This is a genomic window from Acinetobacter sp. FDAARGOS_494, from assembly GCF_003812225.1.
Taxonomy (GTDB): Bacteria; Pseudomonadota; Gammaproteobacteria; order Pseudomonadales; family Moraxellaceae; genus Acinetobacter; species Acinetobacter baumannii.
In genome coordinates this window covers 457,642-572,984 of record NZ_CP033866.1, presented here as the reverse complement: position 1 = coordinate 572,984, position 115,343 = coordinate 457,642, and the positions used below count along the sequence as shown (strand labels likewise).

Here is a 115,343-nt window from a genome sequence, read left to right as displayed (position 1 = left end):
CAGAGAGTTACAAATAACGGTAACCAAGGGTGCAACCACATCTTAAAGGTTAGAGTTCCTTCCTGTACCCATTTTTTACGTAACTTTAACTGTGATAAGCAAATCATCAAATAGATAAATAAGAATAGAGCACCAGAGGAGTCAAGTAAAAATTGGAATGCAGTGTCTGGCCACAATGCCGCAATTACAACACATCCATACCCGACCAAAGTAGAGGTGAGTACACCCCAAACTGGTACACCACGCTTATTTTTTCTAGCTAACCAACTTGGAGCTTCATTATTTGAACTTAATACATGCAGTAAACGAGATGCAGTGTATAAACCTGCGTTCAGTACAGATAATACAGCAACAAGAATTACTACTGTCAGCATTGTACCAGCACCAGGAATACCAATTTTTTCAAGTGTTGCTACGAAAGGTGATTTCCCTGGAATTATATTAGTCCAAGGTTGTGCAACAACAATGAACAGTGTCGATAAAACGAAAAAGACTAAGATCCGCGCCATTACAGTATTTACGGCACGACGAATGTTTTGTGAAGGATTATCGGATTCAGCAGCAGCGATAGTAGCAACTTCTACTCCACTCATTGAGAAAATTACTGAAACTACACCAGAGAATAGCGCTAATGTGCCATGGGGCAAGAAACCGCCATGCTGAGTTAAATTAGAAAAAGAGGCTGTTGAATTTGGCCATACTTTAAATACATATGCACCAACGATAACCAAGAATACAACAATAGCTGCTACTTTAATGCCCGCAAACCAATATTCTGCTTCACCAAAAGAACTTACTGATAATAAGTTGAGGGAGGTCATCAAGATTAGCAGGCCAAGTGAGATAACCCAAACAGGAATATCTGGTAACCACTGATTAATAATTTGACCACCAACGACAGCTTCAAAGCCAACGACAACTACCCAGAAATACCAATAAAGCCATCCAGTTGAAAAGCCTGCGAGATTGCCGAAAGCTAATCTAGAGAAATCTACAAATGAGCCAGTGGAAGGGCGAGCTGCCGCCATTTCTCCTAGCATTCTCATAATTAAACCTACCATAATTCCTGTAATAGCGTAGCAGATGAAGGCTGCTGGACCTGCTGCAGCTATTACTGAACTGGAACCGACAAATAAGCCAGCACCAATCACACCACCTAAAGCTAACATGCTAATGTGGCGGGTTTTGAGTGTAGATTTCAGACGTGGATCATGTTCCGTATGAATAGGCATCTTTTACTTCCTCTATGATTATAGTTTTAACTCCATTTGAGGGAATATAAGCATTACTGCAACAGATTGCCTATATGTAAAAAAGATGAATTTATATGGTCCATTTGTATAAATGTATGAAAGGTTTTCTTATAGATAATTTAAGTAATAAAAGTAAAATGTATAAAGAGTAACTTGTTGATAGTAAATAGTTAGTAATTTTAATAAATAATTCTGCTTCGACGAGCCACTTATTGTAACTTATTCTTAATCTAAAAATTTAAACATTTGAGCGACATGTTTAGCAATAGCTCCAATAGCTTTACTACCCTGACTATATTCAAAAATATCCAAAAAATTAGAAAAAAGAAAAGAATTTTGTTTTACGAGCTAACTTTAGAGTGAACTTAAGGCTTTGAGGGCTAGCTGTTTAAGTGCTTTTAAATTCTTTTTTTAAACTATATAAAATAAAAAACGCGTAGTTACCTTTTTTCTATTTATCATTATTCTCAATTAATTAGATTCAAATGAGAAAAACTCATGGATTGAATACTTTTACTCACTTTTTATTAAATTATATTTATGAGATTTTAGGGCTTTCCTGAGAAATGGATCATAATTGAATAAATTTAAACCATTTATAACGAGAATATCTGGTTTATTCGCTATTAGTATGTTCAAAAGACAATTTTCATATTAAATAGCGGAATAAAAGAACTCGAGTTGGAAAAGAGTTTTTAGGAAATGGGACAAATTAGGAGTGTCCATGAAAATTAAGCCATTGCCGCCAATGAACAGCTTAATTGTATTCGAGGCAGCCGCACGCCACCTCAGTTTTACAAAAGCTGCAAATGAATTGAATGTTACTCAAGGCGCTATCAGTCGACAAATTCGACAGCTCGAAGAATACCTAGGTAAGGAATTATTCCTTAGAGCTAATCGAAATATTTCCCTAACTCCTACCGGATTGCAATATTATCAAACGATTTATAGTGCTTTATTAGATGTTGCTCAAGCTACTGCTGAAATTAAGAAATGGCAAGGAGAGCATCAAATAACTGTGGCTACGACAAATGCTATGGCTGCTCTTTGGTTACTACCGAAAGTAGCTGCTTTTCAACAGAATAATGAAGGCGTTGATTTAAGAATTTTAACGACAGACAATATTTCAGATTTGCACAAAATGGACTTCGATCTGGCATTATTTTATTGCCGTGTCCCTCCAGCAGGAATGAGAGTTACTACTTTATTTCCTGAAGAGGTTTTTCCTGTTTGTAGTCCAAATTATCTTGCTCAGTTTAAGGAAGATAGTTCTCCAGAAGAAATTTTTGGCAAAGCTTTACTATACTTAGATGACGCTCAAAAGGATTGGATTACATGGGCAGAGTGGTTTGAAGCTGTAAACTATCCTATTGTAAAACCGAAAAATAGGGTGAATATCAATAACTATCCAATGCTTTTACAAGCCGCAATTAATGGTCAGGGAGTAGCTTTGGCATGGGGTTCACTCGTAGACGATTATTTACAAAGTGGTGCTTTAGTTAGACCTGTTGAAACTGTTCTTCGTACTCAAGCAAATTTCAGTATGCTAGAACCAGCAGATAGGGGAGTTATTCCTTCTAGTGTTAAGCATTTCCGTAGTTGGTTATTAGATCAACTACCAGGACAAGTGGGACAAAAAGGCTTAAGTTAATTAACTAAAGAGTGGTATAGAGTACTTGAATTACCGATCTTTAATATACTTATTGTGATTAACACCTAAAAATTATTAATTCTTTCTTAGAAAAATTAATAATAGAAAGAGAGTAATTTTTAATTACTCTCTTTCTATTAAATAGAATATTCAAGTAGCTTTAATATTCTATTTTACATCTGGATGCTTCGGTACGATATTAATGGTTGAGATATCTTCTTGATGAAGAGCTTTAAATAATGTTACACAGATAATTGTTAACAGGATAACCATAGGGAATCCAAATAGAACAATTGCTGTTTGAATTGTTTTTAAACCTCCTACATATAATAACCCTGCACTAATTAAAGTAATAAATACACTCCAAATTAAACGTATACGAATAGGGGTATCCTTATCTGATCTTGTATCTAAAAAGCAAAGTACATGTGTCCCAGAGTCTTGCGAGGTAACAAGATAAGTAATAAGTAATATACAAGTTGTAATGCTTAATAGTGTCCCTAATAGTCCGCCATCAATTGCATCAAAAAGAGCAAATACAGCTAATGTATTATCTTTTTTCACAGTTTGGACAATAGGGCCTCCTTCGAAAACTGTAGTAGAGGGAGTTATTTCTTTGCTAGAAGAAACTTCTATTTTTTTTGATGATTCTGAAGTAGGTTCTGCAGTTTTTATTAGAGCAGCTTGTTGTTTTTCAAAACTATGACGAGAATCTTGCTCAATTTTAAGGGCAGAACCACCAAAAACAGCCATCCATAGAAAAGTGATGAGAGATGGTACGATGAGTACGCCACCAATAAGTTGTCGGAAAGTACGACCACGTGATATTTTTGCAATGAACATTCCTACAAAAGGTACCCATGTTGCCCACCATACCCAATAGAATGCTGTCCACCAGTTCTGCCATTCTGTATCTTTCTGGGTATCACTCCACAAACTCATTCCAATAAAGTTTTGTGTATAATTCCCAATACCTTCTAAATAAGTATTAGTGATGTAACGTGCTGGACCAATACACATTAAAATAATTACTAAAATAATTGATAGAATAATATTCAATTCAGACAATCTTCGCATACCAGTACCAATGCCACGAACTACAGAAAATGTAGCGATACTTGATAAACAAAATAAAATTATAAATTGTGTAGTAGTTCCAATATTTATGCCAAAAACCTTATGAAGACCTGCATTAATCTGTAAAACTCCAATGGCAAGCGCTTGAGAAATTCCAAATGTTGTAATCACGATAACAAGAATGTCAACAAAATGCCCGATTGGTCCATAAATCTTATTACCAATTAAAGGATATAAAGCTGAACGTAAGGAAAAGGGTAGATCTTTGCGATATGAAAAATATCCGATCGCTAAGGCAGCAATACAGTACAGTGCCCAAGCATGTAATCCCCAATGGAAAAAGGTAAGTTGGATAGCCATACTTGCTGCTTCATCAGTTAACCCTTTTGTAAATGGATTAGTCGTATAATGATTAATGGGTTCAGCAACACCCCAAAAAACAAGCCCTACACCCATAGCACATGAAAATAACATGGAAATCCAAGCAAAGAAGCTATATTCTGGTTTATCGTCATCTTTACCAAATTTAAGTAAACCATATCGGCTACCCATGAGATAAAGTAAGAAAAACACAAAACCTGTAGTACTTGCTAGAATAAACCATTTCATATTTTCCAGAATGATCCCAGAAATATATGCAAAAATTTTTCCTGCTTGATCTGAATAGATTGCGCAAAATAAAATAAAAATAAGAACCAATACTTTTGAAATAATAGAGACGACTGTGTTAGCCCCAACAACATCTGTGGCACGCATATATCCTCCTTGGATATTAATTATTAACTAACTTCCCTGTGTGATTTATAAGATAATCAGTTAGACGTTACTTCTGATTTATTAGATTAGTTAAGAGTAATATTTTATAGATACTCTCTGTCTATTTAAAAATATAAAAATAGTCTTTAGATTTCAAAGGAGTTATTAGCATGAGTTAATGAGAAAATCTCATGCTATAAAATAATGAAATATGACTTTAAACTTTAATAAAAAAAGAGATTACTAAAATCTCTTTTTTTATTACCTTACTTTTCAATAATTACTTGAAGTGAACTTTTTTCAGGGGGACTTTCCTCTAATGAATCATTCTTAGGCCGTGCATGTTCTGGTAATAACATACATGCTTGAGGTTCTCTACGTAAATTTTTAAATAAAGTAACACTCATAATTGCCAGGAAGATAGCTATGGGAAAGCCAGCAATAATAGACGCAGATTGAATGGCTTTTAAACCCCCAGCATAAAGTAATACGCCAGCCAGAATGGCAATAAGTGAGCCCCAGACGATCCGAATTTTAATTGGTGTTTCCGTAGCTCCTTCTGCGTCCATATAACATAATACATGTGTACCACAATCGGTTGATGTAATAAGGAATGTCGCCAGTAATAAGCAGGTAATGATACTAAGAGCTTTACCGAGTGTACCACTATCAATATTATCAAACATTGTAAAAAGCGCACGAGTATTATCAGCTTGAGTCGCTTTTACTATTGGCCCACCTGTAAATGGTTCTGGAGCTGGCTCACCAGCTTTAACTAAAGCAGCAGCATGTTTTTCATAAGCATGACGAGCATCTTGTTCTACTTTTAGAGCTGATCCTCCTACTACAGACATCCATATAGCTGTTACAAGTGTAGGAACAATAAGTACGCCTGCAATAAGTTCTCGAATGGTACGTCCACGAGAAATACGAGCAATAAACATACCTACAAAAGGCCCCCATGTCATCCACCATGGCCAGTAGAAAGCTGTCCACCAATTTTGCCAGCCAGAATCTTTTTGAGCATCACTCCATAAGCTCATGCTTATAAGATTTTGTGTATAGTTACCTGTAGCCTCAAATAAGGTATTAAATAAATAACGAGTAGGTCCAATAATAAGTAAAATAGCTATCAATAGAATAGCTAAAATCATATTAAGCTCAGATAGTCTTTGCATTCCTCTATTAATACCCATGACTACTGAAATAGTTGCTATTCCACATAAAATAGTCAGCATGATAAATTGTAAGCTTAAACTATTCTCAAAACCAAAAACTTGATTAAGTCCAGAATTAATTTGAAGTACGCTCATGCTAAGGGATTGAGCAACCCCAAAAGCTGTAATAACAATTGTTAAAATATCAACTGTATGGCCAATAGGTCCGTAAATGCGGTTTCCGATAATTGGATATAAAATTGAGCGTAAACTAAATGGAAGACCTTTACGATAAGAGAAATAAGCAAGAGCTAAAGCGGTGATACAAAATATAGCCCATGGATGCAAACCCCAATGGAAAAAAGTCAGTTGCATAGCCATACTAGCGGACTCATCACTTAACCCTGGTGTAAAAGGGTTGCTAGCGTAGTGCCACATAGGTTCAGCTGCCGACCAAAATACTAGTCCGACCCCCATGCCACCTGAAAACAACATAGAAATCCAGCCAGTAAAGGTAAACTCTGGTTTTTCATTATCTTTTCCAAGCCGTATGTGAGCGAAACGACCTATCATTAAATAAAATAAAAAACCTAAAATAGCTGTTAATAAACCAAGGTAAAACCATTTAACATTTTGAAGTAAAATGCCAGAAACCATTTCAAAGGCTTTACCTGCTTGTTCCGCTTGTAAGACACAGAATAAAACAAAAGAGATAACTAATATTTTAGAAGCGACAGTCACTGTCGGATTAAGTCCTTTAAAGACTCCTGATGTAGCTCGCATGACTCCTCCTTGGATTGCGCACAGGCAGCTAATAGTTTTAGCTGTATCTGGAAGCCCAACAGATTAGAGAAGTGGTTAAAGATTTTTCAATCGACTTATTCTCACTAAGGAATGACAAAAAGTCATGCTTAGCAGTTTCTAAAAAATTATTAAGCATTTTAAGAATTTTTAATCATTACAAAAACTCATTGATGCCGCGCAAAAAAGTCGTTTGTCGACTAATGCAATATTTAACACAATCTCCTAAGAAACAGCAGAGTGTGCAAATCATCTCAACGCAGGGAGTTCTGCGTTAGTTTTAAATATATGGAGATCATCAGATGAATAGTCGAGTTAGCCAGCAATTAATTACGGTTCAGCAAGTCGATAATGTTTTGAACCCTATTACTGAATCAAATGGTATGCCAAATTTAGCATATACCAGTAATGAATATTTTAATTTTGAACGTGACAATATTTTAAGTAAAACTTGGGTATGTGTTGGTTTTGCTTCAGATTTACCTAAAAAGAGCTATGTGAAGCCTGTTAATTTTATGGGCATGCCATTGGTAATGATGCGCAACAAAGAAGGGGAACTACATGTTTTCCATAATGTTTGTAGCCATCGCGGTATGATTCTAGTGCAACAAGAAGGCACTATTGAGGGTGTGATTCGTTGCCAGTACCACTCTTGGAGTTACGACTTAAACGGTAACTTAAAAGGTACTCCACATGTTGGTGGAATTAACCAGCATAAAGATGAGCGTTTTAAATGTGAAAAGCATGGCTTAAAAGCTCTCCGTTCAGCAGTTTGGATGGATATGGTTTTCGTAAATATTTCTGGTGATGCTCCTACTTTTGAAGAGCATATTGCGCCACTAGTTGAACGTTGGAAGCCATTCTTGGGCGAAAACGGGTTAGAGCTTATTCGTAGCAGTAAAGTAGGTTCAACTTTTGAGTTACCTGTAAAAAGTAACTGGAAACTTACAGTTGAAAACTATTGCGAAGCTTATCACTTGCCATGGGTACATCCAGCATTAAATACGTATTCAAAACTTGAAGATCATTACAACATTATGTTCGAAGATCGCTTTGCTGGTCAGGGCAGTTATAAATATAACTTGTCAGCTACTGCGGGTACGCATTTACCAAAATTCCCAAGCTGGCCAGAAGATCAATTGCGTCATGCGGAATATGTAGCTGTGTTCCCGAACGTATTGTTAGGTATTCAAGCTGATCATGCATTTGCAATGATGATTGATCCAATTGCTCCAGAACAAACAATTGAAAAATTACGCCTCTATTACGTTGGTGATGAGTCACTTGACCCTAAATATGATGCATGCCGTGAAGCAACTTTAGAATCATGGAAAGTCGTATTTGCTGAAGATGTGTTTGCAGTAGAAACCATGCAAAAAGGTCGTCATTCACCTGGCTTTGGTGGTGGAGTTTTCTCTCCAGAGATGGATTTACCGACTCACTTCTTCCAAAAATGGTTGGCGACTCAAGCTAAAAAAGCTTTGGAGGCATAATATGCAACACTACCTCAACTACGTTGATGGCCAATGGCGAGATGCTTCTCGCCAATTGGAAGTTATCAATCCAGCAACTGACAAAGCTTTTGCGACAGTGGCTCGTGCAAGTATTGAAGATGCAGATGCTGCAATGGCTGCAGCACGTCGATGTGTGAATAGCGGAGCTTTAACAGATGTGCGTCCTGCGAAGCGCACTGCATGGATGTTAAAAGCTGCAGAAGCGATTCGTGAAATTGCTGAAGAGGGTGCATTAATCCTATGTCGTGAAAATGGCAAAAATATTGATACTGCACGTGAAGAGTTCGATGAAGCCGCTCGCTATTTTGAATACTACGCAGGTATGGCAGATAAAGTTGAAGGTATCTCGGTACCTTTAGGTAAAGATTATGTCGACTTCACCTCATATATTCCAATGGGTGTATCGGTTCAAATCGTACCTTGGAACTTTCCTGTTTCGATCTGTGCACGTTCATTAGCACCTGCTTTAGCGGCTGGTAATGCGGTTGTAATTAAGTCACCTGAAGTTTCACCTTTAGGAATGGTTTTACTCATCAAAGCTATTGAGAAAGCTGGTTTTCCCCAAGGTGCAGTGAACTTACTTTGTGGTAAAGGTTCAGAAGTTGGTACTCATCTTGTTAAGCATCAAGATACGAATCAAATCGTATTTACCGGTTCAGTACCAACAGGACAACGCATTTTGAAAGATGCGGCTGAACGTGCAACACCTTCAGTTATGGAGTTAGGTGGTAAGTCAGCTGCAATTGCTTTTGCTGATGTTGATCTTGAGCAATTACTGCGTAGCGTTAAATTAGGAATTTTCTATAACTCTGGCCAAGTTTGCTCAGCGATGTCTCGCTTATTAGTGCACCGCAGTCGCTATGAAGAAGTTAAAGCAGCTGTTGTGAATCTTGCTGAGAGCCTAACTGTAGGTATTGGCGAAAGTAATGCCGAACTTACTCCAGTTGTATCTAAAGATCAGCAACAACAAATTCTTGCCATGATTGATAAGGCACGTGAAGAAGGTGCCAATGTTTTAACAGGCGGGAAAGCAGCAGATTTAGAAGGTTACTTTGTACTACCTACTATTATCGAAGCAACAGCCGATATGTCTATTGCTCAAGAAGAAGTTTTTGGACCTGTAATGGTGATCATGCCATTCGATGACGAAGACCAGGCCGTTGCAATCGCAAATGGTACGGACTTTGGACTTGTTGCAGGTGTATTTGGTGAAAATCTGAATCAAACACTTCGAGTAGCAAACCGACTTATTGCTGGCCAAGTCTTTATTAACGAATGGTTTGCTGGTGGTATTGAAACACCATTTGGTGGTGTGGGCTTATCTGGTTTTGGTCGCGAAAAAGGGCAGGAAGCCATCTACAGTTATGTTCAAACTCGCAATATCGGTATCCGTTTGAAACATAGCGTGTAATTTGTAAGAAATAAGGGAAATAGACAAGATGAGAAAGTGGTTATGTATTGTCTGTGGCTGGATCTATGATGAAGCTAAAGGCTGGCCTGCTGATGGGATAGCACCAGGGACAAAATGGGAAGACATCCCAGATGACTGGATGTGTCCAGAGTGTCAGGTGGGTAAAGCTGATTTCGAAATGCTTGATATCACAGATATTGAAGAGGACGAAATCCCTCAAGTAGCAGCCGCTGCAGTTATTGAACCAGTTGTTATTATTGGTAGTGGCCATGCTGGCTATCATGTAGCTTCGAATTTACGTGCACAATCTCCAGACTTGTCTATTACCGTATTTACTGCTGATGATGGCGCCTTATATAGCAAACCAGCTTTATCTAATGCACTAGCATTAGGTAAAGACGGAGATAGTCTAGTTCGTGAATCTGCTCTTAGTTGGGAGCAACGTTTAAATATCCGTGTTTATCCACATACGAAAGTGACTCATATTGACCGCGCCAATAAAAAGCTTCAAACCACTATTGGTGATTACTCTTATGGGAAATTGGTGATAGCAACTGGTGCAACGCCAATTGTTATACCTATTGAAGGTGATTCGTCTGCAACATTAAGCGTAAATGATCTGGCAGATTACCGTCGTTTCCGTCAGCAATTGGCAGATAAAAAACATGTCACCATTCTTGGTGATGGTCTAATCGGCTGTGAATTTGCTAATGATTTAGCTGCACATGGGATTAAAGTTACTGTCGTCGGACTTGGTAAATGGGCAATGGAACGTCTTATTCCAGAACCTTTAGGTCATGCTCTACAAAATGCGCTTAGCCAGTTAGGAGTAGAGTGGAAATTACAAAATAGTATCCGCTCTATTCAATCTGCAAATGGTTGTTATCAGTTAACACTACAAGATGGCCAAATAATTGAAACTGATTTGGTATTAAGTGCAGTAGGTTTAAGACCAAATATTGCTCTTGCTCAAGAAGCAGGTCTAGAGACAGCACGTGGTATCTGTACTGGTCTGGATCATCGTAGTAGTGATCCTTCAATTTTTGCTTTAGGTGACTGTGCAGAAGTGAACGGACAATGGGCACCATATATCAATCCAATCACTCAAGCACTACCTGCTTTAGTTAATAATCTTTTAGGTCAATCAACTGACGCAGATCTGAAAGCGACCCCAGTTTTAGTAAAAACCCCAATTTTGCCACTTTCTGTATTGCCAGCAATGGAAACAGGTGAGTGGAGAGTGGAAGAGCACGATGGGGAGTTGGCGGCTGGTTTTTACAATGAGCAAGATAAATTAATAGGCTTTGCCTTACTCGGTCGTCAATTACAACACCATCGTACTGAATGGCTTGAGAAATTAAATTCGTGCCCATCCACAGTTTAAGTTAAAGGAATAACAAAATGATTGCTTTACCAAATGATGATAATACTTGTGGGTGGTATGCAGCATTGCCTCCAGCCGGTCCTGCTAAAAAGTTAATAGGTCTACAAAAAGCTGACTATGCCATTATTGGAGCAGGCTTTGCAGGATTGGCAGCAGCTCGAAGATTAGCTGAACTCAAACCGCATGCCCGTATTATTCTAGTTGATGCACAACGTGTAGCTGAAGGTGCTTCTGGTCGTAACTCAGGGTTTGTAATTGATTTACCACATAAGTTTGCATTATCGCATCCTGACCCTTCTCATAAGCAAAAGTTATTAAGTCTGAATCGTTCAGCAATTGCTCAGTTACAAGGCCTAGTAGAGCGCTATAACATTGATTGTCAATGGTCTGCAGCTGGTAAATATCAAGGTGCTGTAGGTGAGCGTGGCGAAGCACATCTCAATCATTTTGAGCATCTAATGAAAGATTTAGGTGAACCATATCGTTGGGTTGAAAAAGCAGAACTTAAAAAAGTTTTAGGTACAGATTTTTATAGTCGTGCGATTTTTACTCCTGGTTCATATTTGATGCAACCAGCAGCTTTAGTGCGTGGTATGGGTGACCACTTACCAGACAATGTGGAGTTATTAGAGCAATCACCAATTCGTAGTTTGCAAAAAAGTAATAACCAATGGCTATTACAGGGTGACCATGGGTCAATCACAACACCGAAAGTATTGCTGGCAACTAGTATTTTTACTCGTGAATTTGGTTATTTGAAGAACCGTTTATTACCAGTTATGACCTTTGCGAGCTGGACGCGTCCATTAACTGACCAAGAGATGAAAGTTTATCAGGGTGAGTTAGATTGGGGGCTTACTCCAGCTGATCATGCTGGGACAACGTTAAGAATGACAGCTGATCGCCGTATTCTAATCCGTAACACTTATAAGCATGTCCCAAAATACGGTGCAAATGTAAGTGATGATAATCGTCGTTGGATACAAGAAGATCATCGCAAGGCATTTTTAGCTCGTTATCCGAATTTAGCTAATGTTCCATTTACCCATACATGGGGTGGTGTTTATGCGATTTCTCGTAATTTCACTAACTTCTTTGGGGAGTTAGAAGAAGGCGTTTATGCGAGTGCTTGCGACAATGGTGTAGGAGCAGCATGGGGCACAATTTCAGGAACGTTATTGGCTGATCTCGTTGTTGGCTCAGATTCCCAAGCTTTAAAAGATATTCAGTATGTAACTGGTATGCCTAGTTTAAATCCACCAGAACCGTTCTTAGGTTTAGGTGTTAGAACACGTATCAGATTTGAAAAATGGCGCAGTCGTAGTGAATTGTAAGCGGGAGAAATAGATGAAAGAAGTAAAGTTAGTTGATAGCGCTCAACTTAATTTCAATTTACGTGGCGAAACACCAGATGGTACGGCTTATGTTGCAAGAGCATTAGGAGCTGATGTTTCCCCAAATATGGGTATTGGTTTTGCACGTTGGGAAGGGGCAGAGGTAAGTTGGAAATTACTTTATGACGAAGTCATTTTTGTAATTGAAGGCTGTTTTGAGCTTACTGCTAACGGTCAAAAATATGAAGTTCGTCCAGGACAAATGTTGTGGATTCCTGAAGGAACCGAGCTAATTTATGGTGGACATGCGGTATTTGGTTACGTAGTACATCCAGGTAACTGGAAAGAGCTGCACGGAATTGCATAAAAGAAACGACCCATATTGTTCAGGAAAAAATAATGTGGGTCATTTTATTCTTATGAGAACGTAGCTTTGAATTAGGGCTAATACAAATTAACGAAAATTTTAAATTTCAGGAGCTTCTCCTGAACAGGGAAGTGTTGTCTGAAAAAAATAAGCAGAGGACAGGAAAGGTTTTCTGCAAATCTTCATTTAAACAAGGATTTGTAAATGAGCAAGGTCTATTTAACACTTGGATTTGGGTTAATTTCAGTTGGAATGGCGTTACCTGCTTTTGCCGGAGTAACTTTTGGAGATCCTAAAAGTGATACGGGTGCTTTAACAATTTCAGGTGCTTTACGTGGGAATTATCAAGATAAGGATTACGGCGAGTCTGCATCAGATCAGAAAATAAAATTTGATGCAGCTATTTTAAGGCTAGGTTATGAGTCACCCGACTGGTTTGGAAAAGTCGAATATCGTTGTTATCAATACGATAAATTCTGTGATTTCTCGACTCTAGTTTATGGCTATGCTGGCTACCATTTAAACGCGACAGATCATATTACTGTAGGTGTGCAACCCATTCCTTTCGGTCCAGGTCGTTTTTGGGATAGCAGCTTTTATGCTGGTATTAACAACACAATGGGTTTGCAAGATGCTTCCAATTTAGGTGCGAACTATCACTTTGAATTACCGTCTGCTACTAAAGTAGATTTGGCTTATTTTGCAACTGATGGTGGTAACTACCACGGAAGTAGTAAAGACTCAGCACGTTATACGGCTAATGTTGTTACCTCATCTGATCCACTCAAAACAAACCTGAATGAAAAAAACATGTGGATGGCACGTGTCGATCAAGATCTTAAGTTTTTAAGTACAGATGATCTCAAAGTATCGGTGGGGGGAAGTTATTGGTATTCAGACATTGAGAATAAAAAAACTTCTGCAGATGGTACGAGAAATACATGGGCGCTATTTAACCGTATTAACTATAAAAATCTGAATGTCGTGCTTACTGGAGGGCGACAATCGATTAGTAATAAAGATGCATTAAGTCCAGCTAGCTCAACTTTCGGTTCTTTTGATGGCGAATATGACATTGCGAACAAAGGATATTTCTATACTGTTGATACGAGCTATGTTTTTAAGAATGTTAAAGATTCGCTCAATGTTACGCCGTATGTTGTTTTTAGTGGTTTTAACAAGAAAGAAAATGGATTTGATGACTCTCAGCGCAACATTGTTGGAGTGGCGTGGGACTATAAAAATATTTCTTTATATACCGAATATGTGATGAGTAAAAACGATCCGTTTGTTGGCGGCAATGGTAGTTCTCTTGCAGCAGGTGATGATGGGAAGTGGAACAAACTCCTCAATCTAATGTTGATTTATAGCTTCTAAAAGTTTGTACAGGTTTTTCATTTATCAATTTTCAGGAAGTTTAAAAGCTTCCTGAAGCCGTTTAGGAATAATAAAAATGTCTTCACCATTTATTAGTACATTTATTTTATTTTTCTCATTACTTAATCCATTCCTCATGAGTATCTATATGATTGGGCTAATCCGTCATACAGAAACCAGAGTATTTAATAAGGCTTTGATTCAAGGAAGCCTCATTGCATATGTGGTATTTCTTTTATTTGCATGGGGTGGTGAAGCAATTTTTAATCGGTACTTAAATGTAAGGTTTGAATCATTTCTAATTTTTGGTGGCCTGATTTTTCTGGTGATTGGATATCGCTATGTATTTCAGGGTGCCGATACTATTGGAGAAATGCGAGGAGCACCTGAACATTTGGCTGGCACAGTAGCTATGCCATTTATGATTGGTCCTGGAACAATTAGTGCAGCTGTAGTTACAGGCATGAGTATGTCTCTTTTAGAGGCGGCTATAGTGATCGCCTTAGTACTATTTGTGAGCTGTAGTGTTTTGATAGCAATGAAATTTTCTCATGATCACTTACGTTATAGCCATGCCAAATATATTGATCGTTATTTTGATATTGTAGGGAGGTTAGCTGCTTTATTAATTGGAACAATCGCAGTCGACATGATTGTAAATGGTGTTACACGTTTGATTGATAAAGTTTGATAAGCGTAAACGTCACAGCCATATACGATGGCTGTGACTAAGAAATTAGGAAGCTAATTTCGCTTGGTTATGTTGAACATGGTTTTTTCGAATTGAGTACCAGCAGATTAACGATCCTAAAGTAACCGTTAATGCACCGTACCAAAAATTGATTGTTAAATTGGAGTTCAAAACAAAAGCTGAGAATGCCGATGAGAAAATTGGAGAAAAATAAGAAAGCATAATTAAAACGGGCATGTTCCCTTTGATAATACCAATATTCCAAGCTAGATAACCCATAGAGAAAAAAACAGCATTAATTAAGACGAATATATAGCCATTAATACCTTGAACATGGGGTAGGTGGAATCCTTGAGTAGAGAGAGTAAGAATCCATAAAGCTATAGCAGTTAAGATAAAATAAAGTGATACAGCATTAGTTCCATTGCTTTGCTTTTTGGTATAAATACAATAAACGGCCCAAAGAATAGCAGCTAAAAAAATGAGCAAGTAACTAATCGGATTTTTTGAAAAGTTATCAATAAAGTTTAGATTTGGATGATAGTTGATAACAACTATCCCTGCAAAACTTACGATCACTCCTAATATGGTCAATAAGTTTACTTTTTCTTCTTTTAATACTGCCAACATAATAATAATTAAAGTTGGCCACATATTAAAAATAATATTCATCTCAATCGATTTTTCTGATGAATTTGCTAGAGTAATTGAAAAGGCAAAACACAATTCAAAAACAACAAAAAGCAAGCTAGATAAAATAAGAAACTTCTTTGAAACCTTTTTTAAATCGGGCAGGCCATATGTTAAAAATAAAATAATAGCACTGATGGTATATACATAAGTCACTGTATAGATAGGACCAAAACTTTCTGTAGAAAGCCTGAGTAAGCCAACTAAAGTGGACCAAAGTAATAAAGCTGAAACACCGATTAAAGTTGAGATTTGGCGGCTCATACGATAGACCCGATTAAAAAATTAATCATAATTTTTAAATAGGTATTTTAATAGTTAGTCGAGCACGATAAATAATCATGAGTTAATGACTTTTTATCATCATTGAAAATAAAAAATGAAAATATTTAAAATAAATTTTTATAAAATAATTATTATTTTTACTTTCTTTTAAGTGTGATGAGCATTACACCAAAAATATTAAGAAAACACCCTAGCCACTGGATTGTATTTAAATGCTCATTTAAAAGAAAGACTGAAAAAAGAATAGTAACAATTGGGCTAATAGATGAAATAATAGCTGATTGTGTTGCACCTACATACTCTATACTCAATATTAATAAGAGTGTGGGTAGAACTGTAACAAATAAACCTAAACAGATTCCGTACCAAATAACTTGTACAGGTAAAGAGCTAAGTAGTTGTACAGGATGACTGGTTACCATTAGAAAATGTATAAGTGTGCCAATACAAGCTGCAGATAAAGATAGTCCCGTTAAGTTCCATGAACCAAATTTTTTAATTAATGGTGGGGTAAGTAAGAGGTAGCAAGCAAAAGCAACTGCACTAGCAAATACTAAGCTTGCTCCAAACCAGAAGTTATGTTGATCCGGAAGCGTTTTTTGCTCTTGGAGCATCACAATGACTGTTCCTCCGTAACTTAAGACAAGTGCAAATATCGTTTTTGAACTTAATTTTTGCTTGAGGATAAAACTCGACGCTAAAACGGTCATAGTGGGATATAAAAATAAAATAATTCGCTCTAGTGACGCGGTAATAAACATGAGTCCATAGAAATCGAGCCAGCTAGAAATGTAATAGCCTAACAAGCCAACAGAAAGTAGATATAGAAAATCTATTAGCTTGATATTCCGATTTTGATGGCGACAAAACCAACAGATAACTAAAAAGAAGGGTAGAGCAATTCCCATACGGATAGCCATTAAGGTAATGGCATCTAATGATGGAGTAAGGCTATATGCCTGTTTAATAAAAATTGCTTTACTGCTAAATAGAAATGCAGAGATAAATGCAAACAAGGCACCAAGTTGAATTAAAGAAATATTGAGCTTCATGGAACCTTGCTGCATGAATAAAGAGTATTTTTGGAGATGTCTTTAAGCTTCTGAATTTTCTTTAGAAACTGAGATTTTATAGTAAGCAACATCGTATTCGGCTTTCTTGTAAGCCTCATAAGAAGTTTTGCTAATAATTACTGCAGATTCCCGACCTCTGCGAGTAATTTCTACAGGATGCCCAGCAACAGCTTGATCCATAATCATGGTAAGTTGTGCTCTAGCATTTGAATAATTCCACTGTTTCATATGTATTCTCCCTGACTAAAACATCTTCAAGATAGGTGAAATGTACGCTTCGCTTCAATGGATATATTTTCAAGATATGATGAGTTTTAATCATATATTCAGGCGATTTCTGCTCTTGATGAGCAATTTAAAATAAAGACTCAAAGCAAAATACTCTCTTTTTTAAGAGAAAGTATTTTGCTTTTTATTCAGAAAGTTTGAGTTAATGAAAAATTTCACTCATTGATTTACCCTTGGTTTCAGGCATAAATAGGTAGGTAATTACTGTTGCTATTAAGCACACCCCAGCAGCGATCCAAACTGCTAATGCTGCTCCATGTGCTGCAACAAACATAGGCATCAAAAACACACCTATAGCAGCGCCTATACGGGACATTGCTGCTGCAAAACCTGTACCTGAACAACTTATTTCTGGGCGTAACACTTCTCCGGGGATAACTGAAATCATCCCTGCAGTAATAGCATTAGCAAATGCAAAAACTAAAAAACCAATCAGAATCCATGTGGGGTGATTTGCAGCTAAAGCCACAACGACTAACGCAATAGTACATACGAGGATTGGAAGAATTGCCATTTTACGGCGCGACACTCTTTCAATTAACAATACAGCTGCAAGTGTTCCAAATACAGCAAATGTGTTGAGGAACAATCCTCCTTTAATACCGTCTTGCAAACCTAATTTTTCTAAAATCATTGGAATAAATACACCAATTGCGAAATAAGGTGCAGAAGTACCAATAAAATATATAGAAACTAAAGTGGTGCCTTTGATATTTTTACTTTTGAATAAATCAAAGAAGCTTGTCTTTTGTCCAACATTTGCATGCTTCTGATTTAAAATATCGTTCTTGTCTTCTTCAGTAAAATACTTATGTGCAATTCTAGAAGCTTCTTCTTTACGTCCTTTACTCATGAGCCAGCGAGGAGATTCTGGAATACCACTACGCATTAATAAAACGATTAAAGAGGGAATTGCACTAATTCCTAAAATCACATTCCAACTCGCAATATGATTTTCAATCATAATAAAACTTAGGGTATACGAGACAAGATATCCAACAAACCAAGAGGTTTCAGTCAAAATCAATAATTTACCTCTTAGGCGAGCTGGAGCAAATTCTGCAAGCATCGGCCAACCGACTGCATATTCAATTCCAATCGCGACACCCATTAATAGACGAGCTATAAAAAGCGTGTAGGGATCAGATGCAAAGAATTGTCCAATTGAGCATATGAAGAATATAAAAAGGTCGATCATGAATAGTGGTTTACGACCAAAGCGATCTGAAAAATATCCACCAATTGGAGCACCAAAGAAAATTCCAATGAGTGAGGCTGCACCAATTAAGCCTTGCCATGTAGTTGATAAATGCAAATCGGCTGTAATAGAGGGCATTAATGCACCTAAATAACCTAAAACAAATCCATCAATAAACATCCCGCCTGCCATGAGCCAAGCGAGTTTTGTCATAAAGCGACGTGCTATTTGATCTTGGGAAATTAACTGAGGTGGGGAAACCACTTGTTGTTGATTCATGATACGCTCCTTGTGTATCTTCCTTTTTTGTACATATGTACTTGCTTTAGTTTTTATGGGCGATTGAGGAATACTTTTGAATATAGTGACTCCTCATACTTCATCCTTCTCGCGCCATCTTTGTTAGTCCTTGAGCGTTATTGTTCTATTGAGTAGGTATATTTAAGACAATAGAAGGGAATAACACTCATTAAAAATGAATGTCTAGGTAACTTTGAAGTCTTAAAATTTGTCTTAAAACGTATATAGAAATGACTGTTTTAATTTTTAAAAACAGTCATAAATGTATAGTTTCTTGAGCTTGCCTTATTTAAATGAAAATCCTGTTTAGTCACCCCAAACAGCGACTGGTGAACCCAATAAATCTTCATCAACAGTAATACCAAGGCCAGGTTTGTTAGGGACCATCACACCGCCATCAACAATCGGTGCATCAAATTCTGCTGTGTGAATGCTTACCATCCCTCGTGTATCTAAAAGGCAACGTAGGTTTCTCTCAGGAATCGTTGCTCCAAGATGAGCAATTGCTGCAAATGGAATATCTGAACCTACAGTTTCTTGAACACTTAGAGAAAGCCCAGCTGCAAGACCAATGTCACGATGTCGGCGTGAGTGAGTTAATCCCCCAGCTTTGGAGATTTTTAAACCTACACCATCAATGAGATCTTCAGTAATTGCATGGATTAAATCTTCATCTTGCTGGATCAGTTCATCAAGAGAGAAAGGGACATCACAACGTTGACGTAATGATTTGGTTTCACGCCATGTTTTACATGGTGCTTCTAAAACAAAGTCGAGACCTTTAGGGAGTAAACGGAAAATTCTTAATGCCATTTCTGGTGTAAGGCCACCATTCGCATCCACAATAAAAAATTCACCTGGTTTTTGATCAGCCAAACTTGCTTTAATACGTTCAGCATCTAAGACTGGACCACCTTCGCTATCGACAGCACCAATTTTCACTGAGTGACCTAAATAACCCAGTTCACGATGTTTAGCTACATTTTCACGCATTGCGTCAGGGGTGTCGGCATGAATAGAAGAAATTACAGGTAGTCTACGACCAGTTGAACCACCTAATAATTCACATACAGGTAAATTTACCGATTTACCAAATAGGTCCCAACACGCTAGATCAAGTGCTGATTTGGCATGGTTATGTCCAACAAGAGCATTATCCATGGTCTCATTAATACGATCGACTTGACGGGGATCTTTACCTAATAAGTGAGGCGCAATTTCAGCAATACCGGCACGTGCACCTAAAGCGTGAGATGCAATATATGTTGAACCAAATGGTGTACTTTCTCCCCAGCCTTCTAACCCGTTATCTGCAATAATTTTTACGATGGAAGCATCGAAGCTACGATATTCACGGCCACCCGAAAGATGATATACACCACCAGAGTAAGGTAGATCGATTTGATAGAGCTCAATACGCTTAATTTTCATGAATATATCCTTGTCTTTAAGACTATTTATTCTTGGTGTTACTGATGACATCCGTATTGATTAGAAAGAAGCATAAGTAACACCATTCACTTAAATCTGATCTATACCTCAACTGATGGAACAGTCAAAACGAGCTTGCCCAGATGTTTCTTGCTCAGAAACTCTTCTTGAGCTTTAGCGATTTCATTGAGGGGATAAGTCTTAGCCACTAATGGACGAATTTCATTTTTCTCGATATATGAAATGAGGTTGGTAAACACTTCATCTTCTTGGAATGTACAGCCCATTAAAGTCAAATCATTCAAATACACTGTACGTAGATCGATCTGCGAAATAGGTCCAGCGATTGCTCCAGCATTTGCATAGCGCCCACCTTTACGTAAGACTTCTAATAAAGAAGGCCATTGTGGTCCACCAATCAAATCAATAACTACATCAATCGATTCTTTACCTAACTCTTTAACTAAGTCAGCATTACGGTCAATTACACGATCTGCACCACAAGCTAATACTTCATCAGCTTTAGATAATGAGCAAAGAGCAATAACTTGAGCACCACGGCGTTTTGCAAGCTGTACTGCTGCAGAACCTACACCACCAGATGCACCTGTAATTAATACAGTTTCTGCACCTAATCCAATTCGGTGTAGCATATTTTCAGCTGTTGAATAAGAGCAGGGAATAGAAGCTAATTCTTCATCTGTCCAATCTGAATTGATTTTGTAAGCTTCGGCAGATTTAACTGTAGCAAATTGAGCAAAACCGCCGTTACATTCACTACCAAAAGTCCAGCACTCATAAGGACGATAATCAACATAAGCACGTAACATAGTGCGGACAATGACTCGTTCACCAATACGAGATGGATCTACATTTTTACCGACTGCAACGATTTTTCCGCAGCAATCCGCACCTTGAATAAATGGGAATTTAAGAGGTGTACCTGACCAAGATGCATCATCATCGCTAATACTTTCAAGACCATTAGCACCACCTGTATTTGTAGCTTGTTCATTTGTCTTCGAGTACCAACCAATACGAGTATTAATATCTGTATTGTTTACACCAGCTGCAGAAACTTGAATTAAAACTTCATCATCTGCTGGGGTAGGAACTGTTACATCAGTACGATATTCAAGCTGGTCAAGACCACCGTGTCCCTTTAATAGCACAGCATGCATTTTAGTAGGCAGTACCATATGTTTCTCCTAGTGAAGTAGTGGGTGGGTTGTAGGTTGTAATAATTGATGGGCTAACTTACTGGCTCTTTGAATTGCTGCTTTACCACCGATTACAGGAGCTAAGGCAACGGCACCTTCAATGATGAGCATCAAACTTTCAGCTCTATCTTTAAAATGATCAGATGAAGTTTTAGCAAATTGGCCCATTAAAAAATCTAGTGTGCGTTGTTTATGAATAAGCACGGTCTGCACTATTTCAGTCTCTTTATGACGATACTCAGCTAGAGCACGTAAAAATAAACATCCTCTGTCACTTTCTTCTGTGAACCAGTTTTCCAACTCATTAAAAACGGCTACCCAATTTGGAATAGAGTTTTCTTTATTCTCAATGCATTGCTGTAGCTTTCTAAAAAAGCGTAATTCTCTTTCCTCAAGGACTTTTAAAATCAATTGTTCCTTTGAGTGAAAGTGTCGATAAAGAGTTCGTGGAGTTACCTCAGCTTCACGAACAATCTGATCAATTCCAGTTGCATGAAAGCCTTGATAGTCAAAAAGTCTCTCGGCAGTATTGAGAATGTCTTGGGCTTTGCTCATATAGAAAGGAGGTATAGTGAACGTTATATTTAAATTAGGTAGTGGTTAGCTTATTTTCAAAGGATTAATTTGCATGAATGCATGAGAAAAAGTCATGGATTGATAGTGAGTTAAATTTAAATTAATGAAAACTAAATAAATAATAAGAATTTTATTTTATATTTAAGGTACTTGTATATTAATTTTGAAGTGCAAGTTAATTAAAAACAAACATTAATTAGCTGACTTTTATAATTTTTATATTTTATAATTATAAATATGGAATATATGAAGTTCTTGCATATATTTTTTTCAATCTTTTTATAGTGCGGTTTATTTATGTCAAATATGGAAATTCCCTTTAGTTCATCAATGATTATCCATACTTCAAGATATCTTTTTGATCAACATGGATTTCATAATGTTGGAGTAGACCGTATCTCTAAAGAGTCAAATGTTAGCAAGATGACTTTTTATAAATACTTCAAAAGTAAAGAGAAACTAATTGAGCTGTGTCTTGAGTTTCATCAGGAAACTTTAATGCAACAAGTAAGTTCAATCTTAAGTGCAAACTTAAAAAGCCAAAATTTAGATAAGTTAAAAGAAATTTATTTTTTGCATGCTGATTTAAAAAGTCACTACCATTTAATATTTAAGGCTATATTCGAAATACAAAAAATATATCCTCAAGCTCATCGAGTAGTTATTAAGTATAGAGAATGGTTAATTAATATAATACTAGAAATATTATTAAATATTAAAAGCAATGCTTCTATTGAAGAAGCGAGATTACTTATATATATCATTGATAGTTCTATTATCCAGTCGCTTATAAATGATGAGATTGATCATAGAGAATATATATGGAGCTATTTCTCTAGTAAAATTTCACTCTAATAGTAAATCTGAATATGATTGAATTTTTAATGAAAATTAGGAAAGTTCTATCAGTCTTTGTAAGCCCAGAATCCTGTAACCTTTAAACTTTTTTAATGGTTACACCTCCAAAACTTTACCCTATAAAACTATTACCCTAACCCCACCTTTATAAACCCCTCTTAAACAATAACTTAATCATTATTTAGCCTTACTTTTTTAATGATCTAAATTAAAGCAAATGTCATTTTGTGTGCTTGACTGCAATAAATGTGAAGCTTATCCTTTGCCTGCTGGCCACATTGCCAGTCGGTTTTAGCAGACCGTGATGAAAGATCGCATCAGAGTTATTCCATCTGAGGGATACTCTTATGTGTAAACTCCTAGTCTCCTCCCGTAGCGGTAGGACGGGAGAGGGACACCTACGGGTGTGCTGGTTATATCTTTCACCAGTCTGCTAACCCTTTCTCGTTCTGCCACCATAATTTTAATGCTTTGGCAGAACTCCCAATAAAAAGGAGTTGGCTTTGCACATCCATTATTTCTTGGCAGCCTTTGCCAAAAGCTATAACGACACCACATAAACTTTAAAGCAGTTTGAGGGCTATTAGCGCTTTCAGGCTTTAAATCGTCACAACAAAAAACTTAGCAACAATAAAACTTGAGATGTGCCAAGCACAGTCTTTATAGGCTTTGCTGTGCCTTTTTTTCTCCCAAAAAAGTATCTCATTTACAAACAACAAGAATTTATAACGGTAAAACTATGCCAAATTTAGTTCTCCCAACACGTGCCTTATACGTCGTAAATAAAGCAATTGATCTGTTTCACCACCGGGGGTTCCACCTTATTGGCGTCGACAGAATAGTGAAAGAATCAGAGATTACAAAAGCGACTTTTTATAATTATTTTCACTCTAAAGAACGACTCATTGAAATTTGCTTGATGGTGCAAAAAGAAAAGCTCCAAGAACAAGTAGTCGCAATGGTTGAGTATGATTTAAGTACTTCCGCAATCGATAAACTCAAAAAGCTTTACTTTCTACATACCGATTTAGAAGGGCCGTATTACTTATTATTTAAAGCCGTTTTTGAAATTAAAAATAGCTATCCCAACGCTTATCAATCCGCAGTGCGCTATAGAACATGGCTAAAAAATGAGATTTATAGCCAGCTTAGAACACTAAAACCCGATGTCTCTTTTACCGATGCCAAACTATTTTTATATATGGTGGAAGGCACAATCATTCAGCTTTTAAGCTCTGGTGGGGTAAGCGAGCGGGAGGGTGTGTTTGAGTGTTTTTTACGAGGGCTAACTACATGCAAATGAAAAGTTTAGGGTTTTGCCAGTAGCGGCTAAATACGAGTCATAAGAAAGGGGGCTGTGCTGTATTTATCAAAAAATAACTTGTTTATTCAGCATGGCTCCTTTAAATAATGAAAGAGAAAAACAACAATGATCTCTATAGCTGTATGAGGGAGGACGTTATTTGAAGTTATTTATTGTGATATTTATTGCCATTTTTTCGAGTATTGGAATCATTTGCTTAATCGCATTACTCAGAAATTCAAAAAATTATTCACCATCGGGTGAGCATGATTATTCAGCTTCAACACATTCACCACACCACCATATTTACGATAACAGTCACCATAGTTCTCATTCATCAAATGATTGCTCATCATTTTCCGACTCAGGCGGATGTGATGGGGGCGGTAGCAGTGACTAAAAAGCCCTTTCATATAAAAGGGCTTTTAAGCAGTTTAAGGTAAATCAAACCAGATAAATTGGCTGTCTTCATTTGCATGAATCACGGCATTATCTTCAAAGACCAGAGCATCACCCGCTTTCACTTCGTACTCACCAATACGAACTTCACCTGAAATTACATGAACGTAATTTACTCGTTTTGAAGTCTCAACTGGCAGTTCACGACCTTTTTCAAGTACAGCAGATTTTACCTGTGCATCTTGGCGAATATGCATTGGTGCATTTGCGTCAGGGCCTGCAATCAAATGCCATTCGTTCGGTTGATTACGTGGGTCCAAACTAATTTGCTGATAATTTGGCTCGGCTTCTTTTACATCAGGAATAATCCAGATTTGTAATAAGTGCACTGGCGTATCGGTGTTATTAATCTCACTATGAGCAACACCTGTACCGGCACTCATAAGTTGCCATTCACCTGCTTTAATCTGGCCTTCATTTCCCATGGTGTCACGGTGTGAAATTGCACCATCAAGTACACAGGTTAAAATTTCCATATTGTCATGCGAGTGAGTGCCGAAACCGTTGTGGGCATCGATTCGGTCATCATTAATGACTCGAAGTGCACTTACCCCCATATATTTAGGGTTATACCAGCTACCAAACGAAAAGCTATGATAAGACTCTAACCAGCCTGCTTTAACATGACCACGATCTTCACTACGATGCAAATAAGCATTCATGACTCGATCTCCTCAATTATTATTTATCTCTTGAGGAATATGTTAAACCTGTGGGGTAAAGCTAAAAATAGAGTAGATGCAACATATTGTTGCATTTTTAAGATGATTAAGATTTTTATAAATATTCGTTTTAAATTTTAGATATAAAAAAAGCCTGTATAAAGCAGGCTTTTTAAAAAGACATTACATATAAATGCCTATCTATAAGGCTTTAAAGGAAATTATAGATAGACATTGAGTTTGATTAAGCAGATAAAAACTCCGCGTATTTAGAAATATCGACGTTGCCACCACTAATAATAATGCCGATACGTTTGCCTTTTAACTCATGTTTTAAATTACGGGCAGCCGCAAATCCAAGACATCCTGTCGGTTCAACCACCATCTTCATTCTTTCAGCAAAGAACTTCATAGCGTTAATGAGTTCTTCGTCTGTGACTGTCAAAATGTCATCAACTTTCTGTTGAATAATAGGAAAGGTCAATTTGCCTAAATATTGAGTTTGGGCGCCATCGGCAATGGTTGGAGGGGTATCAATATGAACAATTTCGCCTTTTCTAAAAGACATTTGCCCATCATTTCCTAGCGCAGGTTCAACGCCATATATTTTGCAGTTCGGAGAAAGCTGGCGAGCAGACAGGGCAGAACCTGCCAGTAAACCGCCGCCACCTAAACATACAAACAGGTAATCTAAATCACCAACTTCTTCAAATAACTCTTTAGCAGCCGTACCTTGACCTGCAATCACATGCGGATGGTCATAAGACGGAATTAATGTCAGACCATTTTTTTCAGCAATCTCTTTTCCAATTTTTCCCGATCTTCCGTATAACGGTCAAATTCAACAATATTGCCGCCGTATTCTCGCGTTGCTGCCATTTTTGCAGCAGGCGCATCTTTAGGCATGATAATGGTTGCAGGAATACCAAGAATTTTTGATGAAAGCGCAATAGCTTGTGCATGGTTTCCCGAAGAAAAAGCAACTACACCTGCTTTCTTTTGAGTCTCATTAAATTGTAAAAGTGCATTCATGGCACCACGAAATTTGAAAGCGCCTACACGCTGAAAATTCTCACATTTAAAGAACACTTCTGCTTCAAATTCATTGTTGACCGTACGTGAAGTTAAAACAGGGGTTTTATTTATAAAATCTTTTATACGTTCAGCAGCGGCTGCGACATCTTCATAATTTGGAAGGGTTAAATTTTTCATAATTAAACCTGATTCTATTCAATGTTTTCGGATGCAAGATTTCGTATTGCCAAGGAAAGCACAATCTATTGACCTTGTTTAGATAAAATATATATATTTAGATAAAATGTCTAATTTATTTTCTAATTTGATAACAAAGAGATATAAGATTTTGATTTACATTAAGTTTAAAATTAGATAAAAAGTCTAAATTACTGTTTGTGTACTTCACTCTAGGGTTTGAAACAGTAATTAAGTCATTAGGAGAAATACATTGGGCAATCGTGATAAGCATTTACTCACTCAACTTGATACTATCGCGAAAGGGTTAAGTGAAACACTTGCGCCTTTTTGTGAAGTGGTTGTCCATGACTTAACCAATCCTGAGCATGCCATACTTTCAATACACAATAATTTATCTGGCCGAAAAGTTGGAGATCCGGCAACTGAGTTGGGGCTGGCAAGAATCATGTCTCCGGAGTTTCCAAACCTTATTACAAACTATGCTAACCAGTTTGCAGATGGTCGCCCTGCAAAAAGCACCTCGATCGGCATTAAAGATGAAGAGGGCCAGTACGTAGCCGCTTTATGTATGAATATTGATTTAACCTTATTTAGAGGGATGCAAAGCACTTTAGAGCATTTCACTAAAATTGAAACTGACAGCATTATTGAAAACTTGGAACCGAATGGCACGGAAGCAATTCGAAGATATATCGATCAGTTTGCTTCAAAACATGCCACTACACCGCGTATGTTAAAACTCAATGAGAGAAAGCAATTAATACAAGAACTCAAAAATAATGGCTTACTAGAAATTAAAAAGGCGGTGGAAACGGTTGCCCAACATTTAGGTATATCCAGAGCCAGTGCCTATTTGTATGTAAAAGAAACTTAATTTGCCAAATCGAGGTCATCATATTCGTTCAAGGTCTTACCTTGCTGAATATGTTCCTGATAATGTTGAGCGCGCAGTTTGTCTAACTCTGAACTTGATACGCCATCTCTCCAGTAGCCAGCAATGCGCACGTCATTTTTATTTAAGTGTTGATCTTCTAGAAAAAATTGACGTAAGGCTCTTGCTTCGTTGCGTTCGCAAGCTGCCCAAATCGTAATATTTTCATAATTTTCTAGCGCAAATGCTGCTTTTAAAAGAAGACCTTTTTGTGCCGTGTGATGTTCTTTATGGAACGAATGAATTTTGACATGCTCAAGTTCGGGTAATTGGCTAGCAATGTCTTTTTCAAAACTTTCAATGAAAATATCCGCACTTATGCCGAGTTCCCATTGCTTAAGTATTGAATATAACGCGGGTACAGCCGTATCGTCGGCAAACATGACCACATGCTTTTTGGCTGTGAAATTGGGAATGAAATGGGGGCGGGGACCAATAAGCCCGATTTTTGTACCCACTTGAGCCGAATTAAGCCATTCCATTGCTGGGCTTAAATCTTCATGTTTAACAAAATCAATTTCGATTTGAGCATTTACAGGGTTAAATGAACGGACCGTATAGACGCGTGAAATGGGTTGTCCCTCTGGCGGATTGTTCACAATTAACCGAATTGCCAAATTGGGAGCTTGCCAAAGCTCTGGTTGTAATGTGTTGATTTTTCCTTGAATTCTTACAATAGAAGGATACGGCGTCTGAATCGAGACAATAGTCATCTCAAGCTGTTCCATATCTTGTAAATGGTCTTTTTCTTTTAGTAAGTCGCCATATTCTTGTTTCGATTTTTCTGCAATTTTTGTCATATATATAACCCAAGCTTAATGATTACTATAGTGATGCGCGACGAGATAAATTCGGCTTTTTTTTGAGATAATTACCTTCCTATCTCGTTGCACATTATGCAAAATAATTTCAAATATTAAACACTAGCAACTCGTGCAAATCCATCTGTTCCTTTTCCACCGATAATATCTGAATCATAGCCACCTTTCTGTCCACCAGCACCACCACGGCCAACAACCAGAGTGATTGTTTGATTTGTTGTACTGTTATTAGTGTATTGAGCCACAAGAACAGAGCCTGATGCACCGCCACCGCCAAATGACCAACCTTCATCTCCAATTCCCATAGCACCATCACCACCTTTACCAAATAGAGCAATAGGACTTACAGATGCACCACCTGTGTGGTCTTCCTTGGTTGCATTGCCTACTTTACCTTGAGTGATTGTCGTTGAGTCAAATGCACCAATGATGTCTACAGCACCAACAGCACCAGCTTGCCCATTATCATAAGCTGAACCGTTACTCCATACGCCTTGGGTGCCGCCACCGCCACCGTGAACAACGGCAATGTTTTCCCCGTTAACTTTAAGCAATAGATCAGCACCAGCTTGCCCATTGCTCAAAGGATATGAAGAGTTATTAGAACGACGTGATGCACCACCGCCACCTCCAGCACCGATCAGTGTAAAGAGCTTCGTTTCACCGGGTTGTAGAACGAAACTATATAAACCAGCCGGGTAATCGCCATCAACAGTTGTACTATTAGGATTCTTATGTTGGAGTACTTGGAAACTTACCTGACCAGAATAACCAATACGGTTTGTACCTGAACGATTATGAATCTTTGGTTTAAAGCTATTTATATCACGGTCAAATGAAGGTGCTTCATTGGCTGCTTCTGGACTTAAAAAGATACCAATATTACGATCTGTCAGGTTATAGATGTCAGGGGCTTTGATCTTATCATTGTCAGCTGTCCAACCATCTGTACCACCAATCATGGTTACCGTGCCACCACCTTCGCCACCGTTGTAATAAAAGACGCCTGAAGCAAGGATTCTTGGATATGAAACATAATTGAGTAATGCAGTAATCTGAGCTTGTAGCTCATCACGTGCGTTTTTATTAAAGGCAGCTTCAGCAGCAAAGCGAGCTTCAATTGCATCAGCTAGGTTTTCTAGGTCTGGATAAGTTGCTAATAACTCATAGAGCTGCTGTCGATTATTTGGGTTTAATACAACTCCATGCTTCTCAAGTACGTTTGCAATCTCTTCCTGAACCATATTGCACCATTCAGGTGTGAGATAAGTTGCATCTTGTCCGGGAACATCTTCATTTGAATGGAAACCTTTTTTTCCTGTACCAAACATGTCAGGTCGCGCATTTACACTATCGATCCGCTTCATGATTGCTCCTTAATGTCATAACGTAAATAAGCTGGTAAGTAGTTTTGAATGATGCATGCCATATCAGCTTGCACCGGGGCTTTTAAGATCAATTTGACTTTGAACCGCAGGTTTTCTGTGTTGATTGGTGAGTTGCATGAAGTTATACATTGCATTGGTCTGTAGCGTATTAAATCAACTAACTCAATGCTAAATAAGCCAAGCAAGCCCTCAAGATAAGTACGGTTTAAAACATTCTTTGTCTGTTGAATCCATTGGATTATCTGAAGACGTTCTTCAATTGTTTTGGTTTTATTCACAGTACATTTCAGCGGTAGTCCTAGAGCCGCTTCATATTCACTTAATAATTCTTCTGGAATCTTCTCTAACGTGGTCAAAATACGTTTTGCATCAACATCAGCTTGTGCAAGTACTTTTGCATGAGCGTATACATCTTTTGCAACGATCCCTTTAGGTGAGGTGTCATAGCCACCAGCAGGCAGTAATTGACGAAGTACGGAAGCATAAAGCTCAACAGTTTGCACAAAGGTCATATCATAGTCACCGTTAAAGTACCGATCCGGAGCCAACCAGTCACAAACACATTTAAAGTAGGCGCCTGATTTGTTGCTGGTGTAAGCTGAACATCTGTCACACCCGGCAATGCTCTAATTTGACTAACAAGAGTAGAAGCAACAAAAGTTTCTCCCGGCTTTAACAATCCAACATAGTCACGAATGACTTTTTCAACATCAGTTTGGTTCACACTACCTGTTACCAGTGCAGTGATATTCAAATACTCTTTAGTTGGTGCATATGCTCTTACATCACCCCAAAATCCAGCATATTCATCTAGTACTGTTTGAACCAAAGCTAATAATGCAGTACTTGGCGAATTTGGGGGATTACCAGCTGCTGTGATTGCAACATCTAAAGAACCAAGGCCACGACGTTTCGGAAAAATAAAAACATCAGCTACACCCGGCACATCTTTTACGATGCGTCTAAGATCAGCTTCACGATCACGAATAAGCCCTAAAGCCTCTTTATCCATCATCCTCTGACGCCAAGCTTCAACGTCTTCAACATCAACACCAGCAGATATTTCAATAACCTCCACTTGTGCAGCTACACCCGGCAACGGACTAACCCAAAGCAGCTGCATACCATCGAAATTCCAGCTCACACCATCAAACTCAGCAATGACTTGGATTTCTTTAGGCTTATTTGCTGTAAGTGTCTCTTTATATAAAGTTAACCAGTAATGACCTTTACCATCTGTGACTTTTGTTCCAGCTGGAATAGTGACCGTAATGTTTGATGTTGCTTTGACTCGTCCTGAAGCCTTAGAACCTCCATTACGCGGACATTCCAAGCGTTTTGCATGTATATAAAGGAAAGGTTCATCAGCTGTAGCAACAAATAGCTGTTTTTGAATATAACTTTGATGATGATAAAGGCCTTCAACTACAGCAGCTTCACCATCTGCACGAATTGCTGCATCATCTTCATCATCCAGTGTTAATCCAGTTAAATTCTGGATTTCCTGAATAATGTCAGAGCGTAATTGGTCAAATGTCTTGATCGGATATGCCATTGTTTAGCCTCCAACCTTAACAAAATAAAGGATTGTTTGTTTCTGACCAGATAGCTGTGTAACTTCAATATTTAGGTCCACCTGACTTTTAACTGTCTGAATAGCATTTACCAAAATTGAAGCAAATCGATTTGGCACCAAGCCTTCTAAGGCTTCTTCAGCATATTGCTTAACTGTTTGAATTGTACGAGTTACATCTTTTGAACGTCTCAAAGTATAAAAACGGCTACCAATCTTAGGATTTGCCCAGTACTTATTACGGTGGATATTTAAACGCTGACAAATTGCTTGTACCTCATTTTTACTGAAGGCAGCATCTAGGCTCATCAACACATAATCTTTCGTTTTTAAATCAATATTCGCCATGATTCACCTACATTTGTGGAAGTGGAGTTGGTGTATTACCGTTTTTGTGTTGGTTATAAATGTCACGCATTTCCTGCATTGAGCCTTTCTGATCAAAGACATTGCCATTCACATGCAAATTGCCCTCATCAATAAAAAGGTCACCAGCAGTGATATGCGTACCATCTTCTTTAAGCAACAGGCTGTGCCCGAACTGGTCATAAACTACTGTTTCACCTTCACCCACGTTGACGACAACAGCTCCACCAGTCGTTGCAATAACAATTGAACGTGATGTTTTTCCATGCAATGGAATAACTACAACGCGTGCACCTTCAGGAATGTGTGAGTTAAAGCCGACTTGCTGAAAAAGCTCTACTTCTTGCAAGGTTTCATCAGCAAAGCCCTTTAACTGCAATACTTTTGAACCACCACGTGCGACCAGGGCGAACAGTGGTTGTCGGATTTGTTTCATTGCCTTATTTATCTGGGCTGCTACAGCTTTCATCATGATTTTTTCTCCTTCAGTACCAATGGATTTGCCCAATCGCCTTGACGCTTCAGAAGAAGTTTTGTTGTTTTGCCATTCTTACGGTCAAGCTGAAACGTGCGACCATACACAGCCCATTTGGCTGTCGCTCTTGATAAAACATTGGTTTCTAAATTGATGTACCAGCCTGTTGACCATAGCTTTCCGTCGATCATCCAGCCTGAAACCGTTGCGGTTAGTGTGTGTGCTTCAATGTCATTGTCTTTTTTGATTTTTTCTAATGCTGCATTTGCTTCAGCTTCAGTTTCCACATCGCCCAAAGTGACCATTTTCAAGCGGTTATAGGCATACTGTGTTTGAGCTGTGGTTTCAGATAATATTGAGTTTGCGTTGCCGTCTTGGCTCAAAACCTTGATATGGCTAAAGACATTAGAAACGTCGTTGTCATACTGAAGACTTAAAACGTTATTGCTGTTGTTTAAAGGGCGCATCAGGCGCAATGGGGTTTGCACATGATATGGTTTTGCAAAAGGATCACCGATTTGTAAAGTCCCGTCTGGATCAAGCCAGACATGTTGTCCAGTGATTTGTGCTGCCTTGGTCAATGAATCCCATAGTGATTCACCCGGCTCAACAGAGACTTTATTCTTTAACCATGCATTATCCTGAATACGAACATCATGAAACAGTGAACCTAAGTCACCACCTTTAATGTAGCGATCTACCAACTCTTCAAGTGTGATCTGGCGGCCATTAAAAATAGGCACTGAACAATCAATTAATTGTCCCACGAGGTCACGGCCAGAAACTTGCAGGCCATAGCCCTCACGGCTTACAGCTTCAGAAATACGATCTGCAACAGCAGTTAAAATGAGTTGATTAGAATAATAAGCTTGTACTTTTGCACCACCTTTAATGGCAGGATTTAAGGCTAGCCCACCAGTTTCAAATAGCGTAAAGCTCCAGTTTTCTGCTGGTGTATCAATCTGACTGTCAATTTCAACCTGATCCCAGCCTTTAGCTTCAAGTCCAGCAATCACTAGGCGAATTTCATTACCTTGATTATCTTGCATAGATGGTTAGCTCCATGCCGACCTGCAATGCAGCAGGGTTAATCAAATCAGGGTTTAAACGACGAATTTCTTCTGAACGACGCATATCACCATATAAATAGTGTGCTAACCAATGCAGGGTGCAAGGCACTGGTACTTGTGTTTTAGTGATGGGTGGACGTGTTTCAATGAGTTCTTGGATTTGATCCTGAATCTGGGCAGCAACGTCTTTATAGACCTGAATTTGTGTGATGCTTTCAAAGGTATTAATAGCTCGTTCTTCACGGATAGCTTGCTGAAGTACTTCTCGTGTTTTTTTTCGTACAAGAGCCAAATCAACTGGGGTAAAGCTGATTTCTTGGTTGTTTGCCATTTCTGTACGTGTAGTTGCAACAACTTGCTGTGCAATAGCCACTTGACTAGCAGCAAGTGTTGAGCGCCAAACTCGTTGTAACTCCGGAGAGGTATCATCATTTTGAAAAAGGTTTTCAAAACGCTCAACTCGATGAACAACATCACGCCATTTCGATAAAGCTGAAATATTGGTATCAAAGGTCACAAGCTTGGTGACGTCATCAACCAACCCAACAATCCAATCGGCAGGTGATAAAACATCCTCAATTGCTTGTTTTGCAACACCTAAATAATTACGTGCCTGATCGATACCGTTGCGAATCGTATTAACTGTATTAAATAACTTATCAGTGTCGCCAATTTTGAGTTTTTCTAGCGCACTTTCTAATGCTGAAGCAGGAGCATCAATAATAGTTGATGTAGCAATTTTCTCAGGCGTAGCAACAGGTACGAATAGCTCACGTTTTTCAGCTTTTGCCTTGATAAACTCAATGGACATAGTACAGAAGTCAGGTGTTGTTGCCTCATGATCAATTTCATGATTAACAACTTGTACTTGTTGCACACCAAAGACAGGATGTATGAGTTCACCCGGACCAGTCGTACTTAATGCTGCTTCTAAAGCATTAACCCAAGTTAAATAGTCAGGCCCAGTAAAAACTGCTTGTATTGAAATTCGACGTGGGTCATTGCCCATATCTTCAATTTCAGCTTCATCTGAATATGGAGCCTGCTTGATAGCTAGAGTTTTAGGCGCAGTATCTTTGGTGGACGTACATTCAAACTGCACACCACGAAAACTTGCATCTTGTAAATCTGTATCCCAGCCCATGAAAAAATAACCTCACTATTGTGAGGTTATGATGTGAAATACCAGACTTTTATATCAGGCGGAAACGCTTCCGCTTAATTTAGTGCCGTTGTAGGTAAAAAGGAACATTTGAAGCACCGTGGCGTTTTTCTTCAGCAGCTGCATTTTCAGAAATCGCTCCCAATAGACCACCACTAAAATTAATAGTTTTGTTCTGCCCGGTGACATTAATTAATGTATTGATCTTATTGATCATCTCTTGACTCAATTGATTTTGCTTCTGCTGTTCAGCAATTAATTGGCTACTTTTTTCTTCAGCTGACGCTTGCTGAGCTTTGCTTTGCTCAATGGCTTGTTGAACAAAGTCAGGACGCTCACCTCCAGAACCGATACCAACTTTTGCTAAGAGATCACTAACCATGCTGTATCCAGCATCATCAATAGGTTTAAAGATTTGATACCCAGTATAAGCTGCTCCAACAAGACCAGCTGTTTTCGCTGCATTTGAAGCTTTTGAGGCTAAACCACCAGTGGTTGATGGCAAATCTGGTGTCTTAATACCTCCCATAGTTTTGAGCGTGAAAGCCGCAGCACCAGCTGCTAATGCAAGACCTCCAACTGCCACAGCTGCACCATAAGTTACACCAGCTAGATTTTCATTTTCTGCTGCACTTTTAGTAATTGTGTCTTTTAAACCGCCTAAAGACTCCGAAATAGCATCATAAGCTTTGGATTGAGCAAACAATTTTTCCTGATTCATTGCCTGATCTTTAGCCCATTCTGTTCTGCTTACCATATCAAAGTCAGCAGCTACTGTTCCCGATGCATTGGGTAACTGCTTTCTTAAATCATTTAACGTGTCTTTGTTATAAACAACACTTAAAGCAGCCATAAGTGCTTGCCGATCTGCAATGATATTGCCGATTTCTGAACCCATAGCGATGTTACTCATATCTTCCAAAGCAGCTTTGCGTGTTACTGAATTGGAAGACGCAGCCTGTTTCTGAAGCTTTGTATATTGGGCATTTCCAGCAAGCTGTCTCTCCAATAATTTTACAAAAGCTTCAACGCCATAGACTCCTTGTTCACGTTGTTGAATAGCATATGTATTCCAGTCAAAGACCTGTTTTGGCTTTTTTTTACCATCCGATTTTGTCGGATCACCTGATTGTGCAATAACTGCATCACTAATAGATTTACTAAATTCACGGCTTGATAACTTTGCTAGTAAGTTGACTACGTTGTTACCAGCTTCATCTGCAGTACCTGCTGTTTTCATTGCAACCTGATTCATCGCAACAAGTTCAACTAAGCCTTTTTCACCGCTATAACCTACAGCACTGGCAGCAGCCATTTGTTGTGCTAGCCATTTGGACATATCTTTATATTCAAAACTGCCAAGCTGACCACCACGTACTGCTATATCATGTCCGCGTTGCAAATCAGTGATACCAAAGTCTTGCATACGTGTAGTGAGCGTAGCAGCATCCGTTGCCATCGCCCCCGTTGCAAAAGCTGTTTTAACTGCGGTATTCAATGCTGGAGCAACATTATTTAGTTCGTATTTACCTGACGCAATCAAGGTGTTTGCTGCTTCAGCTGCGTCTTCACGCGTTCCACCGCCACCTCGGACAGCCGCTTTAATGTATTCATTTAACTGGCCCCGCGCAGCAAGTCGTGCTTCAGGTGTCATACCTTGACCACCAGTGGCAGTTGCAGCAATGTAGGTTAGTTGTTGATCATAATCACGTGGCTTCTGTAAAGCATTAGAAAAGTACATGCCACCAGCAATAGCACCGCCTGTAACAGCAGTACCTTTCTGCCATAGTGATATAGTCTGTTGGGTTGATTGATGAGTACGTTTGCTTGATTGTTCAACCTGTTTTGACCAGTTTGCTAGCTGTTGAGCTGAACCCACCTGTTGTTTTAATAAGGCACCTTGCTGACGTAGAACACCTTCAAGCAACTTATTGGTACGTAATAATTGATCCCCAGCACGGGCAGTATTCAAAGTCTCCCGTGTACCAGCTCTTGCAGTATTAACAAATTTGGCTTGAGCAGAACCAATCTGGGTCCATTGCGTATTGATTTTAGTCGTGGCCTGAACTTGCTGATCAGAGATGCGTTTCATCTCTTGTGCAGCTTGTTGCCCCCGAATCTGCAAGGTAAGAGAAACAGTAGAATTGCTTCCGCTCATAGCTTAACCCTTTGATTTTGAATGTTTGCGAACACTAGTCACATAAGTTTTTGTCACTGTAGAGCTGTTCCCATTTGTTTGAGTATGGGTTGTGACGGATGATTTTGGTGGCGCTTGTGGAGTTTCTGAAGATGTAGATTCCACTTGACGAGGTAAAGGCCGCGTAGCACCAAGGAAAGCCATTGCAATATGCAGAGGCAAATTAATTGCATCTGCATATGGGATACCAATGGCCATCAATGCTCTAATTAACTGAACGCGCCCAATTAATTCGCGGCTTTGACCTTTGCTTCCAGTTCTGCTTTTTTCTCATTGAAATGGATGAGATTGAACGATGAAGATTGGGCAATATCTTCATATGTAGGTTCATATTGATTACCAGCTTCATCAACCAACTTAAGCATTGCTACAATATCTGAAATAGCAATGTATTGCAGACCAGTAATCTTCGCTTGAGCTTCAACGTATTCAAGGGCTGTTAATGAAGACATCACGTATTTCGTGCATTTGATTGTTTTCTTTGCCTGTTTAAGTTCAATGGCTACAGGCAAATTACCATCTACAAAAATTCTTTCCATTTTTACACTGTCTCATCAAGATAATCTAAGCAGAACATTTCTATGTCACGCATGGTTTCACCATCCACGTTGTATGACTTACTCACTGTTTGTACATTACAGTCAATAAACGTTTCACGGTATTTGCCATCCGGTGATTCAACAGAAAGACGTCCATCTTCAACAGCCAACCAATTGACTGTATCTTTACCATCCGGAATTACAACTGAGGCCGTCAACTGATAGGTTGTGATTCCTTTTGATTTATACTTCACCCGTTGTTTTCGGTTCATTGTTGGGACTGGGCGATTGCCCGTAGTAATTGATGATGTAAAACGAGCAACGTCATAATCCAGCCCGTTAAAGCTCATGACGATTGCACCAACTGCATCTTCAGACATTGTTCAACACTCTTTTTTAAGATGACCCATTGTCAAATAACTATTTAAATAAGATCAGGCGGAAATACTTCCGCCTAATAATAAAAAAGACCGCAATAAGCAGTCTTTTATGATCTGATCTAAGTGAATCAATAGATATCAAGCGTAGTCCCAATGACATGCATACCACGTACTAAATGAGTTGGGGCTTTCACATTAACACGGTACTGATCTGTTACATCCGGAGTCACAACAATCTCATCTAGACTTTCACGTACATTTTCAAGAATCTCAGCATCTTCTAGCTGAATCAATCGAGCTGAAATAATAGATTTAATATTGCGGCGTTGAGCAGCCGTGTTTTTACGACGACGTTCTTTTTTCAGGTCCTGACGAACGACTTTACGGGTGTAGTCAACAATCAATACACAATTGATATCAAGCATAAGATCATCAGACTCACCAGAATCCGGGTTCATACGATAAGTCGAAATGGCGCGGACAATTTCCGGCTTACCATCTGCACCCGTTTCAATCATACAAACGCCTTTATTCATCGCTGCTTCCATACGTTCAAACGTAAGCTTAAACTCATCAGCAACAGGTGTAAGACCGCCTAGATTAACGCCATTGAATGGTAAAGCTGGGTCGTTAGAATCGGCTAACGCAGCAGCCATTGCCGCGGCAAGCTCTGGCTCTTGGCCTGTGGCACCGTTATAACAAACGACTAAAACACGATAATTGGTTTTTACTGGAGCTTGTGCTGCAAAAGCTTCAGCTGCTTCAATATCAGAAAAAGGTACAACTAAAATTGCTGGACGTTGCTCAATTGAGTCACTGACAGAGGTTAAATGGTCGATCCATGCTGTTGTATCTGCTCCAGCAGCTGGAGGAGCTGATACAGCAATGATTGTGTGACCGAGTGGTTTGATTGTATCGAGTGTATCTTGAAGAGCCATAATGAATATTACCTATTGTAAAGAGTGACGTACTTTGACTGCTTGATATTCGGCTTCAACTTCTTCAGCAGTTAAGGGTTTCGTGAAAATTGAAAATTCTGAATATTTCAGCTTTTGAGATGTGGTCGTTGATAAGTAATCAACGCTACCGAGACCGATCTGAGAACGTGGGTTATCGTTTAATGGCCGAGGTGCAGACATCGGAATTTGATAATCAAGGCTAGCGGCTTTTATATAGCCACGTACATTCACAGCATTGGGTAGATTTTCAACGGTTAAGCAAAAAAATATCGGCACATCTAATTCAACCGGGTAGAATATCGCGCTAGATGAAGCGCCTCCGATACCAACAAATACATTGTTAGCAGTTGTGCCAGACACAAATATTGAAGCACCTGTACGATTAGTTCCTGACTCCGAGTCGGATTGATCACCCATAATCATCAAAATTCTACTGTCTCTTGCACCCACAAGCTTTGTTAAGCAGCACAACGTATAACCATGAGGTAAATCACGGTTGAATAAAGGGCTTCTCACACCGCGAGATGCATAACCCTGCACAAGCAAGCCATCTGGCTCATAAGTTAAATAATTGCTATCAATAGGAATTAGTTTCTTATATGGCTTGTTTTGAGCATTGAGTACAGTGAATCCACCAGCTGGAACTGTACTTGCACGAAAATCCCAGCGAGCAAATAAACTATTTGCTACTGAATCATATCGTTCAACATCGGCTGCATTAAGCTGACGCATTGTATTTGCTACAGTAACAGGAAGTACTTGAATTAACATTAGATAGCCTCCTTAACAGCCTTCAGTTCAAAATGTGGTCCGACATAGAACATCGGCTTAGTTTGCCCATCAATCACAACTGATTCATCTGTGCTATCACGCAAGTTTCCAGATGCGCCATTTAAGATCGTAAGTCCTGCACCTAGATAATCATATCCATAGCGCACATATACATCTGATGTAGGGGCGTTTAAAAGATTAATGACTACCGTATCGTCATACGTATTAATCGTATCGATTGCTAAAGTATTTACCCCATCCGTGACTCTAAAACCATAATCTGTGGTCATAGCCAAATTAACTGTGTCAAGAACAAGGGGCCGTGTTGGTACTTTGAACTTGACTGTAATTTTTTTACCTGAGTAGGTAGCCGACAATACTTTAAGTGAACGAGGGAAAATCTTATCCCAGATAAGCTCTTTGCGAGCACGACCAAAATATGCAGAAAGCCATTTATAACCCATTGATGTCAAATGAACTTGATCACTTGGGTTATGTGGAAAAAGATAAGTTGGTGTGACTAGATGAATTTTTTCATCAATATTTGTTGCATCATATAATGCTCTAGTGATGATATTCCGCGAACCCAGCGCTCGATAGCTCATCTGATAAGTCAATAAATGAACAGGCTGATCTTTACCAGAAATAAGTTGAACATCAGTCTCCATATCCTGCCGCAGCTGAAGAAATTGACTTAAATAACTTTCATAGGAAGTTGTACCAGCTGCATCTTGTTCACCTTGTAGCCAACCGATACAACTTACACCATATTCTGAGCCATTGAGTTCTCTAGCCTTATTTAAATGAAGTAAAAAGACATCGTTATACCATTGTGTGCCTTTTTTTAAATTTGCAATCGCTGTGCCACCTTTACCAGCAGTGCTTGCAAAAATAGGAAATTCTTCTGGATTAACAGAATTTTCCTGATAAGCAAGTAAAGCTGACATATTCGCAGCACCAGAGCAGACCGTTTCGCCACGGTTATTTCCACCATCTGGAGCAGTTTGACCAGCAAAATATTCTTCAATTAAAGGCTTTATTCCCGTCGCAACAAGGCCTTGCATACGTGTACCCGTGTCAAATGTCAGGTTATACAAAGGTTGAGTACTTGAAAGAATAGTTGTTGCTGTAGCACCGACTGATAATGATTGACCATAGAATAAGAAGTGATCAACTTTATAAGGTGTAATAATTAAATGTTCTGGCAGCTTTTCACCAATTGATTTAACTTTCTGTATTGAGGTATTTGATGAAAAGTTACCGATAACCTCCCCAGTACTTGCATCTACCTCAAGAATAGTTCCCAGATTCTTATCCATATAGAGTGGAAAACGAGTACCTCCAGAAGGTAGATATTCAGCAAAGTGCTTTCCAAGATACTGAAGAATTTGTTTGTAATAATGCCGTCCCTCAAGACTTGAGTTTGTTAGCGCAAGTCCTTGTAAATCTGCCATACTTTTTCTATCAGCAACAACAGACCAATCACGCCATACATGATTTACGCAATAACGTTCAATTGCTGTTCCAAGCCCAGTTCTATAGCACTGATAGGCATACATTAAGATACCGTTCTTAACAATATCAGATAGAGGTACATTTATGAGGGTGCCTGACAATTGATAGCTTGAGGGCAAATTCAACATCGTCTCGGCTTCTTGATGTGAACCAATATAGTGATTTCCAGCCTCAGTAATTAAATTGAAGTCTGTAGAATTTGGTAACTTTTTAGGTTTAACCGTCGCATAAGAACGGATAATATTAAGAATATATTCACCAATATCGAAACCCTTATTATACGTACTCCCATTCCACGTATAAGTACCGTTTTTTGTCGCATCAGGATCAGCATTCACACGTACCGAAACATTTGCCTTACTTGGAGTATAGGCAATCATTTCAGCATACGTATTGAAAGAAGCATCAGCCCCGTTTGCAATAGTGGTGATGGAGAATTCTACGTTATCAACACGCTCGTTAATTGCGTCATCACGTTGTTGACTTGCGGCATTTGCGGCTGTAACAGCAGCGGGCGTAGCAAAATCTGTTTCATTCTTCAATGCAGCAGAACCGAGTCCAGTCTTTACCATATCTGCAACTTGTTCTAAGGGCGCTTTTTTGGTTTGTTCACCCTGAACAACTGGCAACACATCATTTGGTGAGACACTTGAAGTCGGTTCAAGCTCACTAATTGGAGTGCCGGGTACTTCAATAACGATTGTTTGTTGAGCCATTAATTAGTACCTCAAGGTTCAATCAAAGCACCACCTTCAGTTAAAAGTGCGCTTCCACTTTCAGTCTGAAGAGCTGCCTGTGTTTGTACACCTTCTACTGCCAATGCCACAGCTTGAGCATTAACAAGACGATAAGTTTTAACCGCAGCTTTAATCATACGGCCAGCTTGTGAATTGGCTCCAAACTTAGCATCGGCTCCAGCTGTGTCATAAACATCAACTGGGGTGAATTGCCCGGACAAAACATCTAGCGTCACAAAAAGAACTTTTTGCTCATTGGCTGGAAGCCCTGTGCGGAGGGTATTGATATTGACGTCTGTATAAACGCCCGGTGTTTTAATACCAGCAGGAATACTCATTATTTATTTTCCTTCAGTTCAACCAGATCAGAAGCGTCTTTAACGTCATCACCCGGCTCAAAGAAATAATCGACATTGATTCGATGGATTTCACCGATAGATTCATCAGCTTCTTCACGGTCACGGTCAGAAGCAGTAATTGTGTATTGCGTAGTAAATGCTTGAGAAAGCACACTAATCGACTGACTAGCAGTTTTAGTATTAAAAATGGTTTTGGTTTTGCCTAATTCCAAAGGCTCAAGCCCTTTGACACCAACTGATGAAAGATCATTACCAATCAATAGCTGATGAACATGATGCAGCATTTCGTATGTACCAATATCACCTCCAGCACCCTGACGACGTGCTTCCTCATTACGAACAGAGCGTGCACCAACGAGTACTACAAAAGTCACTGGATATTGAGTCTTGTTATAACTGATCTTTTTAGGGGTGCCAGAACCTTCAAAAACCACCCATATCGCTGGGAATCCTTTAACAATAGCAGTCAAGCCATCATCAAATTCCCCGCCATACGTTTTGATTTGACGAACCCAAGTCCATTTTTTAGCAGTGACCTGATTAGCCATGACTTGTTTAAGACCTTGTTCGACAACGCTTAAATTAATCACCAGCCTTTACCTCCAAAATCATGACGTCCAACTTGGAACATCACATTGTTAGAGGAAGTTTTAACAGGCTCAGATTCACCAGCTGGCGTACCACCAACACCAACAATACCTTTAGAAATATCTTTCAATTTGTTGATGGCATCGACATAGCGTGTGCGGATCGGGTCATCGTCAGTCATTGCACCAGTGCATGCATGATAGCGTGCAATATGGCAAGCAAGGCTTTCAAGGAATGGAGGGACAGTTTGCAACGGCAGCTTATAGCGACCCATTAGATAACCATCAATTTCCGAGTTAGCTTCTTGCAGTGCTGCATTTAACTTGTCGTAATTAATAGCATCTAAATATTCAGATTCTTCATTATCAGTGAGTTGAATTAATTCTCTCTCACCAAACTTTTTGATCATCGCGTCTGCCGTTGCATACATGGCTTATGCCTCCGTACCAGTTGAGCCGTATACGGTTTGCCAGAAACCATAGCCCGCAGCACCACGTGATTCAGCACCAAAGTAGAAAACACCTTCCATAAATACAGATGGAGAGTCCATATTGGTTTGTGAAACAAACACTGGCTTTTTACGTACCTGATAGACAAAAGGTTTCACAGGTTTTGTGTTGTCTACCAAGAACCATGCATTATCATCGGTTAAACGTGCTGACACTTGTACTTTTGCCGTACCCTTGTAAGGGTTTGGCTTACCATCTTCCAATCGGTCAACAGTCATCAATGCATTAGCTACATCTTCCTGTGCTGGAGGCACAAGCAATATGTTTGGCTTAACATTCAAAGGACGACCTGATTCGTCTTTGAATTTCATCATAGTAGTGCGTGCCACACCGTATGAAGCTTGAGCTGCTGCTAATGAAGCAATCGAAAGTTTTTTGGTTCCTTTATTGCTAAAGGTCAATTTGCCAACTTTATGACTTCCTGAAATCATCGGTTGACCGTCATAACATTTAGCCGTAAATGCTTTATTTACTGCTTCAAAAACCAATTCATCTGGATGCTGTTTTGCAGACCAAGCAGCTGATTCAGCTTGTGGCTTGTAGATACCAATCTGGTCATCTTCGATGTCATTGCGACGCACTTCAATTGTTGCTGCATAATCTTTGTTGCGAATGACATAGTCATATTCAGCAAGTTTGGTAATGTGTTTTTTACCGATCCATTCCTTCATCTGAGGGAAATTAGCTAACCAGCGATAATCTACATACGCACCATTGCTTGGAACAACCATTGCAATAGCTGGATATTCAACCTCAACTTCATTAAAAGTCTGGTTAAATACCTTACTAAGATTTAAGAAAATCGCATTTAAATTCGCGCCATTAACATTCATTCGATCCACACTCCATTTTCATCAACACCAACCACACGACCAGCTACAGATAAGGTTCCACCAGCATCTGTTTCGGCAACTGTTTCTTTATTTTCGATATAGCAAGGCTTGCCAAACGATGCCTGAGTTACTGGGTCTGTAGCACTGTTGGCAAATAGGAATGCGTCATGAGTACGTACTAAAACGTATACATCACCATCTCCACCTTCTGTGTTATCAACACTGTCTTCATAGCGACCCAAATAAGTTAGGCCTGTTGCAGCTGTTGCAGTTACCGCATGACCTGTTGCATCTACAACCGCAATAAACCCAGCCACTACTGTTGCACCAGCTTTAACTGGCACGTGAATCAAACCAACTTCACGTCGCTCAGTTTGTCGTTCTTCTTGAGTTAAAATACTGCTCATATTTATTTAGCCTCGTTCCAGTCAATACCCATCAAGTTACCGACAGCCAAGGTCTCAGCAGAAACTGACTGTTGGTTAGGCTGGTTATGTTGGTGAGTTGTGGTCTGTTTTTGGGTTAATGCTGCAATTTTTGGCAAAGCTTCAATTTGGGCTTTAGCAACATCAGGATTAGTCTTTGCCAATTCTTTGTAATAGTTAATAGTTACTTCACCTGTTAAACGCCCATCACTACAAGCTGCAAGGATGAGGTCATCAATCTCTTTTGTATTTTGAGCGGCTTCGGCAGTAACAGCTTTTGCAACGGCTTCTTGGTATACAGCGATTGGTACAAACTTGGTCGGATCAACAACAGCCTGACTGTTTGCTGCCGCCTTGACTTCAATGGCTTTATCGATAGCAGCCAATAAGGTCTGATCATTAGCAGTTGAAGTACCAAAAGCACCATCAAGTTTAGTGAAAACACTATTGGCAGCTGCCAACACTTCTTGTTCTGAAGCGGTTTCAGCCAGCCCCAGTTTTTTAAGCATGAGCTTTAGAAACTCATTCATTGTTGAATCCTCATCATTGTTATGGGCAAAAAATTGCTGAGCTGCCGCGGCAAGCTTGGCTTCGGGCAACTGGTCTAATGCAGGGTTGTTTGTTAAAGCGACATTGATTAAGGCTAGGATTTCGCCTTGTTTGTTGTAGAAAAATACAGGCGATAAATATTTGTATTCACCCGACTCAATAAAGGCTTTTGCTTTATCAAGCCATTCAAATTTAGTGCTACATATTCCAACTCCATCGATATACCTGAAGTTTGCAGATTTCAACCAGCCAGCAGCTGGTGCAGGTTCACCCGTACTCTGGCTTTTTAATGTGGCGTGTTCGTAGTCGATGACCATATCAACCTTGTGTTGATTCAATGCAGCAACGATTTCACGACCTCGTTCTGGTGTAAGAACCCAATGAGGTGCATCAGTAGGACGTCCATCACGGCCTTCGAAAACACCTTCAGGAACCAATACCAAATATTCCGTTTGATCGGACGATACTGCTAAATCAAATGAGCATTGAGCTACAAGAACTGAATCGGTCATAACATCAACTTTTTAAAAGATGTTATGAGATTAGAATGAGGGGAGAAAAAAGATCAGGCGGAAACACTTCCGCCCAGTTTTAGAAATTAAATATCTGATGCCAGTAATGGTCTACATCATCAAATATGGCAAGCTCTGCCTCATGTTGTAAATTGCCTTGCTCATCCATTGGTAAAAATGGTCTTGCAGGAATATCTCCCCAAGGAAGTGGCCCATTTCTAGAAGACTTGCCATATTGACCTTGCTTCGCACCAAAATGTTGTGTTGGAGCTTTAGGATCATTAGTCCCAATCTCGACTTCATTATCTGACACACGTGTTGTAATGCTGCGTCGCAATTGACCTGATTGAAAAAGTATTTTCCCTGACTTGCGACGGGCCAAAGTCACTGGACTTAAACCAGCCCATGCAGGCCGACCTTCGGAGTCAAAGTTGTCTTCGGTAACAGTCAAAAAGCTATTGGCAATTGAATGTCCTAAAGGTGATGTATCAAGCATTGCTTCAGCAACGCGAGTGAGCCGAGTCCTTAGCTCTCTATTGCCCAGTTCTATAGTCATTGAATCAACTCCAAACTATCAGATTGCCAGTCTTTTTTACGCACAATCTGAGACACACCAAAAGTGCGTGTTGTTTCGCTCATTGAGAACTGAACAACATCTTTTTCAAGCACATAAAACAATAGCTCGTTTTTGGGGTCCCAAAATATTTGCTTGGCTTCAGTAAGTAATTGAGGCAAGGCCATCAATCGGCTAACCGCTATACCTGAATATTCTTTATTAACAACAATTGCATCACTTAAAAATAAAATTGGTGATTCAAGCGGCACACCTCTGCTGAAGAGTGATTTCACGGCAACATCCTGAAGGGAGCCAATAGTACTGGTCTCATTTCTAGGCTCGGCCAGACGCAAGGCATTCTGAATAAACTTTTCGTGGATTTTTGCCCGTGTTGGTGTATTCAATAATTCCTGAGTTTGTTTTAAACCTTTGTACGAACCCATTAAATCGGTTGCCCGTTGTGCCATTACATTATCAAGCAAGTAACTGGTAGCTGGTGATCCATTGAAGCCAGCTGCTGGAGCAAACGTCAGCGTGCCGTCTTTAGTTGGAATATTAAATTGAGTCCGCTTGGCAACAACATTCATGCCAGTATTACGATCTGTACCAATTTTTTCATTAATTGTTCGGGCATGACCTTTGCCAGTTAATATTTCTTTACCTTCAACCTCACGTCTGGATCGGGCAATAATACGGCATTTACAACCCCATTCTGACGGTGGATAGGCTACCGACCAAAATGGATCGTCATAGCTAAAAATCTTTCCATTCAAGGCCACATGTTGTTTGCGCGGGTTACTAATTGAGATATGACGCCATTCCCAATATGGACGAGTTTCAGCACCTGCAAGCATGGCTTTATAGCGGCCAGCTGCAAAAGCAGACTGCATGTTTGTATCGTAAATTGTTCGCAATCGACGTGGGCTACCAAGCTGTACTTCCTGTTCACGGCCTTCGGGATTAACAACAATTTTCTTTCCCCACCAACCTTTGTCTTGTAGCGTTGGAGTAATACTAGCTTTCCATTGCTCAAGTGACTGGCCTTGCTGCATTGCTGTAATTAACGACTGGCGAATATCTTGGAGCAGATCCATACGTGCAACTTTTGCCACGGTAAATGCTTTACTGTGAGCATTATCCAGTGTTTCGTGCCAGTCCCAGCCAATCTTGAAGCCTTTCTTTTCTAAATAAGAAATTGCATCTTCAGGGGGCAATGTAAACAGAGCGTTCAGCTCTGGCCGTTGTGCTGTAGGCATTAGCTTTGCTCCGCTTGAACACTCAGACGGCCCAATACTTCACTTGCAAATATCAAGCGTGTGAGTTTTTCCTGTAATGCTGGTTCGTCTTCAGCTGGATATGCATCCTGTAAAAGCGCAAGTATCTCTTCTTCATTGCCTGACTGAATTTTTGCCAAGAGCTGCTTGGTCCACGACTCAACCGTATCTTGTGCAATATTGGTCTGATCCTTCAGCAACAGTTGCAAGGCTTGCTCTTCAATAGGGAGCTGCGCTGAATTTGCAGCAATAATGCCACCCAACAATTGAGGTTGATATGTGTTCATCGCTAGATTAGGTGCTGGCTCTTTTTGAATACCCAATATTGGCTCTTTATCATCGGCAGGCTGTGGAATGCCTAGCTTCTCATGCGCCCATGACAATGGGATTCGCATTCCCACACCAACAAGCTTTTCAAGTGACTCGCCAAAGACCTGCATGTCTTCAGTATCGGAAGTATCAAAGAAAAAACTCGGATAACGATCAGGTTGAATATTTGGATAGTTCAACCGCATTAAAGCGCTGACAAGGTAATCAGTTAATGACCGTGCCAATTGTTTAGCATCAGACTTAATAATTTTTTCAAACTGAAGCTCATGTGTATTTGATTGGGCATTGGTACTGGTTTTACCATCGGCCTGACTTAATAAAGTTCCACCTACAATAATTTTTGAAGCTGTTTTCTCACACCAATCAATAAGTGACATGTGGTTCTTGGTGTCACCGTCAGCAGCTGATTCAAAATCTAGGCTCATACCATTTGGGATAATCCCTCCAGCATTACGCCCAATCGACATAACTGCGCGCAGCAAAGTCATTTTTTCCTGATCAGTTGCACCTGAAGGATATTTACCAAGTCGGATTGGCAGACCGTAAACTTCAAGGAACTGCATCACATCACGAATGCCATAATTCTTAAAAATAAACGGCCAGCACAAAATTCGGTGTAAACCAGATCGGGCAATATATCCTGATTTAGCTTTATGGCGATGAATGAACCACCCAAAGTCCCAGAACTCTGCACCCTCTGGAGAACCATCATTCAGACGTAACTCATTTGGTTTATCAAAAGGCGTCATGAAATTACGTGCCAACTGGTGCTCAAAGCTTTTCGGTAGCCACAAATTGCCGACTTGATGCCATTCAATTTCTTGACAGCTGTACCCATGCCCAACAGCATCCATCGCATCAAACAAAAACATCTCAAAGTCTTGAATGTCCTCAATCCATTCACGAACTTCTTCAGCAATTTTCTTTTCTTGCTCAGATGCATTTTTTGGTGGCTTAACACCCCAGTCAAGACCGTTAATGCCTTTCTTGCGTTTATCCATTTCGGAAAATATATGGCCGTCACGTTCTTCCATATCTGCAAACAGGTCAGCTTGAGCTTGTAAGTTGCCTTGTTCAGCATCGGTAAGTAAGCGATATAACTGCTGTGGCGTCAATCCAACGACAGGATGTTCTTGAGCCTGATTGGTGAGCCATGCAATTTCAGCAGTCTGATTAGTTTCAAGTGCAGTACGATCTTGTTTTTTAGAAGTGCGGTCTTTTTTAGCCATGATAGATGCAAATACAATTTGAGGATTCTGCACCATTGTGGAATTTTAGCGGGCTTAAAATCAGGCGGAAATGCTTCCGCCCAATTTCATGCGCTGATTTGCGATTTAAGCGACTTATTTAGTTTTACGGATCATTGCAGCAAAATACAAAATAAATGCCGTAAAGAGCGTTTATAAAGATTTATAAATCTATAAACGTCATGCTTCAGTAATTAGTAATGATGAGTTCCTGTTTTTCATCACGACCTGAGCCAGAATTACCCACTGAATATTTAATTTTGGTGGTCGCAATATTCAACCCATCAAATGTGGCACGCATGTCTTCATGATCATTTATCGAGAGCATGACTTTACTTTTACAGGTCTTCATTAGCTCAGCCATTTTTTCATATTGATCCAAACCAAAACCTACACCGTAGCCAGCTAATTTCCAGTACGGTGGATCGGCATACATAAAACTATGTGGACGGTCATACTTCAATAGACATGCATCCCAAGTTAAATGCTCAACAGTTACTCCAGACAGACGCAAATGCGCTTCACTCAATTGTTCTTCTATTCGGAGCAAGTTTACTGGTCGAGCTGTGGTTGCTGTTCCAAAAGTTTGACCAGATACCTTGGCTCCAAATGCCGTGTGCTGCAAATAGTAGAAACGAGCTGCACGCTGAATGTCAGTCATCATTTCCACACTTGCAAATTTAAGCCAATCAAACATCTGTCGACTGACCAGCGCCCATTTAAATTGACGAACGAACTCTTCAAGGTGATGCTGAACGACTCGATATAAGTTCACTAACTCACCATTTAAATCGTTAATCACTTCAACTTTTGATTGTTCTTCACGCATAAAAAATAAAGCTGCGCCACCAGCAAATAACTCTACATAACATTGGTGTTCTGGCATTTTTTCAATCAGTTGCGACACCAGACGACGCTTACCACCCATCCAAGGAACAATTGGCTTGGTTTTCATTATTTCACCTACTGCAAAACTTTTTCATTTTTGATAGCCTGCAATAACTGTGTGCACAGTAACGAGGCTAAGCCTGCGGTAGCACTTTTACCAAAGGGGGCGATTCTTGTTCCAGCAAGAGTCGTCACCTCGTTTTAAATTATTAAAAAATTAAAACTTGATAATCAGGGGGAAGTACTTCCGTGCAAAATTCAACACCAACACCAACACCAACACCAACACCAACACCAACACCAACACCGACACCGACACCACAAAATCAAACACCGCCCAAAACACCTATTTATAAAACGTGGGTCTTTTGGGTAGTTGTTTTATATTTGTCTTTCATTATTTTATACACCTTAATATTTTGCTTAAGTGAAGGTGAAAACGTTTTACTCCCTTCAAATGAATTAGGTGACTTTTTAGCAGGTGCTTTTGCACCACTTGCTTTTTTATTTCTAATCTTGGGATATAAGCAAAACAATGAATCTATTAGGATTCAAAGTGAAGAGTTAAGAGCAAGTACTGAAGCATTGCAATTGCAAGTTGCTGAAATGAAAGAGTCAGTTGACCAACAGAAAATAATGGCGCAACTACAGCAAGCTGAATTAGAAGATAGACACAATACTCTTGCGCCAGTGATTAGTTTTCATGCTGTTGTAGGTGTCGATTATGGCAGGATTTATTTTAGTTTTTCTCTTACAAATCACAGTGAAAATGCAGCAAAACATATTACTCTAGAACATTTACCTAATAAAAAGCAGGATTTTGAATTTTTCCCTAAAGAGCATCGTCAAGTATTTAGTTCACCATTTACTCCTGCTGAAGATGCACTTTACCGAGAAAACAAAGATGTTGAACGAGAAATTACTATTGGGTTTGAAAATATTCTAGGTCGCAAGTATGAGCATAAATATAAGGTAGCCACAATTTATGACAATGGAAACAGGCATATGCAGATTGAAAGAATTATCTAAAACCATCCAACCGAGCTAGACCAGTCATCATAATCATCACTTAGCTCCATTTCCTCTTTTGAAGGCAGTGGAGTAAATTCAATAGCAGTTGCCAGATGCAAACTTGCAAACCAACCAAGAATCATCGCTACAGCACCATCACCATGTCGATACAGCTCAGGGTCTTTAATATCCTTGGCACGCGCTTTTGAAACCATGTAAATCCCGTCCACTTCTTCAATTGCTGAGCAGTCATTTTTTAAGTCAGCATCGATTGGTAAATCAATCATATCTTCTTCAAAAGCAGTGACCAGCTTAGGTGTCCATAAGCCATACCAAGCACGGCTCAGTTTGATTTGATGCACCATATGAGCACCATATTTTTCTGCCGTATTTTCTGCAATGGTTTCACCGTTACCAGTCGCATCCATTGCAATACCACCAAAGCGTGGCAATCGATCCAGCATATACCAGAGAATTTTTTGCTGAAGTCGTGAAGGCACTTTGTGCATTTCAATCACAAAAGGCGCAATCCGACGTAAGTCCTGAGCAATATAGAAAGGCAAAATAAAACTAAAGTCACGATGACGAGCGTAGTCTTGCCCAGCGCAATGCTGCTTAGTCTTATCAAGCTTTTGTAATTCTGGCTCTAAATAGCGTTGAATCCAGTCATCGATATATGCATCACGCTCATCTGGTGTTAGCTCAGTAAAATCATCACCCAATTGCAGGCGCAATACTGTCCTGACTTCTGTCATCGCACGCTCCACCCACAAGGTTGGTAAACATACAGATGAACCATCACGAGGTATTGCGTCTAATTCTTCACGCATGGCTGCCTTACGGCTACCATAAGCTTTACGAATTTTCGTGTACCATTTTTTCTTACCTTCAAGTGTGGCTTCTTTGCCTTGCATAAAGCACACACGCTCATATAAGCCATTAGCCACAGCATCATCAAAAGTCACTACATGCACAGCTGCATCTTCACCAAACACACCATTTTCAATATCTTTGACAAATTGATTGAATGGATTGTTCTTACCATTATGCGAGCTAATAACCGAGATACGGCCACCCCAAATCAAAAGCGCAGTTGCAGCTTCCATCACGCCTTGAACGTTCGGGTGGAAAGCAGCTTCATCAATGACGACTTTACCTTGCAAACCACGAATATTTTCGGGACGGCTAGACAAAGCAACAATCTGAAAGCCGCTGGCATAACGGATGCGGTATGCCGTTATCTGGCGCGTTTCACCTTTTTCATTTTGATCTTCAAACAGAAATTCTTCTATCTGAACAATCTGTCCCTGAGCTTCAGCAATTACACGTGAAAACTTTGCACAGTAGCCAATAAACTCAAGGCCTTTTTCTTTGGTATCCCCAATATAGTAAACACTCATACCGCCAGCTTCTTTACTGGCGGCAGCTGTAAATACTGCATCAAAACTTTCGGCAAAAGTAATACCAGTTCGACGTCCTTTAGGACAAGCCTTAATGTCTGTTTTAATCTTCAACCATTCAACTTGGTGTTTCATCAAAACACCTTCTTCAAAAGGGTTCAGATTATTAGGCAGATTTCGGGCACGTTCAGGAAGCTCATCCCAGTCAATAACCCGTACTGTATCTTGCCGAGGTTTTGGTGCAGTCATTATTTAATACCCAATACTTTTTCACGCCAAAATTGAATTTGCTCTTCACCCATACCTTGAGATGCAGCAGCTTTTTTGAGGTTTTCATCTTGTTCTTTAAGCAACTCTTCACGTGCTTGACGACGTACTTCATCACGGTTATCCATTGCTTTTTCTTTTGTCATCATTGCTGCACGGGCAGCACGTGCCAATGCCCCAACAGCGTCAATATCCATTTTGGGCTTTTCAGGGTCATCACCTGTATTGGTCAGTTCATCTAGAGCCTTCTTGGTCACAATGGCTTGTACAGCTTGAGCCAACAAAATACCGCCTTTATCGTCGGGATCTTCACCAAACTCTTTAACCAAAACTTCTGAGGCAGCAGCAATTTCGCGCATAGCTTTGGCTTCTTCAGCCCAGTTTTTCTTTTCACGGCCTAATGCCGAACGGCTGGGTATAGAGTCAGCTGGAAATTCAGCGCGAATTTCGTCCAGCATTTCATTCAATGTCAGTCGGTCTTCACGCAGTAATTTTTCTACAAATGTGCGTTGCTCATCCGACAACTTATGCATAAAAGACTTTGACATATTTGCTCCTATGCAGAAGGTCGTTTAACACCATGTGTTGAAATGCGACCAGTAGCGACATCCATTCCACGCTCGGTCAACTTTACAACCAACACAGAACCAAGATCATCTTCAAGTACTACTAAGCCCTGATCGGCAAGCCAGTGTAATTCTGTCTTAACTTGATCCCGACTAAAGCTATGTCCGTAACGATCTAGACCAGCAACAAGTACTGACGAGTTAGAACGGTACTGTGGTAATTCATGTAAAAGGCGCAATACCACCAAACGCATGTCTTCTTTTAAATGATTGGCGAAGCTCATATTTAATCCTTGTTATGCAATAAGTAATCATTCACACGATCTACCGCCTTTGCTAAGGGGGAGATAAGTTCTTTCAACCCCGCAACAGACTCTTTTAAGGCTTTCATATCACCAGACATTTGATAGATCACTTGGTGATCAGGCATGTTACGAATACGTTCTTCTACTTGAGTCAAACGCTCTTTAGTTTCTTGCAACTCTTTGTCTTTGGCGGCTTGGCGATTTGAAACAAAGATATAAACACCAAGCCCAAAGTTACAAAGAAATGAAACCAGAGCTAACACAGTTGCGGGGTTAATTTGCATTAATTGTCCTCGTCAACTGGTGGCAAAGGCTTAGCTCGGTTTTGATCAATAAAGCGACCAATAAAAGCCAACACTGCCAAGGCAGTTGTTACGCGTTGCTGGGTTGCTATGGGCAGTAATTGAATTACCTCAGGTGGTACACCGTAAAATTGAACATATGCAATTAATGCAATGAACCAGTTCGACAACCACAACCAACCACTTCGCCAATTCTCTACAATCCAGCGCTTTTTGAGCTTTACTGCAACACCTTGAATATATTGTGAATCAACAGGTTTATTTTGATTTACCAACCCATTTTGACTTTTAGCTAGCTGACATCGGAAATTTCGCTTCCATTGGCTCATAACATATCCTCCGCAGCATATTTCAAGTTCACCGCTACACGTGCCATCCAGCCTTTGCCGAAGGCATTGAAAGTTGAAATCTTTGTATAGAATTCAATACGTTTTGAGTTGAATAAACTGATTAAGGCAAACTGTGGTTGCTTACGAACTGCCGCTAAAGTTAAAGAACCAACAATGCCATCATCTTTCACACCGACTGCACGCTGTAAAAGTTTTCGAGCATTAAGCTGGCCATGATTAACAGCTGCATCAAAAAGTTGGAAACCAACAGAGAATGGGAAGCTGTCACAGCTCATTGCATCCCAGTATTGGTTTTTATAAATCTTCTCAACAATATCCATTGGGATATCTTTCATTGAACCTTTATAACCGTACTGACGGGCAACGCTTTTTGTAATGCCGTAATTGGTTTCACCACCGGGATCAGAGGGATGATTTACATACCCGCCTTCATGTTGAAGCACTCGTTTCAGTGCAGTTTGAAAAGTTTTGTTCACAAAAAAACCTCATCAAATGATGAGGCTATGTTGCAATCTGAACTATTTTTTTATCAGACGGAAATGCTTCCGCTCAGTTTTGGGTTCTAGTTACTTACCATACAAGTTACTGGATAACCTTGATTGTAGTGACTTGCATCTAAGTGAAAAGTATAACCATACTGACGGTTAGAGATTGAAGCATTTGGACTTTGATTTAACCGATTTTCTAGATCATAAAGTACAGCAGGTACACGGTTATCAATATTTCCAAAAATCTTTTGACAGTCTTTTGCGGCAACAGCTTTTGACTCTTCAAATGAGCCTTTATTAAAAACTTCTACAATAAGACCTTTCCAATTTTCAGTCTTTGGTTCTTTGATAATTTTAATACTGTACCAATTATTATTTGGCACAAATTTAGTATCTGCTTTGACATCATTTGGTAAGAATTTTACTTCACTACCATCATTTGAATGACTGATTTGATAAGCAGGATAAATACTTTTAACTACACCAGCAAATTGAGAAACGCTCAATTTCGCAGCAGGATCAGACTCACTATAACTTTGTTTCACATAAGGAGGTTCTGACTGCGGTTGTTTTTGAGTAGAGCAGCCTGCCAATAATAAGAACCCAGCAATAGTAATTAAATTTTTCATATTAATAGAAAGTCCCCCGACTAGGTGGTATCCATCTGCCAATAATTTCAACATCAGTCGATTCATTTAAATCAAGTTTCATGGGTAAATATTTTTCATTATCTGACAACAATAACAATTCATTGAATTGACGCTGAACACGTTTAACCCAGAAATTTTCGTGATTTCTTACAACATAAATAAAACCATCAGTTAATTCTTTATCAATCGTATTGATTAATAAAGGCTCTTTGTCATGAATAGTTGGCTCCATTGAATCGCCTTTGGCATAAACGATAACTAAGTCCTTAGCATAAAGCCCATGTCTTGCAAGCCAGTCTTTTCTAAATGCCAAACGGCTAGTAGGTTCCGTTTCACCCAAACAAACTGCACCATCACCAGCAGACACCGAAACATCATAAACATTGACTAAGTCAAACTCATATGCAAAGTCACTATTTTGTAACTGTGGTGATTTATTACCCGTTACTATGTAGCCAATATCTGCTCCAACTTCAGCAATTGCAGCCAAATATCCAGCTTTTGGTTGTGTCAAATCTTTCTCGTAGTCGATCTGACTTTTCTTGGTAGTGCCTGCTAATTCAGCAAAAACTGGTTGCGTATAACCCAGTCGCTCACGCTCTTCTTTAAGTCTTGCTCCGATAGTCACAAAAAACACTCCAATAATATTGACAAGTAACTAAATAGTTACTAATGTGGTGCCATAAGTTCTACTTAATGCAACTTTAGACACACAGAGGAAACTAAACATGCACCTAAAAACTCCCGAAGAAGTTAAACAGGAATTTATTGAACAAGGTATTCCTGTTTCATCATGGGCTGAAAGTAAAGGTTTCACCCCACAAGAAGTTTACAAAGTACTCAACGGTCAATCTAAAGGAAACTTTGGACGTGCCCATAAGATTGCTGTTGCCCTCGGCCTAAAACCAGAACCAAAACAGAAAGTCACTGTTTAGTTACTTTGCACATATTCGCACATTTTTGCACACGGGGAAAGAGATGAGACAAAAACAATCAGGAAGTATTGCATTTCGTTACCTAATCATCTTCGTAACGACATTCGGTTATGTCCAATGGTTCTTCGCTGAACAAGACAACGAAGAGCTTAAGCAGCAACTAATGTCAATCAAGTTCACTCAAGGAGATGGGCATGAGTTCAACAAATAAATCAGCAGTGAAAGTTCTACGTGTTTTATTCGCGCTGCGAGGTCATTACGTTTTCGGCCTTAGCAATAAACAGCTTTCTGAAAGCTTGAAAGAAACACCTGTATTTATTACTCGCGCACTCCAAACCCTTGAAGCGGATGGTTGGGTAGAAAAACGTGACAACGGCAACTATGCCCCAAGTGTGAAGACGGTCAAATTTGCAACAGCGTGTAAAGAAGAATGTGACCGTGTTCAAGCACGAATTAATGAATACAACCAACGTCTTAACACACAGTTTTAATAAGGGTTCGCTATGAGCAATGAAGTAATCACTGAAGTTGAAATTCAAAATCATACTAAGGCTGTTGCAGGTTTAGCAACGCAACTTGGTTATGAAGGAGCTTTAACTGTAGGTGCACTGGAAGATGAAATTCGCTTTTTCCAACAACGTACTGTTGAAGCAGTAATGGAGCTTGGCAAGCGCTTATTAATCTTAAAAGAAATTACACCGCATGGTGAGTTTAATAAGCGCGTTGAGATGCTGAATTTCACTCCACGCATGGCACAAAAATTTATGTCAGCGGTGCTGAAATTCTCAAAAACGAATTCGAGTTCGCTTTTGCAGAAAGCTGGAAATCAAACAAAGTTGCTTGAGCTTGTGACGCTAGATGATGATGAAATACAAGTCATCGAACAAGGTGGAAGCATTGGTGAGGTTTCATTAGACAGCATTGAAACTATGTCAGTACGCGAATTAAAAGATGAACTTCGCAAAATTAAAGCTAACAAGGAAGCTGGCGACTTACTTCTCCAAAAGAAAGACCAAAAGATTAATGAACTAGATGCAAAGCTCACAAAACTCCAGAGTCCAGTTCAAATCAAAAAACGTGCTGAATCTGAAGAGCAACTAATTGCAGCTAAAGCTTTAGAAGAAGCCAACACCGCATGTTTAACAATGCACAACGACACAGTGCGTTTTAAAAATACAGTCAACTCAGTTTTAGACACAATCAACGAGCATGGCCTTTACAACATCCAAGAGCAACTTGAAGCCCTCGTTGTCAGCGCATTTCAACAGATTGCCCAAACTAGTGTTGAGCTAGGAATTCAAATTGATTTTGAAACGATGGTAAACCCATCATGGTTACCTGCGGATCAAGAAGCTACTCCATTTGATGCTACAAACGTGGAGCAGTAATCATGACAAATCCAAACTTAGCAAAACAAGATTATTTGCGTGAGATTGCAGCCAAACTTACTGCTGCTGAGTTTGGTGGGAAAGCTGCGATTGTAAAAACTGCATGTGACTTTTTAAGTCTTAGCAAACCGCAACTTTACCGTGAACTTGAAAAAGTAGGTTTTAAATCTGAACGCAAACAGCGCTCTGATAAAGGTAAAACAGTTGTGCCGACTGAAGTTGCTGAAATGGTTGGCGGTATGGTGCACGTAGCAACACGTGCCCATGGTAAAAAGACATTGCCGATGACTACAGCGCTGGAAATGCTTATCGCCGACGGTAAAGCACCAAGAGTATCAGCAGCAACAGTTGCGCGTGTCATGAAACAAAACATGTGCCACCCAAAACAACTGGCTACACCGTCAGCACATACACAGCAAAAATCGTTACATCCAAACCACGTTTGGCAAGTTGATGCCTCTGTCTGTGTTTTGTTTTACCTGCCTAAAGGCGGTATGCAAGTGATGGATGAGAAGAAGTTCTACAAGAACAAACCTGCCAATGTGAAGAAAATCGAAAATGACCGTGTGATTCGCTATGTCATGACTGACCACTATTCAGGCTCAATTTATGTTGAGTATGTCTATGGCAGTGAAAGCTCTGAAAACTTAATTGAGATTTTCTTAAATGCAATTCAAAAGCGTTCTGCTCAAGAGCCAATGCACGGTGTTCCAAACATCCTTTACACAGACAAAGGTTGTGCAAACACCAGTGGCTTATTCAGAAATTTACTTGAGCGCCTAGATGTAACTTTTATACCCCATGCAACTGGTAATTCACAAGCAAAAGGCCAAGTTGAAAACGCTCAAAATATTGTTGAAACACAGTTTGAAGGCCGCCTGCGTTTCATGCAGATCAACAATATCCAAGAGTTAAATGCCCAAGCTACTGCATGGCGCATGTATTGGAATGAAACAAAAATTCATAGCCGTACTAAGCGCAGCCGTAATGCTGTTTGGCAAACCATTAAGCCTGAACAATTACGCATTGCTCCACCAATGGAATTGTGCCGTGAACTTATCAGCACAGTACCTGTTGAAAAAACAGTTAAAGCCAATCTTACGGTTAGTCATGCCATTCAAGGCTATGGCTCACAAGACTATGACGTTCGTCATGTTGATGGGGTTTACCCGAAAGCTAAGTTGCAGATTGTAGTGAATCCATACCGTGCGCCATGCATCGATGTATTGACTAAAGATCAACACGGCAATGAGGTCATTTTCACATGCGAACCGATGCAAGTTGATTGGGTTGGCTTTGGAAATGATGCAGCAATCATCGGTGAAGAAATTAAGGCAATGCCTCAAAGCAAAATTGATGAAAACCGCAAACGCATACTTAAAAAAGCTTATGACGCTGAAACTCTTGAGCAAGTTGATAAAGCAATTGCCAAGAAGAAACCAGCCTATGACGGTCAGCTCAATGCTATGGCAGACGTTGCAGCGGTTGAAGTTCCGACTTACATCAAACGTGCTGGTGAGCAAGTCACTACAACTAAACAACGTCGTGAATCTGCACCTATTTCAACAGTAGAAGCAGCAAAAGAAATCCGAGGCTTAATCGGTGACCTGTGGACCACGGATCACTACAAGGCCCTCAAAAAATCTTATCCAGATGGTTTAGTCCCTGCCGATGCAGTACGTGAAATTGCTGAAGCAATAAAGGCTGAACAAGAACTTCCACAACAACGGCCACAACTTCGTGTTGTTGGTTAAGGAGCAACCATGAAACAAAAAGACTGCTCGACAAAACTTAAGGACCTCATTTTAGACAACGGAATTATACAAGCTGATTTAGCTCGATACGTACAGCTAAGCCCGTCATCGATCAACATCATCATCAACTGCCTTAGATGGCCGAAGAAGAATACTGATTTTGTGAAAGCCCGTTTTAGAGAGTTCTTGGTCAACGCAAAGATTAGCGAGTCAGAAATCGATGATGCATTTAACGAAATGTTTGATGCACCACCACAAAAAACACTTCTTGAAAGACTTGGCTCAGAGGCAGCTAGTGAAAGAGAACTAGACCATGTGTATCGCGCATTAGTAGCACGACACGGAAACAAACAAATTAATGAACTTTTAAATGAGGACGAACAAGCCATGTTGCTCGCAAAACAGTCGTTGACTCAACAAGCTAAAAAACATTTTGGCTTGTTTGACAACCCTTTCACAAATGAAGTTCGTGCAGTTGAAGAACTGTTCTTGAATAGCGACATCAACTATGTGCGTCAAGCCTTATATCAGACAGCTAAACATGGCGGATTCATTGCAATTTCAGGTGAGTCAGGTTCAGGTAAATCGACTTTACGACGCGACCTTTTAGATCGTATTCGTCGTGAAAAATTACCAATTTTGATTATCGAACCATATGTCATTGCGACTGAAGATAATGACATTCAAGGTAAGACACTTAAATCAAGCCATATTGCTGAAGCAATTATTAATACGGTTAGTGCTGGTCAAGAGAAACCACGCATGTCTGCCGAGGCTCGTTTCCGCCAAGTACATATGATTTTAAAAAATTCAAGTGAAGCTGGTTATAGCCATTTATTAGTGATTGAAGAAGCTCACAGCTTGCCAATCGCTACTCTTAAACAGTTAAAGCGTTTCTTTGAGTTAGAAGACGGCTACAAAAAACTAATTGGGATCGTCTTAATCGGTCAGCCAGAACTTGCAAACAAATTAAGTGAGCGCAACCCAGCGGTACGTGAAGTTGTACAGCGTTGTGAGAGTGTGACACTGGAACCTTTAACAAATACTTCATTAGTTGAGTACTTACAACACCGAGTTAAAAGCGTCGATAAAAAACTGGAGTCGATCATCACTGAAGAAGGCATTCAAGCAGTTGTTGACCGTCTAACTCAAATCAACAGCGCTGGCAAAACCACACGCTCACTTTTATATCCACTTGCCATTGGCAACTTAATTACCAGTTCTATGAACCTCGCAGCAGAAATCGGCGAGGACGTTATCACACGCGACATCGTGATGGGGGTTTAAGCCATGAAATTTAATTTAAGAAATTTACTGATTGTGAACTTTGCAGTTTGGTTTTTTGCAGTCGCTGTAGTGATGGCTGTGCTAGGAGGTTGCAATGGATAAGACATACCTCGCTGTCTGGATTTGCATCACGATCATGATCGTTGCTTGTTCTGGTTTTGATGCATTAAGCAAATTTGGAGGTTGCAATGGCTGATTTTGCAGACGTAGCAAGCACTTTGTCTGAACAAGATTTAGACCATGCACTTGCCAACATTAAACACTTTGACCAAGTCAGTAACTATGAATGTGAAGACTGTGGTGCCGAAATTCCAGAGCGTCGTCGTGCTCTGGGCAATGTAAAGCTTTGTATTGACTGTCAAACAGCAGTTGAAAGCAAATCTAAGCATTTCCGAGGTGGTATATGAACATCAAACAGAAACGCCAGCACTTCAACAAAGACTTGAATAAGTTAGTTGATAACAAACATGCAGTTATTCCCAACGAACTTACTTGGGAGCAGCTTCAGATACTTTCTGATGATCCAGAATTCTTTGAACTGTACCAAGAAGCCTTACAAGGTGACTCTGGTGAAGACTGTGCTTGCCTAATTATCAAGGCAATCCACAACGCATTGTTGCGACTTGCTGGGAGTCACTAAATGAAAACTAGATGCCCAGCTTGCGGAGCAACAAACAGCCTAGATGCCCTATTAGGGCATGGTGAAGCCAGCAAAGCGTTTGTAGCTTCACTAAATCTGGTTGGTGATTTAGCTACGCCACTGGTCAAGTATTTGGGAATGTTTCGCTCTCAAAATCGTGAGCTTACTTTTGAACGTACGGCTAAGTTACTTGGCGAAATTGCTGCGGATATTAATGCACAGCAAATCAAACGTGGTCACCACAGTTACCCAGCTCCTAAAGCAGCATGGATCTGGGCAATCAACACAATGATTGAGCGTCGTGAGCAAGGCAAGTTGCAGTTGCCTCTGAAAAACCACGGCTATCTATATGAAGTGATCAGTTCATTCAAACCAGAAAATGCGCCAGTACCAACAGAGCGTCGAGCTGCTGCACCACAAGCTAAAACTGAAGCTGAACGTGCAGCTGAGCAAGCGGAACATGAACGTCAAAAACATGAACGTCCAAACACCAACTTTAAAGAAATGATGGGCTTCGTCCAAATGAATGAGAAGCAGCCAGAACGTGGGCTGAAGAACATTCCAAAAGAACAACTTATGGCGCATGTCGTTAAACACAAGCTACCAGATGAAACTTTAGAACAGTGCTACCAACGCTTAAAAGCAGCTGAAACACAGGAGCAAACAAACTAATGCCACGTAAATCACTTAAAGAGCCACAACTTCAAAGTTGGGAAGCAGTTGATCAAACATTGGCACAAATGGCTGGTATCAACCGTGACATCGCACTTGAAGAAGCTGCTTGTAATGAACAGGTTGACAAGCTCAAGGAAGCAACCAAACAACGTCTTAAACCGCTATTGGAACGAGTTAAGACGTATGAACTTCAACTTAAAGAATTTTGTGATCACCGCAAAAATGAGTTTTTGCAAATCAAAAGTAAAAAGCTGACACACGGTTCGGTTGGCTACCGCTTATCAACCAGTGTGACTATTCCTGATCCTGTTTTTACTTGCCAGATGCTCAAGCAATTAAAGCTTGAACATTGCATCCGTACTAAAACCGAACCTGATAAGGAGTCAATCAAACAACTCACGCCTGAACTAATCGCTGAAATTGGTGCAACTCTTAAACAGCGCAACAACTTTGGTTATGAAATTGAAACCGTTGATCCAGCAGCTACAGCTGCTCACTAAACCCACTGTCTGAGGCTATCAACATGTACACAGTTAAATCACTTGAACCACAGCTAAATGATGCTCCGCAAGCATTGTTTGCAATCGTCCATGAGGACGACGTTTTAGTCGGCCATTTCTACCGCCACGAACATGCAGATATCGCATGTACAGCACTTAACCAAACTCAAGCAACTACTGAAGGAAATACTACCCATGAATAAATCTGACTTAATCGCAAACATCGCAATGGACGCTAATTTAACTAAATCACAGGCAGCAGCTGCACTACAAGCAGTGGAAGATGCAATCGCTGCTGCTTTAGCTGAAGGCGGAAGTGTTTCTTGGATTGGCTTCGGAACTTTTTCCGTAAAAGAACGCGCTGCGCGTACAGGCCGCAATCCTAAAACTGGCGAAGAGTTACAAATTGCTGCGGCAAAAGTACCTTCCTTCAAAGCAGGTAAAGCACTTAAAGAGGCTGTTAAGTAATGGCAACAAAAATTAAGGGCTTAGACATGCTTGAAAAGCACGGTTTAAGTGTTGTCCGTAAATACAACATTTGCGGATGGTTCGAGTATCACGTTTTGAATGAGGCTGGTCAGAGAATTTCACGGCATACAGTTCAACAACGTGCGATTGATATAGCTCTGAACACGCTTCAAGCATAAGCGAAACACAGGCATTCGTGCCTGTGTCTGCTGGATGTCGTGATCCAGTACTGAAGAGCAGCGAGAACATAATGATCAGCATCGAAGATTTAGAAAAGTTACCACCTGAAGTGATTGAGAGTCTTAAGGAGACAGCATAATGAGTATGACCCGTGAAGAAGCAATTCTAAAAATCAAAAAATGTTTAGCATTAGCTAAATCAGCCAATGAAAATGAAGCTGCAATTGCACTACGTCAAGCACAGGCTTTGATGCGCGAATTTCAGATTGATCCTGATCTACTCGATATCGTTGAGGCTAGTTGCGAAAGTAAAGCAACAAAGGTTCCTCAAGCGTGGGAAGCAAGCTTAGTTATGACTATAGCTAGAGCCATGCAATGCAAACCTATTTTTAGTTCTGGTAGCAGTACTTGGGGTATTAAAGCTTCATGGACATTTATTGGTGTCGATCCAGCACCAGAAGTTGCGTCTTACACTTTTGATGTTTTATATCGCCAAGTGATTCGTTCAAGAAAAAGCTTTATTGAAAACAGCTTAAAACGTGTAACAGTCAAAAAAAACAAGGTACGTCGTGCGGATTTATTTTGTGAAGGTTGGGTGGATTCAGTTAAGCATTTAATAACTGACTTAGATATTGAAGTTCCAGCAAATACCAATGAACGTATTAAAAAACATATGGATAAAGCTCATAGAAAGCTTGGTTCATTTACGCCCAAAGATCGCAATAAAGGCAAAGTATTTAATGATAGAGCAGCTAATGATTATCATGCGGGCAAACAATCTGGGAAATCAGCAAAACTAAATCAAGCAATGAATGGTGGCAAACAATTTGAAAAGTTGGGAGCACCTACATGAACGAATTGCTGAATTGGGCAACAGTATTGGCTTACTTTGCAGTCTTTCTTATGGGCTTAGGTTCGTGTTTTAAGGAAGCTAAATTGGCGTGGACCGCCAAAAATAATACTGGTCTGACTGTTTTTGAAAAACGGTCATATAAATTTAAAGCTGGTGCATCAATCACATTGGCTTTTCTAGCAATTATTGGATTGTTTCAAGCATTCCAAGGTGTGGTGTGAAATGGGTTACTTCATTTTTGGGTTAATTATTGGGTGGCTTATTTGTAAGTCATATACAGAAAACGAAATTGCTGAAGAATGTGAGCGTCTTGGTGGTTTTTATGTTGGTAAAAAAACTTACTTGTGCAGTCAAATAGTTGATCACTCACAGAATAAATCTACACCTGAAGCAATAATTGAAGCAGAGAAAGGTGCAAGAGATGAAATTCAATAAAAAAGCCAATCTGATCAAGCTAATCCATGTGGGCAAAACAAAACTTGGTTTAGATGAAGAGCTTTATCGAGACATTCTTATTAGCACTACTGGTAAAACCAGTTCAAAAGATTTGAATCTAGCACAGCTTGAAGCTGTGCTGGATCGGTTCAAACAACTTGGCTTTGAAGTTGAATCAAAAAATAAATCTGGCGTTAAGAACTTAGCAAGCGATGCGCAAAGCAAATTGATTCGTCATTTATGGTTGCAACTACATGCAGCTGGTCAAGTTAGAAATAAAGATGAAAAAGCTTTAGCAAAATTTGTAGAGAACAAAGTTGGTGTGAGTGCATTGCAATTTATGAGCAGCCACCACGCAGACATGATAATTAATCACTTACGCCAATGGTGTAAACGTTGTGGCATTGAAAGAACAGAAGAATAAAAAAGCAAAAACCCCAGTGCGCCAACACTGAGGTTTTTAATTCCGCCAACCCATACAAGTAAGAGGAAAAATATATCTAGGACTGCTAAATCTTAACATGGGATAACAGCGGGAGCAATTATGGTTTATCGTCCTCACATTACCGACGCACAACAATTATTTTCAGATGAAGAACTCATTGCACTTATGCCTAAAAACTTTGCATTTGTGGCGAAGCTTATTGGCATAAAACCAGCTTTGAGTCTTATTGAGAACTATGGCGGCATACTAGTTTTTGTACCCCATAAACATGCTTTAGGCATTCATCACGAGCTATCACAGATCATTGGTTATTCTAAGCTACAGTTGCTCTCAGAGCATTTAGGGAACAATTCAATAGAAGTACCTATGGCAACTACAATCACAATTGCAATGCGTAATAGAACTATTCGTGAAATGGCAGCAAAAAAAGAAAGCCGCTCTAAAATCGCCCGCAAATTTGGCGTGACAATCAGAACGATCCGTCATATCGTAAATGGTGAAGAAAAGCTTAAATTCAATTTAGACCAGAATCTGGATTTATTCGAATAAAAAAGCGGACTAAAAGCCCGCTTTTTCTATTTCACAGTATGAAAAATCTTTTCAAACTTCATCCCACTCAATCCCATCTTATCCCACAAAATCCCACAATTATCTCATCACTCTCATATATTTATATTATTAGGTATCACTATAGAGCGCGATAATTGATATAGATGTGATCTCTCTATGGCTACGATAACGAAGTTAGCTCTTAATGTAAATAATAATCATTATTAATTGTGTGTTTTAGACGATAGAGTTAGTTCTCTAAACAATTAAATCGAATAGCAAAAATTATTTTATTATTTTGATATTTATCATTTTTTATTAATGGCTTTTAAAAGAAAGAAATTGATATTTCTCTTAATAGTAATTGTAAATGATTATCATTTATATTATTGTGCTGGGGTATCTATTATTCAAACAAACAGCAATGAAAACGACATTTTTATAACTTTGTTTTGAATATTAGGTTGGGTGGTATTGCATAAAGAATAGGGTGAGGACCAAGATAAATGCTAAAAGATTTGAGTCAAAATTTAGGGCAAATGAATGATAAAAATAACAATGTAGAAAATTTCTTAAAGCAAATTTATGAAAATATTTTTGATCAAAATTCCAATCGAACAGCACTCATTTTTGAAAACCGTAGCATTAGTTATGCTGAGGTAGGGACTCAGGTCGCCAAGGTTATGTATGCGCTAAAAATGCAAGACTTGGCAACAGGGTCGGTGGTTGCAATTTGTCTGAGAAAAAGTCCTGAGCATATTTATACCGCTTTAGCATGTGCGCTCACTGGCATCATTTGGCTACCTGTAGATATGGATTCTCCGCCGTCGCGACTGAACTATTTATTGACGAATAGTCGGGCAGATGTTGTGGTGAGTGACTCATCCATTGCAGGTGTGCAAACATTAAATATTAACGAAATTTTATCGGCTACAACTGAGTATGAACCGAGCTTTAACGCCGAAATTAACCGACTTCCGGCATATTATTTATATACTTCGGGAAGTACAGGAACTCCGAAATGTGTGGTCTTAAATAATCAAGCCACAGAAAACACGCTACAACAGACGATCTCGGAATGGAAAATTACTGCTGACGATGTGATTATGGCGGTAACACCGTTTCATCATGATATGTCGGTATTTGATGTATTTGCTTCAATGGCAGTGGGTGCAACTTTGGTGGTTCCATCTTTTGAGCAAAGTAAAAATGCTGTTGTCTGGGCCGATTTAGTAGATCGTTGCAAGGTTACGATTTGGAGCAGTGTGCCTGCCATTGTCGATATGTTGTTCAGTGTAGCTCAAAAAGAACAATTACAATCTTTGCGTTTAATTGCCCAAGGCGGCGACTATATCAAGCCCTCACTTATAGCGAAGTTAAGACAACAATTGCCTAACGCTCGTTTATTTTCATTAGGTGGGCCTACCGAGACCACAATTTGGAGTATATGGCATGAAATAAATGAGCAAGATCAGGAAATTATTCCGTATGGAAAAGCTTTAGAAAATAACCGTTATTTTATTTTGGATGAAAATCTGAAGCCTTGCCAAATGGGCGAGGTCGGTACGATGTATATGGCCGGCCTAAATTTATCTAATGGTTATTTACTTGATGGGGAAATTAATTATAAAGATTTCGTTGATATTCAAGTGAGTGAAAATGAAACTCAAACTGCTTTTCGCATGAGTGATCAAGGATATTTTAGGGAAGATGGAAATATTATTTTTGCGGGACGTGAGGAAGGTTATTTAAAAATAAAAGGTGTGAGAATCTCTGCGGCAGAGGTTGAAAATGCTTTGACGAAGAACCCGTATATTCATAACTGTGTGGTAGTAAGTTGTGTACATCCAACGACTGAAACTCAAGAGTTAGTCGCCGTTTACACCCTAGAAAATAAATACAAAACTACTCGCCTAAATAGCCCCGAATTAAAAAACTTCTTAAAAATACATTTGCCGAGTTCACATATTCCTTCGAAATATTTGGCCGTGGAAACCATACCTCTCACTCGAAATGGAAAAATTGATCGTAAAGCTGTGCAAGAAATCGCTCAGGGGAAAATTTATGTCTCTTCTACGTTGTCTGCAAACTCCTCTAAAACATCGTCATCAATCGCTGAGGTGGGGGATTCGGTTCTATCGGTTTTCCGTGAATGCATAGCTGACAGCCAAGCTGAAAAAATGGATATTTTTTATAGAAGTGAAATATTAGCGATAGGCATTCGTCCGAAACAACTCATGAGTATTGCGCAGAAACTTTCTCAAAAGCTCAATACACAAATTGATTTTTATACGCTAGTTAGCTGCAAAACAATTCAGGATGTGGTGAATAAAGTAGAGCAGCAAATAAAATAGAAAAATTGAAATGTGCTTAAAAGCAGAGTTGAGATGTTTGCTTTTAAGCACATGGTTGGTTTTAGGGCAACTAGATTTGAGCTAAGGTTGCCTTAATTTTTTCACAGATACTTTGCACTGTTGCAGTCGGGAAGCGGTGAGCCTGATAAGTAATAATCATGCTTAACTGATGCTGTCCATCAATCACATTTTCCATAATTTCAAAATGTAATCCGAACATCGATTCATCACGTTCCGGCAAAATCTGACGATAAGGAAGGTCTTGTCCCTGAGGTGTTTTGAGCGCGCCGTTTAAAGCATTATTTGAATGGATATGAATAAACACATCAAATAACAGTCCTTCATCAGCGCTCATCCCTAACGCATTTTGTATATGGTTGATGGGAATATCTGCATAGGCCATCGAGGTATTAATCATTGTGCTGATATTGTGGAGCAACAATTGGAATGAATCTGAAGGGCTAAACTGTGTGCGATGCGCCACCATGGTTGTAAAGTAACCCACCGTATCAAAAAACTCAGGATCAGTTCGTCCAGATGCAGAAGTACCAATCACAATATCTTTTAAATCACCTTGTTGCTGTAATGCATGGGCGATAGCAGTATAGAGAACCGCGAAAATAGAAGAGCTGTGTTGTCTCGAAAATGCGAGAAGCTTTTCATGCATTTCTGGTGCAAATTTAAGTTCGAGCCATTGGACTGGAGGTTTTTCCTTTTCAGCATTTAATTCATGTTCCGAAACAGGAAGGCTTAGACCTTTGGTTGCCCCTGTTAGCAGGTTAGTCCAATAATTTAGATGGTCTTGATTGATACCTTGTTTTTGCTGGAGTAAAGAAAAATCAAGAATGGATTGGGCTGGTGCCTTCCAGCTCGGTGCTTGAGCATTTGAGCGAGCAAGATAAGCATGCGCAAGGTCAGCCATAATCGTATTTAAAGACCATTCATCAATCACCATGTGGTGAACTAAAAACGATAAAGTTTGGCGACCTTTAGCATTTCGAATTAAACGAATTCTTAAGGGAAGCTCACGGGTTAAATCAAATTTATATGAAGCTTCACTGGCAAGCGTTGCATCGTGACTTTCGGCACTGTTCCAAAACCATTTGAAGTGTTTAAGTTCAGACGTAGGAACAACCTGCTGATAGGTTTGACCATTGGCGCTATTAAAAATTGTGCGTAAACCTGCATGTCGCTCCACAATATCTGTAAAGGCTTGCAAGAAAACATCTTCATTAATTTCTTCAAGGAATTCTACGGCAAATGGTAAGTTATAAATTGGGCTAAAATCGAACGCAGAATAAGCTTGCCACAGGAAATCTTGAGCTAAAGTAAGCGGGGCTTTATCTACACTTTGTAAGGTGGTTTTTTCGGTTTTTTCAGATTTAACGAAAGCATATTGGGCTAAATCGGCAGCAGATGGAGATTTAAAGAAATCATTAAATTGAATCTCAATTCCATGTTTATTGAGTAGGTTTCCAATAATTCGTGTTGCTAATAGTGAATGGCCACCAAAATCAAAAAAGTCATCATGTTGGCTCATTTCTGGTTCAGCGAGCGTATTTCGGAACTCTTCTAAAATAATTTCTGAAACATAGGTTTGGTTAGGTTGTTCTGGCGCTTTTGTAGAACTTGCAAGATGATTTGAGATATCAATTTCTGTCAGCACCAATGGCACATTATTGGGTGAATATTGTTGATATCGATTTTGTATAGCCTGAATAAAATCTGCCTTTTGATAGCTTTCATCGAGAATCGGGTGGAGCGCTAAAATAAGGAAATAGCCTTGTTCAGTTTCTACGAGACTTGTAAAAAAAGGGGGATGAAATTCTGCATTCCATGCTTGCGCTTTTAAGGTATTTACCTGCTCAAATACGTGTTCTGCATAGCTCTTTTTTATTTCTAGGCAAGCTGAATGGTCATCAAATGGATATTTGTATAAATCACCTTCGTCACTAAATGTATAGCGGACATTTAAGTCAGGTGTAGTTTTAATAATGTCTTGAATTGCTTTAATGAGCAGTTGAATGTCTAAATCTTGATTAAGTTTCCATAGATTAAAACGTCGGTTAACTTGTTCAGGCTGTTGTAATTGCAACATCCAGATATGTTCTTCGTAATCAGTAACCGAAAGGAGAGTGGGCGATTTGGAAAATTGTTCCAACATAAATGAATCCTGGTTTATCAAATGGCTATTTTCATCAATTTTTATTTCGCAAATTTTTTACATTAGATTAAATTTCATATAATTCATAATGTTATAGATTTGCTTGTTTGCAAAAATTGACCTTTTTCTAATGAGTTGATGTCCACATGAACTGTACTGATGTAACAGTAGGGTTACATTTTACCTTTAAACATACTATAATTGATTCTCATTTACATCAAGATTATTATTTGCAAGTAGATAGTACCAATTGAGAATGACTAATTTTTAAAATAGAAAATAAATAATAAGTGATTGATTAATATTTATTTAATTCGAAATTGGTTGGGCAAAAATAATTTAAAGATGAAAAAAATGCTCCTCGGAATAGGACTGTGATTTTGCCTATTCAAAAGGAACTGATTCTGTTGTCTCGATAAAATTGAGGAATTTTCATGAGAATATTCAATCATGAAAGGTTGATAAGCCCATCAAATGTTGAACAAATTTTCCCTCGCTTTGGTTTGATGGGACTAAATTTGCAATTTGCATCGGCTTTATTACGCTCAAGTGGGGCACGCCACTGATGCGATTTGGCTTATTCTGTATTTTTATCATTTTATGTATTTGTTCGTTATTGCTCGGGGCTGAACAAATACAGTGGTCTACCTTATTTTCTTTTTCTCATGAGAGTTGGCTCACTCTTACAGCCAGCCGTATTCCTCGTTTAATTACTATTGTGCTTACCGGTATCGGGTTGGCGGTATGTGGCGTCATCTTGCAGCATATTGTGCGTAACAAATTTGTTGAACCGGAAACGTCGGGCGGTTTAGATGCTGCCAAACTGGGAATTTTAGTGTCGTTAACTTTAGTTCCGGTAACCAGCACGCTGAGTAAAATGATATTTGCGATCATTTTTTGTTTTATTGCCAGCTTAATTTATATCGCAATTATTCGCCGGATCCGTTTTAGAAATACGGTTTTAGTACCGGTTATTGGCTTGATGTACGGCAGTGTACTGAGTGCCTTAGCTGAGTTTTATGCCTATCGCTTTAATATTTTACAAAGTATGCAAGGGTGGCTTTTAGGAGATTTTTCAAAAATTGTCCAAGGCCACTATGAAGTTATTTACATTATTTTTCCGATTGTTGTCCTGACTTATCTTTTTGCACACCGCTTTACCGTAATTGGTATGGGTGAAGAGATGGCTTCTAGCTTAGGACTTAGTTATGCAGCTATAGCCGCCATTGGTTTAATACTGGTTGCCATTACAGTTTCAACCACAGTGATTACTGTTGGTGCCATTCCTTTTGTCGGGCTCGTGGTCCCCAATTTGGTCGCACTGAAATACGGAGAAAACTTAGCTAAAACCTTGCCCATTGTGGCTTTGGGTGGAGCGTCTCTATTACTGATTTGCGACATTCTTGGTCGCTCGATTATTTATCCATTTGAAGTGCCAATTGGACTTACCGCAGGTGGTGTGGGGGGAATTATTTTCCTCATCCTCATTTTGAGGGAGTTCAGATAATGCGTATTACAAAGCTATGGATGATTTATCTGATTGTCATCTGCCTAGCAGTATGTTTTTTATTTTTAAACTCAGGACTAGATTTTGATTACGTCATTCCTAACCGACTTCTGCGTCTTGCCACGATTGTGATAGCCGGTATTTGCGTTGCTTTTTCCTCGATTGTTTTTCAGACACTGGTCGGTAATCGTATTTTGACCCCTTCCATTATGGGCTATGAAGCGATTTATCTCTTATGGCAAGTTTTGTTGTTGTTTTTTTGGGGAACGCATGGATTAAGCCAGTTAGGAATAAACGGTAATTTCTTTATCTCAATCGTTTTAATGCTGCTTTATTCGTGGGTAATCCATAAGTGGTTATTGCCATACGGCAGAAATGATGTCTTTCTCCTGTTGCTTTTAGGGTTAGTCCTTACGATGGTCGTCGGGACGGTTACTCAATTTATTCAACTCAAAATTAATCCTGGTGAATTTTCTGTTTTCCAAGGCCTTAGCTATGCTTCGTTTAATCGCTCTCAACCAGAAACTTTATTGTATGCCAGCGTAGCCGTAGTCATTGTTCTATTCCTCGGTAGAAAAGCGCTCCCTGTTCTGGATGTTCTGGTTTTAGGGCGTGAGCAAGCTATTTCATTAGGCATTCATCATCACCGCTATATCAGTTTCTATTTAGCCCTGATCGCTATTTTGGTTGCGGTATCTACCAGTCTGATTGGCCCGACAGTATTTATGGGCGTATTTATTGCCAACATTACTTATGCACTAGCAAGAAGTTATAAGCATAAATTAACGCTGCCCATGGGCTGTGCCATCACGATTGCCATATTTATTGCTGCTCAAATTTTAGTTGAGCACGTTTTTAATTACAAAACGACCGTCAGCATTTTGGTCAATCTGGTATGTGGCATTTATTTCCTTGCGCTGACGGTTCGTACCCGAGGTGTTGCATGATTCATGTCAAGAATATCAATAAGTCATATGGAAATAAGCCAATACTGACTGACGTAAATGTTGAATTTCCTACAGGTCAGGTGACGTCACTCATTGGTCCAAATGGAGCTGGAAAATCGACTTTGCTCATGATGATGGCACGTTTAATTGAACCAGATAAAGGCGAGATTTTTCTTAATCATCAAAATATTGCGGATATTAAAACCGCTGTTTACGCGAAGCATGTCGCGACTTTACGTCAAGCACCCGGCTTTAATTTGCGCTTAACCGTAGAAGAGCTGGTTTCATTTGGACGCTTTCCCTATAGCCGTGGTGTTTTAACCGAGCAAGATCGTCAGGTGGTTGATGAGGCTATTGAGTTTCTTTCTTTAGAACCACTGCGCAAATCTTACATAGATGAAATTAGTGGTGGTCAAAGGCAAATGGCCTTTTTGGCGATGACGATCGCACAGCAAACAGACGTACTTTTATTAGATGAACCCTTAAATAACCTTGATATGAAACATGCCGTTCAAATTATGCGCGCACTCAGGCGCTTATGTGATGAACAAGGGCGCACTGTGATTTTAGTCATTCATGACATCAATTTTGCCACGAATTACTCGGACCATATTGTCGCGCTCAAGAACGGCAAGCTTCATTTCAGTGGGTTAACCGAACAAGTGATTACAGAGGCGCGATTAAATGATCTGTACGAGCTTGATTTTGAAATTACATACAGTGAGCGTGGCTGTATGTGTAATTACTTCAACTCATCTGGAGCTTGAATACATATGAACTGGAAGAAAAAGTATGGGGGAGTAGCCCTCATCATAGCGGCAGCTGTCACTCTACAAGCATGTGATCAAAAAGTTGCAGATACCACTCAAGCTTCTCAGAAGCTAGCAGAACCGATTACGGTAAAACATGCGCTTGGAACTACGGTGATAGATCATTTACCGCAACGCGTTGCCGTACTTGATATGAATGAAGCTGACTTTCTAGATCAACTCAATGTCCCGATTATGGGAATGCCAAAAGATTATGTTCCACACTTTTTGGAAAAATATAAAAAAGATGCACAAATTCAGGATTTGGGTGCAATTGTACAGCCCAATATGGAAAGGATATATGCATTAAAGCCAGACCTGATTTTGATGACGCCATTACACGTTAATCAGTATCAGGAACTGTCCAAAATTGCCCCGACCATTCATTACGATATCAACTTCAACAATAGCGAGAGTAATCATATTGGTCTGGTTAAAGACCATATGATGACCTTAGGAAAAATATTTAATAAAGAAGACTTAGCTCGCCAGAAAGTTTCTGAACTTGATGAACAGGTGAAGCAAGTACAAGCCGTAACGGCCAATCGCCCAGAAAGAGCATTAGTCGTTCTTCATAACAATGGGGCATTTAGTAATTTTGGTATTCAGTCACGCTATGGCTTTATTTTTAATGCCTTTGGGGTAAAGCCTGCAAGTGGAGTGGTGGATACAAGTCTACATGGGCAACCTATTTCGAGTGAATTCATCAAAAAAGCGGATCCCGATATTCTTTATATCGTGGACCGAACTGCTGTGATGGAACATCGCTCAAACATTAATGCTGCCAGTGTTGAAAATCCATTATTACGTCAAACCAAAGCATGGAAAAACGGTCGTGTCATTTTTGTCGATGCCGATGCGTGGTACACCACGGCTGCAAGCCCAACCTCACTCAAAATAGTGATGGAAGATGTGAAAAAAGGCTATCAATAAATTTTTGGGCACATCACTTAGTTAAATTTTAGAGCATAAATTTTCACTATTTTGCTATGAATTTTAAGCAGATAGTTAATAAAAAATGAATCAAAACATTAAAGGTCTTTCAATGAACAACGTTAGCTATAACCGTAATTTTAAAACTGGGAATGATCAAAGAATTAATCACCGTTCTTTTGTATTAAATGGTGTTGCATCTGCACAAATAGCCCTTCGATTAGGCTATGCATTAGGCACCGTATTTGTTCTATGTGCATCAAATACCTATGCTGCTGTTATTGATAATTCAGCAAAAACTCTAGAACAACAAACTGCTCAAACAAATGTAGCAGCTTTACCCGCAATTACCGTAAAAGCTGAACAAGATGATACTTATGCGGGAGGGCAGGTTTCGTCGAAAAGCTCAGTTGGCTTTTTAGGTAATAAAACCGTTATGGAAACCCCGTTTAATACCATTGCGTATACGGATACATATATCGCCGATAAACAGGCAAAAGATATAACAAGTGTGATTGCGAAAACAGATCCATCCGTGTTCACCAATGCGGCAAGTGGTGGCTGGAGTGAAAACTATTATATTCGTGGCTTTGAGTCGAGCCCGAGTGATATGTCTATGAATGGATTGTTTGGTATAACCCCTTATTATCGAACTTCACCTGAAATGTTTGAAAAAATAAATGTACTTAAAGGTCCTTCTGCATTACTCAATGGAATGCCACCAACAGGTTCCATTGGTGGGACAGTTGATCTCACTACCAAACGTGCAACGGATGAACCATTAACACGTTTGACTACGACATATATGTCTGACTCTCAGTTTGGTGGGCATTTAGATGTTGGACGACGATTTGGTTCGGACAAGGAATTCGGTGTGCGAGCAAATGCGGTATATCGGGATGGCTCTGGACCAGTAGAAAAACAGGATTTGAAAACTGAGTTATTTTCATTAGGAATGGATTGGCATGGTGATCGTGCACGTGTTTCGACAGATCTTTACACATCCAAAGATCGAGTGGATGGCGTAACACGAGGCATCAACCTCGGAAAAGATATCGCGATTCCGAAACCACCTAAACCTGAGACTTTACTCAATCCAGATTGGTCTTTTGTGGACATTCAAGATAAGGGCGCCATGATACGCGGTGAATATGATCTGACCAATAACGTGATGGGGTACGCAACCTATGGACAAAGTAAAACTGAATATAAATATAATGGTGCGATGTCAGCAACTGTTTTAGATAACACTGGAACCTTCCAAACAAGTATTGGTCAACTGGCATTTAATGTTGATAAAAAGTCGGCAGATGTAGGGCTGAAAGGAAAATTTAATACAGGAGCAGTAGGACATCAATGGGTAGTCAATGCGACATATTACAAACATAATCAAGATGATTATGGGGTAAGAAATGTGGCAGGAGCTGAATGGACGACTAATCTTTATGATCCAATTTGGGGGAAAGCTGTCCCTTTTAATGCACCCCTAATATCTAATTCTGAATTGCAATTAAATAGTTACGGTTTGGCGGATACCCTATCTTTTATTGAAGATCGCTTACAGTTAACTTTAGGTGTACGTTATCAAGAGGTAGAAAGTAGTAATTTATTTGTGCCGACATCGACTTTGACTAAATATAAAAAGAATGCAACGACACCAGGCGCCGCAATTCTATTTAAAGCGACAGATAAAGTTTCGATTTATGCAAACTACATCGAGGGCTTAACCAAAGGTGATGCAGCCCCCCTTACTGCGGCAAACTATCCAACAATATTTGCACCTTACAAAACAAAGCAAACAGAATTTGGGGTGAAGTTTGATCAAGGTACATTTGCGCATACCTTGTCATTGTTTGAAATCAAAAAACCAAGTGCTTACACTGATTTAGTAACTAATATATATACGTCTGGGGGAGAGCAACGTAATCGAGGGATTGAATGGAGTTTCTTTGGATCACCAATTGAAAATGTACGTTTGATGGGCGGTGCATCTTATATTGAACCTGAAGTGACTAAAACAGCCATCCAAAGCAATGAAGGAAATATGGCCGTAGGTGTCCCTAAAACACAAGGGAAATTAGGTGTTGAATGGGATAATGAAGTTGCACAAGGCGTTTTAACTTTATCTAGCAATGCAACCGCAGTTTCGAAACAGTATATCGATCAAGAAAATACATTGCATATTCCTGGACGTACGCTGATAGATGTCGGTGCACGATATAAAACTTCAATCTCAAATCATCCTATTACTTTTAAAGCAGACATCAATAACTTGATGAATAAAGCCTATTGGGGAATGCCTAAACTATCGAATTTGGCTTTAGGCGCACCAAGAACGTATATGCTATCTGTATCATATGACTTTTAATTTGTTGTAATCTTCAACCGAATAAAAAAACCCGCAATCGCGGGTTTTTTTATGATATTCATATTTTATTCTGGTAAGCCATAGTGCTGGAAAGAAGACTGTTTAGGAATTCGATAAGCATTACGTCCTAGTAATTGATTAATAATGACTGAATTTCGAGTTGCTCCGATTCCTAAGTCAGGAGAACCAACGCCTTGCTGAAAAATCTCGGCATTTTGAATGAAAATTCGACCTTGTCCCTGATCACAACGTAAAGCCGTAAAGTCTTCTTGAACAATACAATCATTTTTATCATCAACAGCTAAAATAGAACCCTTCATATTTTGGAACCATTCAGGCCAATCATGAACATAGCCTGTAGCTGCGACAAGGGCATCAGTTTCTAATTCGCAACGTTGATCGAGTTGGGTATGCAAACAAGTTAAACGCAGAGAACCCGATTCAAGTTCTTTAACCGATTCAACCTCACAGCTTGTGTATAGGCTTAAACCGGATTTTTCACCAGCCACTGAACGCTCATAAAGCACATCATATATATCGCCAATGGTTGAGAAGCTAATCCCTTTATAGATCAGGCCCTGACTAGCAGCAATATCGCGGCGTTTATCTCTAGGCAGGCTTTGGAAATATTGCATATATGCAGGGGTAAAGCACTCTTGTCCAAGTTTAGAATATTCCATTGGGTGAAAGCCGGCAGAACGTGTGATCCAACGAATAGATGCACCTGCTTTTACTTGTTCTGGTGTAAGTGAATTAAATAAAGCAAGTACACATTCTGCTGCACTCTGGCCCGAGCCAATAACCGTGACCTGTTTACATTGCTTGAGTTGTTCCTGAATTTTTGCAAACTCCGCTGAATGTTTTACCAAAGGGTGTTTGCATGTTTCCAGCCATTTAGGAATTCGAGGTTTAGTTCCAATACCAATCGCCAGATTTTGGCTTATATATTTTTGTTTTTCGCCCGAGGCTGATTCACTTTCTATAATAAATTTATCCAGCTTGGCGTCATATTCCACATGGCTTACGTTTTCTCCAAATCGACAATCGGGTAATTGTTTTGAAGCCCAACGGCAATAATGGTCATATTCACGGCGTGGAATTAAAAAACTGTCGTAATAATAAAACTGATGTAAGCGATCATGTTGATGTAAATAATTAATATAGCCTAAGGGATGGCAAGGATTGGCCATAGTAACCAAGTCGGCAAAGAAAGGAACTTGTAATGTCGTACCTTGCAATAGCAGTCCTTCATGCCATCGAAATTCTGGTTTGCGTTCTAAAAATACGCTTTTGATTTCGGGATGATGAGACAAAAGAGCAGCTAAACCTAAGTTGAATGGCCCAATACCAATTCCGGTAATATCTATTTTTTTCATGTTTATACTTTATCTGTTTCCAAAATGATGAAAGTTCAAAATACGAATTAATGTGGTGTTACTAGTTTCTCTACATCAGCAATATTGCGACATTGAATAAGTTGAACAGGTGAGAGCTGAATCGCGTATGTTTCATTAATACGTTTTGAAACGACCTTTAAATGATGTGGACGCAGCCCGAGATGAGTAAAATGAGTTGAGTTGTCCACTTCCATATTTGGCGGGTGGCCTATCACTTCTAAGTAAATGTCGAGTAGTTGATTTTGCTGTTTAGCATTATTTTCAATTGGTATAGATGAATGATCGGACTCATTATTTTTAAAATATAGTCGTTTATTTTGAAGCTCACTGAAAAAATTGCTGAGATCAAAACTGAATATTTCTGAACCAATAATTTGCTTGATTGCTAATTGCAGTGCATCCAAGAAATCGTCAATCATGTTGGGTGGAAATGCTTCTTGGGCATAATCAATATCGAAAATCAAAGCGCCGTCATTTCTTGTGCTAAAGCGAATATCAATTGCAACTTGAGGTGTTTGGGTCAGTCCATCTAGTTGCTGAATAGGATGAGATTCAGATAATACCGGCCATGACAAACCATTTGTAATTACAATCGGTAATACTGGAGCAGTGCCAACTTTTTCAAATAATAGTCGAGCGAGATCAACGCCTGAAAATGAAAGATGCTGTAAACCCTCTAAAACTTCAGTTTGCAAACGGTTTGCTTGTTCAGCAAATTGATCTGAAGTTTTCCACTCAACAGCAATAAACGTAGAGCTATTAGAAAATGGTCCGGCATAGAGAGGAAGTGTAGGAACAGCAACGCATAGAGATTTGTCCGTGCTCCAATGAGATAGCACTTCCAAAATAATCGCCATGATGATTGAGTTTTTAAACAGTGAATGTTTTGCGCCAATTTTAGACAACTGTTTAAATTGATCTTTTTCTATAACCAAACTTTTACGTTGGTAACGTGAAGTCGGTAAATGCTGTAAGGGCGTTTTCCACGGAAACGCAGGAATAGCCGATAATTTAGAAAATTTTCTTTCCCAGTAAGCCATATCTGTGTGATGAACAGATAAGCTATTTTCAGCTTCATTTTCTTCTATTTGTGTTTGGATATCATGTTGTTGCCCATCAAATAGCTCTAACATAAGTGAAGCTATAGATCGGCCATCTAAAATCAATGCATCAAAGCGGACAAAAATTGTTAATAGATTATTTTTTAATAAAAATACGGTGATATTCCAAGGCGACTGATTTAAATCAAATAGCTCATGCGTATAACTATTTTTATAGGACTGGATGTGGTGAGAAGCACGTTCAGGTTCCCATGTAGTTAGGTCTATTTCTTTTAAATTGACACTCACTTGATCGCTTATATATTGTATTAACCTATTTTTATCAATATAGGTTCGTAAGCTGTCATGCTGCCGTACCATTTCTGCCAATCGTTGTCTTAATAAAACAATATCCATTTTGCCGTGATACTGCCTAAACTCTTGCATGGCAACACCACCTAAAGGAAGGGCTTGAGTTCGACCTAATAGGTAGGCTTGTTGTAATGCATTTAATGGTTTTTGAGACGTACGATCTGACGAGGTATTTTGTGCTGGGCTTATAATTTGTGTATTAAGTTGCTCAGGATGTGCGGCAAGATTTTTAAGTAAATGAATGAAAGATTCAAATAAATTCGTGATCCATTCTTTGGGTAGAGCATCTAAACGGATGTCCCAATTAACTAAAATACCGTCATCTACATGAGCAACTTGTGCATCAAGTGCAACTTGTGGCCCTTGTGAAATGACCCAATTCATTGAACCAAAAACACGACGGACATGCTCAGAAAGCAAATTATTATTTTCTAAGTCGAGTGCCGCTGTAAATACCACGGGAGCAATCTGTGCACTACCATGATAACGAGACAGGTCACGTAGAACATTAACACCCGAATAATGTGAATGCTCTAATAACTCAAGCATTTGATTTGCTATTTGTTTGCAGAATGCGGCTAAGGTAGTTGTCCCTTTCATGTCGACATCAAGGATGACTAGATTAGCAAAATCACCAATAGTGCCTTCGACATTTTTTAAAACTGGCTCGCGCCAAAAAGTAGGAATATTTAATCGGAAGCTGTGATCTTTGGTTGCATGACCAAGCGTATAGGCAAATAGACCTAATATCAGGTTGGTTACAGTAATATGTTGTTTTCTAGCAAGTTGTTGTAATGCTGTTCGTTCTTTTGGCGATAGCCAAGTACTTAAACGATCACTTTTTGCTGTTTTGAATTCTTGATGAATGAAAGGTAGAGACGGAGCAGGGCTAATATGAGAAAGACGTTGTTTCCACCATAAGCGGTCTCGTTGGCTTAATTTTTTTAGGTCAGGATCTGTCCGTATTTTTTGATACCAGTCAAAAAAATTAGGCGGACGGGAGAATGATATTTCTGGGTCTTCATAAAACAAAGAAAGATCTTCCATCAAGTTCAAAAAACTGGACGGATCTATAGCAATCATGTCCGTATCTATATGAAAACGAAAAATATTATTTTTAAGAACACTTATAGAAAATCTTGCAGTCTGGCCCTGACTTAGATCAAGTTTTTGGTGGGTCCATTGCTCCCGTTTTTGCATGAGCATTTGCTCAATTTGATAATCGCTAAGCTTTGAAAAATCATCGACTTCTAATATCTGTTGAGTCTTCTCAGACATGATGTTTGCGATGCCATCGGCACTCAAACTTAATCTCAAAATAGGGTGTTCTTTATAAAGTCGTTGAAGTGCTAAATGTAATTTTTGTAGATCAATAAATTGACCGTCAAATTCTGCATAGAGGTGGGCAGCAACCCCACCTAAAGTTGCGTTGCCAGAGCGACCAAACCAGCAGGCCGCTTGCATCGAAGTTAATTCACACATTGAACGATAACTCGGTTGACAAATTAATCTTGTTTCAGCATCATACAAACAAATGAAAATGATTACCAGTTGCATTTGTTAATCATTTCCAATTTTGCTGTGAATATATAGCTTGTCCGTCTTAAGAGTTTTCTTTAGTCGGTATTCAAATTAAATATTTATGCCGATATGTAAGAAAATTTACCAAGAATCAATAGTTTGATAACCATTAAATTAAATTGAATATTTAGAATGTCATGAAAAAACAGTTGATTGAGTTTGTTCGCTGGTCTCCCGAGAGAGCGCAACACTATCGAAATAAAGGCTATTGGATTGACCAACCTTTGACGCGCATTTTAACGGTAGGGGTTCAATCGCATCCGCATTCGCCGGCAATTATTTGTGGTGAACGTCAGTTGAGTTATATCGAGCTGGATCGGCTATCAACAAATTTAGCTTCTCGACTAGCTGAAAAAGGCTTGGGCAAGGGTGATACAGCTTTAGTACAACTTCCCAATGTTGCGGAGTTTTATATTGTCTTTTTTGCCTTGCTTAAAGCAGGCGTGGTTGTACTCAATGCGCTATATAGCCATCGCCAATATGAACTAAATGCCTTTATTAAACAGATTCAACCTAAGCTTTTAATTGGTTCGCGTCAGCATGAAGTATTTAGCAATAATCAATTTATTGATTCACTTCATGAAGTAAATTTAAGTCCTGAAATTATTTTGATGCTCAATCATCAAGCTACCGATTTCGGATTATTAGACTGGATTGAAACACCAGCAGAGACCTTAGTCGATTTTTCATCTACACCTGCTGATGAAGTTGCTTTCTTTCAGCTATCAGGTGGAAGTACGGGAACACCAAAACTTATTCCACGCACGCATAATGACTATGACTATAGCGTGCGAGCCAGTGCCGAGATTTGCGATTTAAACTCAAATACCCGGTTATTGTGCGCTCTGCCAGCTCCGCATAACTTTATGTTGAGTTCACCTGGTGCATTAGGTGTTTTACATGCAGGTGGATGTGTTGTTATGGCACCAAATCCTGAACCGCTCAATTGCTTCTCTATTATTCAAAGACATCAAGTCAATATGGCATCTTTAGTGCCGAGTGCTGTCATTATGTGGCTAGAAAAAGCCGCGCAATATAAAGATCAAATTCAGTCTTTAAAGTTGCTTCAAGTAGGTGGAGCAAGTTTCCCTGAATCTTTAGCCCGTCAAGTTCCTGAAGTCATCAATTGTAAATTACAACAAGTATTTGGAATGGCCGAAGGCTTGGTCAATTACACCAGACTCGATGACTCCGATGAGCAAATATTTACGACACAAGGGCGTCCTATCAGTTCTGATGATGAAATCAAAATTGTGGATGAACAGTATAAAGAGGTTCCAGAAGGTGAAATAGGGATGCTTGCGACTCGGGGACCTTATACCTTTTGCGGTTATTACCAAAGCCCTGAACATAATTCACAGGTCTTTGATGAGGACAACTATTACTATTCGGGCGATCTCGTGCAGCGTACCCCTGATGGTAATTTACGTGTAGTAGGAAGAATTAAAGACCAGATTAACCGTGGTGGCGAAAAGATTGCTTCGGAAGAAATAGAAAAACTTATTCTTTTGCATCCAGAAGTTATGCACGCAGCTTTGGTCGCAATTGTTGATGAACAATTTGGTGAAAAGAGTTGTGCCTTTATTGTTTCTCGTAATCCTGAACTTAAAGCTGTTGTGCTCAGACGCCATCTCATGGAGTTGGGTATTGCACAATACAAACTTCCAGATCAGATCAAATTAATCGAAAGTTTGCCACTGACCGCAGTCGGTAAGGTGGACAAAAAACAACTTCGCAGCATTTTAAATACATCTACAACATCTTAATAAATATTGAGCAGCATATGGCTATTTCAAAAATTTCTACTTATCTCATGCCCGAAAGAGAGAGTTATCCAAATAATAAAACAGACTGGCAATTAGATCCTTCTCGAGCTGTTTTATTAATTCATGATATGCAGCGCTACTTTTTAAATTTTTACGATGCTGAAAGTGAATTAATTAAAACGGTTGTTAATCATTTAGTTCAATTAAGAACTTGGGCACATCAGAACAATGTTCCTGTTGTCTATACAGCACAGCCCTATGAGCAGCCAGCGGCAGATCGAGCATTACTGAATGCGATGTGGGGACCGGGTTTGCCAGCCTCAACAATCGATCAGCAAAAAATTATTGATCAACTTTCTCCTGCTGAACATGACATTGTCTTAACGAAATGGCGTTATAGCGCGTTTAAACGTTCGGATTTGCTTGAAAGAATGCAAAACTGGAATCGTGATCAGCTCATTATTGGCGGTGTCTATGCTCATATCGGTTGTATGGTTACGGCAATTGAAGCTTTTATGAGTGACATACAACCCTTTCTGGTTGGGGATGCAGTTGCCGATTTTTCAGAAGAAGAACACCGCTTAGCTTTGAAATATGTATCTTCACGTTGCGGTCAAGTTGTGGATACCGAATCTGTAGTGGGGCAGGTGGCAACAGGCATTACACGACCTTGGTTAGAGCAAAAGGTCCAGCAGCTTATTGAAGAAGATGAATTAGATCCAGAAGAAAATCTGATTCTTTATGGACTGGACTCATTACGAATTATGCAGTTTTCTTCGGAACTCAAAGCGCAGGGAATCAATATCAGTTTTGAAGAATTAGGACGCACACCCACCTTATCAAATTGGTGGTCATTGGTTGATGCACGGCAAAGGATTGCAGGGTAGAGGGTTGCCATCATAAGGCATACGACAAATCCTGGTCGCTAAATTTATACATAAAATTTATATCTTTGATAGCGACTCCTTAGACGACTTGTAATCGTCATATTAACGGAGCAAAAAATGATTTTATCGCCTGCTGATCAAGAGAGAATTGAGACATTCTGGAATTACTGTTTAAAACATCAATACTTCAATATTGGATATCCTGAATCTGCAGATTTTGATTATTCCGCTTTATTCCGTTTTTTCAAATTCTCTATTAATAATTGTGGTGATTGGAAAGACTATAGTAATTACGCATTGAATTCTTTTGATTTTGAAAAAGATGTGATGGCGTATTTTGCTGAAATTTTTCAAATTCCCTTTGAAGAAAGCTGGGGATACGTAACCAATGGTGGCACAGAAGGTAATATGTTTGGCTGCTATCTGGCGCGTGAGCTATTTCCTGATTCCACATTATATTACTCAAAAGATACGCATTATTCGGTGAGAAAAATCGCCAAATTATTGCAGATGAAATCTTGTGTGATCGAATCATTGGATAATGGTGAAATCGACTATGATGATTTAATCCATAAAATAAAAACCAATAAAGAAAGTCACCCCATTATTTTTGCAAATATTGGTACGACCATGACCGGTGCAATTGATGATATTGAAATGATTCAAGAGCGCTTAGCGCAAATCGGAATCATGCGCCGAGATTATTATATTCATGCCGACGCTGCCTTAAGTGGCATGATTTTACCTTTTGTTGATCATCCTCAAGCGTTTTCCTTTGCTCATGGTATCGACTCAATCTGTGTGTCTGGTCATAAAATGATTGGCTCACCGATTCCGTGTGGCATTGTTGTGGCCAAACGCCAAAATGTAGAGCGTATATCGGTAGATGTTGACTATATCTCTACACGTGATCAAACCATTAGCGGTTCTCGTAATGGTCATACCGTCTTACTGATGTGGGCAGCAATACGTAGCCAAACCAATTTACAAAGACGACAGAGAATTCAACATTGTCTAAAAATGGCCCAGTACGCGGTTGATCGCTTTCAGGCAGTGGGCATTCCTGCTTGGCGGAATCCGAATTCAATCACTGTGGTATTTCCGTGTCCTTCTGAGCACATCTGGAAAAAGCATTATCTAGCAACCTCTGGAAATATGGCTCATTTAATTACTACGGCACATCACCGAGATACACGTCAGATTGATAGCTTAATTGACGACGTTATTTTTGATTTACAAGGTGCCTCTAAACGTACAGTTGGTTTTTAGTCATATCAACCAAGATGATTTAGACAAATCCATATTAATTTTACAGTCTAGAAAATGATCTAAAAATATTTTGATAGGGTGGTTAGGAAGTTTTTGATGCAATTAAAGTTTTTAAAAAAATACTTTTTATATGATTTTCTTATTCATGCTTTTTTAAAGCCGAAAAAGGCAATTCTTGCTGGTCAATTGAAGCGAGATTTTATTTTAAGTACCGCTTTTTCTATGAATATAAAGAGAGATAAGCATGTCTGATTTAAAGTTATCTCATCTGATGACAGACTCTTCCTTGGCACCTGCACTCAAGCCAGCATTTCCTAAATTATTTGCAGGAACGCTTGCTGCCGTATTTTCTGGTTTAGCCATTTTAACTGCCTTGTGGGGCATGATTCAGTTGATTGGTTATTTATCTTCTTATTGGGTGATCTTTTCAGCGGTTTTTTGGATAGTCGGGGCGGCATTGGCAGCACTAGCTTCATGGTTAGTGCATGATGCAGAGGCTGGATTTTCGGCACGATTACGTCGTCAAATTGCTCATCATTTAATTCGGTTACCTAACACAACCCTATCAAAACAGGGTGACCAAAACTTAAAACGACTGGTTTCAGATGATATCGCAACCTTACACCATATGGTGGCACATTTACCGTCGGAAATTGCGATTTTTGCTGTAATCCCTTTAGTTTCTATTATTTTATTAATTGCTTTGGTTGGCCCGATGGCCCTTTGGGTATTATTACCTGGGGCAATTGCTTCACTCTATTATTTAATTATTGTTCCCCATGTATCAAAACGGGATGGCGCTGCACGTATGCAGGTCATGTTAGATATTATTGGTTCTGCTGATGATTATGCGCGCGGCATTCGTGATAATCGAATATATGGGCAACAATCAGGTGCTTTAACAGCCTATATTCAATCAGCACAAAATTTTACTCAAAATATGGTGTCTTGGGTGAGTAAAGTCGCAACACTCGCTGCTGTTGCCACAGCCTTACTACAAGCTGTTGCAACCTTTGCCATAGCCTATTTTGTAGCTTATCAATACGACAGCATGACCTTGGCTGCAACACTTTTCTTTAGCTTGGCCATCGTGACACCTTCGCTACGTTTAGGGCATGGTCTTGATTATGTCGCTGCTGGGCGAGCTGCAGCTAGTCGTTTATCTGCATTCTTAAAAGAGCCAGTACTCTCGTCGGGCAATCTACAAAAGATTGAGCAAGATGTAACACTTGAAATAGTGAATGCAAGCTTTGCAATCGAAAATCAAAAAGTATTGGATCGATTAAGTTATGCATTTCCAAAAAATTCAATTACTGCAATTACAGGACCGAGTGGAGTTGGAAAAACAACCTTACTGCGGGCACTTGCTGGGTTCGCTGTATTGCAAGAAGGTGTCGTTCAATTAGCAAAAACAGATATTTTGCAATTACATGAAAAACTAAGACATGAAAAGGTTTTGTTTATTCCACAAGGTGGAGATGTATTACCGACCACAGTAAGAGAAAACTTGTCCTTATCTGCCGTTAATGCAAATGATGCACAACTTGAGCAGGCATTACTCAAGGCCCAACTAAAAGTAGATTTAAATGCAGATGCAACTTTACTTTCAGGCGGTGAAAAACAGCGCCTAGGAATAGCGCGTGCGTTTTTATCCTCAGCTCCTATTATTTTATTAGATGAGCCAACGAGCGCACTCGACCAGACCAATGCGACAAAAATAATATTGGAATTAAGCGACTTAGCTAAAAAACAGAATAAAACCATCGTCATGGTCACTCATGATCTTGCCTTAGCTGCTCATGCCGACAGTAGATTAGTGCTTAAAGGCCCAACTGACTCAGGGAAATCTTTATGAATACTCCTGCTAAATTAAATAAAGATCAGATTTTTTCGATGCTTCCTCGTGCGGCCAAACAAAAATTAATTATTGTTGGTATCGGATGGATCATTGTTGCAGCAATTGAAGCAATCGCATATACCGTCTTGGCATTTGCAATTGTCAATCAATGGTCACCAAGCTGGGTTCTCATCAGTGCAATTGCAGCAATATTAGTGACAGTTATAGTCACTCGTGCTGGCTTCCTTACTGGTGTGCGTTTAGCAGGGGACCTATTTGCTGAGTTAGGCAAATCTTTAGCTCGTGCCAAGCTCTCTTGGTTTACCAATGAACAGCGTGCTCAGATTAAGACAATTGCTGGACAGGGAATTCCTGGGTTTATGAGTATTCCTGCTCATCAATTGCAAACCTTTTTACATGCGCCTTTTATGCCTTTATTTCTCACAATAGGAATAGGCCTGCTTGCCGGAGCAGGCGTAGCATTTGTCGCTTTAGGCTTACTTTTACTCTCTTTATTTGCTCAATTCCTAGCACAACGTGCACTCATGCATATTGATAAAAAGCGTAATACTGCCGATTTAGCGGCTTCACAAGCAACGCTGGAATTGGTTGATCATGTTGAGTTATTACGCACAGCCGCGGGACCTGAACGTGCGGTCCAAAGGCTAGAACATCGTTGGGAAGAGCAAGAAGAGACATTAGTACGGATTAATCGTGCTGCTGCATTTGCAAGTTTTATTGCAACCTTAGCAAGTGTTTTACCCATTGCTGGGATGGCAACATATCTGGTGATCGATGGGGTCAATCATGCTGCTTTGGTGTTGGCATTACTCGTCTTAATTGGACGTGCAGCAGCGCCATTAGGTGAACTTGCTACCGCAGGGTTACATATCAATGATTTGTTTGCTGCACTGCGCAACTTTAATCAGATCACCCATCCACCTGAGTTGCCTGAGCCATTACACCCTCAAATTCCTACTGGCCATCATATTTCGGTACAAGACGTTAGCTATGCGCCAGCACTTGAAAATATATCTCTCGATATCGCATTGGGGAGCAGAGTATGGGTTACCGGACCAAGTGGTAGTGGTAAGAGTACTTTACTTGAATTGCTTACACGGTTTGATGATCCACAAAGAGGAAAAATTACCCTTGGTGGCATAGCTCTTGATCAAATGAAATATGAAGATTTGGTCTCGAATATCGCTTATGTCACACAAGAACCTATTTTGTTCACAAGTACACTGGCTGAAAATATCCGTTTAGGTAAACCTGATGCAACTGATGATGAAATAGAAAAGGCTGCAAGAGATGCCGCATTAGGAGCAATGATTGACCGTAGTTCAGAAGGAATTAATCAATCGGTGGGTAAACAAGGCACCGCATTGTCTGGTGGTGAACGTCAGCGGGTCGCAATTGCCCGAGCATTACTCAAAAATGCGCCGATTTTAATACTTGATGAAGCAACCTCTGCCTTGGATGAAGAGACTGAGCAGGAAATTGTTACAACGATACGTGCTCTTTCTTCTACGGTTATTTTTGTGACGCATCGTGATTCAGCCATTTGGCAACCGACTCAAACTATCAATTTAGCTTCAACTTCTGTTTAAAAAAATAGCGCAGAAACCTGATTTAAGCATTTTTTATAAAAGAAAAATGCTTAATATTTGGAGAATTCTTAAGTGAATAAACATCAATATAATATGTTCTGTTTACCGCCTGCGGGGAGTAGCGCGAGTATTTATCATCCATGGAAAAAGCAGATTTCTGACAATATTCGTATTATTCCTATTGAATATTCGGGTCATGGTATAAAAATAAATGAACCATTGATTGATGATCCTGATCTATTGGCTATGCAAATTGCCAATGAAATACAAGCTTACTCAGACACACCATTTATTTTATTTGGACATAGTGTAGGAGGTGGCTTGATTTGGAAAGTACTCAATTATTTGAATGAAAAACCCATAATTGATCAGTTGAGATTAATTGTTATAAGTAGCCGACCTGAGCACCACTATATTCAACATATGCGGTACAAGCATGAGCTAACCGATGAAAAAATTATTGATGAATTAAAGCGATACAATAATTTTCCTGACGAAATTTTAAATAATCAGGAAGCACTCACATTCTTTCTCAAAATCATTCGTAACGACTTCTATCTTAGTGATCAATTACTTAGCGAGAAGATTCATAAGACCGAGGTTCCGATTGTTGCATTTTATGGTAAACAGGACCCTGATATTCCTAACAAAAGAATGATGGATGCATGGCAACAACACACAGAAAATTGGTTAGGAAGTATTGAGTTTGAAGGGGACCATTTCTACTTTCTTAATCCCGAGACTCGAGTGAAGATGCTTGAAAACATTGCCGCCATCGTTGAAACATTGACCGTGAATATTGAATAAAGTCCATGCTATGAATACGAAAAAGCAGTTAAGTAGAGGGGCTAATTCATGTCTGGATGAAATAAATATTCAATATGAAAAGCTAACAGCTTTCGGGATAGATATACATAAGGTCCAGCTCAGTGAAATCAAAGAAATACCTCAGCTTGATCATATCTATCAGGAGCTGAATATATTTCTTCCACCGAATATAAAAAGCTCACGCTTCATTCGTCAATTAGAGTTCTTGACGGGGCGCTTAGCAGCAAAATATGCATTACAACGCTTCAATTTACAAGACTCTATTGTCCATCAGGGTAAACAGGGAGAGCCCCTATGGCCCGAAGGAGTGATGGGTGGGATTAGTCATGTTGGATCAAAAAAATCATGTCATGCCATCGCATATGTTAGAAATAACACGCTTAAAGAAAAAATATTTGGAATCGATATAGAGTCTCAAAAACATCATATTTTTTTTCAAAAGAAAGATGAATTTTATGATGTTTTTCTCAATAAAAACGAGCAAGCAGAAATTGAAAAGCTACTAAAAGATCAAGCATATTTATATTTGGTAATATTCTCTGCTAAGGAAAGTATCATTAAGGCATTTTATTTAAAATATAAGCAAATTATTGATTTTAAGAATATAAAATTTAAAGCGCTAGATGGCGCGTTTCTTTATTTTTACCTTAGACAAGAAAGTTTAATCGAGATAACTCTAGAGGTTAAAGTTTATTTTTTTCATACAAATAACGAGATAATTACAATTTCTTGCATTGAAAACTAAATTTGTTATTGATAATAATAATCATTTGCATTAATGTGTGTTTCAGTATTTTTATATCCTTATATTTAAAAAGAAGTACTACAGAATTTGCTTGAAAAAAATCAATGTGAGAGGTGATATACAGATGATGCAGACTCAAATATCAGTAGAGCAAAATTTAGATCATATCGGTCAAAAGAAATTTTCATGTTTTTCTACGAAGAATTATTATCTCGAGGTCAACGAATTCGTTAAAACGTTAAATACACCTGCAGCAAATACCGCACTATTGAATGAAGAGATTGCAAAATGCTTTGAAGAAATTAAAAAGCAAGGCCATCAAAATCCAGTTTTAATTGGTGCTATACCTTTTGATATTACAAAGAAAAGTAGCTTAAATTTTTATGCTGATCATAAAAAAATAACACAATCATCTTCTACGATTAATTCATTAAAAAATCGTAATAACATTGAGATAATTAATAAATCATTGCTCATTCAACGACAAAAATTTGAAGGTACAGTACAGCTAGCTTTAGATGCTTTTGAGAAAAAGAAGGTAGAAAAAGTTGTTCTCTCTCAGGCTGTTGAATATGAGTTTAACCGTCATCAAGAGCCTGAAAATTTATTGGCTGCTTTATTAAAACAAAATCCAAATGCTTATAATTTTGTGATTCCAGTCGAGCATAATAATTATATCCTAGGTGCAAGTCCTGAACTGCTTTTGTCAAAACAAGGGCGTATTGTAACCAGTAACCCTTTGGCTGGCTCTCGTCCTAAATCTCAAATTTCTGAAAAAAATTTCGTCAGCCAACAAGAATTAAATCATTCCGAGAAAGATCAACATGAACATCGAATTGTGGTTGAAAATATTATTAGAAATTTAGCTACTCATTGTGTAGAGCTTAAGGTTTCTGAATTTCCAGATATTTTAGAAACTTCAACGATGTTGCATTTATCATCAGAATTCCAAGGTGTGCTTAAACAACAGGCTCCCGATGCCTTAAACCTTGCATTAGAATTACATCCAACACCAGCAGTTTGTGGCTCACCAACTCATGTTGCTAAGCAATTTATTTTAGATCATGAAGGTTATGACCGACATTATTACACGGGGTTAGTCGGCTGGATGGATGCGGAGGGTAATGGTGAGTGGGTAGTGACAATTCGATGTGGTCTACTCAGTGAAAATAAAATGCGCTTATATGCTGGTGCGGGGATTGTTGAAGGGTCAGATGCTGAAGCTGAATGGCTAGAAACAGAAGCTAAAATGCAAACCATGCTAAATATTCTAAATACAAAAGTTGCTGTGTAATTAGTAAACCTAGGCAGGTTTTATTTTTATAGCCAAAACAATAACTACATATTCCACGGGGCTATGCTAAAAAATTTAATAAAAAAGCCTGCATAAAGCAGGCTCTTTTAATTAAGAGGATTATTCTAAGAATTTAACAGTTACGCCTGAACGTACTTTATTACCTAAATCGTTAGCATCCCAGTTCGTTAAACGGATACAACCGTGTGATGCAGTTTTAGAAATTAAAGACGGGTTTGGTGTACCGTGAATACCAAATGATTTTTTGCTTAAACCAATCCAGATATTACCTACAGGAGCATTTGGACCTGGTGGTAATGAAAGCGGTTTTAAGTTATTGCCTTGTACAAAGTTAGAAGGAGAGTAGCTGTACCAAGGGTTACGTGCTACACCTACTACCTTGTAAGTACCGGTCGGAGATGGCGTATCAGTACTGCCAATTGTTGCAGGAAATGACGCAATCATTTGATTACGGCTGTTAAACAGATACAACTGTTTCGCACCTTTATGCGCAATAATCAAGTGAATATCTTCTGGTAAGTCATTGCGTACATTTGGAACAATGATTTTTTCACCAACTTTTTTGAATGTCGCAGTCGGGTTAATTTTCTTTAAGAAGGCTTCATCAATATGAAACTTCTCGCCCAACATTTCACTTACGCGTGTGTAGTACAAACCTTTCATTTTTGCTTGTAAAGCATAGTCAGAAGGAATTGATTGTGCGTAAGGACCTTTTAAATCGGCATCGGTAATGGTGTATTCAATAAACGCTGGTTTGTTTTGTTTAGCAACAAGCGCATCCCAAGTCTCTTTAGTTAACTCGCCAGTAGGAGATAAACCATTCATTTGCTGGAAAGATGCAATTGCTTTTAATGTATTTTTACCGCTCATGCCATCGATAGCACCCGGTGAAGCATGTGCATTATTAAGCATAACGTGAGCGCGTGCATAAACTGGAAGTTGGCCTTTGCCAATATTTTCATACCACTCAGCGTTGTTTAAGCTATCTAATGTCCATGTAACCGCTGGCGCAGAAGTTGCTGTAGACGCAGTAGCTGTTGTGGTTTTAGCCGTAGCTACTGGTGTTGAAGCGGCAATACCTGAATCAGCATTTTGGTCTTCAGCTTTTTGTAAATTTTGTAATGTTGTTGACGCTCTATTTAGGTCATTTTGTTCTTGTGCAGTAATCTGAGTCTGAGCTTGAGCTTTTACAGTTGAAGCAGCATCTACAGCAAGCGGATCAATCGGATCTTCTACAGGAGCAGATACTTTATTAGGGTTCAGTGGTTGCTCAGTTGTTGACGCAGCCAAAGCAACATTAGCAATAATACAACTTAAACTCATAGCGAGTAATGAGCGAACAAACATGTAATTCAACCTTAAGAATTTTCATATAAGCAATAGGGAAAATCAGATCCTTTAGGCCATAAATTCACCAATCATTCATTCTTATGAATTTAATATTGGCTTATTTGAGACTCGAAGGGATATAAATAAACCCGATGTAACATGCTGCAAGTATTGCAGAAAACGTTTCTTCTTGCAGTAGACTTTTGTGTAAATATGCATTTTTTAGTAGATTGGCAAGTTTTTTGTGTGAAATTGAAATTATAAAAACACTCACCTTTTGTTATGATGCTGCCACATGAAAAAGATAGAGATCGGCAATGACGACACTTAAAAATGATCGTTTCTTACGTGCTTTATTACGTGAGCCTGTAGATACAACTCCAATATGGATGATGCGCCAAGCAGGACGTTATTTGCCTGAATATCGGGAAACACGCTCAAAAGCTGGTGACTTTCTATCTTTATGCAAAAATACAGAATTTGCTTGTGAAGTGACTTTACAGCCTTTGCGTCGCTACGATTTAGACGCAGCAATTTTATTTTCAGATATTTTAACTATTCCAGACGCATTAGGACTTGGTCTGTATTTTGAAACTGGAGAAGGTCCGAAGTTTCATAAAACGGTACGTACTGAACAAGATGTGGCTAACTTACCTAAGCTTAATGCTAAAGCCGATCTTGATTATGTGATGAACGCAGTAAGTACGATTCGTTCTGCTTTAGGTGGTCAAGTTCCACTGATCGGTTTTTCTGGTAGTCCGTGGACGCTTGCAACTTATATGGTTGAAGGTGGTTCAAGTAAAGAGTTCCGTTTTACCAAGCAAATGATGTATGCGCAGCCAGAAGTTTTGCATGCCTTACTCGACCATTTAGCAGATTCAGTCATTGACTATTTAAATGCGCAAATTGATGCAGGTGCTCAGGCCATCCAGATCTTTGATAGCTGGGGCGGAGCATTAGCACACCGCGAATACGTCGAATTCTCTTTAAACTACATGAATAAAATCATTGCTGGTTTGCAGCGTGAGAAAGATGGCCGCCGTATTCCTGTTATTGTGTTCACGAAAGGTGGCGGTCAATGGTTAGAGCCAATGATTGCCTCTGGTGCAGATGCATTAGGACTGGACTGGACTACTCCGCTTAATACCGCTCGAAATGTTGTCTCTGGGCGTGTAGCGTTACAAGGGAATCTTGATCCTGCTGTTTTATATGGCTCGGCTGCTTCCATTGAAAAAGCTGTAAAAGCAATGTTAGATGATGCTTATGCAAACGGTGAGAAGACCGGTTACGTTGCTAACTTAGGGCACGGTATTACCCAATGGGTAGATCCGGCGCAGCCAAAAATCTTTGTAGATACGGTACATGAATATAGTGCTAAATATCTAGGATAGTTTTTTGTGCAATATCTGTTTTTACCTCTTCAATTTATTGGCAAGGCTGTTTCGGCAGCCTTGTTTGGTATTTTGCTTCTCATCGCTTTTGCCCTAACTGCGTCGATGGGAAGCCATGAATATATGGGTTTTTATCGCTATGATTATTTACTCATATATGCACTGATTATTCAGATATGTCTCTTATATTTAAAACTTGAATCATGGGCAGAAGCCAAAGTTATTGCTTTATTTCATATCATGGCGATGGTCATGGAAATATTCTTAACACATCCTGCGATTGCATCCTGGCAATATCCTCAGCCTGCGGTATTTAAAATTTTGACTGTGCCTTTATTTGCAGGCTTTATGTATTCGGCTGTAGGTAGTTTTTTTGCACGCTCAATACGCCTGCTGCAAGTTTCATTTGAAAAACTTCCGAGTTTCGGAAGTATGCTTTTACTGGCATTTTTCTCATATATAAACTTTATGAGTAAATTTTTTGTACCCGATATTCGCTATATTTTATTTGCCATCAGTGTTTTTATTTTTTGGAAAACAAAACTTTATTTCCAATTAAATGAGCATAAATTTAAAATCCCGATGTTGCCTGTATTGTTTACACTCGCTTTTCTGATCTGGATTGCTGAAAATATTAGTACCTTTTATAAAATTTGGCTTTATCCAAGTCAGGTAGAGGCTTGGCATATGGTGGGGTGGGGTAAACTTGGATCATGGTATTTATTATTGCTTTTGAGTTTAGTGTTAGTACTTAAAATATTAGGTCATCGAGATAATCAAGGTAATTGGAATTTAAGATAAATTTTTCTTTTACACTTTTTATCATATTATTTATTTTTTAATTGCTAAATGATTGGCTTATCGCTATCTTTAATATCGTGTAATAAGAATTACACATAACAATACATAAGAAACAATCAATAATGATTTTTGGAGATATACATCTATGTTAAAAAAATTAGCTTTAGCTGCTTTGTTAGCAGCTGGTTCAAGTGTTGCTATGGCTGATAACGATGTAGGTTGTGGTGTGGGTACGCAAGTATGGGCTGGCCAAAAAGGAGTGGTGCCTTAAATTCTTGCTGCAACAACAAACGGTATTTTTACTAACCAATTATTAGGTATTACTTTCGGTACTTTAGGTTGCCGTCAAGGTGGAACAGTTACAGCACAAGTTGTTACTTTCACAAATGAAAATGCAGAAGCTTTAGCGCGTGACATGGCTGTAGGCCAAGGTGAAAGCCTGAATGTACTTGCTGAGTTAATGCAAATCAAACCACAAGATAAAGACCGTTTCTTCAAAGTTTCAAAAGCAAATTTTGGTGAAATCTATTCAACAAACAACCAAAACACACTTCAAGTATTAGCATCATTACAAAACGTAATGGCTAAAGACGAAGTTTTAAAAGCTTACGTATAAGTTTGAAATTGAAAACCCTGTCATTTGGCAGGGTTTTTCTTATATTTAATGATTAAAATTGATGAGCTTAATGAAATCGGTTGTTTTAATTTTTGCCTCTTTGGCAGTGAATATTGCGTATTCAGCAGAAACAAATCCATCTATTCAAAACTACTGGTCCATTGCAGAACAAAAAAAATTAGACCAAGACATTACATGGCAAAGGCTCATGTATGCCAATAAAAACCAGAAAAGTGAGGTCACTTATGCTGGCTATTTTCTATCAGAAAATGGAAAAAATAATTTAAAAGAAGAACTGAAAGCAGACATCTCGGCATTATTTATACCTACGCAAGATAACCAGTCAATTCGCTGTAAATTTCCGGCACGCAGTCAGTGGCTTATACAGCAATTAGGCATTCAAGAAAATGAATTGCCGCAAGTAAAATGTTCAGAATTTGAAAACTGGATTGGGCAGATTAAGCCTTACAAAGCGACCCTAATTTACGCTACAGATTTTATGGGTAATCCAAGCTCAATGTTTGGCCATACCTTATTACGTTTAGATCCTAAAGATCAACAGCAGTTAAACCTCGTTTCTTATGCCGTAAACTATGCAGCAACTGTGGCAGGCAATGACAACTGGTCATATGCATGGAAAGGCTTAACAGGGCAATATCCGGGTGAATACTCACTTATGCCTTACTATCGTAAGGTAAAAGAATATGGTGATTTTGAGAGCCGTGATTTGTGGGAATATGAGTTAAATCTATCTCCAGAAGAAACGCGGTTTTTGGTGAGTCATATTTGGGAAATGCAACATGTAAGCTTCCCTTATTACTTTGTGAGTGATAACTGTGCATATCGGTTATTGGGCTTAGTCGATTTAGTTAAACCTGAATCTCATCTACAAGAAAAGTTTAACTACGCTTCTATTCCAATGGAAACCATTAAAGCGATGCAACAACAGGGACTCACTAAAGCTCCTGTGTATCGACCTGCTTTAGAAACTCAATTATTGGCCCAAGCTCACCAGCATGGTGCATCTTTAGCTAAAGTTGCTCATCAGTTAGCAATGAAGCCAATTAAAGAGTCTTCGGAAACACTTAAATCATTTAGCCCATCAGATCAGGCCAAAATTCTTGAGATGGCTTATGATGATTTATATCTACAGTTTATTGGTCGCAAAGTTGAAGAAAGCTTTGCTCAGCCACAGCTTAGACAGCTTTTAGCACTACGAAGTCAGATTGATTTAGACAAACAGCGCCAAGAACCTAAAAGACCATCAACCGAGCCGACTCAAGGCCATAATGCACGTAATGTCTCGCTAAAACTGGGCGAGGTGCAAGGTGACAAGTTTATCGAGATAGGTCATAGACAGGCTTATCATGACTTAATAGATCCGCAGGGCGGATACCGTGCCGGTACTCAATTATTATTTTTAAATGGTAATGCACAGTGGCGAGATGATCATTTAAAACTAGAACATCTTGATCTGTTAGAAGTGAACTCTTATAACCCGATTCAACCATTTAAAACTCCGCTGACTTGGGGATTTAACTTAGGCTGGCGTCAGGAAGCGGTTCATGACGGCGTTTATAATGATGAAAAGCAGCATGGCGTCGCGAGTTTTAATGCTCAGGTTGGTTACAGTCTTGCAGATTATGAGCGTAAATATATTTGCTATGGGCAGGTACAAACTTATGTCCAAGCGGGTTCAAATTTAGATAAAGGCTGGCGTGTGGGAGTAGGGCCGACATTAGGATGTATGAATCAGTGGCTTGAAAAATTTAACACTGTGGTACAAGTTGAGCTGCCATATTGGGAAGACCAAAACCAATGGAACTTACGGCTAAATACACAGTGGCAATATGCCATTAATAGTAATAATGCCATTCGCTTTAATTGGGATTATGAAAAACAAAATCATCTGGACTGGATGAAATCAAGCTTAGGATATGTTTGGTTCTTTTAAACCATATACCTATAAAAAATAGAGAAATAGATGATGACTATTTCTCTTTTTTTATTTTAGGGAAAAATTATTTCTTTATTGCATTCAGCACAGCATAAGCTGCCTTAATGCGCTCTTCATTTGGAATACGTTTATTGGTTAACATGACTAAACCAATATTTTCTTTAGGAATAAACACCACATATGTTCCGAAACCGTTAGTTGAGCCAGTTTTATGGTACATCTTAACTGAAGGTTCCTTTGAAATAGCAGTCACTTTATTAGGTTTCATCACAATCTGTTCTGAATTACTGTCTAATAAAGTTTGTAACGTTGCCGGATAAGAAAACTCTTCCCAACCGAGTGCCTGATACATGGTATTTACTTGATAGCGACCCTGATGTGTTTCATTAATTGCCCGTTGAATATCTGCTGGATATTTTTGTGGATTTAGGTTGGCATGAATAAAACTCAACATGTCGGGTAGTGTCGATTTGACGCCATATGCTGGGGCATCGAGTGGGCCGGGGTTAACTCGAATCGGCTGATTTTCTTGGTTATAGCCAAAAGCATAGTTTTGCATCTGGGTCTTAGGTACATTTACATAGCTATGTTTTAAGCCAAGGGCCGGAAAAATTGTTTTTTCTAAGACTTGGTCGAAAGGTTTATTCATAGACAAAGCTACAACTTTTCCAAATAAACCAATGCTTGGGTTTGAATATTGTCGATATTCACCGATTGAGTTTTTAGGTTTCCAGTCTTTAAAAAATGTTAAAACTTGCTGATCTGTTTTTACTTCATCTGGAAATTGCAAGGCAAGGTTACCACTTGTATACGTCGCGAGTTGAAGTAAGTTAACTTGGTCAATCGGTGTATTTTTTAGTTCTTTCCAATACTTACCAGGCGTATCGTCAAAAGAGATTTTTCCTTTATTTTTTGCATATCCACCTGCTGTCGCGGTAAATAATTTACTGACAGAACCTAGCTCAAAAATAGTACTGCTATTTACGGCTTTTTTATCTTGAACAGATTGAAGACCATAATACATTTCATACTTTTTATTATTTTGAATAACACCCACAGCCATACCTGGCACATCATATTTTTCTAATAACGGTTTAAAGTTTTGATCTACCAGTTTTTTAATTTCTTGGTCTTTTGGTGTATTGCCCGCATAAATTGAGGTACTAAAAATAAAAAGCGGGGATAAAAGTAGACAAGAAATTTTTTTAAATCGCATGATTAGCTCCTCTGTACACGATAAAAATAGATAACTCATTGAAATAATGTCATAATAATTGTTTTCTAACGACGAATACTATGACACATCTCAATGAGTTATATCTTATCTTAAACAAATATCTAAAATGGAACAAGTCACATTTAAAGTGCTTTGCGCTCATCATGCTTGTGATTATTTTAAAGCAAACATGTAATCTTTCTTCTGCATCTAAAGCCTTGCCCATCAAGTGCTTACCACAATCATTTTATCGACGTATGCAGCGCTTCTTTGCAGGTCAGTATTTTGATTATCGTCAAATTTCTCAGTTGATTTTCAATATGTTTTCATTCGACCAAGTGCAACTGACTTTAGATAGAACCAATTGGAAATGGGGAAAACGAAATATTAATATCCTGATGCTCGCAATCGTTTATCGTGGAATAGCGATACCTATCCTTTGGACATTGCTTAATAAACGTGGAAATTCAGATACGAAAGAGCGTATTGCTTTGATTCAACGCTTTATAGCCATTTTTGGTAAAGACCGTATTGTGAATGTGTTCGCAGACAGAGAGTTTATCGGTGAGCAGTGGTTTACATGGTTAATTGAACAAGACATCAACTTCTGCATTCGTGTTAAAAAAACTTCATTGTCACCAATCATTTAGGAAAGAATCATAAAATTAGTGATTTATTTCGCCATCTTAAAGTTGGTCAAATTGAATGTCGTAAACGACGGATTTTGGTTGGTCGGGTGAAACTATATATAAGTGCACTACAGTTAGAAAATGGAGAGCTTTTACTCGTCGTTTCTCCTCAGTTTAATGCCAATGCTATTCAGGATTATGCATTACGCTGGGAAATTGAAACCTTATTCAGTTGTCTCAAAGGACGCGGGTTTAATCTTGAAAATACGCGCTTGACAGACCCTAGACGAGTGAAAAAATTGATTGCGGTGTTAGCTATAAGCTTCTGTTGGTGTTACTTAACGGGTGAATGGCAACATGATCAAAAAAAAGCGATAAAAATAAAGAAGCATGGACGACTCTCAATGAGTTTATTTCGCTATGGTTTAGACTATGTTCAAATGGCGATTCAGCGTTTAATTGGTTTTGGGAAAAAAGAAGAGTTTAAGGAAATTTTGGCAATTTTAAGAAGGCAGAACCCTGATAGGATAAGGGTTCTGTGAAATTTGTCGTGTACAGAGGATTAGCTCATAAATTATTTAAAAAGAAAGATGCCTACTTTTATAACAAAAATCACCTAATTTAATTGTTATGTTTTATAGAATTGGATTGAAGTTTATCGCGTTCAGCTATAAAAAAAGCCCAACATTGTCGGGCTTTTATTTAGGCAGTAAAAACTATATTAGTAGCTTTCTGGTACTGCACTTAAGAATTCACGGCGCGCTTCTTTATCGGTTTTAAAATCTCCGACAAATGAAACTGTACGGGTGGTAGATTCTTGTTTACCTACACCACGCATCATCATACACATATGTGCTGAATCGATGACTACAGCAACGCCACGAGCACCAGTCACTTCTGCAACAGCTTCAGCGATTTGCTGAGTAAGGTTTTCCTGAATTTGCAAACGACGAGCAAACATCTCGGTAATACGTGCAAATTTAGATAAGCCAAGAACTTTGCCTTCTGGTAAATAGGCAACATGAACACGGCCATAGAATGGGAGAAGATGGTGTTCGCAGAGCGAATAAAATTCAATATTCTTCACCAATACCATTTCATGGTTATCTGATGGGAAAACAGCATTATTGGTGACTTCTTCTAAAGTTTTACTATAGCCAGAAGTTAAATATGAAAAAGCTTTAGCCGCACGCACAGGCGTATCTTTAAGGCCGGGACGATTAAGGTCTTCACCGACGGCAGTCAGAATATTTGCGTACGATTGCTGCATTGACATAAGACGTATAAATTTACTCTATTAGACAAGCTCGGCATTGTATCAGAAACATGACCTGATGTTCATAAATCCTCGCACTATATTTATTTTGGTTTTTCCGTACGCTTGATAAAAGATGAATAAATTTCATGTTTTTTATCGTTAATAGTCAAGTGTTTGGACATGAAATGTGCGCTTAATATTGATAAGTTCTAAATGATCGCCTAATGGCATCATATTTGCACAGAAGCATTATTATAAAGCATAAGGATAAAACATGTTAGAACGTCCAATCACCTTCTTTTTCCGTGGTGGTCAGCAGCAAGTAGAAAATATAGTACCCACAATGACGGTTTTACAATTTCTGCGAGAATATACTCAAACTGGTAAGACTAGGCAGACTGGTACAAAAGAGGGATGTGCTGAGGGCGATTGTGGTGCATGTACAGTAGTGATTGGTGAATTGGTCAATGACAACCTGCAATTACGTAGTGTGAATGCGTGTATTCAGTTTTTACCAACTTTAGATGGTAAAGCCTTATTTACAGTAGAAGACCTTCATAGCTTATTGCCTGTACAAGATGGCACACTTCATCCTGTACAACAGGCGATGGTCGATATACATGGTTCACAATGCGGTTTTTGTACACCCGGTTTTATCATGTCGTTATGGTCAATGTATGAAAATGAACAACAGTCTCTAAGCAAAGATAAAATCAGTGATTATCTTTCTGGAAACTTATGTCGCTGTACAGGCTATCGCCCTATTTTAGATGCAGCACAAAAAGCTTATGACTATCCACGTGTGGTATTAGAACGTCAAAAAGTAATTGATGTATTAAAAGAGATCAGAACATTACCTGCATTGTATTTGAATGATCAAAAGCAGCATTTTTTTGCACCCAAGACTTTGCAGGATTTTGCTACTTTACGTTTACAGTTGCCGCAAGCACGTATTGTTGCAGGTAGCACAGATGTAGGTTTGTGGGTAACAAAGCAGGGCCGTGATTTGGGCGATATGCTTTATATTGGTCAAGTTGAAGAGCTAAAAAAGATTGTAGTCACAGACCTTGCTTTAACGATTGGGGCAAATGTAAGTTTGAGCGATGCACTCATTAAAATTTCAGATTTTTATCCCGATTTTCAAGAATTACAGCGCCGTTTTGCTTCCATGCCGATTAAAAATGCAGGCACACTAGGGGGAAATATTGCCAATGGTTCGCCTATTGGTGATTCAATGCCGGCATTAATTACGCTAGGTACACGATTGATTTTGCGTGTAGGTAAGCAGACTCGTGAAATTGCTTTGGAAGACTTTTATTTAGACTATCAAAAAACAGCATTACAACTTGGTGAGTTTGTTGAGGCGATTGTTATTCCGCTTCGTGAAGGGCAGACACGTTTTAAATTTGCCAGCTATAAAATTGCCAAACGATTTGAGCAAGATATTTCTGCGGTATGTGCAGCTATTTCTTGTGAGTTAGATAATGATGATGTCACTCACAATGTAAGAATTGCTTTTGGTGGCATGGCAGCTATTCCCAAACGTGCAAAATATGCAGAAGCCATATTAGAAGGCCAGCAAATTACAGCAGAATTGATCGTTCAGGCGCAGCAGGCATTGTCGCAAGACTATCAGCCTTTAGATGATGGACGTGCTAGCTCAGCGTATCGTTTACACGTCGCGAAAAACTGTTTAAAGCGCTTTTATTTAGAAAAAATTCTGTCTCAAACACTCACTCGTGTGAATGACCTGATTGCTATGGTGGAGATCTAATATGAATCAAACCATTGACTTAAATATTTCTAAAAAATCAGCTAAAGCAGGTGATTCGATTCCACACGAAAGTGCACATTTACATGTGACTGGGCAGGCAACTTATATTGATGATTTACCCGAGCTTGAAAATACCATGCATTTGGCAGTTGGATTTTCAAATTGTGCCAAAGGCAAAATCAGTAAGTTTGATTTGGATGCAGTACGTCAAGCTGATGGTGTCCATGCAGTTTTTTCTGCAAAAGATATTGAGGTTGAAAATAATTGGGGGCCAATTGTTAAAGATGATCCAATTTTTGCCGAGGAACAGGTTGAGTTTTATGGACAAGCCTTGTTTGTGGTTGTGGCCGAGAGTTATCAGCAAGCCCGTCAGGCAGTTCGCTTAGCAAAAATTGAGTATGTGCCCGAAACCCCAATTTTAACGATTCAAGATGCGATTAAAAAAGAATCGTGGGTGTTGCCGCCTGTTGAATTTAGCCATGGTGAAGTTGAGCAGGCATTTCAAAACGCAGCACATCAACTTTCAGGTGCTATTGAGCTGGGTGGGCAAGAGCATTTTTATCTTGAAGGGCAAATTTCCTATGCGATTCCACAAGAAAATCAGAGCTTAAAAGTCTATTGCTCGACACAACATCCAACCGAAATGCAGTTACTGATTTGTCATGCATTAGGCATGAATATGCATCAGGTCAGCGTGGAAAGTCGCCGTATGGGTGGCGGTTTTGGTGGTAAAGAGTCACAGTCAGCGCAGTGGGCATGCATTGCATCTTTGGCAGCAAAAAAAACGGGCCGTCCGTGTAAATTACGCTTAGATCGTGATGATGACATGAGTGCTACAGGCAAACGTCACGGTTTTGCTTATGAGTGGTCTGTAGCTTTTGATGACACTGGTATTTTGCAAGGCTTAAAGGTGCAATTGGCTTCAAACTGTGGTTTTTCGGCTGATCTTTCTGGGCCAGTGAATGAACGTGCGATTTGCCATATTGGCAATGCCTATTATCTAAATGCAGTTGAGCTACGTAACTTACGTTGTAAAACCAATACTGTTTCCAATACGGCATATCGTGGTTTTGGTGGACCGCAAGGTATGTTTGTCATTGAAAATATTATTGATGACATTGCTCGTTATTTAGGTTGTGATCCAGTTGAAATTCGTCAGCGCAATTTCTTTGCCGAGCAGCCCGGTGGTGGACGTGACCGTATGCACTATGGGGCAGAAGTCCGTGATAATGTTGCGCCAAAATTGGTAGCCGAACTATTGCAAAGTAGTGATTACGCGAAGCGTAGACAGACTATTCATGCCTTTAATCAGAACAATGACATCATTAAGCGTGGTATTGCGTTAACCCCATTAATGTTTGGTATTTCATTTAACGCCGTGCATTACAATCAGGCAGGTGCACTGGTCTATGTGTATATGGATGGTACTGTCGCGATTACACATGGTGGTACAGAAATGGGACAGGGGCTATATACCAAAGTACGGCAGGTTGCTGCACATGAGTTGGGTTTACCCATCGATAGCGTTCGTTTAATTGCAACCGATACTTCTCGTGTGCCAAATACTTCGGCAACTGCAGCATCGAGTGGCGCAGATCTAAACGGTAAAGCTGTTCAAAATGCCTGTATTAAAATTCGTGAGCGTCTGGCAAAACTTGCAGCCGAAATAAGTCAAAGTGAAGCTGACCAAGTCCAGTTTGAAGATAGTATGGTTTCAACAGCGAATGGTCATTCATGGACATTTCCTGACTTGGTTCAACGGGCATATATGGCACGTGTACAACTATGGGATAGTGGTTTTTATAAAACGCCAGAAATTCACTATGATCAGGTCAACCATTTAGGGCGTCCATTTTTCTATTATGCCTATGGTGCAGCGGTTAGCGAGGTCGCAATAGATACCTTAACTGGGGAAATGAAAGTATTACGTGCTGACATTTTGCATGACGTTGGGCAGTCAATTAACCCTGCAATTGATATTGGGCAAATTGAAGGTGGGTTTGTGCAAGGGATGGGATGGCTCACGACAGAAGAGTTGTATTGGCAGCCGCAGGGTCCACACGCAGGCCGATTATTTACCCATGCACCTTCAACTTACAAAATCCCGACCAGTGTGGACATTCCTCATATTTTTAATGTCAAACTATTTAATAATCAAAATCAGGCAGACACCATCTATCGCTCTAAAGCGGTAGGTGAACCGCCATTTATGTTGGCATTATCGGTTTTCTCTGCAATTCGTCAGGCAGTACAGGCGGCTATTCCAGAAAATGCACCGCTCGTACTCAATGCTCCGGCAACTCCCGAGGAAATTTTACGTGCAATTGCTATTGGACGGGGACAAGCTTTGGCTGCTCGCCCACAGGCTAAAATGTAGAAGATTATGCAACATTTACAATGGTGGACTGATTTTGTAGCGTGGCAAGCCGATGCGTTGCCTATGGTATTAGTCACAGTGGTCCGTGCTGATGGTTCAACACCACGAGAGGTTGGTGCAACGATGTTGTTGCGATTTAATTTGCAACAGCAATGGCAGCAGTCAGATACGATCGGTGGTGGGCATTTAGAGTTTCAGGCGATTGATATTGCTAAAGCAATGTTAAAAGAATCGGAAACTTGTGTGAGGCGTATTGAACGCTTTAACCTCAGTGCTCGGCTTGGGCAGTGTTGTGGCGGAGTAATGTGGTTATTGTTTGAAAAAATATTACCCGCTGAAATTGCGTCGGATTTATCTGGGAGTTTGCAAGCATGGCGAGCTGGAAAGCATATATGGCGTAATGCCTCATATCAATATGCATCCACTTGGCAAACGATGGATATGGAACAACAACCAAGTTTCGAGTTTCATTCTGGCAGCAGTGAAGAATGGCAATTTAGCCAGCAGATTCAACCAAATACCATGCAAGTGCTGATTTGTGGCGCGGGGCATGTGGCTGAAGCAATTGTCCGTTGTTTATTACCTATTGGTGTGAGGGTGAAATGGATTGATCCGCGTGATGATATTTTCCCATCCGATTTACTGGAACAGGCGTACTGTATAACAACTGATACCTTAGACGCCGAGATCGAACATTTTGACCGTTCAGGTGCAGTTTTAATTTTAACGCACGATCATCAACTAGATCTGCAACTGTGTTTTACAGCCTTAAAACCTACGGCAAAACCATTTGCTTATGTTGGGATGATTGGCTCAAAGAGTAAAAGGGCCATTTTTGAAAAACGTATGCAGGTGCGAGGTTATACTTCGGAAACATTACAACGTTTGGTTTGCCCGATCGGGATAGAAGGGATTTCATCGAAACAACCTGCAATGATTGCCATTGCAGTAGTTGCTCAATTATTACAGGTATTTGATGTAAAAAAATGATCCCAAAGGATCATTTTTTTTGTTCGAATTTTGGATTTTTTTCTGCACGTTTAAGCAGTACGAGAACGGCACCTGTGCCACCTTGGTTTTCAGGAGCACTTACAAATGCCAAAACATCACGATGTTGGCGTAGCCATCCGTTGACATAGGTTTTTAAGACCGCTTCTGGGCCTTTACCATGCACAATTTTAATGACATTTTGATTTTCATCTTTTGCCATCTGGATGATTTGTAAAACTGCGTCACGTGCTTGTTCAATGGTACAGCCGTGTAAATCTACAGCTTCAAACCAACGCATCTTGCCTGCTTTTAAGTCTTCAAAAACCTTATGTTGAAGAGTCGCAATGCGATAGCTTAACGTTGCTTGGCTTGCGACCGGATTTAAAGCAGCTTGTGTATCTGATAGCTCGGCATGTTCGGTATCACGACCACCTTCGGCAGCTGCACGTTTCGCCAGAGTTTGTGCATCAACTTTTTTGGCACGTGGGGTTTTTACATCGGCAATATTACTATTGTTGATGGGTTTAACGCCTGCAACAGCCTGCTTAAATAGATGTGTGTCTTCCAATTCTTCAGACTCAGCCTGAGATTTTTTAGACTCAGGCTGATTTGCGATTTTGCTTGAATGAGGATTGGAGATTTGCTTTTTAAATTGCTTCAATAACTTTTGTTGCTCTTTAGAAAGCGATGAATCTTTATTACTCATATATCTTCATTAAACCGTTTGAGGTTGTCCAAAAAGGGCAGTAAAAGCTTGATCTGGACGTGGTTGTTTCATAAAACTTTCGCCAACCAAGAAACTGTGAATATCATGCTCTTGCATCATACGTACATCATCTGGTGTCGCAATACCACTTTCAGTGATCAATAAACGTGAGGCCGGAAGTAATTTTTTCAACCGAATAGTAGTATTTAAATCTACATCAAAGGTTTTTAAATTACGGTTATTCACGCCTAATAAACATTGCTCAGAAAGCTTTAAGGCACGCTCCAACTCTTCTTCGTCATGAACTTCAACCAATACATCAAGTTGATGCTCAAACGCAGTTTTAGACATTTCTTCGAGTTGCTGGTCAGACAAACAAGCAACAATTAATAAAATACAGTCAGCATGCAAAGCACGTGCTTCAACTACATTGTATGGGTCGACCAAAAAGTCTTTACGTAAAGCAGGTAGGGCACAATGATTACGGGCAATCGCAATATTTTCATCTGCACCCTGAAAGAAATCAACATCGGTCAATACCGATAAACATGCTGCTCCAGCTTGTTCATATTGCTCTGCAATTTCGGCAGGATTAAAGTCTGCGCGAATGATTCCTTTTGATGGAGATGCTTTTTTAATTTCAGCAATCACGCCCGGACGTTTATGTTGTAAAGCATTTGCAAAGCCACGCACCGGAGTCGCTGCTTTTGCAAGCTCTTCTACATCTTGCAAATTACGTTGTTTTAAACGCGCAGCAAGTTCCTCATGTTTACGGTCAACAATTTTACCTAAAATGGTATTTTGAATATTAATCATGAGAAGTCCTTAATCTGCCTGAGATTGTTTTAATGTTTTAGTAAATTCAGCTAAAACACTCATTTTCTCTAATGCTTGCCCGCCGTAAATAATATCTTGAGCGAATGCAACAGCCTGAGCATAAGTCTTGGTAATGCCCGCTACATAAATGCCTGCGCCTGCATTAAGCGCAATCATGTTTGCAGCTTTTTCACCAATGTCAGATTTATTTTTGCTTAAAGCATCTTTAATGAGCTTTAGACTCGCCGTTGCATCTGCGACAACCAAACCATTTAATGTTTGTGACTCAATCCCGACATCTTCAGGATTAAGGGTCCATTCCGTAATTTCACCGTCTTTAAGCTCAGCAATAGTTGTCGGAGCTGCAAGACTGATTTCATCAAGACCATCTTTTGAATGGACAACCATGACATGTTCGGCACCAAGTTGTTTCATCACTTCGGCAATCGGGCGGCACAGTTCATCTGAAAACACACCAATGACAAAGCGCTTTACACCAGCAGGGTTGGTCAGTGGGCCAAGTAAATTAAAAATACTACGAATACCAAGTTCACGACGTGGGCCAGCCGCATATTTCATGGCTTTGTGGTGGTTTGGTGCAAACAAGAAACCTACACCCATTTCACGGATGCAGCGTTCGGTTTGTTGCATATCTAAATCAAGATGAATACCTGCTTGCTCAAGTAGGTCTGATGAACCTGATTTACTTGAAACGCCACGGTTACCATGTTTTGCAATGGTCGCACCTGCTGCAGCAATCACAAAGCTAGATGCTGTAGAGACATTAAATAAATTTTGTCCATCACCGCCAGTACCCACAATATCAACTAAATGTTTGATATCACTCACATCGATCTTGATCGCAAATTCACGCATGACACGTGCAGCAGCTGTCATTTCGTCAATGCTTTCACCTTTCATGCGTAGGCCCATCATTAAAGCACCAATTTGTGCTTCGGTTGCCTCACCTTGCATGATGCTGCGCATAATTTCTTCCATTTGAGGCTGAGTCAAATGAATGTTCTTGGTAATGTGGTTGAGCGCCTGTTGGATATTCATAGTCATGATTTACAGCATTAATGATTAAAATTTTTAGGTGAAGTTGATCGAGTGTGGGAGGTTCGGCCTATTGCGTTCCATGATTCACTAGCTAGGGGGCTATGTTAGCAGAAAATAACCAAAGATTTTTGCTGTTCGATAAGAGTTTTAAAAATTTTGCTCAGTTAGGGTATGGGTTTGAGTCATAAACAGAATTTATTTATTGAAAAAGGTTTTAGTTTATTGTGAGTTTTTATGATAAATAATTAACCATTTGGTATATCTTAAACATCAATATATCTAGAAAAAATGTGTATAAATCAACCAAATAAAAGTGGATATAGTAGGGCGATCTTTATTTTGTCTATTAATAAATATGTATTTAAATAAATTGAAATATGTAGGGGCTTTAAAAAATAAGCGCTCATTTATTTTTGTATTTGTTGCACTGTTTCATCCATTAGAAAGCTATGCGCAAGAAACCGTAGAGCAAACACAAAACCAAGCTAAACCAGATAAAGTAGTTCGTGTTGCGGTGACAGGTTCTCGGATTTCAAAAGCACAAAAAGATGGCCCGACCAGTGTGACCGTCATTACCGCAGCTGATATTGAAAAACAAGGGTTTAGTAATGCATTTGATGCACTTAATAACTTGACGCAGAACACGGGTTTTGTACAAGGCGCCGATTATGGAAATACTTTTACACCTGCGGCTAATGCCATTAGCTTGCGAGGCTTGGGACCGAATCATACTTTAACTTTAATTAATGGACATCGGGTTGCAGACTATCCTGTACCTTATGATGGCTCTGTCAATTTCGTAAATTTAGCCAATATTCCAACTGCTATTATTGACCGTATTGAAATATTAAACGGTGGCGCTTCTGCAATTTATGGTTCAGATGCAATTGCAGGCGTGGTGAATATTATTCTGAAAAAGAAAACAGACGGCACACAATTTAATATCAAGGCAGGCGGAACTAAAGAAGGTGGCGAAAATTTACGTTTACAACTGAGTGGTAGTAAAACTTTAGACAAGCTTAGTCTCGTCTATGGGATTGAACTCAGCGGCCGTGAACCGATATGGGCAGCCGATCGAGATTTTATGAAGAGCCGAACTCGTTTAGGAGAAAAACCAGACACGATTGTGGGTCGTAAAAATGCTGATACTGGTAAATATCTTTCAATTGGTGGATGTCAGGCCTTTAATGGTTTATTTAACGGATCAGTCAATAATATTGGACAAGCAGGGGCGGACAATTGTGCCAGTGGTTTGGCACGGCCAACTTATTGGACGGTTCAGACCCAAAACCGCAGCCAAAATGGTTATCTCGGTTTAGATTATGAGTTAAATGATAAAACTCAATTATTTGCAGATTTTTTGATTGGGGCAAACCAAATTGAAAATAATACCCGTAGTCCGATATGGACTTCTTTAGCTGCAACGAGTGGTTATTTCCTAAATCAAGATTCGGGAAATTATGAAATTTGGAATCGCCGTTTTGCACCTGAAGAATTAGGTGGGGTAGAACGAATAAATAAAAAATGGAAAGAAATTTCTTCTAACTTAAATTTTGGAATTCGAGGCGATATTGGAGAGACGAGCTGGAGTTATGAAGCAGTCTATAATGGTTCCATTTATACTAGTCAGCTAAACCGCCAAGGCTTATTACGTTCGAATGTTGATGAATATTTCTTAGGTCAGCAACTTGGTACAGATGCAGATGGTATTCCTATTTATTCACCTCACTTAGATCGTTTAAGTCGACCACTAACAGCAAGTGAATTTGAAAGTATTTCGGGCACAACAAAAGAAAAAGATAAATCGTGGGCACAAAGTTTAACCTTAAGTGCGAATGGTGATGTATTTAAGTTACCTGCAGGAACGGCCAAACTTGCGACTGTGGCCGAAATTGGGCGTCAAGGTTTTTCGATTAAGCCAGATGAGGCGATCGAAAATGGTGAGTTTTATAATACGAGTTCTAGTGGAGAATATAGTGGTACTCGTACACGCCAAGCACTTGGTGCAGAATTATTCTTACCTTTAGCAAAGCCATTAAATTTAACCTTGTCCGGACGTTATGACCGTTATGCTTTGTCAGATAACAGTATTGATAAGCTAACTTTCGGTTCAGGCCTTGAGTTTAGGCCACATCCGACTTTATTGGTGCGCGGTAACTACGCAACTAGTTTTCGTGCACCAGATATGAACTATCTGTTCTTAAATAAGCAAAAAGGTTATTTCGCAAGTACGACTGACTATTTACGTTGTAGCCAAACGGGACAACCTTTAGATAAATGTAGCTTTAAAGATTACGCACCTGGGGCGAACTACACTTTAACCGGAAACAAAGAGCTGAAACCTGAAGAGGGTAAATCTTATGGTGCAGGGTTTGTTTGGTCGCCAACCAATAAATTTGATATCAGCGTCGATTACTGGGATATCAAAATTGATAATCTTGTGACCAACTTAAGTGCGGACAAAATTCTACGTTTGGAAGCAGATTGTCGTTTAGGCAACCAAGATATTAACTCTGCAGCCTGTATTGATGCATTAGCACGTGTGGAGCGTAACCCTGCAAATGCAGTTGTCGACCCAAATGTGATTAAGAATATAAATATCGTTCCGATTAATGCTGCATCCGACCATACCCGCGGGATTGATTTCACTAGCAGATGGCGCTGGAAAACAGACAGCTTTGGTAACTTTCTCTGGACGATCAATTATAGCCGTGTACTAGAACATGAATATCAACAATCAAAAGATCACGAGAAAGATGACTATTTAAAAGATTTAAGTAGTCTGGATTGGCGTGACCGTTTTAATACCAGTCTCAGCTGGAGCTTTGGTGATTGGGCATCAACAGTATTAGTTAATCGTTATGGCAAAATTCCAAATGGTAACCAAACTGCCTATTTAAGCCCAACGTATTTGGTGAACTGGAGCGGTACTTATCAAATCTCTCCAAAAGCTTCTGCTTCAATCATTATTAATAACTTGTTTGACAAAGTGAAACGAGATGACACAGGCGGTTGGCCGTATTATCCGATAGGATCATATTCACCATTCGGCCGTCAAGGTTGGTTGGAGTTTAACTATAAATTCTAAGAATGATGTATGGATGCAGTGAAGTGGTACAGCATTTGCTGCATCTTTTTATTTAAAACTACAGAGGATAAAACCCCTTATGCTGGTCAAGCCTTCATTTAAAAAAAGATTGTTACTTACAACATTATTATCTTTATCGGCAACACAGATTTTTGCATCGAATAACAGTGAACAAATCCCGATTGGTAAATTACCCGAGTGGGTCGTACCCGAATCTTATGATTTAGATTTTAAGATTGATCCCGCACAAAAAGGCTATACCGGTAAAACTACGATTCATTTAAAGCTGGCTCAAGCCACAGATCACATCTGGATTCATGGTAAATCTTTAACGGTTAAAGATGTGAATATTACATCGGCAGAGGGCGTCAAAACCAAGGCAAAATATGAGCAAGCCTCTGAAATAGATGGGGTGAGTAAAATTAAATTTGCCAAAACCTTGCCCGCAGGACAGTATCAACTCGTTCTAGATTTTAATGCAGCGTATGACCAGCAGCTCGATGGTATTTATAAAATCGAGTTTGAGGGTAAACCTTATGTGATGACGCAAATGGAAGCAATTAGTGCACGCCAGTCATTCCCATCATTTGATGAACCACGTTTTAAAACGCCGTTTAATATTCGTTTGACGATTCCAAGCAAATATTCAGGTTTTGCCAATACCCAACAAACATCTGAGCAAATAGAGAAGTCAGGGTGGAAAACACTCAGTTTTGCACAAACCAAACCACTACCAACATATTTACTTGCATTGGCTGTCGGACCGTGGCAATTACAAAAAGGGCCTGATATTGGAGCAACTTCATGGCGTAAGCAGCCGATCCAGTTACGTGGTATTGCACCTGATACTAAAGCTGAAAAAATGCAGCAAGCCTTATCTGAAACGCCAGCCATTTTAAAAACTTTAGAAGATTATTTTGCCTTTGGTTATCCATTTGACAAGCTCGACTTACTTGCAGCACCAGACTTTGCTGCTGGGGCAATGGAGAACCCGGGGTTAATTACTTTTAGAGACTACTTGATGTTATTAGATAAGGACTCGCCAGTTTTTTTTGTACAGAATTCATTTAATGTCAATGCACATGAGTTGGCGCATCAATGGTTCGGTGATGTCGTCACGATGCCGTGGTGGGATGATTTGTGGCTAAATGAATCTTTTGCCACATGGATGCAAAGTAAAATTACTCAAAAATTACATCCCGAATTTAATGCTGACCTAGAACGTATTACAGACACCGCAGATGCGATGAAAAGTGACAGCTTAGTGAGTGTGCGCCGTATTCGTCAACCTATTTTAAGCAATGCCGATATTCAAACGGCTTTTGATGGCATCACGTATCAAAAAGGTGCGGCTGTTTTAAATATGTTTGAAAGCTATTTAGGCGAAGAAAAATTCAAACAAGGAGTGCGTAATTATATTAATAAGCACCAATATGGTAATGCGACAGCTAATGATTTAATTAGCGCTTTAGCAGAGCAGTCTGGACAAGGTGAGCGCTTTACTAGAGCGATGAAAAGTTTTCTTGATCAACCAGGTGTGCCTTTAATTAACACCGCATTACAGCAAGAAGGCAATAAAGTCTTTTTAAATGTGAAGCAAAGCCGTTATTTACCTGTGGGCTCAAAAGGTGATGCAAGAAGCCTCTGGGGTGTACCGTTATGTGTACGTTATGAAGTTCCAAATGCAGGTAGTAAAGTGCAATGTGAATTGGTAGACCAAGCAGAAGCCAAGATTGAACTCAAAGGTGCCAGCCTTGGCAGTTGGTATATTCCAAATGCAGATGCGGCAGGATACTATCAATTTAGTTTGCCACAGAAAGAATTTACTCGTCTGACTGCTGCTACAGAAAAGCTTTCTAACACTGAACAGTTGGCTTATGCCTATGCAATTTCAGCTGCATTTAACCACGGTGATATTAATTTATTGGCTGTCGTAGATGCTGCGAAGAAATTTGCCAATTCGAATAGCCGACAAATTAGTACAGCGCTGTTTTCCCAGTTAAGTACCATTCATCGTCATGTATTGAAAACAGAAGCTGAACGTGAACGTTTTAGAAAAGTCTTAGCTAATTTATATTTACCTAAATTAAATCAGTTGGGTTATGTCAGCAAAACAGACGAATCAGCTGAAGACAGTTTATGGCGTAGTGAGTTGGTTAGATTTCTTGCTCTAGATATTCAAGTTCCTGAAGTTCGTACCCAACTGTTAAAACAGTCAGATGCTCTATTTGCTCAAAAGCAGCTTAATTTTGCGCAAGTAACACCTGAATTATTGCCAACCATTTTAGCTGTACGTGTACAAGAAAAAGGTCAACCAGCTTTTGACCGATTGTCTGGAGAGTTACAACGCGTGACTCAACCGACACAACGTCTTGCAATACTTACAGCCTTGGGTTCAGCAAATCAAGAAGCAACGCGCCAACAAGCACGTCAGTTGATTTTAAACCCGCGTGTTAAAGTTGGTGAAGTTCGTACCGTGGTCAACTCAATCAATAGTTATGGAGATGAACAAGGTGGCTTATGGTCTTGGTTTAAAGTAAATCATGACGCTGTGTTTGATCGTTTAGGTAAATCTTCAGCTGGGCGTTTCCCTGCAATGTTCAGTGGGGCAGCTTGTACCCAACAACAAGCAGCACAGTTAAATGACTTTTTTGCACCACGAACTAAAGAGTTGGTTGGGGTAGAAAGAGGATTGAAACAAACCAAAGAACGTATTCAACTCTGCGAATCGCTGGTAGCAAAACAAGATGGGTCAATTGTGCAACAGTTAAAGTTGTAATTGATTCAGCCATAAAAAAGCCAACTGATCGTAGTTGGCTTTTTTATTAAGGGTTCTTATCAAATTACTTTAAAAACAATCTATTGACGGCTGACTTATGCGTAGATGTCTAAAAAGTTTTTAAAGATTTGATGGCCATGTTGGCTCAAAATGGATTCAGGATGGAACTGCACGCCTTCAACAGGAAGTGTCTTATGTTTAACGCCCATAATTTCTTCCATTGAGCCATCTGCTTCATTGGTCCAGCATGTTACTTCAAGGCAGTCAGGTAGTGTTTCTTGATCAATGACTAATGAATGATAACGAGTTGCCGAGAATGGGCTAGGAAGATTACTGAAAATACCTTTATTGCTATGGTACATATCAGATAAACGTCCATGCATCACCGTTTTGGCTCTTACAATTTTCCCGCCAAAAGCTTGCCCAATACTTTGATGGCCTAAACACACCCCAAGCAAAGGAATTTTTCCGGCAAAATGATTAATTGCAGGAATTGAAATACCTGCCTCGCTTGGAGAGCAAGGGCCAGGACCAATCACAAGATATTTTGGTTGCCATCGTTCAATATCCTCTAATGTGACTTGATCATTGCGAACTACTTTTACTTCCTGATTCAACTCGCCAAAGTATTGAACGATGTTGTAGGTAAAAGAGTCGTAATTGTCGATCATTAGAAGCATTTTAGATTCAACTCACTAATATATAAAGGGATTTTATTTTGGGGTGATTTTGATACTCAATTTGGTACTCAATATTGAAAAAGTACCTATCTCATTGTATAAAATAAAGCCACCTCAATAGGTGGCTACTTTACCAGATTCTTTTGTGTCTGTAACGACAGATTGCACGTAGGACAATAACCAAAAACTTTTTCGCCCATCCTTGTATGGCCTTTGGTATCTGCCTTCACGAATCCGAGCGTCTAGAGTTTCAGGTTCGATATTGAGCATGTGTGCAAATTCTTCACGACCAACTCGGCGTTCTTCTTTTGACTGAGCAATACGTTCAGCTACAGCAACAATCTTTTCTAGAATGCTAGCCTCTATTTTAACTATTTGTCCCATTTACTCCTCCTTACTTTCCGCTTTCATAAAAGTAATCCAATGTGTGTTACTGCGCTTTCCACTAATGTGGCCAAACAATGGTTTTTGATCTGTGAGCGCTAAAACTTCACTAACTTTGATTTGTGTTTCATTCCATTTGAAAATTAAAACACCACCATTGGCCAACACACGAAAGCATTCTGCAAAACCTTTGCGAATATCTTCGCGCCAATCTTCTGACAACTTCCCGTACTTGGCGGCTAGCCAACTTTGCTTTCCTGCTTTCACCAGGTGAGGAGGGTCAAACACAACTAAAGTAAATTGGCCATCATTAAAAGGCATGTTGCGAAAGTCCATCATCACATCCGGTTCAATCACTAAAGAACGACCATCACACAATGTATGTTCTTCTTTTCTGATATCACCATATACTACATTTGGATTTTGACGATCAAACCACATCATCTTTGAGCCGCAGCATGGATCTAAAATTTGTGCATTCATTCAACTGTCGCTCCTAAATCTAAATACTGCTGCGCCCATTCCTCTGCAATTTCTGAAAGAGTATCTTTCTGCTCTTCCTCATCCATCATTTCCCAGTTTTCTTCTTCGATCCAATCCGATAATTTCCCAAAGTCCTCACGATCGCCATTAGCCACACCAATAGCCAAATGGAAGCGAATTTTTAAATCTTTAAATGCTTTTTCACTCATCCCTCAGCTCCCGATTCAATATCCAACTTCATTGCACCTTCTTCTGGATATTCGGTCATCCAAAAGTAATAGCCTTTTCCACTGTGGCCAACTTCAAAGAATTTAATTGTTAGTTCAGTATCAAGTTGATCTAAATCTTTCTCACCATCTGGATTTACAAATTCGAGAAGGCTTTTTAGTTGATGACCGCTAAGTGTTATGCTCATTGTTCAGCTCCCGATACGTTTGGCACACTATGAAAATGCATCCAATGTGAAGGTGGATCATTTTGATAGTTTGCCCATACGCTATTTAAATCCTCATCAATAGTCATATAGTCTTGTTCTGGGGTGACATCAGG

At 39.3% G+C, this 115,343-nt stretch carries 114 protein-coding genes, 1 other RNA gene and 3 pseudogenes (2 of these 118 only partly in view); 58 read left to right on the top strand and 60 right to left on the bottom strand.

Annotated features, from left to right (window positions below; translation table 11 throughout):
- On the bottom strand, positions 1-1,232 hold the 5' portion of the coding sequence (locus EG365_RS02970) for an amino acid permease (protein ID WP_001121396.1). Its footprint begins 172 nt before the window's first position; 1,232 of the gene's 1,404 nt are visible here — the first part of the coding sequence; it begins with the start codon at positions 1,230-1,232; the stop codon falls past the left edge of the window.
- A gap of 745 nt (positions 1,233-1,977) precedes the next feature.
- On the opposite strand from EG365_RS02970, the gene EG365_RS02965 reads away from it, so the two are divergent.
- On the top strand, positions 1,978-2,904 hold the full coding sequence (locus EG365_RS02965; RefSeq protein ID WP_000695007.1) for a LysR substrate-binding domain-containing protein: 927 nt from the start codon (positions 1,978-1,980) through the stop codon (positions 2,902-2,904).
- 168 nt (positions 2,905-3,072) lie between these two features.
- Here the strand turns inward: EG365_RS02965 and EG365_RS02960 are convergent, their stop codons facing one another.
- Together EG365_RS02960 and EG365_RS02955 are read right to left on the bottom strand one after the other, a co-directional pair.
- Positions 3,073-4,737, bottom strand: coding sequence for a BCCT family transporter (locus tag EG365_RS02960; RefSeq protein WP_001202883.1), 1,665 nt, complete (start codon positions 4,735-4,737; stop codon positions 3,073-3,075).
- A 266-nt stretch (positions 4,738-5,003) separates the two neighbouring features.
- On the bottom strand, positions 5,004-6,677 hold the full coding sequence (locus tag EG365_RS02955) for a BCCT family transporter (protein WP_001202896.1): 1,674 nt from the start codon (positions 6,675-6,677) through the stop codon (positions 5,004-5,006).
- Between the two features lie 320 nt (positions 6,678-6,997).
- Here EG365_RS02955 and EG365_RS02950 point away from each other — a divergent pair, with 320 nt between their 5' ends.
- From EG365_RS02950 to EG365_RS02920, 8 genes and pseudogenes are all read left to right on the top strand, one after another.
- Complete coding sequence (locus EG365_RS02950) at positions 6,998-8,188, top strand: aromatic ring-hydroxylating oxygenase subunit alpha (RefSeq protein ID WP_001088747.1); 1,191 nt, start codon at positions 6,998-7,000, stop codon at positions 8,186-8,188.
- Position 8,189: 1 nt separating this feature from the next.
- Positions 8,190-9,620, top strand: a complete 1,431-nt coding sequence (locus EG365_RS02945) for an aldehyde dehydrogenase family protein (RefSeq protein ID WP_001165066.1) — start codon at positions 8,190-8,192, stop codon at positions 9,618-9,620.
- Between the two features lie 28 nt (positions 9,621-9,648).
- A pseudogene (locus EG365_RS19445) lies at positions 9,649-9,810 on the top strand (rubredoxin); the annotation flags it as partial.
- Complete coding sequence (locus EG365_RS02940) at positions 9,799-11,004, top strand: NAD(P)/FAD-dependent oxidoreductase (RefSeq protein ID WP_223233483.1); 1,206 nt, start codon at positions 9,799-9,801, stop codon at positions 11,002-11,004. The pseudogene EG365_RS19445 and the gene EG365_RS02940, both read left to right, overlap by 12 nt.
- A gap of 17 nt (positions 11,005-11,021) precedes the next feature.
- Entirely contained in the window at positions 11,022-12,338 is a 1,317-nt protein-coding gene (locus EG365_RS02935; RefSeq protein WP_000561084.1) for an NAD(P)/FAD-dependent oxidoreductase, read from the top strand.
- Positions 12,339-12,351: 13 nt separating this feature from the next.
- The gene (locus EG365_RS02930; RefSeq protein ID WP_000665859.1) at positions 12,352-12,705 is read left to right on the top strand and encodes an ethanolamine utilization protein EutQ; all 354 of its coding nucleotides are present in this window, start codon (positions 12,352-12,354) and stop codon (positions 12,703-12,705) included.
- A gap of 204 nt (positions 12,706-12,909) precedes the next feature.
- On the top strand, positions 12,910-14,082 hold the full coding sequence (locus EG365_RS02925) for a hypothetical protein (protein ID WP_000049453.1): 1,173 nt from the start codon (positions 12,910-12,912) through the stop codon (positions 14,080-14,082).
- A gap of 76 nt (positions 14,083-14,158) precedes the next feature.
- Entirely contained in the window at positions 14,159-14,773 is a 615-nt protein-coding gene (locus tag EG365_RS02920) for a MarC family protein (RefSeq protein ID WP_000097917.1), read from the top strand.
- A gap of 45 nt (positions 14,774-14,818) precedes the next feature.
- On the opposite strand, the gene yddG is transcribed toward EG365_RS02920, so the two are convergent.
- From yddG to EG365_RS02885, 7 genes are all read right to left on the bottom strand, one after another.
- Positions 14,819-15,727, bottom strand: coding sequence for an aromatic amino acid DMT transporter YddG (gene yddG, locus EG365_RS02915; RefSeq protein ID WP_000089890.1), 909 nt, complete (start codon positions 15,725-15,727; stop codon positions 14,819-14,821).
- Between the two features lie 158 nt (positions 15,728-15,885).
- Entirely contained in the window at positions 15,886-16,800 is a 915-nt protein-coding gene (locus tag EG365_RS02910; protein WP_002016829.1) for a DMT family transporter, read from the bottom strand.
- A gap of 42 nt (positions 16,801-16,842) precedes the next feature.
- The gene (locus EG365_RS02905; protein WP_000816060.1) at positions 16,843-17,049 is read right to left on the bottom strand and encodes a type II toxin-antitoxin system Phd/YefM family antitoxin; all 207 of its coding nucleotides are present in this window, start codon (positions 17,047-17,049) and stop codon (positions 16,843-16,845) included.
- 202 nt (positions 17,050-17,251) lie between these two features.
- Positions 17,252-18,586, bottom strand: coding sequence for an MFS transporter (locus EG365_RS02900; RefSeq protein ID WP_001076001.1), 1,335 nt, complete (start codon positions 18,584-18,586; stop codon positions 17,252-17,254).
- 327 nt (positions 18,587-18,913) lie between these two features.
- Entirely contained in the window at positions 18,914-20,038 is a 1,125-nt protein-coding gene (locus EG365_RS02895; RefSeq protein ID WP_000695106.1) for a mandelate racemase/muconate lactonizing enzyme family protein, read from the bottom strand.
- Between the two features lie 101 nt (positions 20,039-20,139).
- The gene (locus tag EG365_RS02890) at positions 20,140-21,237 is read right to left on the bottom strand and encodes an alcohol dehydrogenase family protein (protein ID WP_000244009.1); all 1,098 of its coding nucleotides are present in this window, start codon (positions 21,235-21,237) and stop codon (positions 20,140-20,142) included.
- A 9-nt stretch (positions 21,238-21,246) separates the two neighbouring features.
- Positions 21,247-21,813, bottom strand: a complete 567-nt coding sequence (locus EG365_RS02885; RefSeq protein ID WP_000030498.1) for a TetR/AcrR family transcriptional regulator — start codon at positions 21,811-21,813, stop codon at positions 21,247-21,249.
- Between the two features lie 318 nt (positions 21,814-22,131).
- On the opposite strand from EG365_RS02885, the gene EG365_RS02880 reads away from it, so the two are divergent.
- The 3 genes from EG365_RS02880 to EG365_RS19295 all read left to right on the top strand — a co-directional run bounded on the left by EG365_RS02880 (position 22,132) and on the right by EG365_RS19295 (position 24,395).
- Positions 22,132-22,689, top strand: a complete 558-nt coding sequence (locus EG365_RS02880; RefSeq protein WP_002000041.1) for a TetR/AcrR family transcriptional regulator — start codon at positions 22,132-22,134, stop codon at positions 22,687-22,689.
- A 742-nt stretch (positions 22,690-23,431) separates the two neighbouring features.
- Entirely contained in the window at positions 23,432-23,995 is a 564-nt protein-coding gene (locus tag EG365_RS02870) for a TetR/AcrR family transcriptional regulator (RefSeq protein WP_001133249.1), read from the top strand.
- Positions 23,996-24,155: 160 nt separating this feature from the next.
- Positions 24,156-24,395 carry a hypothetical protein gene (locus EG365_RS19295; protein WP_001989555.1) on the top strand — a complete coding sequence of 80 codons (240 nt, stop codon included), beginning with the start codon at positions 24,156-24,158 and terminating at the stop codon, positions 24,393-24,395.
- Positions 24,396-24,429: 34 nt separating this feature from the next.
- Here the strand turns inward: EG365_RS19295 and EG365_RS02865 are convergent, their stop codons facing one another.
- Both EG365_RS02865 and EG365_RS02860 read right to left on the bottom strand, forming a co-directional pair.
- Positions 24,430-25,116 carry a pirin family protein gene (locus EG365_RS02865; RefSeq protein WP_000995336.1) on the bottom strand — a complete coding sequence of 229 codons (687 nt, stop codon included), beginning with the start codon at positions 25,114-25,116 and terminating at the stop codon, positions 24,430-24,432.
- Positions 25,117-25,360: 244 nt separating this feature from the next.
- Positions 25,361-26,328, bottom strand: a pseudogene (locus EG365_RS02860) (threo-3-hydroxy-L-aspartate ammonia-lyase).
- 253 nt (positions 26,329-26,581) lie between these two features.
- On the opposite strand from EG365_RS02860, the gene EG365_RS02855 reads away from it, so the two are divergent.
- A complete protein-coding gene (locus EG365_RS02855; protein WP_000528177.1) occupies positions 26,582-27,205 on the top strand; it encodes a helix-turn-helix transcriptional regulator in 624 nt (207 codons plus the stop codon).
- On the opposite strand, the gene bauF is transcribed toward EG365_RS02855, so the two are convergent.
- The 25 genes from bauF to EG365_RS02730 all read right to left on the bottom strand — a co-directional run bounded on the left by bauF (position 27,202) and on the right by EG365_RS02730 (position 49,352).
- Positions 27,202-28,062 carry an acinetobactin utilization protein BauF gene (gene bauF, locus EG365_RS02850; RefSeq protein ID WP_000160878.1) on the bottom strand — a complete coding sequence of 287 codons (861 nt, stop codon included), beginning with the start codon at positions 28,060-28,062 and terminating at the stop codon, positions 27,202-27,204. The genes EG365_RS02855 and bauF overlap by 4 nt on opposite strands.
- Before the next feature lie 116 nt (positions 28,063-28,178).
- Positions 28,179-29,450, bottom strand: a complete 1,272-nt coding sequence (locus EG365_RS02845) for a hypothetical protein (RefSeq protein ID WP_000821011.1) — start codon at positions 29,448-29,450, stop codon at positions 28,179-28,181.
- Positions 29,447-29,983: a DUF2313 domain-containing protein gene (locus EG365_RS02840; protein ID WP_000144883.1), complete on the bottom strand. Its 537-nt coding sequence runs from the start codon at positions 29,981-29,983 to the stop codon at positions 29,447-29,449. The genes EG365_RS02845 and EG365_RS02840 overlap by 4 nt, the downstream gene beginning before the upstream one ends.
- Positions 29,980-31,026, bottom strand: coding sequence for a baseplate J/gp47 family protein (locus tag EG365_RS02835; protein ID WP_000331140.1), 1,047 nt, complete (start codon positions 31,024-31,026; stop codon positions 29,980-29,982). The genes EG365_RS02840 and EG365_RS02835 overlap by 4 nt, the downstream gene beginning before the upstream one ends.
- Positions 31,027-31,029: 3 nt before the next feature.
- The gene (locus EG365_RS02830; protein WP_001273710.1) at positions 31,030-31,392 is read right to left on the bottom strand and encodes a phage GP46 family protein; all 363 of its coding nucleotides are present in this window, start codon (positions 31,390-31,392) and stop codon (positions 31,030-31,032) included.
- 7 nt (positions 31,393-31,399) lie between these two features.
- Positions 31,400-31,882: a phage baseplate assembly protein domain-containing protein gene (locus EG365_RS02825; RefSeq protein WP_000973841.1), complete on the bottom strand. Its 483-nt coding sequence runs from the start codon at positions 31,880-31,882 to the stop codon at positions 31,400-31,402.
- Positions 31,879-32,934, bottom strand: coding sequence for a phage baseplate assembly protein (locus tag EG365_RS02820; RefSeq protein WP_001153720.1), 1,056 nt, complete (start codon positions 32,932-32,934; stop codon positions 31,879-31,881). The genes EG365_RS02825 and EG365_RS02820 overlap by 4 nt, the downstream gene beginning before the upstream one ends.
- A complete protein-coding gene (locus EG365_RS02815) occupies positions 32,924-34,099 on the bottom strand; it encodes a DNA circularization protein (protein ID WP_000539635.1) in 1,176 nt (391 codons plus the stop codon). Before EG365_RS02815 ends, EG365_RS02820 begins: the two co-directional genes overlap by 11 nt.
- 79 nt (positions 34,100-34,178) lie before the next feature.
- Complete coding sequence (locus tag EG365_RS02810; RefSeq protein WP_000016900.1) at positions 34,179-36,275, bottom strand: phage tail tape measure protein; 2,097 nt, start codon at positions 36,273-36,275, stop codon at positions 34,179-34,181.
- 3 nt (positions 36,276-36,278) lie between these two features.
- Complete coding sequence (locus EG365_RS02805; protein ID WP_000974237.1) at positions 36,279-36,512, bottom strand: hypothetical protein; 234 nt, start codon at positions 36,510-36,512, stop codon at positions 36,279-36,281.
- A gap of 29 nt (positions 36,513-36,541) precedes the next feature.
- The gene (locus EG365_RS02800) at positions 36,542-36,853 is read right to left on the bottom strand and encodes a hypothetical protein (RefSeq protein WP_000439580.1); all 312 of its coding nucleotides are present in this window, start codon (positions 36,851-36,853) and stop codon (positions 36,542-36,544) included.
- A gap of 2 nt (positions 36,854-36,855) precedes the next feature.
- A complete protein-coding gene (locus tag EG365_RS02795) occupies positions 36,856-37,233 on the bottom strand; it encodes a hypothetical protein (RefSeq protein WP_001287673.1) in 378 nt (125 codons plus the stop codon).
- A gap of 128 nt (positions 37,234-37,361) precedes the next feature.
- The gene (locus EG365_RS02790; RefSeq protein WP_001207839.1) at positions 37,362-38,171 is read right to left on the bottom strand and encodes a phage tail sheath C-terminal domain-containing protein; all 810 of its coding nucleotides are present in this window, start codon (positions 38,169-38,171) and stop codon (positions 37,362-37,364) included.
- A gap of 12 nt (positions 38,172-38,183) precedes the next feature.
- A complete protein-coding gene (locus EG365_RS02785; RefSeq protein ID WP_000908260.1) occupies positions 38,184-38,963 on the bottom strand; it encodes a hypothetical protein in 780 nt (259 codons plus the stop codon).
- The gene (locus EG365_RS19290; RefSeq protein WP_000068688.1) at positions 38,963-41,194 is read right to left on the bottom strand and encodes a pyocin knob domain-containing protein; all 2,232 of its coding nucleotides are present in this window, start codon (positions 41,192-41,194) and stop codon (positions 38,963-38,965) included. Before EG365_RS19290 ends, EG365_RS02785 begins: the two co-directional genes overlap by 1 nt.
- 11 nt (positions 41,195-41,205) lie before the next feature.
- Positions 41,206-41,553 carry a hypothetical protein gene (locus EG365_RS02775; protein WP_002025614.1) on the bottom strand — a complete coding sequence of 116 codons (348 nt, stop codon included), beginning with the start codon at positions 41,551-41,553 and terminating at the stop codon, positions 41,206-41,208.
- Entirely contained in the window at positions 41,553-42,164 is a 612-nt protein-coding gene (locus EG365_RS02770; protein WP_000609245.1) for a phage protein Gp37, read from the bottom strand. Before EG365_RS02770 ends, EG365_RS02775 begins: the two co-directional genes overlap by 1 nt.
- Positions 42,161-42,592 (bottom strand): gp436 family protein, encoded by a 432-nt coding sequence (locus tag EG365_RS02765; RefSeq protein ID WP_000271340.1) that lies wholly within the window; start codon positions 42,590-42,592, stop codon positions 42,161-42,163. The genes EG365_RS02770 and EG365_RS02765 overlap by 4 nt, the downstream gene beginning before the upstream one ends.
- A 3-nt stretch (positions 42,593-42,595) precedes the next feature.
- Complete coding sequence (locus tag EG365_RS02760; protein ID WP_001102133.1) at positions 42,596-43,504, bottom strand: Mu-like prophage major head subunit gpT family protein; 909 nt, start codon at positions 43,502-43,504, stop codon at positions 42,596-42,598.
- On the bottom strand, positions 43,501-43,911 hold the full coding sequence (locus EG365_RS02755; RefSeq protein ID WP_000095038.1) for a hypothetical protein: 411 nt from the start codon (positions 43,909-43,911) through the stop codon (positions 43,501-43,503). Before EG365_RS02755 ends, EG365_RS02760 begins: the two co-directional genes overlap by 4 nt.
- 2 nt (positions 43,912-43,913) lie before the next feature.
- Positions 43,914-44,990 carry a phage protease gene (locus tag EG365_RS02750; protein WP_000132511.1) on the bottom strand — a complete coding sequence of 359 codons (1,077 nt, stop codon included), beginning with the start codon at positions 44,988-44,990 and terminating at the stop codon, positions 43,914-43,916.
- Positions 44,991-45,069: 79 nt separating this feature from the next.
- Positions 45,070-45,546 (bottom strand): phage virion morphogenesis protein, encoded by a 477-nt coding sequence (locus EG365_RS02745; RefSeq protein ID WP_000151297.1) that lies wholly within the window; start codon positions 45,544-45,546, stop codon positions 45,070-45,072.
- Positions 45,543-46,802 carry a phage minor head protein gene (locus EG365_RS02740; protein WP_001141697.1) on the bottom strand — a complete coding sequence of 420 codons (1,260 nt, stop codon included), beginning with the start codon at positions 46,800-46,802 and terminating at the stop codon, positions 45,543-45,545. The genes EG365_RS02745 and EG365_RS02740 overlap by 4 nt, the downstream gene beginning before the upstream one ends.
- A complete protein-coding gene (locus tag EG365_RS02735; protein ID WP_025464503.1) occupies positions 46,802-48,415 on the bottom strand; it encodes a DUF935 domain-containing protein in 1,614 nt (537 codons plus the stop codon). Before EG365_RS02735 ends, EG365_RS02740 begins: the two co-directional genes overlap by 1 nt.
- Before the next feature lie 169 nt (positions 48,416-48,584).
- Complete coding sequence (locus tag EG365_RS02730) at positions 48,585-49,352, bottom strand: DNA adenine methylase (RefSeq protein ID WP_000850827.1); 768 nt, start codon at positions 49,350-49,352, stop codon at positions 48,585-48,587.
- A 182-nt stretch (positions 49,353-49,534) separates the two neighbouring features.
- On the opposite strand from EG365_RS02730, the gene EG365_RS02725 reads away from it, so the two are divergent.
- Positions 49,535-50,314 carry a hypothetical protein gene (locus EG365_RS02725; protein ID WP_057695217.1) on the top strand — a complete coding sequence of 260 codons (780 nt, stop codon included), beginning with the start codon at positions 49,535-49,537 and terminating at the stop codon, positions 50,312-50,314.
- Here the strand turns inward: EG365_RS02725 and EG365_RS02720 are convergent.
- The 8 genes from EG365_RS02720 to EG365_RS02685 all read right to left on the bottom strand — a co-directional run bounded on the left by EG365_RS02720 (position 50,311) and on the right by EG365_RS02685 (position 55,252).
- Positions 50,311-51,945: a hypothetical protein gene (locus tag EG365_RS02720; RefSeq protein ID WP_000126482.1), complete on the bottom strand. Its 1,635-nt coding sequence runs from the start codon at positions 51,943-51,945 to the stop codon at positions 50,311-50,313. The genes EG365_RS02725 and EG365_RS02720 overlap by 4 nt on opposite strands.
- On the bottom strand, positions 51,945-52,511 hold the full coding sequence (locus EG365_RS02715; protein WP_000045362.1) for a phage protein Gp27 family protein: 567 nt from the start codon (positions 52,509-52,511) through the stop codon (positions 51,945-51,947). Before EG365_RS02715 ends, EG365_RS02720 begins: the two co-directional genes overlap by 1 nt.
- An 8-nt stretch (positions 52,512-52,519) precedes the next feature.
- Positions 52,520-52,813, bottom strand: coding sequence for a hypothetical protein (locus EG365_RS02710; protein WP_000006500.1), 294 nt, complete (start codon positions 52,811-52,813; stop codon positions 52,520-52,522).
- A gap of 2 nt (positions 52,814-52,815) precedes the next feature.
- A complete protein-coding gene (locus EG365_RS02705; protein ID WP_001166711.1) occupies positions 52,816-53,118 on the bottom strand; it encodes a hypothetical protein in 303 nt (100 codons plus the stop codon).
- Positions 53,118-53,465 carry a hypothetical protein gene (locus EG365_RS02700; protein ID WP_000084782.1) on the bottom strand — a complete coding sequence of 116 codons (348 nt, stop codon included), beginning with the start codon at positions 53,463-53,465 and terminating at the stop codon, positions 53,118-53,120. The genes EG365_RS02705 and EG365_RS02700 overlap by 1 nt, the downstream gene beginning before the upstream one ends.
- Positions 53,462-53,962: a glycoside hydrolase family 108 protein gene (locus EG365_RS02695; protein ID WP_001043991.1), complete on the bottom strand. Its 501-nt coding sequence runs from the start codon at positions 53,960-53,962 to the stop codon at positions 53,462-53,464. The genes EG365_RS02700 and EG365_RS02695 overlap by 4 nt, the downstream gene beginning before the upstream one ends.
- Positions 53,963-54,048: 86 nt before the next feature.
- Positions 54,049-54,603, bottom strand: coding sequence for a hypothetical protein (locus EG365_RS02690; protein WP_000793085.1), 555 nt, complete (start codon positions 54,601-54,603; stop codon positions 54,049-54,051).
- Between the two features lies 1 nt (position 54,604).
- Positions 54,605-55,252, bottom strand: a complete 648-nt coding sequence (locus EG365_RS02685; RefSeq protein ID WP_000151899.1) for an XRE family transcriptional regulator — start codon at positions 55,250-55,252, stop codon at positions 54,605-54,607.
- 100 nt (positions 55,253-55,352) lie between these two features.
- Here EG365_RS02685 and EG365_RS02680 point away from each other — a divergent pair, with 100 nt between their 5' ends.
- The 20 genes from EG365_RS02680 (at position 55,353) to basA (ending at position 67,086) form a co-directional block, all read left to right on the top strand.
- Positions 55,353-55,559, top strand: coding sequence for a DNA-binding protein (locus tag EG365_RS02680; RefSeq protein WP_000550335.1), 207 nt, complete (start codon positions 55,353-55,355; stop codon positions 55,557-55,559).
- Positions 55,560-55,602: 43 nt separating this feature from the next.
- Positions 55,603-55,770: a hypothetical protein gene (locus EG365_RS19285; RefSeq protein WP_001249251.1), complete on the top strand. Its 168-nt coding sequence runs from the start codon at positions 55,603-55,605 to the stop codon at positions 55,768-55,770.
- Positions 55,754-56,050 carry a helix-turn-helix domain-containing protein gene (locus EG365_RS02675; RefSeq protein ID WP_002025618.1) on the top strand — a complete coding sequence of 99 codons (297 nt, stop codon included), beginning with the start codon at positions 55,754-55,756 and terminating at the stop codon, positions 56,048-56,050. The genes EG365_RS19285 and EG365_RS02675 overlap by 17 nt, the downstream gene beginning before the upstream one ends.
- Before the next feature lie 12 nt (positions 56,051-56,062).
- A complete protein-coding gene (locus tag EG365_RS02670) occupies positions 56,063-56,947 on the top strand; it encodes a DUF3102 domain-containing protein (RefSeq protein WP_000064359.1) in 885 nt (294 codons plus the stop codon).
- 2 nt (positions 56,948-56,949) lie between these two features.
- Positions 56,950-58,701, top strand: coding sequence for a DDE-type integrase/transposase/recombinase (locus tag EG365_RS02665; protein ID WP_000184216.1), 1,752 nt, complete (start codon positions 56,950-56,952; stop codon positions 58,699-58,701).
- Between the two features lie 9 nt (positions 58,702-58,710).
- Positions 58,711-59,988: an ExeA family protein gene (locus EG365_RS02660; protein WP_000810199.1), complete on the top strand. Its 1,278-nt coding sequence runs from the start codon at positions 58,711-58,713 to the stop codon at positions 59,986-59,988.
- Between the two features lie 188 nt (positions 59,989-60,176).
- Positions 60,177-60,395 (top strand): TraR/DksA family transcriptional regulator, encoded by a 219-nt coding sequence (locus EG365_RS02655; RefSeq protein WP_000752925.1) that lies wholly within the window; start codon positions 60,177-60,179, stop codon positions 60,393-60,395.
- Positions 60,392-60,628: a hypothetical protein gene (locus EG365_RS02650; RefSeq protein WP_057095638.1), complete on the top strand. Its 237-nt coding sequence runs from the start codon at positions 60,392-60,394 to the stop codon at positions 60,626-60,628. Before EG365_RS02655 ends, EG365_RS02650 begins: the two co-directional genes overlap by 4 nt.
- The gene (locus EG365_RS02645) at positions 60,629-61,300 is read left to right on the top strand and encodes a DUF2752 domain-containing protein (protein ID WP_000857164.1); all 672 of its coding nucleotides are present in this window, start codon (positions 60,629-60,631) and stop codon (positions 61,298-61,300) included. It abuts the gene before it with no gap.
- On the top strand, positions 61,300-61,803 hold the full coding sequence (locus EG365_RS02640) for a host-nuclease inhibitor Gam family protein (protein WP_001137527.1): 504 nt from the start codon (positions 61,300-61,302) through the stop codon (positions 61,801-61,803). Before EG365_RS02645 ends, EG365_RS02640 begins: the two co-directional genes overlap by 1 nt.
- Positions 61,804-61,826: 23 nt before the next feature.
- On the top strand, positions 61,827-62,006 hold the full coding sequence (locus EG365_RS02635; protein WP_000288875.1) for a hypothetical protein: 180 nt from the start codon (positions 61,827-61,829) through the stop codon (positions 62,004-62,006).
- Entirely contained in the window at positions 61,999-62,271 is a 273-nt protein-coding gene (locus EG365_RS02630) for an HU family DNA-binding protein (RefSeq protein ID WP_001042954.1), read from the top strand. Before EG365_RS02635 ends, EG365_RS02630 begins: the two co-directional genes overlap by 8 nt.
- Complete coding sequence (locus EG365_RS02625; RefSeq protein ID WP_000201619.1) at positions 62,271-62,450, top strand: hypothetical protein; 180 nt, start codon at positions 62,271-62,273, stop codon at positions 62,448-62,450. Before EG365_RS02630 ends, EG365_RS02625 begins: the two co-directional genes overlap by 1 nt.
- An RNA gene (locus tag EG365_RS02620) (hammerhead ribozyme type II) lies at positions 62,449-62,517 on the top strand. Before EG365_RS02625 ends, EG365_RS02620 begins: the two co-directional genes overlap by 2 nt.
- Positions 62,518-62,589: 72 nt before the next feature.
- Positions 62,590-63,303 (top strand): DUF2786 domain-containing protein, encoded by a 714-nt coding sequence (locus EG365_RS02615; protein WP_000063062.1) that lies wholly within the window; start codon positions 62,590-62,592, stop codon positions 63,301-63,303.
- Entirely contained in the window at positions 63,300-63,524 is a 225-nt protein-coding gene (locus EG365_RS02610; protein WP_001004232.1) for a hypothetical protein, read from the top strand. The genes EG365_RS02615 and EG365_RS02610 overlap by 4 nt, the downstream gene beginning before the upstream one ends.
- Before the next feature lies 1 nt (position 63,525).
- Positions 63,526-63,738: a hypothetical protein gene (locus tag EG365_RS02605; protein WP_000540292.1), complete on the top strand. Its 213-nt coding sequence runs from the start codon at positions 63,526-63,528 to the stop codon at positions 63,736-63,738.
- The gene (locus EG365_RS02600) at positions 63,725-64,162 is read left to right on the top strand and encodes a gp16 family protein (protein WP_000671222.1); all 438 of its coding nucleotides are present in this window, start codon (positions 63,725-63,727) and stop codon (positions 64,160-64,162) included. Before EG365_RS02605 ends, EG365_RS02600 begins: the two co-directional genes overlap by 14 nt.
- Positions 64,163-64,282: 120 nt before the next feature.
- A complete protein-coding gene (locus EG365_RS02595; RefSeq protein ID WP_000263023.1) occupies positions 64,283-64,732 on the top strand; it encodes a Mor transcription activator family protein in 450 nt (149 codons plus the stop codon).
- Positions 64,733-65,238: 506 nt separating this feature from the next.
- Positions 65,239-67,086, top strand: a complete 1,848-nt coding sequence (gene basA, locus EG365_RS02585; protein WP_000910251.1) for an acinetobactin non-ribosomal peptide synthetase subunit BasA — start codon at positions 65,239-65,241, stop codon at positions 67,084-67,086.
- Between the two features lie 70 nt (positions 67,087-67,156).
- On the opposite strand, the gene basB is transcribed toward basA, so the two are convergent.
- The gene (basB, locus tag EG365_RS02580) at positions 67,157-69,184 is read right to left on the bottom strand and encodes an acinetobactin non-ribosomal peptide synthetase subunit BasB (RefSeq protein WP_000939830.1); all 2,028 of its coding nucleotides are present in this window, start codon (positions 69,182-69,184) and stop codon (positions 67,157-67,159) included.
- A 631-nt stretch (positions 69,185-69,815) separates the two neighbouring features.
- Between basB and bauD the strand changes: the two genes are divergently transcribed.
- The 5 genes from bauD (at position 69,816) to bauA (ending at position 75,814) form a co-directional block, all read left to right on the top strand.
- Complete coding sequence (bauD, locus tag EG365_RS02575; protein WP_001210791.1) at positions 69,816-70,757, top strand: ferric acinetobactin ABC transporter permease subunit BauD; 942 nt, start codon at positions 69,816-69,818, stop codon at positions 70,755-70,757.
- Positions 70,757-71,704: a ferric acinetobactin ABC transporter permease subunit BauC gene (bauC, locus tag EG365_RS02570; protein ID WP_001223275.1), complete on the top strand. Its 948-nt coding sequence runs from the start codon at positions 70,757-70,759 to the stop codon at positions 71,702-71,704. The genes bauD and bauC overlap by 1 nt, the downstream gene beginning before the upstream one ends.
- Positions 71,701-72,471, top strand: coding sequence for a ferric acinetobactin ABC transporter ATP-binding protein BauE (gene bauE / locus EG365_RS02565; protein ID WP_000582118.1), 771 nt, complete (start codon positions 71,701-71,703; stop codon positions 72,469-72,471). Before bauC ends, bauE begins: the two co-directional genes overlap by 4 nt.
- A 6-nt stretch (positions 72,472-72,477) precedes the next feature.
- Positions 72,478-73,446, top strand: a complete 969-nt coding sequence (bauB, locus tag EG365_RS02560; RefSeq protein WP_001104131.1) for a siderophore-binding periplasmic lipoprotein BauB — start codon at positions 72,478-72,480, stop codon at positions 73,444-73,446.
- Between the two features lie 85 nt (positions 73,447-73,531).
- Positions 73,532-75,814: a TonB-dependent siderophore receptor BauA gene (gene bauA / locus EG365_RS02555; RefSeq protein WP_001073030.1), complete on the top strand. Its 2,283-nt coding sequence runs from the start codon at positions 73,532-73,534 to the stop codon at positions 75,812-75,814.
- A 65-nt stretch (positions 75,815-75,879) separates the two neighbouring features.
- Here the strand turns inward: bauA and basC are convergent, their stop codons facing one another.
- Complete coding sequence (gene basC, locus EG365_RS02550) at positions 75,880-77,190, bottom strand: putative histamine N-monooxygenase (protein WP_000717759.1); 1,311 nt, start codon at positions 77,188-77,190, stop codon at positions 75,880-75,882.
- A gap of 47 nt (positions 77,191-77,237) precedes the next feature.
- Positions 77,238-80,180, bottom strand: coding sequence for an acinetobactin non-ribosomal peptide synthetase subunit BasD (gene basD, locus EG365_RS02545; protein WP_001177743.1), 2,943 nt, complete (start codon positions 80,178-80,180; stop codon positions 77,238-77,240).
- Positions 80,181-80,341: 161 nt separating this feature from the next.
- Here basD and basE point away from each other — a divergent pair, with 161 nt between their 5' ends.
- From basE to basJ, 9 genes are all read left to right on the top strand, one after another.
- A complete protein-coding gene (gene basE / locus EG365_RS02540) occupies positions 80,342-81,970 on the top strand; it encodes a (2,3-dihydroxybenzoyl)adenylate synthase BasE (RefSeq protein WP_000744381.1) in 1,629 nt (542 codons plus the stop codon).
- Between the two features lie 17 nt (positions 81,971-81,987).
- The gene (basF, locus tag EG365_RS02535; RefSeq protein WP_001018264.1) at positions 81,988-82,857 is read left to right on the top strand and encodes an acinetobactin biosynthesis bifunctional isochorismatase/aryl carrier protein BasF; all 870 of its coding nucleotides are present in this window, start codon (positions 81,988-81,990) and stop codon (positions 82,855-82,857) included.
- Between the two features lie 117 nt (positions 82,858-82,974).
- Positions 82,975-84,126 carry an acinetobactin biosynthesis histidine decarboxylase BasG gene (basG, locus tag EG365_RS02530; protein ID WP_000603876.1) on the top strand — a complete coding sequence of 384 codons (1,152 nt, stop codon included), beginning with the start codon at positions 82,975-82,977 and terminating at the stop codon, positions 84,124-84,126.
- A gap of 96 nt (positions 84,127-84,222) precedes the next feature.
- The gene (locus EG365_RS02525; protein ID WP_001176134.1) at positions 84,223-84,378 is read left to right on the top strand and encodes a hypothetical protein; all 156 of its coding nucleotides are present in this window, start codon (positions 84,223-84,225) and stop codon (positions 84,376-84,378) included.
- Positions 84,371-85,981 carry an acinetobactin export ABC transporter permease/ATP-binding subunit BarA gene (gene barA, locus EG365_RS02520; protein WP_001281538.1) on the top strand — a complete coding sequence of 537 codons (1,611 nt, stop codon included), beginning with the start codon at positions 84,371-84,373 and terminating at the stop codon, positions 85,979-85,981. Before EG365_RS02525 ends, barA begins: the two co-directional genes overlap by 8 nt.
- Positions 85,978-87,573, top strand: coding sequence for an acinetobactin export ABC transporter permease/ATP-binding subunit BarB (gene barB / locus EG365_RS02515; RefSeq protein ID WP_001095752.1), 1,596 nt, complete (start codon positions 85,978-85,980; stop codon positions 87,571-87,573). The genes barA and barB overlap by 4 nt, the downstream gene beginning before the upstream one ends.
- 72 nt (positions 87,574-87,645) lie before the next feature.
- The gene (basH, locus tag EG365_RS02510) at positions 87,646-88,380 is read left to right on the top strand and encodes an acinetobactin biosynthesis thioesterase BasH (RefSeq protein WP_001032906.1); all 735 of its coding nucleotides are present in this window, start codon (positions 87,646-87,648) and stop codon (positions 88,378-88,380) included.
- 10 nt (positions 88,381-88,390) lie between these two features.
- Positions 88,391-89,146: an acinetobactin biosynthesis phosphopantetheinyl transferase BasI gene (gene basI, locus EG365_RS02505; protein ID WP_001093095.1), complete on the top strand. Its 756-nt coding sequence runs from the start codon at positions 88,391-88,393 to the stop codon at positions 89,144-89,146.
- Positions 89,147-89,270: 124 nt separating this feature from the next.
- A complete protein-coding gene (gene basJ, locus EG365_RS02500; RefSeq protein ID WP_000983821.1) occupies positions 89,271-90,440 on the top strand; it encodes an acinetobactin biosynthesis isochorismate synthase BasJ in 1,170 nt (389 codons plus the stop codon).
- 120 nt (positions 90,441-90,560) lie between these two features.
- On the opposite strand, the gene EG365_RS02495 is transcribed toward basJ, so the two are convergent.
- Positions 90,561-91,808, bottom strand: coding sequence for a L,D-transpeptidase family protein (locus EG365_RS02495; RefSeq protein WP_000498089.1), 1,248 nt, complete (start codon positions 91,806-91,808; stop codon positions 90,561-90,563).
- A 299-nt stretch (positions 91,809-92,107) separates the two neighbouring features.
- Here EG365_RS02495 and hemE point away from each other — a divergent pair, with 299 nt between their 5' ends.
- The 4 genes and pseudogenes from hemE to EG365_RS02475 all read left to right on the top strand — a co-directional run bounded on the left by hemE (position 92,108) and on the right by EG365_RS02475 (position 96,552).
- The gene (gene hemE / locus EG365_RS02490; protein ID WP_000209403.1) at positions 92,108-93,181 is read left to right on the top strand and encodes a uroporphyrinogen decarboxylase; all 1,074 of its coding nucleotides are present in this window, start codon (positions 92,108-92,110) and stop codon (positions 93,179-93,181) included.
- A gap of 6 nt (positions 93,182-93,187) precedes the next feature.
- A complete protein-coding gene (locus EG365_RS02485) occupies positions 93,188-93,982 on the top strand; it encodes a DUF817 family protein (RefSeq protein WP_001199669.1) in 795 nt (264 codons plus the stop codon).
- 145 nt (positions 93,983-94,127) lie between these two features.
- Positions 94,128-94,598, top strand: a pseudogene (locus EG365_RS02480) (DUF3015 family protein).
- A 61-nt stretch (positions 94,599-94,659) separates the two neighbouring features.
- Entirely contained in the window at positions 94,660-96,552 is a 1,893-nt protein-coding gene (locus tag EG365_RS02475; protein ID WP_000055516.1) for a DUF4105 domain-containing protein, read from the top strand.
- 67 nt (positions 96,553-96,619) lie between these two features.
- Here the strand turns inward: EG365_RS02475 and EG365_RS02470 are convergent, their stop codons facing one another.
- Complete coding sequence (locus EG365_RS02470; protein WP_001211217.1) at positions 96,620-97,771, bottom strand: extended-spectrum class C beta-lactamase ADC-25; 1,152 nt, start codon at positions 97,769-97,771, stop codon at positions 96,620-96,622.
- Between the two features lie 80 nt (positions 97,772-97,851).
- On the opposite strand from EG365_RS02470, the gene EG365_RS02465 reads away from it, so the two are divergent.
- Positions 97,852-98,942, top strand: a protein-coding gene (locus tag EG365_RS02465) for an IS4-like element ISAba1 family transposase (RefSeq protein WP_085940413.1) whose coding sequence is annotated in 2 segments (ribosomal slippage) — positions 97,852-98,392 and positions 98,392-98,942 — 1,092 coding nt in all. Because the reading frame shifts where the segments join, the coding sequence is not laid out codon by codon here.
- 179 nt (positions 98,943-99,121) lie between these two features.
- Here the strand turns inward: EG365_RS02465 and folE are convergent.
- On the bottom strand, positions 99,122-99,670 hold the full coding sequence (gene folE / locus EG365_RS02460) for a GTP cyclohydrolase I FolE (protein WP_001187844.1): 549 nt from the start codon (positions 99,668-99,670) through the stop codon (positions 99,122-99,124).
- 262 nt (positions 99,671-99,932) lie between these two features.
- On the opposite strand from folE, the gene xdhA reads away from it, so the two are divergent.
- Genes xdhA through xdhC form a run of 3 tightly spaced genes read left to right on the top strand, consistent with a single transcriptional unit; the run spans position 99,933 to position 104,799 of the window.
- A complete protein-coding gene (gene xdhA, locus EG365_RS02455) occupies positions 99,933-101,432 on the top strand; it encodes a xanthine dehydrogenase small subunit (protein ID WP_000893682.1) in 1,500 nt (499 codons plus the stop codon).
- Between the two features lies 1 nt (position 101,433).
- The gene (gene xdhB, locus EG365_RS02450; RefSeq protein ID WP_001076817.1) at positions 101,434-103,809 is read left to right on the top strand and encodes a xanthine dehydrogenase molybdopterin binding subunit; all 2,376 of its coding nucleotides are present in this window, start codon (positions 101,434-101,436) and stop codon (positions 103,807-103,809) included.
- Positions 103,810-103,815: 6 nt separating this feature from the next.
- The gene (gene xdhC, locus EG365_RS02445) at positions 103,816-104,799 is read left to right on the top strand and encodes a xanthine dehydrogenase accessory protein XdhC (protein ID WP_001164226.1); all 984 of its coding nucleotides are present in this window, start codon (positions 103,816-103,818) and stop codon (positions 104,797-104,799) included.
- A gap of 10 nt (positions 104,800-104,809) precedes the next feature.
- On the opposite strand, the gene EG365_RS02440 is transcribed toward xdhC, so the two are convergent.
- From EG365_RS02440 to trpD, 3 genes are read right to left on the bottom strand one after another with little or no spacing between them, the layout of a single operon-like run.
- Positions 104,810-105,505 carry a Smr/MutS family protein gene (locus tag EG365_RS02440; RefSeq protein WP_000066126.1) on the bottom strand — a complete coding sequence of 232 codons (696 nt, stop codon included), beginning with the start codon at positions 105,503-105,505 and terminating at the stop codon, positions 104,810-104,812.
- Between the two features lie 9 nt (positions 105,506-105,514).
- Positions 105,515-106,321: an indole-3-glycerol phosphate synthase TrpC gene (gene trpC, locus EG365_RS02435; RefSeq protein ID WP_000608304.1), complete on the bottom strand. Its 807-nt coding sequence runs from the start codon at positions 106,319-106,321 to the stop codon at positions 105,515-105,517.
- Positions 106,322-106,330: 9 nt separating this feature from the next.
- The gene (trpD, locus tag EG365_RS02430) at positions 106,331-107,380 is read right to left on the bottom strand and encodes an anthranilate phosphoribosyltransferase (protein WP_001982145.1); all 1,050 of its coding nucleotides are present in this window, start codon (positions 107,378-107,380) and stop codon (positions 106,331-106,333) included.
- A 355-nt stretch (positions 107,381-107,735) separates the two neighbouring features.
- Here trpD and EG365_RS02425 point away from each other — a divergent pair, with 355 nt between their 5' ends.
- Together EG365_RS02425 and EG365_RS02420 are read left to right on the top strand one after the other, a co-directional pair.
- Complete coding sequence (locus EG365_RS02425; protein ID WP_000281127.1) at positions 107,736-110,468, top strand: TonB-dependent receptor plug domain-containing protein; 2,733 nt, start codon at positions 107,736-107,738, stop codon at positions 110,466-110,468.
- A 67-nt stretch (positions 110,469-110,535) separates the two neighbouring features.
- Positions 110,536-113,247, top strand: coding sequence for a M1 family metallopeptidase (locus EG365_RS02420; protein ID WP_223233531.1), 2,712 nt, complete (start codon positions 110,536-110,538; stop codon positions 113,245-113,247).
- Between the two features lie 95 nt (positions 113,248-113,342).
- Here the strand turns inward: EG365_RS02420 and EG365_RS02415 are convergent, their stop codons facing one another.
- From EG365_RS02415 to EG365_RS02390, 6 genes are all read right to left on the bottom strand, one after another.
- Complete coding sequence (locus tag EG365_RS02415) at positions 113,343-113,927, bottom strand: anthranilate synthase component II (RefSeq protein WP_000925673.1); 585 nt, start codon at positions 113,925-113,927, stop codon at positions 113,343-113,345.
- A gap of 114 nt (positions 113,928-114,041) precedes the next feature.
- On the bottom strand, positions 114,042-114,311 hold the full coding sequence (locus tag EG365_RS02410; protein WP_000529848.1) for a hypothetical protein: 270 nt from the start codon (positions 114,309-114,311) through the stop codon (positions 114,042-114,044).
- Positions 114,312-114,794, bottom strand: a complete 483-nt coding sequence (locus tag EG365_RS02405; protein ID WP_000993703.1) for a methyltransferase domain-containing protein — start codon at positions 114,792-114,794, stop codon at positions 114,312-114,314.
- Positions 114,791-115,003, bottom strand: coding sequence for a hypothetical protein (locus EG365_RS02400; RefSeq protein WP_001290365.1), 213 nt, complete (start codon positions 115,001-115,003; stop codon positions 114,791-114,793). Before EG365_RS02400 ends, EG365_RS02405 begins: the two co-directional genes overlap by 4 nt.
- Positions 115,000-115,209: a hypothetical protein gene (locus tag EG365_RS02395; RefSeq protein WP_000028959.1), complete on the bottom strand. Its 210-nt coding sequence runs from the start codon at positions 115,207-115,209 to the stop codon at positions 115,000-115,002. The genes EG365_RS02400 and EG365_RS02395 overlap by 4 nt, the downstream gene beginning before the upstream one ends.
- On the bottom strand, positions 115,206-115,343 hold the final stretch of the coding sequence (locus tag EG365_RS02390; protein WP_000566262.1) for a DUF551 domain-containing protein. It continues 312 nt past the right edge of the window; only the last 138 of its 450 coding nucleotides appear in the window; its start codon lies beyond the right edge, outside the window; its stop codon occupies positions 115,206-115,208. The genes EG365_RS02395 and EG365_RS02390 overlap by 4 nt, the downstream gene beginning before the upstream one ends.

Bases quoted from the DNA above. Each gene is read 5' to 3' on its own strand.
- EG365_RS02965 (WP_000695007.1), top strand. From the start codon at position 1,978: ATGAAAATTAAGCCATTGCCGCCAATGAACAGCTTAATTGTATTCGAG.
- EG365_RS02960 (WP_001202883.1), bottom strand. From the start codon at position 4,737: ATGCGTGCCACAGATGTTGTTGGGGCTAACACAGTCGTCTCTATTATT.
- EG365_RS02955 (WP_001202896.1), bottom strand. From the start codon at position 6,677: ATGCGAGCTACATCAGGAGTCTTTAAAGGACTTAATCCGACAGTGACT.
- EG365_RS02950 (WP_001088747.1), top strand. From the start codon at position 6,998: ATGAATAGTCGAGTTAGCCAGCAATTAATTACGGTTCAGCAAGTCGAT.
- EG365_RS02945 (WP_001165066.1), top strand. From the start codon at position 8,190: ATGCAACACTACCTCAACTACGTTGATGGCCAATGGCGAGATGCTTCT.
- EG365_RS02940 (WP_223233483.1), top strand. From the start codon at position 9,799: ATGCTTGATATCACAGATATTGAAGAGGACGAAATCCCTCAAGTAGCA.
- EG365_RS02935 (WP_000561084.1), top strand. From the start codon at position 11,022: ATGATTGCTTTACCAAATGATGATAATACTTGTGGGTGGTATGCAGCA.
- EG365_RS02930 (WP_000665859.1), top strand. From the start codon at position 12,352: ATGAAAGAAGTAAAGTTAGTTGATAGCGCTCAACTTAATTTCAATTTA.
- EG365_RS02925 (WP_000049453.1), top strand. From the start codon at position 12,910: ATGAGCAAGGTCTATTTAACACTTGGATTTGGGTTAATTTCAGTTGGA.
- EG365_RS02920 (WP_000097917.1), top strand. From the start codon at position 14,159: ATGTCTTCACCATTTATTAGTACATTTATTTTATTTTTCTCATTACTT.
- yddG (WP_000089890.1), bottom strand. From the start codon at position 15,727: ATGAGCCGCCAAATCTCAACTTTAATCGGTGTTTCAGCTTTATTACTT.
- EG365_RS02910 (WP_002016829.1), bottom strand. From the start codon at position 16,800: ATGAAGCTCAATATTTCTTTAATTCAACTTGGTGCCTTGTTTGCATTT.
- EG365_RS02905 (WP_000816060.1), bottom strand. From the start codon at position 17,049: ATGAAACAGTGGAATTATTCAAATGCTAGAGCACAACTTACCATGATT.
- EG365_RS02900 (WP_001076001.1), bottom strand. From the start codon at position 18,586: ATGAATCAACAACAAGTGGTTTCCCCACCTCAGTTAATTTCCCAAGAT.
- EG365_RS02895 (WP_000695106.1), bottom strand. From the start codon at position 20,038: ATGAAAATTAAGCGTATTGAGCTCTATCAAATCGATCTACCTTACTCT.
- EG365_RS02890 (WP_000244009.1), bottom strand. From the start codon at position 21,237: ATGGTACTGCCTACTAAAATGCATGCTGTGCTATTAAAGGGACACGGT.
- EG365_RS02885 (WP_000030498.1), bottom strand. From the start codon at position 21,813: ATGAGCAAAGCCCAAGACATTCTCAATACTGCCGAGAGACTTTTTGAC.
- EG365_RS02880 (WP_002000041.1), top strand. From the start codon at position 22,132: ATGTCAAATATGGAAATTCCCTTTAGTTCATCAATGATTATCCATACT.
- EG365_RS02870 (WP_001133249.1), top strand. From the start codon at position 23,432: ATGCCAAATTTAGTTCTCCCAACACGTGCCTTATACGTCGTAAATAAA.
- EG365_RS02865 (WP_000995336.1), bottom strand. From the start codon at position 25,116: ATGAATGCTTATTTGCATCGTAGTGAAGATCGTGGTCATGTTAAAGCA.
- bauF (WP_000160878.1), bottom strand. From the start codon at position 28,062: ATGACAAAAATTGCAGAAAAATCGAAACAAGAATATGGCGACTTACTA.
- EG365_RS02845 (WP_000821011.1), bottom strand. From the start codon at position 29,450: ATGAAGCGGATCGATAGTGTAAATGCGCGACCTGACATGTTTGGTACA.
- EG365_RS02840 (WP_000144883.1), bottom strand. From the start codon at position 29,983: ATGACCTTTGTGCAAACTGTTGAGCTTTATGCTTCCGTACTTCGTCAA.
- EG365_RS02835 (WP_000331140.1), bottom strand. From the start codon at position 31,026: ATGGCATATCCGATCAAGACATTTGACCAATTACGCTCTGACATTATT.
- EG365_RS02830 (WP_001273710.1), bottom strand. From the start codon at position 31,392: ATGGCGAATATTGATTTAAAAACGAAAGATTATGTGTTGATGAGCCTA.
- EG365_RS02825 (WP_000973841.1), bottom strand. From the start codon at position 31,882: ATGATGAAAGCTGTAGCAGCCCAGATAAATAAGGCAATGAAACAAATC.
- EG365_RS02820 (WP_001153720.1), bottom strand. From the start codon at position 32,934: ATGCAAGATAATCAAGGTAATGAAATTCGCCTAGTGATTGCTGGACTT.
- EG365_RS02815 (WP_000539635.1), bottom strand. From the start codon at position 34,099: ATGGGCTGGGATACAGATTTACAAGATGCAAGTTTTCGTGGTGTGCAG.
- EG365_RS02810 (WP_000016900.1), bottom strand. From the start codon at position 36,275: ATGAGCGGAAGCAATTCTACTGTTTCTCTTACCTTGCAGATTCGGGGG.
- EG365_RS02805 (WP_000974237.1), bottom strand. From the start codon at position 36,512: ATGGCCATTGGTATCCCATATGCAGATGCAATTAATTTGCCTCTGCAT.
- EG365_RS02800 (WP_000439580.1), bottom strand. From the start codon at position 36,853: ATGGAAAGAATTTTTGTAGATGGTAATTTGCCTGTAGCCATTGAACTT.
- EG365_RS02795 (WP_001287673.1), bottom strand. From the start codon at position 37,233: ATGTCTGAAGATGCAGTTGGTGCAATCGTCATGAGCTTTAACGGGCTG.
- EG365_RS02790 (WP_001207839.1), bottom strand. From the start codon at position 38,171: ATGGCTCTTCAAGATACACTCGATACAATCAAACCACTCGGTCACACA.
- EG365_RS02785 (WP_000908260.1), bottom strand. From the start codon at position 38,963: ATGTTAATTCAAGTACTTCCTGTTACTGTAGCAAATACAATGCGTCAG.
- EG365_RS19290 (WP_000068688.1), bottom strand. From the start codon at position 41,194: ATGGCTCAACAAACAATCGTTATTGAAGTACCCGGCACTCCAATTAGT.
- EG365_RS02775 (WP_002025614.1), bottom strand. From the start codon at position 41,553: ATGAGTATTCCTGCTGGTATTAAAACACCGGGCGTTTATACAGACGTC.
- EG365_RS02765 (WP_000271340.1), bottom strand. From the start codon at position 42,592: ATGTATGCAACGGCAGACGCGATGATCAAAAAGTTTGGTGAGAGAGAA.
- EG365_RS02760 (WP_001102133.1), bottom strand. From the start codon at position 43,504: ATGAATGTTAATGGCGCGAATTTAAATGCGATTTTCTTAAATCTTAGT.
- EG365_RS02755 (WP_000095038.1), bottom strand. From the start codon at position 43,911: ATGAGCAGTATTTTAACTCAAGAAGAACGACAAACTGAGCGACGTGAA.
- EG365_RS02750 (WP_000132511.1), bottom strand. From the start codon at position 44,990: ATGACCGATTCAGTTCTTGTAGCTCAATGCTCATTTGATTTAGCAGTA.
- EG365_RS02745 (WP_000151297.1), bottom strand. From the start codon at position 45,546: ATGACTATAGAACTGGGCAATAGAGAGCTAAGGACTCGGCTCACTCGC.
- EG365_RS02740 (WP_001141697.1), bottom strand. From the start codon at position 46,802: ATGCCTACAGCACAACGGCCAGAGCTGAACGCTCTGTTTACATTGCCC.
- EG365_RS02735 (WP_025464503.1), bottom strand. From the start codon at position 48,415: ATGGTGCAGAATCCTCAAATTGTATTTGCATCTATCATGGCTAAAAAA.
- EG365_RS02730 (WP_000850827.1), bottom strand. From the start codon at position 49,352: ATGAAAACCAAGCCAATTGTTCCTTGGATGGGTGGTAAGCGTCGTCTG.
- EG365_RS02720 (WP_000126482.1), bottom strand. From the start codon at position 51,945: ATGACTGCACCAAAACCTCGGCAAGATACAGTACGGGTTATTGACTGG.
- EG365_RS02715 (WP_000045362.1), bottom strand. From the start codon at position 52,511: ATGTCAAAGTCTTTTATGCATAAGTTGTCGGATGAGCAACGCACATTT.
- EG365_RS02710 (WP_000006500.1), bottom strand. From the start codon at position 52,813: ATGAGCTTCGCCAATCATTTAAAAGAAGACATGCGTTTGGTGGTATTG.
- EG365_RS02705 (WP_001166711.1), bottom strand. From the start codon at position 53,118: ATGCAAATTAACCCCGCAACTGTGTTAGCTCTGGTTTCATTTCTTTGT.
- EG365_RS02700 (WP_000084782.1), bottom strand. From the start codon at position 53,465: ATGAGCCAATGGAAGCGAAATTTCCGATGTCAGCTAGCTAAAAGTCAA.
- EG365_RS02690 (WP_000793085.1), bottom strand. From the start codon at position 54,603: ATGAAAAATTTAATTACTATTGCTGGGTTCTTATTATTGGCAGGCTGC.
- EG365_RS02680 (WP_000550335.1), top strand. From the start codon at position 55,353: ATGCACCTAAAAACTCCCGAAGAAGTTAAACAGGAATTTATTGAACAA.
- EG365_RS19285 (WP_001249251.1), top strand. From the start codon at position 55,603: ATGAGACAAAAACAATCAGGAAGTATTGCATTTCGTTACCTAATCATC.
- EG365_RS02675 (WP_002025618.1), top strand. From the start codon at position 55,754: ATGAGTTCAACAAATAAATCAGCAGTGAAAGTTCTACGTGTTTTATTC.
- EG365_RS02670 (WP_000064359.1), top strand. From the start codon at position 56,063: ATGAGCAATGAAGTAATCACTGAAGTTGAAATTCAAAATCATACTAAG.
- EG365_RS02665 (WP_000184216.1), top strand. From the start codon at position 56,950: ATGACAAATCCAAACTTAGCAAAACAAGATTATTTGCGTGAGATTGCA.
- EG365_RS02660 (WP_000810199.1), top strand. From the start codon at position 58,711: ATGAAACAAAAAGACTGCTCGACAAAACTTAAGGACCTCATTTTAGAC.
- EG365_RS02655 (WP_000752925.1), top strand. From the start codon at position 60,177: ATGGCTGATTTTGCAGACGTAGCAAGCACTTTGTCTGAACAAGATTTA.
- EG365_RS02650 (WP_057095638.1), top strand. From the start codon at position 60,392: ATGAACATCAAACAGAAACGCCAGCACTTCAACAAAGACTTGAATAAG.
- EG365_RS02645 (WP_000857164.1), top strand. From the start codon at position 60,629: ATGAAAACTAGATGCCCAGCTTGCGGAGCAACAAACAGCCTAGATGCC.
- EG365_RS02640 (WP_001137527.1), top strand. From the start codon at position 61,300: ATGCCACGTAAATCACTTAAAGAGCCACAACTTCAAAGTTGGGAAGCA.
- EG365_RS02635 (WP_000288875.1), top strand. From the start codon at position 61,827: ATGTACACAGTTAAATCACTTGAACCACAGCTAAATGATGCTCCGCAA.
- EG365_RS02630 (WP_001042954.1), top strand. From the start codon at position 61,999: ATGAATAAATCTGACTTAATCGCAAACATCGCAATGGACGCTAATTTA.
- EG365_RS02625 (WP_000201619.1), top strand. From the start codon at position 62,271: ATGGCAACAAAAATTAAGGGCTTAGACATGCTTGAAAAGCACGGTTTA.
- EG365_RS02615 (WP_000063062.1), top strand. From the start codon at position 62,590: ATGAGTATGACCCGTGAAGAAGCAATTCTAAAAATCAAAAAATGTTTA.
- EG365_RS02610 (WP_001004232.1), top strand. From the start codon at position 63,300: ATGAACGAATTGCTGAATTGGGCAACAGTATTGGCTTACTTTGCAGTC.
- EG365_RS02605 (WP_000540292.1), top strand. From the start codon at position 63,526: ATGGGTTACTTCATTTTTGGGTTAATTATTGGGTGGCTTATTTGTAAG.
- EG365_RS02600 (WP_000671222.1), top strand. From the start codon at position 63,725: ATGAAATTCAATAAAAAAGCCAATCTGATCAAGCTAATCCATGTGGGC.
- EG365_RS02595 (WP_000263023.1), top strand. From the start codon at position 64,283: ATGGTTTATCGTCCTCACATTACCGACGCACAACAATTATTTTCAGAT.
- basA (WP_000910251.1), top strand. From the start codon at position 65,239: ATGCTAAAAGATTTGAGTCAAAATTTAGGGCAAATGAATGATAAAAAT.
- basB (WP_000939830.1), bottom strand. From the start codon at position 69,184: ATGTTGCAATTACAACAGCCTGAACAAGTTAACCGACGTTTTAATCTA.
- bauD (WP_001210791.1), top strand. From the start codon at position 69,816: ATGCGATTTGGCTTATTCTGTATTTTTATCATTTTATGTATTTGTTCG.
- bauC (WP_001223275.1), top strand. From the start codon at position 70,757: ATGCGTATTACAAAGCTATGGATGATTTATCTGATTGTCATCTGCCTA.
- bauE (WP_000582118.1), top strand. From the start codon at position 71,701: ATGATTCATGTCAAGAATATCAATAAGTCATATGGAAATAAGCCAATA.
- bauB (WP_001104131.1), top strand. From the start codon at position 72,478: ATGAACTGGAAGAAAAAGTATGGGGGAGTAGCCCTCATCATAGCGGCA.
- bauA (WP_001073030.1), top strand. From the start codon at position 73,532: ATGAATCAAAACATTAAAGGTCTTTCAATGAACAACGTTAGCTATAAC.
- basC (WP_000717759.1), bottom strand. From the start codon at position 77,190: ATGAAAAAAATAGATATTACCGGAATTGGTATTGGGCCATTCAACTTA.
- basD (WP_001177743.1), bottom strand. From the start codon at position 80,180: ATGCAACTGGTAATCATTTTCATTTGTTTGTATGATGCTGAAACAAGA.
- basE (WP_000744381.1), top strand. From the start codon at position 80,342: ATGAAAAAACAGTTGATTGAGTTTGTTCGCTGGTCTCCCGAGAGAGCG.
- basF (WP_001018264.1), top strand. From the start codon at position 81,988: ATGGCTATTTCAAAAATTTCTACTTATCTCATGCCCGAAAGAGAGAGT.
- basG (WP_000603876.1), top strand. From the start codon at position 82,975: ATGATTTTATCGCCTGCTGATCAAGAGAGAATTGAGACATTCTGGAAT.
- EG365_RS02525 (WP_001176134.1), top strand. From the start codon at position 84,223: ATGCAATTAAAGTTTTTAAAAAAATACTTTTTATATGATTTTCTTATT.
- barA (WP_001281538.1), top strand. From the start codon at position 84,371: ATGTCTGATTTAAAGTTATCTCATCTGATGACAGACTCTTCCTTGGCA.
- barB (WP_001095752.1), top strand. From the start codon at position 85,978: ATGAATACTCCTGCTAAATTAAATAAAGATCAGATTTTTTCGATGCTT.
- basI (WP_001093095.1), top strand. From the start codon at position 88,391: ATGAATACGAAAAAGCAGTTAAGTAGAGGGGCTAATTCATGTCTGGAT.
- basJ (WP_000983821.1), top strand. From the start codon at position 89,271: ATGATGCAGACTCAAATATCAGTAGAGCAAAATTTAGATCATATCGGT.
- EG365_RS02495 (WP_000498089.1), bottom strand. From the start codon at position 91,808: ATGTTTGTTCGCTCATTACTCGCTATGAGTTTAAGTTGTATTATTGCT.
- hemE (WP_000209403.1), top strand. From the start codon at position 92,108: ATGACGACACTTAAAAATGATCGTTTCTTACGTGCTTTATTACGTGAG.
- EG365_RS02475 (WP_000055516.1), top strand. From the start codon at position 94,660: ATGAGCTTAATGAAATCGGTTGTTTTAATTTTTGCCTCTTTGGCAGTG.
- EG365_RS02470 (WP_001211217.1), bottom strand. From the start codon at position 97,771: ATGCGATTTAAAAAAATTTCTTGTCTACTTTTATCCCCGCTTTTTATT.
- folE (WP_001187844.1), bottom strand. From the start codon at position 99,670: ATGCAGCAATCGTACGCAAATATTCTGACTGCCGTCGGTGAAGACCTT.
- xdhA (WP_000893682.1), top strand. From the start codon at position 99,933: ATGTTAGAACGTCCAATCACCTTCTTTTTCCGTGGTGGTCAGCAGCAA.
- xdhB (WP_001076817.1), top strand. From the start codon at position 101,434: ATGAATCAAACCATTGACTTAAATATTTCTAAAAAATCAGCTAAAGCA.
- xdhC (WP_001164226.1), top strand. From the start codon at position 103,816: ATGCAACATTTACAATGGTGGACTGATTTTGTAGCGTGGCAAGCCGAT.
- EG365_RS02440 (WP_000066126.1), bottom strand. From the start codon at position 105,505: ATGAGTAATAAAGATTCATCGCTTTCTAAAGAGCAACAAAAGTTATTG.
- trpC (WP_000608304.1), bottom strand. From the start codon at position 106,321: ATGATTAATATTCAAAATACCATTTTAGGTAAAATTGTTGACCGTAAA.
- trpD (WP_001982145.1), bottom strand. From the start codon at position 107,380: ATGAATATCCAACAGGCGCTCAACCACATTACCAAGAACATTCATTTG.
- EG365_RS02425 (WP_000281127.1), top strand. From the start codon at position 107,736: ATGTATTTAAATAAATTGAAATATGTAGGGGCTTTAAAAAATAAGCGC.
- EG365_RS02415 (WP_000925673.1), bottom strand. From the start codon at position 113,927: ATGCTTCTAATGATCGACAATTACGACTCTTTTACCTACAACATCGTT.
- EG365_RS02410 (WP_000529848.1), bottom strand. From the start codon at position 114,311: ATGGGACAAATAGTTAAAATAGAGGCTAGCATTCTAGAAAAGATTGTT.
- EG365_RS02405 (WP_000993703.1), bottom strand. From the start codon at position 114,794: ATGAATGCACAAATTTTAGATCCATGCTGCGGCTCAAAGATGATGTGG.
- EG365_RS02400 (WP_001290365.1), bottom strand. From the start codon at position 115,003: ATGAGTGAAAAAGCATTTAAAGATTTAAAAATTCGCTTCCATTTGGCT.
- EG365_RS02395 (WP_000028959.1), bottom strand. From the start codon at position 115,209: ATGAGCATAACACTTAGCGGTCATCAACTAAAAAGCCTTCTCGAATTT.